Genomic DNA, 90,399 nt, shown 5'->3' with positions numbered 1-90,399 from the left:
CGGCCCAGCGGGTCGGCCTTGAGGAGTGTTTCCCGTTAAAAACTAAGAGAAGACCCAAAAAGAAAAGCGGGTCTTCGAATGATAGTTTTTTACGGGTGCACTTCGGCCGGTATGGCGGGCGAAGGGTTCACACAACCCACGGAATAATCGCAGCCCTCACATCCCGTTTGTACTGCAGGTATTCCTCACCGAACTTTTCGAGCAGGATCTCTTCCTCGGCCTTGATCTTGACCCAGATAGAGGCGAATCCGATAACGAGAGCAACGAACGCGAGCAGTTCACCAATGGCGATGGCGGCTCCCACGAATGCGATGAGGATACCGGTGTATATCGGGTTCCGCACGATCCGGTACGGGCCCGTCCTGATGAGCTGGTGGCCGACCTTGATCATGACCATGCTGCTCCAGTACCTGCCAAGGTGATATCGTGCCCATGCGGAAAATCCGAGTCCGGCAAGGGTGATGACGATCCCGGTCATCCCGGCAAGGGGCGATCCGGGGATCACGCGGAGGACCAGGGCATCGGGCTCGTACGTGGCGAGAACGATCGCAAGGATTACGACCGCGAGTGCGACCATGAACGACCACCGGATGTACCGGGACGACCTCCGCTCGACCGGGATACCGTCCCGGAGTGCGGGGATGAAGAAGAGGATCATGAAGACAATCCATATCCCGGCGATGATCTGGAGGTACGTCAGCATGGTTTCCGGTCTCCTGTTCGCCTTTGTTCAGGACCGATCTGAACCGGTCAGGCCCGGTCCGTTTCCGTATGCCAACGGCAACGGTCCGTACGGCGGGAACAAGTCTTTATCGTCCGTTTTTATTGGTTGCTGGACTGCAATAAGGTTTCTTCGGTCAGTGCAGGAATAGAATGCCCGTAGCATCCAATAATTCCCGATCCTCCCGGAAAGGAACCGCATCTTCCGGTACAGTCGGCGACCTAGGTGTGCGGTGGAGGTACCTTGGGATACATACGGGCTCTCTTCCATCGACCCGTTCGTCGCTACAACAACTATATCTCGGACATGCGGCGATTAATATAGGAATGAGTAGTCTTGAGGAACAGATTAAGGAGCTCGAGGACGAGCTGACCAAGACCCCGTATAACAAGGCTACATCAAAACATATCGGAAGGATCAAGGCAAAGATTGCCCGGCTCCGCGACGAGGCCGTCAACCGCGCGATGAAGGCCGGCGGGGGCGGCGAAGGCTACCAGGTCAAGAAGTCCGGCGACGCAACCGCAGTCCTTGTAGGGTTCCCGTCAACCGGTAAAAGCACGCTCCTCAACAAGCTCACCGGCACCACGAGCGCTGTTGCCGCGTACTCGTTTACCACCCTCACGGTCGTCCCCGGTGCACTCGAGCACAAGGGAGCGAAGATCCAGATCCTCGATATCCCGGGGCTCATCGCCGGCGCAGCGATGGGCAAGGGCCGGGGCAAGGAAGTCATCGCAGTCGTCCGCGGCGCCGACATCATCATCATCCTCGTGGACGTCTTCAACGAGCGGCATTTCGACGTCCTCATCAAGGAACTGCACGATGCCGGGATCCGGATCAACGTCCCGAAACCCGATATCACCATCAAGAAATCCTCCCACGGGGGTGTCCGGCTTAACGCGGTGGGCACGCTGGACCTTGAGATCGAGGAAGTACGCTCTATCCTCGCAGAGAGCAAGATGATGAATGCCGACATCCTGATCCGCGGGAACGCAACGCAGGACGATCTCATCGACGCGATACAGGGAAACCGTGTTTACGTACCGGCGTTCATCGCTGTCAATAAGGTAGACCTCGTGGACAAGGAACGGTACCTCGAGATCGAGCACGATATCGCCGAACGATTCGACAGCCCCCCGATCATGATCTCGGCCGCTTCCGGCTATCACACCGAAGAACTCAAGGATGCCATCTACGACTCTCTCGGGTTCATGCGGGTCTACCTTAAACCCGTCGGCGAAGAGGCTGACCTCGACGAACCGCTGATTGTCCGGAGGAAGAGCACGGTCGAAGACGTCTGCAACAAGCTTCACCGGGAGTTCGCGCAGAAGTTCCGCTATGCCCGGATCTGGGGCAAATCCGTCAAACACCCCGGCCAACGGGTCGGCCTGACCCACAAACTCATTGACGGCGACCTCCTCTCAATTGTCGTCGAGCATTAGGAGACAATGTTTTATCCGGTATAAAAATCAATTAAAAAACTTTAACGTATATTAATTCCTTTTTTCAATCAGGAAATATTCCGGATTTTGCCGGAGCGGTACGGTATTTTCCCCGGCAGAATCCTGCGAGAGGTGTGAGGAGATGGACGGCATACAGGATCACCATGATGAATATGACGAGTTCCGGTTCCAGACACTTGTCGAGGCCATCAGCCACGTTGTCTTTACGCTGGATGACCGGGGCCGTTTTACGTACCTGAGCCCACGGTGCGAGGAGATCCTCGGTCTCCCGCCGGAGGCACTGATCGGGAAGACCATCACCTCTGTCGTCGTACCGGATGACCAGGACCGTTTATGCCGGAAGTACCAGGAAGTGAAGGCCGGGGAGTCCTATCCCTCCGATTACCGGGTTCTCGATAAGAACGGGCAGGAACATCTCGTGAGAGCCATCTCACGACCGTTTGGGACAACGGAAGGAAAAAGAGGTGTTGTTGGGGTCATCAGTGGGATCAGCAACTGGGAGACCCTGGACAAAGCGTTCCGTCAGAGCGAGGAAAAAGTCAAGAAACTGGTGGAATATTCAAAGGACGGTATTATCCTTACCGACGAGCACGGGACCCTGATCGAATGGAGCCCGGCGATGGAGCAGATCAGCGGGATACCCCGCTCCCGCGCTGTCGGGAGACCCCTCTGGGATGTCCAGTATGAGGTCCTGCCCACGGAAAAAAAGATCCTGGAAACGCGGAACATGATCAGGGATATGTTCGAGGTTCTGCTCGCAACAGGTACCGCCCCATGGCTCGACCGGAGTTCGGAGAACGAGATCGAGCGCCCTGACATGAAACGCAGGATCATCGAATCGTTCCAGTTTCTCATACCCACGGGGAACGGGAGGATGGTCGGCGCAATCGTGCGGGACATTACGGATCGCAGGCGGGCGGATCTCGCCGTTCACGAGGCAAACCGGAAGCTCAACCTCATGAACAGCATCACCAGCCATGATATCAACAACCAGCTCATGATCCTCACCGGCTACCTTCTGCTGCTGGAGCAGGGATCCTCCGCCCTGGGAAGGGATGAGGTCTTCACCCTCATCAACGGATCCGCCGCCAGGATCCAGAGGATCCTGAAGTTCATGACAGAGTACCAGAACGTAGGTGTAAAATCGCCGGCCTGGCAGGACCTTGCCGGCACCATTGCTGCCGCAAAGGCATCCGTTGAGAAAGGCAGGGTGGAAATCACGATCGACCCCCTGTGCAGCGATATGGAAATCTTCGCCGATCCCCTGCTTGTGAGGGTCTTTTACAACCTGATCGATAACTCAATCCGGCATGGCGGGACCGTCACGGAGATCGGGTTCAGGTGCAGCGTACAGAAAGGGGATTTTGTCATCGTGTATGAAGATAATGGTGTTGGTATTCCGGATGAAATCCGGCCGGTCCTCTTCATGCGTGGCAAGGGAAAGAACACCGGCTACGGGCTCTTTCTCATCCGGGAGATCCTCGCGATTACCGGATATACGATACAGGAGACCGGCGGAGCGGGAAAAGGGGTCCGGTTCGAGATCACGGTACCCAAAGGGTTGTTCCGCAGGTTGAATAAGTGAACGAAGTCACTCCAGTGACCACTTCGCGTTCCGATACTATTCCTGCGGGTGTCCACGAACCGCATCGAAGATCACCGACAGCGGTGCTTCGGTCTTGATCCCGTACCCGGAGAAGTGTGTACGGCTTGCCGGGTACCCTTCAGCGGTAATGCGGCTGAGCACAACGGTTATTTCGGGCGGGGAACAACCCAGCCGTTTTGCGAGCACGTGGTAATCGTAAAAGCCCGGCACCGGAAGTTCTTCCCTGCAGCAGTCCAGCAGTTTTACCAGTGCCTTCTCCGATCCGGGCTTCATCGTCCCGATCCGGGCCTGCATCTCTGCGAGGATTGCCCTGTTGTGGAGGTCACCCAGCCAGAGGGGGCCGATCGGCTGGAGCAGCTCCCCGCAGTGGGGGCATGTCCGGGAGGAAGAGAGGATGCCTGGCTCCTGCTCGCGGTAAGGGCATTTCCTGCACTGGTGGATATAGCCGGTCTGCCGGAGAGTATCATCGGCAGCCTTTGTGCCCCGGAGGAGCCGGAGGTGGAGGCGGACGAAATGCTCGCGGGCATAACAGAAGATCGGCTCAACCCCCCGGTCATACCGTGCGGTCTGCCGGACGACAAATCCCAGCAGGATGCGGAGGCCCACCTCGCTATGGTATTCCGTGTTCATCGGGACCGCCGAGTACCTGCGGATCCCGGCTTTCAGGTGTGCACCGCAGAGCGGGGCCGTATCCGTTGCGGTCACGAAGAGAAAACGCCGGGTCCCCTTCACGCCGGCATCTACGAACGGCGCCGGTGTGCCGAAGGGATCGAGATCAACAGCATCGAAGGACTGTTCCGACAGCAGGGCATTGACGTCCCGCTGGATAACGGTGACCGGTATGCCGGACCGTTGCACGTTACGGGTAATCAGCTCGATTGCCACCGGGTCGCGGTCGCTGATCGTGACGGGAATGCCGCACTCGTTTGCCACCCTCAGGCCCCGGATGCCGGTCGCACCCATGGCATCGAGATAATCCGAAGGCTGGAGGATGGAGAGGAGGAGAACGGTTGCATCCCGGTTGAGCTTCATACGGGGGTTGAAGAAGATGGGGGCTGAACCGGGAGGGAACTGCTGCGTGTCGTCCTGGACCGGGACGAGAAATGTGGTACCGCCTTCCGTTGCCTCTGTCAGCTCCATGGTGCCAGAGATGTTGCAGCGCACAAAACTTATACATATTCCCCCTCAATGGATATGGGCAGGGCGAGTGGCTTAGCCCGGACATAGCGTCAGCCTCCTAAGCTGAATGCCGGGGGTTCAAATCCCCCCTCGCCCGTAAACATTGCTTTTCGCGCAATTTAAGTGCCGGATCATCAGAGTGTAAACCAATGAGTGCTGCAGGTTATATACGGATCACCCGTCCGGCCAATGCAGTCATGGCCGGCATTGCGGCAATCGTAGCCTACTTCGTCGCCACCGGAACCCTTGTCCCCGCCGTCCTCCTTCTTCTCGTCGTGGTCACCCTCATTACGGCTGCCGGCAACGTGATCAATGATTATTATGATGCGGATATAGATGCCGTCAACCGGGCCAATCGCCCGATACCCGCCAGCCTCGTCCCCCGGAAGATGGCGTTCTGGTATGCGCTGCTCCTGTTCGGTGCCGGCATTGCTGCAAGCCTGTTCATGAATTTTCTCTGCATGGGCTTTGCCGTCTTCAACTCACTGCTCCTCGTCGCGTATGCGGCACGGCTGAAGAGCATGCCCCTCATCGGGAACCTCGCGGTGGCGTACCTGACCGGGAGTATGTTCCTGTTCGGCGGTGCCTTTGCCGGTATGTCCGGTCTCATGCACCTCGTTCCTCTCGCGGTCATGGGCTTCCTTGTGACGATGGCCCGTGAACTGCTGAAGGATGCGGAAGACGTTGAAGGAGATGCAGCGGGAGGTGCATCAACACTCCCCCAGCGGATTGGCGTGAAAAAAACCACATACGGTGCATTCGTCTTTACCCTGCTGTCGATAGTCGCAAGTATCGTTCCCTTCTGGTGGTGGGGTGCCCCGTATCTTGCCATGATCGGTATCGTGGATCTTGTTCTTCTCGGTGCGGCACGCAAAGCCCTCGCTTGCGAAAGCCCGGCATGCGTCCGGAGTTCCGGTGCCACAACCATGCTGAAATATACCATGTTTGCGTCCCTGGTCGTGTTTACCCTGTCGGTGCTTTTCCTCGGGTAACCGTTACCTGCTGCCAAAATGCCCGCCGGGAAAATGACCGAGCAACAAGTATATCCCCCTGATTGTTCCACAGTTACCATGAGAGACCAATGCCCACGCTCATCCAGAAGGGGAATACGTATTTTGCACAGAAAGGCTCGTATTTTGAAGGGAATGTAAAAGTAGACGGCGACTTTGTCGTACCCCCTCATACCCATTTCTGGGGAAGGCTCAACGTCACCGGCAACCTCGAGCTCGGTCCCCGGTCCAGCGTGGCGCTCGAGATTAGCTGCTGGAGTGCTGTCATCGGGAGCCAGTGCAGGGTGAAGGGCCCGATCATTGCTCACGGGGATGTTACCATTCTCGATAATGCCAGTGTCCACTCCGTCCAGGCAGGAGGAAAGGTTATCCTCCGCCCTGGCATCGTTGTGGGAAACGTGACAAGCCAGGACGCGATCATCGTCCACGGCAGGATCAAGAGCGGGAACCTAATCGGCAAGAGTATGAAGGTCCTCGGGGATTGACGCCGGATCGATACCGAGTGTGGCAACCTCGTAGAGATCAGCCCAGTTGACGATCGTCTCAACACAGCCCTCTTTCAGGGTGACGATCCCCATGACGACAAGTCCCATCTTGTCGGCCATATCGATACCTTCTTTCACTTCAGCCAGGCAGCCGACGCCGATAATTGCCTTAGGCCGGTATTTTTTTACCATGCGCTTGATAAACGATGAGCCCGGGACGATGAAGATCTTATAGCCGAGCTGTTCGAGCAGGACCCGTGTCTCCCCAATAGTACACTGGCCGCAGTTCCGGCATTTGAGACCCTCCGGTGTGAGATGGGCGGGACACTGGGAAGACCGCAGGCACTGGGGCATGAATATGGCCCTTTCGGTGACCGGGATCCGCGTGAATTCCGGCTCGTTCATCGAATTGTGAAGTTTGATAAAAAAGGAGAGCATCTCCCGGTCTTCGAGGCCAAGAAAACGGAACATCGCCTTCATCAGGCCTTCGAGAAATACCAGCCCGGATTTGATCAGTTTCGGGAAGTAGAGTTTCTTCTGCCTGATGGAATAGAGCGAGATAATGACGAGGATGAACGAGATGACCAGGGCCCCGAGTATGACAATGACCGTGATCTCGCCGATGATGTATATCAGGTGGTTCCAGGGAATAAAATCGAATGCCATTGCAGGGGTTATATTCAATGGGATGTCCGGAACGATAAGTATGATCGGGTATCGATCGGCTGGTGGAGCACGCCCTTTTCTGTTATTATGGCGGTGACAAGATCCATTGGCGTTGCGTCAAAAGCAGGATTTTTTACCTTTGCGCCATCAGGGACGTAGGTCCGGTTGCCCATGACCGTGACTTCCTCGCGTCCCCGTTCCTCGATCAGGACGTCCCGCTCGGTATTGTCCGGGTCGAACGTGGACAAAGGTGCGGCAACATAAAAGGGGATTCCGTGATGGCGGGCGCAGACCGCGTGCATGTACGTCCCGATCTTGTTGAAGACGGCGTCACGGGTGATCCGGTCGGCACCGACAATGACCACATCGATCGCACCGGCCCGCATGAAGTGAGCTGCCATGGAGTCGGTGATCACCGTCACATCAATCCCGTCCCGCGCCAGTTCCCATGCGGTGAGCCGGGCTCCCTGGAGAAGCGGCCGGGTCTCGCAGGAGATCACCTTCACCTCTTTTCCCGCCATCACCGCAGAACGGATCACGCCGAGTGCCGTTCCCCACGAAGAGCATGCAAGTGCCCCGGCATTGCAGTGGGTGAGGACCGTGCAGCGGCCGGGAAGCAGAGCGGCCCCGTTGTTCCCGATCGCATGGCAGCAGGCAGTATCCTCCCGGGCGATCGCATCCGCTTCCCGGAGCGCGATGGCCCGTGCTTCATCAACACTATGGGCAGTAGCCAGTGCCGCGAGCACCCTGTTTATCCCCCAGCCGAGGTTGATCGCGGTTGGGCGGGTCGAGCGGAGCTGCTCCGCGGCCTGCCGTACACCGGCCATGAACGTATCGACGTCCTCGTGCGGGAACGTGCGGGTGGCAAGGGTGATACCATATGCTCCGGCCACGCCAAGCGCTGGTGCGCCGCGGACCTCGAGCCGCCGGATGGCGGTGGCCAGCCGGTCAATGCTCCGGCACTCGATGATCACATATTCACCTGGCAGGAGCGTCTGCTCGATGTAGCAGAGACAGTCCTTCGCACGGTCCCACCAGAGCGTGGCAGAGTCGTTCACTCAGGGCCTCTTCTTTTTTGCATCGATCCAGGCCCGCATCGCCGCCGATTCTGCGGAAGCAACGCTGTCGGGAATATCCCGGGGTGCGGTGGCGGTCCCGGCCACATAGATCCCCGGCCGGAGCGTTGCAGCCGTATCCATGGCATCGTTCACCGGCCGGATAAAACCGGTCTCCTCCCGTGCAACACCCAGCTTTTCCACAAGCGCTGCACTCGCATCGGAGGGTCCGATGCCAACCGAGAGGACGACCAGGTCGGGGTGGAGTACATGGAGCTCGGAGGTCTCCGAGTCCTCGACCTGCAGGATCATGCCGCCCCGGTCCGGGAGAATGTCGGACGGCATGCCCCGGAGGAACCGGACTCCGAGAGATTTCACCCGCTCAAAATACTCCTCGTACCCTTTCCCGTAGGCACGGATGTCCATGTAACAGATGATCACCTCTGTCTCCGGGCTCTTCTCCTTGATCAGCATCGCGTTCTTCAGTGCCTGCATACAGCAGACACAGGAGCAGTACGGGCGGTCGATCGTCATGTCCCGTGAACCTACGCACTGGATGAAGACAATGGATTTCGGTGCTGCCCCGTCGCTCATCCTCTTCACGTGCCCTCCCGTCGGGCCGCTCGCGTTGATCATCCGTTCCAGTTCGAGGCTCGTGATGACATCGGGAAGCGTGAGATAGCCGAACGGAGTCTTGGTGCGGGCATCAAAAACCGTATACCCGGTGGTGATGACGATGCTGGCCGCCTCGACCGTCAGCGAGGTCTCCTCGTCCTTCTTCCGGATGGAACCCGGGCCGCAGGCATCGTAGCAGAGCCCGCATTCGATGCAGTGCTCGGGGTCCTTGATCACGATGTCAGGGATCGCCTGGGAATGCGGCTTGTAGATTGCCTTACGGACGCCGACGCCGGCATCGAACCGGTTATAGATTTCCACCGGGCAGATCTGGATGCAGTCCCCGCAGCCGGTGCAGGTTGATTCGTCCACGTAGCGGGGATGTTTCTTTATCGTGACGAGGAAGTTGCCGGCTTCCCCTTCGACCCTGTCGACTTCGGCACAGGTATGGATGGTGATATCCGGGTGCCGTACCACATCCACCATCTTGGGCGAGAGGATGCACATCGAACAGTCGTTCGTGGGAAACGTCTTGTCCAGCTGCGCCATGTGCCCGCCGATCGTGGGTTCGCGCTCGACAAGGTGCACGTGGACGCCGTGTCCTGCGATGTCGAGTGCCGCCTGGATGCCGGCGACCCCCGCCCCGATGACGACCACATCAGTCATGCGGTGCGTACTCTCCCGCAAGTTCGACATAGGACGCGGCATTGGAGAGGATGTGCTGCTGCTGCCCGTCGCTGGCCTGCTTGATGATCTTTCCGGGGACGCCGACAACTACCGATCGCTCCGGAATATCCATTTCTTCGGTTACGACCGCTCCCGCCCCGATCACTGATCCGTCACCGATCTTTGCCCCGTTGAGCACAATCGCTCCCATGCCGACGAGCACGCGGCTCCCGATCGTGCAGCCGTGGAGGATCGCGCCGTGCCCTACGGACACGTCATCGCCGATGAGTACCGGAAAGCCAATGCTCGTATGGACCACGCAGTTGTCCTGGATGTTGGACCGATCCCCGATCACGATCCTGTCCTTGTCTGCACGGACCACCGCTCCGAACCAGATCCCCACGTTCCTGCCGATCGTGACATCCCCAATGATCGTTGCATTGCCGGCGACAAACAACGCTCCACCGGAGACCTTCCCAACCATATGCATAATAACATAGGAAATTAAGAATCAAAGAGTATGAAGGTTATGGTAGGGGGAACCTTTGACCCCCTGCATGACGGACACAAGCGGCTCCTTGACCGGTCGTTCGAGCTTGCCGGGCCCTCTGGCCATGTCCTGATAGGTCTGACGACGGACGTGTTTGCGAGCCACAAGGTGCACCCCATCCGGCCGTTTGCGGAACGGAAATCGGATCTCGCACAATATATCGCCGGAAAAAACTATCATATCGACTGGCTGATCGAACCGTTAAATGACCGGTTCGGTTCTGCGATCGAATCCGATTTCGATGCAATCGTTGTCTCCGAAGAGACCATTCCCGTGGCTGTCGAGATCAATAAGATCCGGCGTGAGAAAGGGAAACGAAAAGTCGACATCCACCAGATCAGTTGTGTCCTTGCAGAGGACAGCCGCTGGATCTCAAGCACCCGGATTTACCGTGGCGAGATCGACGTGCACGGACATATCCTGCACTGATATCGGGTCAATACCCCCGGACCGTGTGTTGCCGGGCTCTTGAATTTTTTAATGCGGGAATTTTCCCCGGAAAAAAGAGATTATTTCCTGTGGGCAACCACGATGGCGAGCACTGCAATGACCGATGCGATCACGGAGACTACCGCCGGCAGGGAAGCCTGCGTGGTCGGTATTGCCGTTGGTGCAGTGGTCATGACAGCCGTTGGTGACTGGGTGGCTGGCACATTAGTCGGTACCGGTGTGCTTACCGTGACCTGTGCACTCGTTCCGGTCTTGAACATGGTGTCGCTGCCGTACTGGTTGGTTGCGGTGAGACTGACATCGTACGAGCCTTCGCGCAGGTAGATGTGGCGCGGGTTCTGTTCTGATGAGGTTGTTCCATCGCCAAAGCTCCACGCCCATGCAGTCGGGCTGTTGCTCGACAGGTCCGTGAACTCGACAATGAACGGCGCCTTGCCAACCTGCCGGTCTGCCTTGAAGTCAGCTACCGGTGCAAGCGTGGTCAGGATGTAGTTTGTCTTTGATGCGGTGTCCTGTCCGTCCTTGTTGGATGCGGTCAGGGATACCGTGTAGGTGCCAAGAGTGGTGTAGGTATGGGTCGGGTTCTGATCGGTTGCAGCAGATCCATCGCCAAAGTCCCACTTCCATGCAGTCGGCCCGTTGAGTGACTTGTCCGTGAACGTTACGGCCATCGGGGCACCTCCACGGGTCTTGTCAGCGACAAAGTCTGCTTTCGGGATGCTCATGACGGTGATGTACTGGTTCTTGGTCCGTGAGTTGGTCAGCGAGGGGTTGGATGCGGTCAGGGTTACATCGTACACCCCGGTTGCACGGTATACGTGGTCCGGATTCGAACCGGTGCCGGTCGCCCCGTCGCCGAAGCTCCAGACCCATTCAGTGGGATTGTTTGAGGAAAGGTCCGTGAAGGTGACAATCCTGCCGACACCGACTGTCGTCCTGTCTGCGACGAAGTCAACCGCTACGCCACCGCCAACGGTGATGAGGTCTTTCCTGACCATGGTGTCAGCACCAAAGTAGTTCTTGACGGTGAGGGTGACAGTATAGGTGCCCTCTTTCTGGTAGATATGGGTCGGGTTCCGTTCGCTTGAGGTCGCTCCGTCACCGAAGTCCCAGGACCAGGATGTCGGGATATTGGTGGACTGGTCGACAAAGTTTACGATCATCGGTACTTTGTTCTGCTCGTATGGTACAATAATCGGGATAAATTCCGCTTTCGGGGAAAGACCGACATTGATGTAGCTGGTCTTTGTTTCGGTGTCCTTACCATTGTCATTCCGTGCGGTGAGGGAGACCGTGTAGATCCCTTTCAGCTGGTATGCATGGCTGGGGTTCTGGTCGGTTGAGGTTGCGGTGTCGCCGAAGTCCCAGGACCAGGCTGTCGGGGAGTTCGAGGATTTGTCCGTGAACTGGACGTTCTCGTTGGTGTTCACCTGGGTCGGTGCTCCGGCGAAATCAGCATTGGGTACGCCGCCAACGTTCACCGTCTGGGTCGAGGTAGCCGTGTCCGTGCCCCGGGTTATGGTGAGCTTGACATCATAGGATCCGGAGCTCGCAAACGTATGGGTCGGGTTCTGCACGGTTGAGGTACTCCCATCAGCGAAATCCCACTGCCATGCAGTCGGGCTTCCAATGGATCTGTCAGTAAACGTGACTGCGAGGGGTGCCTTGCCCGAAGACGGGTCTGCGGCAAACTTCGATACAAGTTCCCCGACAACGGTGATATACCGGGTCTTGGTTGCATCGGAGGAGCCGTAATCGTTGGATACGGTCAGGATGACATTATAGACGCCCCCGGTCCAGTAGGTGTGAACCGGGTTCTGTTCGGTCGATCCCTTACCGTCGCCGAAATCCCAGCTCCACGAGGTTATCTGGCCGGTGGACTGGTCAGTAAATCCGACATTCAGCGGGACATCGCCGGAGGTCGGATTAGCTACGAAATCCGCTTTCGGTCCCATACCGATGGTGATGTAATCCTTCTTGATCGCAGTGCTTGAGCCATAGGCATTCTTTACCGTGAGAGTAACGGTAAAGGTACCGCGCTGGATGTACATGTGGCTGGGGTTCTGCTCGGCGGATGTTGCTCCGTCGCCAAAGTCCCACTGCCAGGTCATGGGGGTTGAGCCAAGGGAATTGTCCACGAATTCAACCTTGGTCGGGATGGTTGAGAAGGCATAGTGGGCATCAAACTGCGCAACCGGTGCCAGACCAACCGTGATGTAGCCTGACTGCGTTGCGGTATCCGCTGCAGAGACCCCGGGTAACAGGGCCAAAAGCAGGACTATCAATCCTGCAAATAAGAAGTACTTACTTGATCTCATCATGATCACGATTCACCATTATAGATTAATAGATATTTAATCCCATCACTTTACGCACGCAGTATGGCATGCATTCTGCAGGAAAAACTGATAATATGCGTATTTTCATATTACCTGCAATCACCCGTTTCATAAAAAGGTATAAAACCGCTCAGTTTTCCCTGAAGAAAAAAACAGGCGATCCCCCGACGGGGTCAGATGATGTGGCTGGTGATATCGCGGGTGATGACCCAGTCACAATAGATGCAGTGGAGCCCTTTTGGCAGGACTTCGAATTTGCTCCGGATCGGTTCGTGGGTATTGGATATGCATCCGGGGTTCGGACAGCGGACCAGCCCTTCAATGAGGGTTGGGATCTCCACGCCTTTTTTCTCGAAGACTTTGTAGTTCCGGATGATATTGATGGTGGCCCGTGGCGAGATGAGGGCGATCCGGTCCACTTCCTCTTTGGAGAGTTCACGGTTGGTCAGCTTGACGATGTCCTTCTTTCCCATATTACGGCTTGGGACATTGGTTGCGATGGAGAGGGCCTCCTGTGTTGTCCCGGTGATACCGAGAATCTTGACGACATTGAGGGCTTCTCCGCCATCGATATGGTCGATCACGGTACCGTTTTTGATTCTCCTGACCAGCAACCCCTCGTTCTCGGCGGACTCGTTGTTCTTCATTTCATCACCTGCATGAGCATTGCCATGCGGACCGGGACCCCGTTCTTCGACTGCTCGAAGTAGCGGGCGTGGGGGGATTCGTCCACGCGGGGATCGATCTCATCAACCCTTGGCAACGGGTGGAGGACGATGAGGCGCTTTTTTGCACCGGCCAGCAGTTCCGGTGTGATCCGGTAATTCGAGGCTACGTTGAAGTACGATGCCGAATCGGGGAACCGCTCGCGCTGTATTCTCGTGACATAGAGTACGTCTACCTCGCGGATCACGTCGCTGATGCTGTCATGCTCGATGATCTCCATCCCCTTCTCTGCAAGCTGGGCGGACAGCGTGGCGGGGAGCTCGAGCCCCTTGGGGGAGATGGTGTGCAGCCGTGCATGATAGAGGGAGAGTGCGGAGGCAAGGGAATGGGCCGTGCGCCCGTACCGGAGGTCCCCGATCAGCGCGATGTCGATCCCGTCTATGGGCATCGACTGGCGGATCGTGTACAGGTCGAGGAGTGTCTGGGACGGGTGCTGTCCCGCCCCGTCGCCGGCGTTGATGACCGGGACGGTGGAGAATTCCGCCGCAAGTCGTGCTGCCCCCTCTTTTGGGTGGCGGATGACGATCGCGTCCGCGTACCCGCTGACAACGCGGATGGTATCGGCAAGTGTCTCGCCCTTGGCCATGGAGCAGGCCTCGACGCTGCCCACCGAGAGAGACGTACCGCCGAGCCGGGCTATTGCCGATTCAAAGGACAGCCGGGTTCTCGTGCTGGGCTCGAAGAAGAGGACAGCAAGTATCTTCCCGGCAAGGGCATTCCCATCGTACTTTTTCTTATCGATCTGTTCTGCATGATCCAGCAGTTTGTCGATCCCGGTCCGGTCAAAATCCCCGATCGATATGATGTGGTGCACAGCTCACTCTCCCGACTCTTTATGATGAATGTATTTTGCTCATGCCCTAATTACCTATCTTTCACGCAGGCAAAAACCAGGCCGTTCGTGACAGGAATGATATTATTGGATCATTACGCATTTTTATCAACACAAGTTAGCTTTTGCGGTGAGATCCCTTGGATTTTATACCTGTTGCGCGGCCGGCGATCGGCCAGGACGAAATATCGGCCGTGACCGCGGTCCTTGCATCCGGTATGCTTGCATCCGGTGAACGGGTCGCAGAATTCGAACGGAAGTTTGCGGACTATTGCGGGACCACTCATGCCGTTGCCGTCAATAGCGGCACTGCCGCCCTCCATGCGGCGCTGCTCGCTGCGGACATCGGCCATGGCGACGAGGTCATCGTACCGGCGTTCTCGTTCTTCGCCACGGCTTCTGCCGTGCTGATGTGCGGGGCAACGCCAGTATTCGCTGACGTGAACGAACAGACCTTCAATATCAACCCGCAGCAGATCGAGGAGCGCGTAACGCCAAAGACCCGGGCAGTCATCGGCGTCCACCTGTTCGGCCAGCCATTCGAGATCCCTGCAGTGCAGGAGATTTGCGAGCGCCATAACCTGAAACTGATTGAGGACGCAGCACAGGCCCACGGCGCCCTCTCCAACAGTGGGAAAGCCGGGAGTTTCGGACAGTTCGGCTGCTTTTCCTTCTATGCGACCAAGAACATGATCACCGGGGAGGGCGGCATGGTGGTGACAAACGAGAAGGCCTACAATGAACGGTTGCGCCTGATTATCAACCACGGCCAGAGCGAGAAATACCTCCACACGCGGCTCGGCTATAACTATCGCATGACCGACATTGCCGCCGCGCTTGGTCTCGTCCAGCTGAAGAAACTGGAAAAATTCAACGAGCGGCGCCGGAAGAACGCCGGGTATTACAACACTCACCTCTCCGTAAAGGGGCTCGTCACACCGGTTGTCGCAGCAGGTGTCCTGCCGGTATATCACCAGTATGTCGTTCGGCTGACTGATGAGTTCCCGATGAGCAGGGCCGAATTTATCGATTATCTCAAAGCCAAGGGTATCGGGAGCGCTATCCACTACCCGATCCCCCTTCACCGGCAACCGGTCTTCGGCCTTGAAAATGTCCCGGACCCGTGCCCGGTCTCCACACATCTTGCCGAATCCGTACTGAGCCTTCCTGTTCATCCCCTGCTGGATCAGAAACAACTCGCGTATATCTGCGATACCATCAACCGGGTGAAATGAGATGGATGTCGGCATTATCGGCATCGGAACCATGGGAAAGAACCATGTCCGCGTCTATTCTGAATTAAAGAGCGTGGATTCCGTTGCTGTGTTTGACGTGAACGCGGCGGCGGCAAAAGCCATCGGCGGCCAGCACGGGGCTGAAGTCTGCAGTTCCGTGGACGATCTGCTGGCACGGTCGGACGCAGTCAGTGTCTGCGTGCCCACCCCGTTTCACGCGGTGACGGTCCGTCAGGTTTTTTCTGCAAAGAAATCTGTGCTCATCGAGAAACCGATCGCGGCCACGGCAAAAGAGGCCACAGAGCTCATGCGGTCGGCACCCGACGGGATCACGATCGGGGTCGGCCATATCGAGCGGTTCAATCCCGTCGTAAGCGAGATTAAAAAAATCGTGAATAAGCCGCTCTACGTCGAGATGAAGCGGCACAACCCGGCCTCGGCACGGGTGACGGGGAGCACGGTTATTGAAGACCTGATGATCCATGATATCGATATACTCCTGACCCTGTTCGGTCAGCCGTCCGATATCCACAGCGCCGGCAATGCAGATGTCTGCAGCGTCCTGATGAAATGCGGGAATATTCCGGTTGCCCTTTCCGCGAGCCGGAAGTCCTCCAAGAAGATCCGGATGATCTACGTTGAGGAGGAAGGTTTTACGATCGAAGGCGATTTTATGACCCAGGAGGTCACCATCTACCGGAAACCGGGGCAGTACCAGTTCGAGGCGGAGCGGTATGTCCAGGAAAATATCATTGAAAAGGTGATGGTGAACAAGCTCGAGCCGCTGAAGCGGGAACTGGCAACGTTTATCGAATGCGTTGCCTCACGCCGTCCGTTCCCGATCACGCCGGAACAGGCGATTAATAATCTGCGGGTATGCGAGGAGATCCAGGCCGGCCTCTGATTTTACGATAGAATACATAGTATACAGGATAGTGAGTGAAGCGATGCTATCAGATATCCTCAAAAAGCGGGGACCGATAAAAAAGGTGGGGGTCCTCGGCATGGGCTATGTCGGTATTCCGGCAGCGGCACTGTTTGCGGACTCCCCGCAGTTCGACAAAGTGTACGGGTTCCAGCGGGATTCCCCTTCATCGGGATACAAGATCGCCATGCTCAACCGCGGGGAGAGCCCGCTGAAAGGGGAGGAGCCCGGGCTCGAAGAACTGCTGACAAAGGTCGTGGCCGCAGGCAAATTTTCCTGTACTTCGGACTTCTCGAAGATCCGGGAACTGGACGCGGTCACGCTCTCCATCCAGACCCCGTTCCTGAACAAGGAGGACCTGCTACCGGATTTCTCTGCCCTGTTCGAAGGGATACGAAACGTTGGCCGCAACCTCTCGCCCGGCATGCTGGTCGTGCTCGAGTCCACGATCACGCCCGGGACCACAACCGGCGTCGCCCGCGGGATCCTCGAGCAGGAGTCCGGGCTCGTGGCCGGCAGGGACTTTGCCCTTGCCCATGCACCGGAGCGGGTGATGGTGGGACGACTCCTGCGCAACATCCGGGAGCACGACCGTATTGTCGGGGGTATCGATGAGACGAGCACACGGCGGGCAACCGAACTTTATACCCCGGTCCTGACGACCGGGAAGGTGATCCCCATGACGGCAACGGCCGCTGAAGTGACGAAGACTGCGGAGAACACCTTCCGCGACCTCCAGATCGCCGCGATCAACGAGCTCGCCCTCTACTGCGAGGCAATGGGGATCAATGTGTACGATGTCCGGACCGGTATCGACAGCCTCAAGGGAGAGGGGACCACGCGGGCGATGCTCTGGCCGGGTGCCGGTGTCGGGGGGCACTGCCTTCCGAAGGACACCTACCATCTCGAACGCGGCGTGCAGCAGCTCGGGAAGGACCTGCTCGATTACCCGGCAGGAGAGCCGTCACTCTATGTCCTTGCCCGGCGGATCAATGACTTTATGCCCACCCATATGTTCCGGCTCACGAAGGAAGCGCTGGAACGGGCGGGACGGCCGCTCAAAGGGGCGAAGGTGGCGGTCCTCGGGTGGGCGTTCCTCGCTAACTCCGACGACACCCGGAACACCCCCGCGGAACCGTTCCGCGACCTCCTCATCGGTGAGGGTGCGGTCGTGTCGGTTCACGACCCGTACGTTGCCGGATATCCCGGAGTGCCAATTGTCCCGTCGGTCGAAGAGGCCGTGAGGGGTGCCGATGCGGTCGTGATCTTCGCCGGCCACCACCAGTACCGGACGCTGGTTCCGCAGGAGCTCAAGCGGTTGTCCTGTAAAAAGCATCCGGTGATTGTTGACGGGCGGAACATGGTTGATCCGGATGCGTATATCCGGCTCGGTTTCATCTACAAGGGGATCGGGCGCGGGGACAAGAACGGGCATGTGATTGTGGAAGGGTAATTCTTCCTTCACAATGTGCATCACTTTTCTCTAAAATATACGATAGCCTTACGCGCAAAACGCCTCGTCGGGTTTTGCGCTAGCAATTACCTGTTTTTGCCATGAACCGTTATTGAGCCGCTGCGGGAAGGCAATCGTCGCTTCAGCAAGGATTGGCTGGAGAAGAATTCATGAGAATTCTTCGAGTGCGCCCCGTCGGGGACAACCGGAGGTTGTGGAGAAGATTTTCTCAAGATAATACATAGTTAACTGTGTTCAATTCTGAAAATTATCTCTTTGTGCTTTTATCTCTGTGAGTGCTCGATAGGTCAGGAGAATGTGGGCGGCGCGGTAGGCAGGGGGGGCGGCCCCAACGGGGCCGCCCGCCCGCCGCGCCGTTTTCTCTCTATTACCTGTTGTGAACATCCGATAGGGATGAAATGAGTTAATTTATGGAGTTGAAAAAATGGTTCGTCCTCTTGAATTGGATAACGAAGCAAATGTCCTCTTTGAGGGTTTGAAGGTTCATGCTGCTGTTAGAGTCGAACATCTTACTTTGAGCGTTCCTAGGGGCTCTGGCATTGATTTGGAGAAGAGTTTTCAATCCTTAATTGTTCGAATAGTTGGGAAAAATAACAAAAGCAAGATTCAATACGCTGGTGTCCTTGTAGATAATCCTCCTGAACATGCTCATATCCTCTGGGTAAAACCATACGTTCGTTGGAATCGTCTCAATGCGATTTGGGCGGATATCATTAAGGCTCATCCGATGATTGTCTCAAAAACAGTCAAGGGTGATAAATCGAAAAGAAATGATGTCCGTCGTTTGGTGTATTACTTGGTAGAAGATCAGAGTCATCATTGTGTTCCTCTTCGGTTTTTCCATTCTTCAAAGTGGTTAAAAAAGCCAAAATTGACCAAAAAACTGGTTGAAAAACAGTTAAAAGAGCAAGAATCTCTTTCGGAGGTTTTGACATATGACTGATGTTTTTTTTAAAAATCGTCGTCGTTATTGCTCTGATTGTGAATTGGCATTGAGAAAAAAATGGAATGTTTGGCAATGTCCTGGGTGTAAAAAAGTTTTTACAACAAATTCGCCTGGTGGGTCTAATAAAGATGAATTGAAGGGGCTTTAACATTCTTTTAAGTCGAGGGGAGGGTCGAAAGACCCCGACCGCTCGACCCCCTATCATATTTTAGGAATGGAGTCGATGAGAAGTTGTGTGTGGAAATCTCCGTCTTCGTCTTCGTAATCTTTAAAATGCTCTGATATATACTCCTTTAATTCGGGAAGGTTTTTTACAATAAATTCGAAGAGTCCTTCGGTATGTCCAAGTCTTTTCTCTATTTCTTCATTATACTTTTTTAGTTCTTGGGTTTGTTGTTTTAATTCGATGTTTTCTTTTATGATGTTTGTTAAAATCCCCTCATGAGTTTGAATTTTTGCTTTAAATTCTGATTCTATTTCCTGTAATTCCTTGGGTGTTTGAATAGTTACGAGATGTTGACCTTTGAGGTATTCTTCAGCAAGTTGTTTTTTTGTATATCGGCGATATGCATCGGTTAGATATCCTGCGTGACCTGCGAGCATCTCTCCGATTTCCTTTGAGATAATAAGCGATAATTGGCTGATAAAGAATTTCCTTAATTGGTGGTAATGCAATTGTTTTCTATTGGTTGTTTTATCTCGTGAAAGTAGGTTTGCTTTCATTAGAGCATTATCCCATAAAACACTTGCATTTTGGTCACTGAATGGGAATAATCGTCCGTCGTCTTTTCCTGTTTTCAGATTTCCTCTTCCACTTTTTACTAAACCGTTGTTTCGGGTTGCTGATGTTCGGATATACTCGGTGCGAACCTTCAACCATTCATTAACGGCTTGTGCTGCTTCTGATGACATGAAAGTGATTCGATTATCTCCCGTTTTTGAGTTTTCTCCTCGAATGGTGATAATTGTTGGATTGGTCTTAAAGTCAATATCGTCAAGAGTTACGGATAAAGCCTCGTTGATTCTCATTCCTGATGATGCAAGGACTAAAACGAGTGCTTTTCCTTTGACATCGAGATGTTGAAGAATTGTTCTGATTGTCTCGATATCCATATCTTTTTCGATAGTTCTGGTATTTCCTTTTGGTAGTTTGTTGCGGATAAATTTCAGGTCTTTTGCAGGTAGTTCGACGTTGTAATGATTGAAAAATTCTTTTACAAAGGTAAAAGTTTGTTTTGCTGATAAAGGTGGGCGTGATTGGAGAGATATGACAAACCCTGCCATATCATCTGAATATTTTCGTTTTTCTTTGAGGTATTTATCAATCAGTTTTTCATATTTGATTCTTTCTTCTGGAGTTACACGGGTTCCTTTTCTTTGTTTGCCATAAATGAAATCAATAAAAGAAAAGATTGCTGCCGAATAGCCGATTGCTGTTGATTGATTATCATAATGTTTTAAGTAATCTGCAAGTTTTCCCATAATTCCCTCCCTTTACTTGAATATTGATTTTTTCTTATTTTTCCATAATTGATTGTGGAAATGTCTAAATACAATTGATACGCTGTTACTTTGAGGTATTTGGCATAGAGGGTAATAATAATTTTCATGCTAAATCACAGTTTGTTGTGTGTTATCTCAAGAAAATCTTGGACTGCAGCGGTAACCCTCCCAAAAAGTGTATGGGCGCATCAGCCCCCATCAGAGATCAAAAGCTGTTGAAAAATTTTCATTGGAAAACAAATCGCGACAAAAAATTTTCAACCACCCCCTCAGACCCTCATCAAAAATTTTCAACCGACCCCTGGCACCTCGGCCCGGGCAGCCACGCCGGAGAAATTGGTTTACTGTTAGATAAATATCCAACAGTTGGATAATTATCCAACAGTTGGCAGGTTATCTTACACCCCTGGATCGCGACAAAAAATTTTCAATCACCCCCCACCCCCCTCAGGGCCTCCCGTTTTTCTCAAGGATCATGCGCACGAGCGAGCTTGTGGAAGGATCGGAAAAGAGCCGGAACGCGATCTCTCCGCGTTCGGTAATCCGGTAACTCTTCTCCCGCCGGGTATCCGGGGAGACCCGCTCTTCGACAAGGGCGGCATCTTCGAGCGAATGCATCAGGGTTGACAGCGTCCCGTGCGTCATCTCGGCCGCCGGCTTCCTTCCGCGCTTGTATGTCACCGGTTGTGCAACTGGATCGCCGGGTTTTACTTTCTTCGTGCGGGATGGAACATACACGGACCAGAGCTGCTTGTAGATATACTCCCTCTGTATCCAGTTACGGGTCCCGTCATCCGGATCTTTTGGGTTTTTCCTGAGGAGAATCGCGAGGATCGTCTGGTAGTTCAGGTTCGCCAGCATGGTGCGAATCGGGCGGTCCGGGAGCGGGACGTTCCTTGCTATTTTCCCGCCGAACGTGGCGCAGACATCCGCGTTCAGCCACGACGCAAAGGAGAGGGTGGCCATGCAGAGCTCTTTCGATCCCCCGGAGAGGTCGAAGGTGAACCGTGCGCCCGGGTTTTCCCGGGCGATCTTCGTGAGGATGTCCCGGACGGACTCGTACACGGGAGGGAAGACCAGTTGCCGCGAGAAGGGGATGGAGAGCGATTCGGAGATCTCCTTCACGGCGTCGACTGCATGCCGGATTGCAAGCCGTTGTTTCTCGATCTCGGGATTGGACGAGAGAGTGTACGTCTCGCTGTCCGCAAGGACGTACGTGTGGGTGATGACGGGGAGCGTGCGGAAGATGGCCGGGTACGCGGTATGTATGTTTTCGCCGGCACTGATGATGTGGACGTGTTCGCCCGTTGGCATGGAGAAGTGTCTGGGAGGGGTGGTTTAAATTGTTGTTTGTTTATATTGTTCGGCTTATTTTGAAAAGGAATGGATCTCTCATTTCCTCGCGATCGTCACGTACCCCGAGTGACAGACAGAGGTGGAAGGCCGGGTCCCCCGCTTCGACCGGGTCATCTCCCGTTCGATCAGCTCGTGAGTATGGACTTCGGAGAACCGCTCAGAAGCGGCATCGACCACGATCGCCATCTGTTCGAGGAACGGGGTGTAGCACGCGAGATATCCGCCGGACCGGAGCAGGGAATACGCGTGCACCACATGATCTATCTGGATCTGCATGTCGAGGTGCACGACATCAAAAGTCCCTTCGGCGGCAAGGAAATCCTTCGCCACCGCTTCGACATTCGTGAGTTTTGCTTCCGTGATATTCTTTATCGCGAGCGTGGAGAACTCGGGACGCACTTCGTAGGTCTTCACGGTCTTCGCCACGCCGCCGAAATAGATCGCCGCGATCCCGCTGCCGGTGCCGGCATCGAGCACGTCATCGTTGTGGTTCATGCCGGTATACGCGATAACGAGGCCGATGTCCTTGGGGAGCATCGGTGCGCCGGAGCGCTTGCCGTACGTGAAGAAGTCCGTAGGCCTCGGTACCCGGACGGTAAATTCAGAACCGGAATGGGTGGTGATGATGTCCCCGGCGCTCTTCCCGACAATGGCGGCAAGGTCCAGCTGGCCCTTGTCGGTGCCGAGAGAGCCCTGCCCGGCCTTCACAAAAAATTCCCGTCCTGCCCCGACGAGCAGGACACGATCGCCCGCTTCGATCATCACGGTGCAAGCCGCATGATCGCTTCGGCGATGTCGCCCTTTGTCGCGACCAGGGCTTCCCGTGCCTTCTCTTCAGAAACATTGGCCTGTGCAGCGACCATCGTCACATCCTCTTTCGGGATTTCCAGCGCTCCGGCCTCGAACCTTGGGGTGCCAACTACCTGGTACGTGGTCTGGCCCTGCATGGTCATGGCCGAGACTTCTGCGGAGTCGAAGATCCAGTTGCCCTTCGGCGTCTTGATCACGATACTCTGCACATCTTCAATCTGCTCGACATTCATGCCGAGCTTCTTCATCATCGCCTTCATCTGGCGCGGATTGATGTTTCCCGGAAGCATCCTTCTCACATCCCTGCCGTACTCTTACCGCTACTCCGTAATTAAATGCAAGCATCTCCGGCCCTGAAATCACCGCAGCGCCGCAGGCTATCACCCGATCACCGCCGGCAACGACCATGACGTCGTCTCCCGCGCGGATTTGCGGGTCGGCCCCGGTTACGTGTTTGGCAAACGCGTTCTTTCCCTTTGCCACAAACTCCGCCACATCGTCCCGTATCGTGACCCGGTAGCCCGGTGCAGGGAGGGCTTCCCGGAGCCGGTACGCCCCTTCGATCCCGAGGGTCAGCCTGCCGTCTGAGGCCCGGACCGTTGCAAGGCGCACCCCTCCGAACAGCACCTGCCGGATCCGGCCGGTGGTGGAGAAGATGAACGTGCATCCCTCCGGGAAGATGGAGGGCCCCACGTAGCCGCCGAACTGGAAGTCAGCGATGGTCTGGACCCGCCGCAGCAAACTGTTCTCCGAGTATCCTGTTGACACGAACGACAAACTCCTGTTCCGCTGTCTTCGGGATATATGCTCCCGCTGCAATCTTATGTCCTCCTCCCCCGCCCCCGTATTCTGCGGAAGCATCCGAGAGCGCCTTCTGGAGGTCGATGCCTTTCTCAACGACCCGTTCCGTGGTCCGCATCGAGACCTTGGTCAGGTTCCGGTCCTCCGGGACCTCGCACATGATCAGGATCGGTTTTTTCGCGTTCAGTTTCGAGAGCGCCATCCCCGCCCCGATCCCGACGATGGTGTCGGGATACTTCCCCCCGACGTGGAGGTACTGGAGGTTCTCCAGTTCGCGGACACCGGTATCCACGATATACTGGAGCAGCTCGCGGAGGATCGCCCGGTGGTTGTTGAGCATATGCTCCGCGTCCCGGTATGCGGTCCCGCGGTCGCCCCGGAGGATCGCCCCGCCGATCTGGGGTTTCGACCAGCGGCCGCAGGCATTGAGGAGGGTCGCGTACTCCTGTGCATTCCTAAGAGGGGTCCTCGGGATCTCGCCCGGGAACCGGTACGTCTCCGCGAGCAGGCGGTCGACTTTCTCCCCGTTTGCCATCAGTTGCTGGGCGAGCGCCGAAATGATGGTCCTGCGATCCTCATCAGACAGCTCTTCCCAGACATACCACCGGCCGTCCGGGCTCTGCTGCCGGATCCCGAGTTTTTTTAAGAACTGGCGGGCACCTTCGGGATTGTTGCTGATCCCTTTGACGAACGGGTCATCATTATAGGCAAGCGAGAGGTGGATCGGGCGGGTCGCCGTGCCGTAACAGTTGAGGTCTTTCTTATGGACCTCCACCGACCCGTGCTTCATCCCGTCCTCGACAATGATCTCACGGGCGGGCCCGACAAGCCCGCACTTCTCCCGTGCCATCATGTCGCCGACATTCCCGACAACCGCGAGCTGCGCGAGGTCTATGTTAGTGCAGTCCAGCTGCTTGGCGACCATGTACGAGACGCCGGCGGCGCTCATCCGGGTATGCCCGTAGGGCAGGCAGTTGACCTGCGTGTAGTCCCGTTCGCAGGGCTGGCTGACATGGTGGTCGATGATGAGGACCTCTTTTTCAGAAAAACCGCGTTCGAGCATCAGGTTCTGCTGGCCGGCGCCGAGGTCAGAAAAGATCTTGAGCGAAGAGTCGGCCGGAACCTGCGGCATCGTGAGGGGTTCGAGCTGGCGCACAAAAACCGATTTGACCGGGATCTCCAGCCGTGAGATCGCCTGTGACAGGATCGCCTCGCAGCTGATGCCGTCCGCATCGATGTGGGAGATGATAGTAATTTCCGGGGCCGTTGCAATCTGCTCTGCGGCTGCCTTTACATCATCACAAAAACCCATTGCCTAATATTTAGGGAGTTCATACACATGAATTGTACTCTCTATGCGACCCGACCCGTCCGAATGGTTTTCTGAAACAGGGCTCATCACGCCGGAGCGGATGCGTGCAGTGGATGCAAACGCGGTGGCACTGGGCGTCACTGAGCTCCAGCTGATGGAGAGCGCGGGTTGCGGGATTGCAGAAATGGTCCTCGCCGACCATCCCGACCGGGTGCTTGTCCTCTGCGGGAAAGGGAATAACGGCGGGGATGGGATGGTCGCGGCCCGCCACCTCCGGCGCCATGTGACAACGGAGGTCTGTTATCTCGATCAGGGACAGCGGAGCAGTGCCTGCGAGCACCAGCTCCGCACCCTCACCCATTCGCGGATCGCACTTCACCCGTTCGCCTCCCGTGACGATCTCGAACCCCTTCGTCCGCTTTTCGAAAAGGCGGACATAATCGTTGACGCCCTGATCGGCACGGGCGTGAGCGGCACGATCCGGGAACCGCTCAGGACCTGCGTCGCGATGGCGAATGCCTCACGGGCGAAGATCATCGCTGCTGATATCCCGACACCCGGCATGCGGGCGGACCGGATCTGCGCCTTCCACCGTGCGAAGCGGGAAGGGTCCATTGTGATCGACATCGGCATCCCGGTCGAGGCCGAGTGCTTCACCGGTCCCGGGGACCTCACGCTTATTCCCTCACGCAGGAAAAAGGCGCATAAGGGCAATGGCGGGGAGATACTCATCATCGGTGGCGGTCCGTACCAGGGAGCGCCGTGGCTTGCAGCGCTCGGGGCGCTCCGGGCAGGTGCGGATATCGTGCGGATTGCATCGCCGGTCTTCGAGCCGATCCCGGACCTGATTTACGAGCGACTGGAAGGGAAGGTGATCGGGCCGGAGCATACCGAACGGCTGATCACCCTTGCGGAGAAGGCGGACGTGGTCGTCTGCGGAAACGGCATTGGCACGGAGAGTCATGATGTTGTCACCGCCATTGCGCCACACTGTAAAAAGGCGGTCTTCGATGCCGATGCCCTGCGCCTTCCCCTGCCCTCTGCCAGGGAAGAGACGATCTATACCCCGCATGCCGGGGAATTTGCGCGTATCACCGGCGTCACCCTCCCCGAAGATACCCTCGGACGGGCCCGGGCAGCGCAACGTGCCGGTATCAAAGGGACTGTGGTCCTCAAGGGACACATCGATGTCATTACGGATGGCCGACAGGTCCGGTTCAACCGGACCGGCGACCCTGCGATGACGGTCGGGGGGACGGGTGACGTGCTTGCAGGTATTGCAGGCGCGTTGCTCTGCCGGCTTCCTGCATTCGATGCGGCCTGCATCGCCGCGTATGTCAACGGGAAAGCGGGACAGGCCGTTGTTGCGGAACGGGGCGGGGGGATGCTCGCTTCGGATATGGTGGACAAGATCCCCTCGGTTTTATTCAGGAAAGGTGCATGAATGGCAGAGTTTACCCATATTAAAAACGATCGGGCACAGATGGTGGACATCAGTAACAAGGGCGATGTCGTGCGTGAGGCAACGGCGTCGGGCAGGATCTACCTGCGTCCCGAGACACTTGCCGCTATCAGGGAGGGGACGGTTGTGAAAGGCAACGTGCTCGCAACAGCCCGCGTGGCGGCAACGCTCTCGGTCAAGAACACCCCGGCCCTGATCCCGATGTGCCATTCCATCCCGATCAGTGCGATTACGGTGGATTTCACGGAAGGGGACGGGTTCATCGAGACCTCCGTGATGGTGAAGTCAACCGGGAAGACCGGCGTGGAGATGGAAGCGCTGACCGGGGTATCGGTTGCGTTGCTCACTGTATGGGACATGGTGAAGTCTGCCGAGAAGGACAAAGACGGGCAGTACCCGGTGACCCGGATTGAGGCGATACGGGTAGTTGAGAAGAAGAAGGGGAAGTGACGTCTCTCCCTTCTTGCCAACGCATGCACCCTTTAATACCCCTCAGGTTGTAGTATATAGGAATGCGGGATGCGTCCCGTATCAAAGGAATGTAGCCCTCTTTGGGCCGAACCTTAGGTGATTACCATGGTAAAATCGATGTACGCCTTCGTCAGGGAGGCTTGGAAGAGACCTGACAAGACAGAGGTTGCAGAACTCCTCTGGAACAGGATGCAGGTATGGCGCCGCGAGGGCAGTGTTGTCCGCGTTGAACGACCGACCCGCATTGACCGCGCACGCTCGCTCGGCTACAAGGCCAAGCAGGGCATCGCCGTTGCACGCGTCCAGGTGCGCCGCGGTGGCCGCAGGGCGTCCCGGTACGTCCGTGCACGCCGTTCCGCCCGGATGGGCAAGAATCGGCTCACTGCCGGCAAGAGCATCCAGCGGATCGCCGAGGAACGTGCATCCAAGAAGTTCCCGAACATGGAAGTGCTCAACTCCTACTGGGTAGGGCAGGACGGGAAGCGGAAATACTACGAGGTCATTCTCGTTGACGGGCACCACCCTTCAATCAGGGCAGACAAGAACCTCGCATGGCTTGCAAACCCGACCCACCGCGGCCGTGCCGAGCGCGGCAAGACCTCGGCAGGAAGGCAGGGACGCGGCATGAGGACACGGGGCAGGGGTACCGAGAAGACCCGGCCCAGCATCCGGTCCCATGCGAACCAGGGCAAATAATCTTAATCTTTTTTCACGAATGTTCCCTTATGAAAATCACCGATGCAGGAATTTGTCCGTTCCCGAACGGGGATTCATCGGTGCGCAGGCTTGCGCTGGAAGCAGCGGCGCTGGGGTTTGACAGCCTCGTTGCCATCGATGCGCCTGCCGCGATGTATGGAGACGTTGAGGTTAGGACCGGCCTGTTCATACGCAATGCCGGTATGAAAGATGTCATCGCGCAGGTCAAACGGGCAAAGGACCCCGGCACCATCATCTCAGTGAAAGCCGGGGATGGCGGGTTCAACCGGGCGGTGGTCGGCCTCCGCGGGATACATATTCTCCGGGGGGTCCATGCGGCCGACAAGAATGGGTTCGACCACGTGACCGCGAAGATGGCGGCGGACAACCGGGTCGCCATCGATATCGACCTCTCGGTCATCATCGCAGGACGGGGGATCGCGCGGCAGCGGGCGATCCAGCGCTACCGCGACGTGCTCGTTCTCGAACGTCGGTTTGAGTTCCCGCTCACGGTCTCGACGTACGCCCGGTCGGTGCTGGAGCTGCGCGCAGTCCGCGAGATCAGTGGTCTTGGCTCCGTCCTCGGCATGGACATACCGGATGTGGAGCGGGCGCTTGCGGGTGTCAGGACCGTTACCGTGCCGACGGAACCTGCCGTCAAGGTGGTATCATGACCGTCCGTCCCCCCACGCTCCGCGACAAGCGCCGTTACGTTCTTGTCAGGGTCGATCCCCCCGGGACACCGATCGATCAGAAGGAGCTCTATTACGCGATATCAGATGCCATCACCGCACTCTGGGGCGATGCAATGGCAGCCGTGATCGTGCAGGCCGTGATCTGTGTCGAAGGAGATTATGTCGTGATCCGGTGCCGGCGCGGGACCGAACGCGAGCTCACAATCGCGCTCTCCACCATCACCATGTACCGCGAAACAAAGATCGCCCTGCGGATCATCGCGGCATCCGGCACCATCGATAGTCTCCGGGACCGGATGAAGGCCCCGGTGACAACGGGTGCTGCGGAAACGCCGGCCGGGGAGTGCCGGTTTGGCGGGAAGGAGTACCTCGTCGTATATTGTGACGGTCAGAAGATTGATGTAATTGAAAAGGGATTTAAAAATACACACCGATTGTTCTTGACAAGAGAAGATCTGGAGGAACCATAATGCAACCACAATACCAGATGGGATATGACCGGGCCATTACCGTATTTTCACCCGACGGAAGACTCTACCAGGTGGAGTATGCCCGGGAGGCCGTGAAACGCGGTACCACGGCAGTAGGGATCAAGGCAAAGGACGGCGTCGTTCTGATTGTTGACAAGCGCGTCAGCTCCCGCCTGCTCGAGGCGTCGTCGATCGAGAAGATCTTCAAGATCGACGAGCATATCGGCGTCGCGTCCTCCGGCCTTGTCGGGGATGCCCGTGCGCTGGTCGACCGGGCACGCGTAGAATGCCAGATCAACCGCGTCTCCTATGATGAACCGATCGAAGTCGAGGCGCTCTCGAAAAAACTCTGCGACCACATGCAGAACCTCACCCAGTACGGCGGCATCCGCCCGTACGGCACGGCCCTCCTGATCGCAGGTGTCAGCGACGGGGAAAGCCGGCTCTTCGAGACAGACCCATCCGGCACGCTCCTCGAATACAAGGCGACCGGCATCGGCATTGGCCGGCCTGCTGCGATGAAGGTTTTCGAAGAGGAGTACAATCCCGAATCGGCAATCAAGGACGCAATCCTGCTGGGCCTGAAGGCGCTGCACTCGGCAACCGAAGGCAAGTTCGATGTCGATACGGTCGAGATTGGCGTCATCGGGAAAGAGAAACCGGCATTCCGGAAGATGAGCCGGGAAGAAGTCGCCTCGTTCGTGGAACAGTTCAAGCCGTGATCGCATGATACCGCTCGACCACGCAGTGGTAGCCCGGCTCGAGAGTTTCGGGGAACGGTTTGAGCTCCTCGTCGACCCGGATAAGGCAGCGCTGGTGCGGCAGGGCCAGCCCGTGGAGATCGAAGACGTAGTAGCCGCGCTTAACGTCTTCGGCAACGCTTCGAAGGCAACCCGGGCTTCCGATGAAGCGCTGATGAAGGTGTTCCACACCACGGATTTCAATGCCGTGGCGCGGAGGATCATCGTGAAAGGCGAGATCCACCTGACGGCTGAGCAGCGGAAGCGCATGGTGGACGACAAGCGCCGCCAGGTAATCACCTTCATCTCACGGAATTCCATCAACCCCCAGACCGGCCACCCCCATCCCCCGCACAGGATCGAGATGGCGATGGAAGAGGCCCGGGTGAACATCGACCCGTTCAAGCACCTCGACGAAATGGTTAAGGAGACGGTCAAGGCGTTACGCCCGCTCCTCCCGATACGGTTCGAGGAACTCCGGCTCGCGATCAAGATCCCGCCGGAACTGGCAGCAAAAGCATACGGCGATATTGCGGCCGGATCCACCATGGAAAAGGACGAGTGGCTGAAAGATGGCTCATGGGTCTGCGTGGTGCGTATCCCCGCGGGGATCCAGGGCGAGTTCTACGATCTGGTCAACAAGCTCTCCAAGGGCGAGGGGCAGGTCAAGATCCTCAATCAAGTATATTAATTCAGACGACAAATAAAAGAAGACAGATCGGTGGGTATCCATCATGGCAAAGACAACGCAGAGAGCAAAGGGAAAAGTGACCGGCAGCGCAGGACGTTTTGGCTGCCGGTACGGAAGGTTCGTCAGGAAGAGGGTATGTGACATCGAGAAGATCTCGCGCGCCCTCCACCGCTGCCCGAAGTGCGACATGGAATCGGTTGCTCGCAAGGGCACGGGCATCTGGGAATGCCGCAAGTGCGGGTACAAGTTCGCCGGCGGTGCATACCAGCCCCAGACCCCGTCGATGAAGATCGCGCAGCGTGCGATCGACCGGACCGTAGAAGAGATCAGGAAATAAAGGATATTTTTGCTATGGCAAGTTCCTACAAGTGTGCACGGTGCAAACAGAAAGTCGAGATCGACGTCAACGTACGGTGCCCCTACTGCGGCCACCGGATCCTTTTCAAGGAGCGCGGTGCGGCGATCAAGGAACTGAAAGCCCGTTAAACCAGGGCCACGGCCCGGAAAATACCTATATCAGCTTTTTTGTCAATATTCCAGTGAGGGCAACCCATGCCACAGCACGAAGCAGTCTTCCGGTTTACGACAGTGCATGCCGGCCGGATCTACCAATCGCTCTTACCGGAACTTGCGGACGAGGTAAATCCACGGTCCGTTGTGGAATGCCGGCTTGAAGGTGACGATACCATCGTCCTGACGGTGGCGGCACAGGATACTTCATCGCTTCGCGCTGCGCTCAACATGTACCTGCGGCTCGTGAATGTAGCCGATGAGATGCAGGACCTGTAACAGGAACTGGGAAGCAAAAAGGACCCGGGCAGGAACCTCTCTGCTATCAGTATTGGAAAATCGGGAAAAGTAAAAAATCAATTCCTGCGAGTTCTCCCCGCATCAGGGCCTCTCCGAGGCACGGCGGGGCGGTAAGGTTTTTCAGTTACTGATCCGCCGCGGGGGCGCCCTGTCGGGCTCGGCGGCGTCCATCATGACTGCGTGTATCCCCATGTTCAGGGGCTAACCCTTTTTTATCATCGGCACCGATATTCTCTACAGGAATTTATCATGAACAATATCTCACCCAAAGTCCAGAACCAGCTGGGTATGCTCCAGCAGATCCAGCAGCAGCTCCAGACGATCCTCCAGCAGAAGGCCCAGTACGAGATGGCTGTCCGTGAAGCCAAGCGTGCACAGGAAGAGATCAGCGATGCTGCTGAAGATGCAGTCATGTATATGAGCGTTGGCACCGTGATGATGCAGAAGAAAAAAGAGGTCATCAACGCCAAGCTCGTCGAAAAGGTAGAGACCCTCGAGCTTCGCATCAAGTCCCTGGAGAAGCAGGAGAAGATGCTGCAGGGCAAGTTCGAGCAGCTGCAGGCACAGATAAAGTCCGCTCTTGAGGGCAAGGGCACCCCGAATGCGGCGTAAATTCTTTTTTAATCATCTGTAAAAGCGGACCAGAACGGTTCGGGTTCACTCAGCAATCATTACCATAATGAACTATGTGGGAAACGACAACATCAGACTCCTCAGGAATTATTTAAAAAATCATTGGCAACATTACACCCGGATGCAAAAACAAAAAACCATTACGTCTCCGGCATCAGATCATTAATCATGTCTGCCTGCCCGGGGTTCATGGACCAGGACCCGGCGATGCGCCTCCTGGTCATCAAGATGGCTGCCGACCATGCGTCCCGGGCACACCGGGGTCAGTTCCGCAAGGACCGGAAGACTCCGTACATCACCCACCCTGCCCGTGTAGCAGGGCTTGTTGCCATGTTCAACGGCTCACATGTGGCGGTGATCTCCGCGTGGCTCCACGACGTGTACGAGGACTGCACCCCCGAATGGATCACGCGGACGGACGAGTTTGTTGCCGGCCTGCCACTCTCCGATGACGAGAAGGGGGAGATCTCCGTGATCGTTGAGGCCCTGACCAAGAAGAACACGATCAAGGGCAAAGCGGGACGGCTCACGGACAGCCTCGACCGGATCCTTGATGCCCCGCCCGAAGCGACGCTTGTCAAGCTCTGCGACCGGATCGACAATCTCCTCGACTCGGGCGACCGCAATGGCGGCTTCACGAAGCGCTACCTTGCATCGACCGATGAGGTGATTGACAAGCTCTCGGTGCGGGCCTCGCTCTACGGCTATCACTGCGCTCTCGATGCGCTTGTCACGATCCGGAACTCAAAGTTAAAAATGGAGTGAGATTATCCGGGTTCTTTTCCTTAGACCCGGTTGATCAGGTTCACTGCATTGACCAGCGCCTCGACCGATGAGAGGACAATATCGTCGCCGCTCCCGCTGGCATCGAAGATCTTTCCATGCTCATCCTCGACAGCGATCGTGACATGGCACATCGCGTCCGAGCCGCCCGAGATCGCCTCAATGTTAAACTCGGTGAGGTGGAGCTTCGAAGGGGTGATCCCGAGGATCGCCTTGAGCGCCGCATCGACCGGCCCGTTCCCTACCGCCGAGAAGACATGCTCCTCGCCATTCACCATCGCCCGGACGCTGGCAGTCGGGATCGCATGGTTGCCGGTCATGATCGCAATGTCCTGGAGGTCGAACACCTTGTGATTGAGCTCGATGCCCATCGTGCTCTCGGCGATCTCGTAGAGGTCGGCATCGGTGACCCGCTTGCCGCGGTTCGCGATCGCTTTCACCTTCTCGATAATTACATCGAGCTGCGGATCGCTCGGGTCGATATGGACATCGGTAAGCATCTGGCGGACCGCATGCCGTCCCACGTGCTTGCCGAGCGTGAGCCGCCGCCGGTGGCCTACCATCTCGGGGGTCATGATGCCCGGTTCGAAGGTGGCCGTGTTCCGGAGGACGCCGTGCGAGTGGATGCCACTCTCGTGCGAGAAGACATTCTCGCCCACGACTGGCTGGATGGGCGGGATGCCGATGCCGGAGAACCGGGAGACGAGGCGGGACGTCTCAACGAGCCGCTCCTTCACAATACCGGTCTTTATCCGGTAGATTGACTCCATGATCATCACGGTCTGGGCAAGGTCGGCGTTGCCGGCCCGTTCGCCAAGCCCGTTCACGGTCACCTGCACCTGCGAGGCGCCGGCCTCGACCGCGGCGATCGTGTTGGCGACCGCGAGGCCGAAGTCGTTGTGGCAGTGGACATCGATCGGGCACTTCACCTCCCTGTTGATGCGGGCGATCAGCATCTTCATCGCGGATGGCGAGATGACCCCCACCGTGTCCGGCACGTTGATGATCGTGGCCCCGGCGTCGGCAGCGGTCTGGAACACCTCGATCAGGTAGTCCCAGTCTGTCCGCGTCGCATCCATGGCGGAGAACATGCAGAGATCGGAGTGCTTCCGGACGTGGCCGATGATATCGGCCGTGATCTCAAGCACTTCCTTCCTCGTCTTGTTGATCGTGTTCTCCCGCTGGATATCCGAGGTCGGGATGAAGACGTGCACCATGTCGACATTGCAGTCAAGGCAGGTGTCTACGTCGGCTTTCACGGAGCGGGCGAGCCCGCAGATCACTGACTCAAGACCAAGCTTTTTAATAGCGGTCACGGTCTCCTTCTCGGCCTTCGAGGACGCAGGGAACCCTGCCTCGATTGCATGGACGCCGATGTCGGAGAGCTGGCGTGCGATCTCAAGTTTCTGTTCAAAGGTGAATGCAATCCCCGGGGTTTGTTCTCCATCCCGGAGCGTAGTATCAAAAACAGTCACATCTTCATGCGCCGAGCTATCGGTGAAGAAGACGATCCCCCGCAACATCCTTGCGAGCAGTCATACAAACATAATGGGCATGTGGAATATATAAACAATGCCTGCACCGCTCCCGAATTCGCGGTTTTTACGGCGCGAATGCGGGGGTTGTTACGATATGTTTAATAGCAAACTTGCCCTACATTAGTAGCGCAGTGCCCCGCCTTAACTCAGCTTGGTAGAGTGCGCGGCTGTAGTATGGTTTGCCGATTCAGGCAACTGCGCGGCTACCGCGATGTCCCCGGTTCGAATCTGGGAGGCGGGATAACTGTAAAAATGCCCAGGTAGTGTAGCGGCCTATCATGATTGCCTGTCACGCAATCGACTCGGATTCGAATTCCGACCTGGGCGTTCTTGTTTTAGGGATTCTTCAGTAAAGTAAGGATCTTTTCCATTTTCGTTTGGTTTACACTCTCCGTTCTGTGTGTCCACGACGGCACGAGATACATTAAAGGTAGGGCTTTCAGCACTAGTGTTTAAACTTGGTGTAAACTGTTCCTTTAGTGATGCGTCCAATACATCTGGTTTTAAGAAGCAAGTCTGTATGAGAAATTGTTGGAAAAAATTACTTTTTATTTTATACACATAGTTTTTTAGGGGGCATAAAACGGACTGAGGAAATGCCTTATTTTGTTGAAACAATGTCAGAATCAGCCAATCGTAAAAATAGTATCTTTTTATTTTTGGTCATTAATGAATAATTACGTTAAAGCAAAGATATTTTGGATAAAAGTAAGGATGTTTCATTATGGGATTATTTGATATTTTCTCCAAAAAAAATGATAACTTACCTAATAAAACGGATGATCCGTATGGTCAATATGTAAACGCAGCTTGTGCTTATTTCCAACAAGATGATTATTCTGAAGCTGCCGCTTTCTTTGACGCGGCGATTGCAATCAATTCAAACGACCCCAATATATGGTGGCTTCGTGGTATTTCGTTAGTAAAGATGGAGGAATATGAAGAGGCCCTTACCTCGTATAACAAATCACTTAATCTCAACCCAAATTATCAGAGGGCATGGAGAGCCCGCGGAGAGGTATTAGATGATCTCTGTCGTTGTTCAGAAGCGGTTGCATCATATGACAAGGCAATTGCCATTGATCCAAATGACGCAGAAGCGTGGAGTAACCGGGGAGTTTCATTTCGTAATCTCGGCATGTTCAATGAAGCAGTTGCATCATATGATCGAGCGATTGCCATCGATCCAAGTCTCGCCGCTACATGGGATAACCGCGGATATGCGTTACGTCAACTTGGCAGGAATGAAGACGCAGATGCATCATATGAAACGGCAATCTCTCTTCATAAAAAACAGATTTAACTATTCGACATTCTCTTCTTGTAATTTACGAAGGGGGTGTCTCCCGCCAACCCCCCACACCCATATGGGGGGGTTAGCACGATTTGAAAACAAAACAGAGGGGGGGTATGCCGGATATCCCCCCACTCAAATGTGGGAATTGTGCAATATTGCATACCCTTCTGGGCGGTCGTGAAAACAGATATCAGACGGAACGGCTCTTTCCGTAGGCTACTCAAAATTGATCATGGGGGGTCTGATCCAGCCAAAGGGGGGGAGGGGTATGCCGGATACCTCCCCCCCCATGCGGGTGGGGGGTCTCCACGAATTAAAATTAAAATGGAGGGGGGGTATACTGGATACCCCCCCTACTAGAAGCGGGACTTCTTCTCAATTTCGGTTACATAAAAAATTCATTAGCCATGCGATTGCCTACGCGCAAAACGCCTGTCGGGTTTTGCGCTACCAATTTACCTGAACGCAAAACTTGGACCGGCACCTGATCTGCCGCGGGGGCGCCCCGCCGGGGGCGGCGGCGTTCATCATAAAAAATAAGATGAGAGTCTCTCGTCATCGTAGTATCGACAATATTCCCTTTACATAACCTTCACGGTATACATATCCGTGCAGAGCTACCCGTTATTATCGATATGCAATGGTATTTGGGAATCAAGGGATGAAAAAGAGATTAGCTGGAAGGTGTCGGCTGGATCAGCAGGCGGCCCCGTGACGTGAGCCGGAGGATAATCTCGCTGCTGGATTTCCCCCCGTCAAGATATCGCTTGGAGAGGAGGACCCTGACACCGGACCGGACACTGTTCTCGCTGTGGCCGGGATACAGTTTCTGGACTACCTGGCTGATGTGACAGCTCTGCTTCTCTGCGACAGCGCGGAGGATGTCAAGATGTACTGGAGTTGGCACAAAAATTTCAGGTGTCTCAAAGGAGATTGCTTTCATGGTGGTTTCTTTCATACGGCGTCCTGGTGATAAAGAAAAATTCGAAGGGTCTCAGATGGTTGAGAACGAATCACCATAATAGTATATGCTGTTTGAGATGAAGTAACCATTGATAAAACCGGGATGTTAACCGGGATATGCCCCCGGCCGGTTCCCGGATCGCTTTTATATATACGATCCTACATCATCCTCGAAGTATGATGGTCAATGAGATAAATTGCAAAAGCAAGAGGGGTCATCATCAGCCCGGTAGAGTGTTTCCCGAGCTCCCGACGGAGGAGGTGAACGTGGTCGCCCCCTACCTATTGTCCCTTGGTCTTCTATGCGGCTGTAAGGATTGCACGGTGCCGGTTATGGCACGTACATGTTATTCCACCAGGTACCCCTTCTCCCTCAGGAACGCGGCGATCCACGGCTCGGCCTCCTCATCCGGCTTCGGCCGTTTACGTTCGATCACTTCCCATACAGAGCGGAGCGCCGGGTCATCAGCGTGCAGGGCAAGTGTGCCAGTGACGTAACCGAGAGGTTTTCCGTCGTGGTCGGCGACTCTCATCACTACACACCGGTAGAACTTGCACTGCGTCGGGCTGTCCCGGTGGATCGTGCAGCGGACGAGATCGCCGTCCGGCCGGAGAAATCGGCAGGCGCCGGGGTGCTGTTCCGGGAAGGAATGGTCCTGGAAGATCTCCCGTTTGTCTTCATCGACCTCTGCCGTAAACGGCGTACCGGTCGAGACAGACTCGCATTCAAACCGGAACGGGCCGGTCTGCCGTTCGATGACAATATAATCGCCAAGATACATGCAGCACTTTCCGCACTGCCTGCAGGTAAAGACCATGTTCACCAGACCTGCTGTACTATCTGGAGGGAAGAAGTAAAAAGGAGATTGTCGGCGGTTTCGTTACCGGATCTTTGCCACCGCTTTCTGTGCTATATCCTTAAGGGCTTCGTAGTCTGTGGTGGTACCGGTCATCGAGATCTTCTCGTACACGTTCTTTTTGGTAAAGATCACCGTGTACGTGACGAGAGTACCATGATCCCCGCTGCGGGTCTCCCGCCAGGCAATGCTCCGGTCACCCTGCAGCGGGAAGGGAACCTGGTAATCGGTGGTATTGTCCTCCAGCGGGAGCAGGGCCTCCTTTTCAAGGGAATAGACCTCCTTAACGTTGTCGAGCGGGTAGAGGTTAATCTCCTGGACAATAGTGGTTATATCGTTCACATCCTTGTCCATCCGGTAGTACGAGACCTGGTATCCCTGCTGCCAGCCAAGGTCCTGGAAGACCTGGCTGATACCAGCATACGCGATGGCCGTCCGGTCCCGGAGAATATAATCCGACGGCAGGTCAGAGAGCTGGAGTGCCATGTCCCCGGCCGAAAGGGTTGCAAGCGGGCTCTCCGTTGTAGGAGTGGCAATCGGGATGGTCGCGTTATTGTGAGGGGCCGGGACGAAAATGCTGGAGAGACAACCTGCTGACCCGGCGCATATAACCGTTAAGATGGCCAGCAGGATAGAAGAACGGTACCCGCGTTCCATACCATACACCATCGCGCAGCAGATTTAAATTGTTGGTGGATGAACGGCTCGGCTCTCTCATCCGAGCACAAGCGCTATATCTCCTGACACAGAAGATCATGCAGGGGTAAATAAATATGACATCAACCAGCATCGCCATGCTCGACAAGGACCACCATATCCACATGATTCCCGCGGACCGGGTACTTATGCTGAGTATCGAGCATTCAGGAGCAAGGAAAGTCGAGAATGAACGGTTTGAGGTCGAGTGTTTCCTGAAACTCTCGGTCGAGGGGTTCCCTCATCCGCTTGAGGATGTGATCCGGTTCACGTTTGCTGCTACCCGCATTCCTGACCAGCAGATGATGTCCGAGCTTACGTTTGTCCAGAACCATATTGTAAAGTCAGTGTTTGACTTGGATCTTGCCGGGGATATGACTGTTTGTGCCCCGGATGATCCTCTGGCAAAGGAGTCCGGGGTCACCATCTCATCCGAGATAAAAAAACAGATGGCAGCCTCGAAACAGCTCAGGGAAGTCCTCGCCCGGAACGGGGCATTGGCGGACTCCTTCGTTATTGCTAGATAATATCCTCTTTTTCGGTCCTGTGCGCCGGGTAGTATGACAGCCTTCCATGCCGGTCCTGGCACAACTACTGATAAATATCTTTTTCACATGCAAGGTTCAACCACTACCGAACAGACAATAATGACGTGGTACCATGGGCGATCCAGAATTCCGCAGTGATGAACAGGTCCTAGTAAGGACGAGGGGGATCCATGTCAAGTCGATCCCGTTTGAAGGCATCCTTACCAGCAGGCGCATCATCCTTGTTGACAGGGCAAAAAATATCCTGCCGACCAAGGAGATCCCGCTTGCTACGATAAAAGAGGTTGCAATCGGAGAGAACGCACTCCGTAACCCGATCCTGACCTTATCCGTCGTGGCAAAGACGGGGGAAACCCGCCAGATGATCCTTACCTTCTCCGGGCAGGACGGGGAGCACCGCTCCCGGGAGAGGGATGAGTGGGCGCACCTCATACAAGAGAGCACCTCCCCTTCGTTTGAACACGTGATCCGCAAGGTGATTCCCGGTGCTGATCAGGCGCAAAAAAGAACCGGGTCCTCGGTCCCGCCCCGGATCGAAGTGGTCAACGCTCCATCACCCCAATACACCAAGACGCCTGTAAAACGTGTCATCGGGGTCGGGGATGCAGCAGCTCCCGTTGCCGGTCCTGCGGCCGGGCAGTTTGACGAGTCGTCTCCTGGCGAGGGTGTGTTCTGTAACCGCTGCGGGAACCAAGTGTCCACGGGTTCGGCATTCTGCAACCGCTGTGGCTCACCGATCATGGCATCTGCAGCACGGCAGGCAGTCCCCCGTCAGTATGCTGCAACTCCCGCACCAGTTCATGCCACTGAGCGGCCTCCCGTGGGGACTCCCGCTGAAGCCAAGACTAGAGCCTTGGATATATCGCTCCAGCAGTCCCTTGCATGGGATGAAGAACCGGCACCGGAGTCCGTATCCGAATCGCGGCACCCGGCAGCAAAACAGCCTGCACAGAAGCCGGCTAAAAAGGGTTTCCTCTCCGGTCTCTTTGGCCCGAAAAAACAACGGGGCACATCCCCGGTCCGTGCACAGCCGGGTGCAGCGGGTACGCCGGTACCTCCAAAGAAACCCCGGAACGGCCGGTCATTCATGCCCGGTAAAAAGACCTTCATTGCCATCGGAGCTGTTATTGTCGTGATCCTCGTGGTGGCCGTTGCTGCGCTCTTTGTTTACCCGATGCTCAATAAAGGAAGTTCGGAATCCTCTTCCGGCACCATTTCCTCTTCCGGCACATCCACATCAGGCAGCAGTACCTCGTCGTCCTCTACCTTGGCTAACAGCGGTGTTGCTTCTATCACAGTAAAAGAGACCACAGCGCCCATAATCCCTGCCACCGGTGTCTATGTCTCCATCAACTATGTCGGCAGCTGGAAAGGGACCTATGGCATGCCCTCAGACCTGCAGACAGCGATCGATTCGGGCGACCGGTATTACGAGATCGTGAATGCGACCGGGCAGGTCACTGCCGCATTCCAGAAACAGGACAGTTCGAAGAAGCATGACCTCACGGTCGATATCTACAGGAACGGTGCAGTGCTTGCCACCAACAAAACCAGCGATGCGTTCGGGAAAGTGACCGTGTCGGCCAATGTCACCACCGGTGTCGCACAGGCTGCATCCTCAACAACCGCAGCAGCTGCAACCGGCAATACCTCGGTGACGGCAAAACCGACAACTATCCCTGTCACCAATACCACGACAAAAAAATCTTGATACCTGTTTCTTAACCCTTTTTTATATCCGTACCAATAACAACCCGTATATGTCAGGACAGTACCGGACCATTTTCCCCGGAATGCGCCATCTAGGCAATCCCGGGATCCGGATCGAAGCGATCGGGCAGCCGGGGAACTCCGCAAACTGTTGCGAAATGCCATGCACAACTGCCGTGCCGTGAGCGATGGCTTGGGTACGAGCGGACAGCCCCCCCGTTTTGCTGATGCACCGGCTGCGTCAACCGGCACGGGCATCCGTACTTTGACGAACTCAAAAAGATCTGCATACTGCCTGAGCAGCAGAAAAAAAAGATCACTCTCTTATTTTCTCTCTTCCCGTGTCGCGGGTTCAACGGCTTTTTTGCCCTTGTGCCAGCGGTACACACCGTACCCGATCGCACCGAGGATAATAAGCGGCAGGAACGTAAAGAGGAGGATAATGATCGTGTCGATCATGCCGAAGAACCCGGAGATGCCTTCATTGATCGTTGCGATAAAATCGTGGCCCGTCTGCCCGCCGACCGGCTCGGGCTCCTGGAGATAAACCGTGATCGTGGAGATATCGATGCGGTTATTGAGATAATTCAGTCTCCCGTTCAGACGGTCCAGTTCGGTCTGCACCTGGTCGATCTGCTCCTGCACCTTGATGATGTCTTCCACCTTGGTGCTCTGCTTCATGATCACGTTGTACTGGGCCAGCTGGTTGGTGTACGATGTTTTCTGTGCCTGGAGATCGACGTACTCTTCCGTCACATCCTGACCGCTTGTCGAGATCGACTTGACCGTCCCGAGTGCCTTGACGCCCGCGATGGCGTTATCGAACCCGTCCTGCGGGATCCGGATAATGACCGTGCCGGTCAGCTGGTTATTGTAATTCTTCTGGATAGTTGTCGATGAGAGGTATCCGCCCTGAGCAATGGCAAGGCCCTTGAGCGAATCGACCGTACCAGTGACATCCCTGACTTCAAGGGTCACGTCTGCAGTCTTGATGATCTTGGTGTCGATGCCAGTACCGCCGGTTCCGGATGATATGGAGGTGGGCACCGGTGCAACTGCCGGCGCGGCACTGCTGCCTGCCGATACGGTTTTCTCCTGCAGGAGACTGTACCCGTTGGAATCAGATGAGACCCGGGCGACATCCTGTGAAGATTGTGTTTTCACAAAGGTTCCGATCGGAAGTCCCGTGCAGCCGGCAGCAGCCGCGAGGGCAATGCATACCACAAGGAGTGCGATGACTTTGTAGTTCATACACAATCCATCATTGCGGGAAATATAAAAGCACGACGTATACTGCGAATTTTTTTGTAGTAATGACAGAACCCCTGCTCTTTCTGATACAAGGGAATAACCTGCAGGTTCCATGAACCAACCCCGGCAATTTTACGAATTTAATATGCCTGTTGCCGAACCGTGTATGCAGTACGATGGATCTGTTCCGGACGGAAACGGATGTTCAGATGAAGACGGCTGGCGGGAACCCAGCGGACCTCAACGTACAGGTGCAATCGGCAGTCGCGGGAACCCCCGTGATCAACGTGCCTGGAGATCAGTATTGGGACACCCGGTCAAGTACTGAACTTACAGATTTCGACCAGTGGGTCGGGCGGGTCAGCGTTCCCGTCAGCCAGTTACAGGGAAGCGGTTATGAAGTTACCACAGCACAGGAGAAACTTACGGAGATCACCTCAATGCGGAGCAGTCTTGCGAATGCACTTTGGGCCAGGAACGATGCCTCTACCGAGGAGCCCCGTGAAACGATCCACGCCGCGTCCATAGATTACGAGACAATGGTACGGAATGTGAAAAAGACCGGTTCGGAGAGTGAAGAGGTGAGAACTACGATTGACCAGAGCGAAGGGGTCCTGACCCGGTCCGGCATGATGAATGCCGACCTGAAATCCCTTGGGATTAACTGCACGCAGACGCAGAGATTGGTCGAGACCGGCCATTACCAGATCTCTACTATCCAGACGCAGATGAAGACCGGGAATGCCCCAGGGGCACGGGCAACCCTTTCCCAGTTTAAGGATACCCTGCAATCCTTAAGGGACGCCTACCGGGGAATTCTTATCCGCGAGGACCTCCCCCAGACAACGGCGCAGGGGGTACTCTCGGTGGCACAGTCCCTTGACGTCATTTCAGCCCGGATGAATGCCGTCTGAAAAACCGAGATGGTATGTCCCGGCCTTCACACCAAAGGAGTTCCAACGAATTGCTCTGAAAAATGCTAAAAGAATCAAAAACGTTCTGGAGGTTACCGCGAGCTCGTGAGCGAGGGAAAGGAAACACAACGATACAGGATACAACCAAGAGTCCACATCCACAATACATGCAGCACTGCAATATCCAATACTGAAATATATCTCCGGGCGGGTCAGACTCCCGCCCCCTCTTTTTAACCAGAGTCTGCCATTCCTGACAGCGCCCTGCATTCCCGGTCTACCCTCCAGCATTGCACTTATATAACAATACGCGTGATATCTCAATGAGGTATCATGACTAGCAGCAATACAGAGGAAAAAAATATTCCGGAGAAACCTGAAAACGCAGGTGAGCTCGAAAAGCAGGGTCTCGAAGGACTCGTGAAGGCCCTGCAGGATAGTACGGACCCGCAGGTCCGGCAGTATGCAGCCTACCTGCTTGGCAAAGCCCAGAACCCCCGGGCAATCCAGCCCCTGATCGAGGCCCTTGCAGATTTTGACAAGTCTGTGCGGGAACAGGCAACGCTTGCCCTCTCAAGGATCGGGAAAGCCGCCATCGAGCCGCTTGCAGAGGCGATGAAAGAGCCTAAGTGGGAGACACGTTACCGTGCAGTGGAAGCCCTCGGAAAAATTGCGGATGAGAAAGCCGTCAAACCCCTGATCCAGGGACTTAAGGATAACCGGGACCATGTGCGGTATATGGCGGCAAAAGGATTGAAGGAACTGGGTGATTCCGATGCGATCGAACCCATGGTCATCCTCCTCAAGGATGAGAACCGTTATGTCCGGATGATGGCAGTCCGGGCACTCGGCGCCATCGGCGGCAAAAAAGTGAATGAAGCGCTGAACGCAGCCCTGACGTCCGAACAGGACGGGAAAGTCAAGGAAGCGATTATCGAAGCGCTCAAATGAGAAATACACCTCTTTTTATATCGCAGGCAGGCCAGCTCGCGGGGCCCTGTGCTTCGCACGGTACTGGAAATTAAAAAGATCCATTTTTTAATATCTGAAATGATATCAAAAGTACTTGAAAGATTACCATATCCGGGGTATGTACTGATGCCTTCCCACAGAGAGGACTTGCAGTTGATGGAGGCCGTGGATGCCGGCAATCTGGAAGCCGTGAGGAGGCTCCTTTTGAAAGGTGCGGACGTCAATGTACGGGGACCGCACGGGGAGACACCCCTGATCAAGTCCATGCTCTGCGAGGATCCCCGGATCTGCACCCTGCTCCTCGACTCCGGCGCCGATCCCAACATGACGACTGCAAACGGGTACAGCTCCCTGACCTTTGCCTGTCTCCAGAATAATTTCGAGTATGTGCGAACCCTCCTTCGGTATAAGGCAAATGTGTTTCAGAAGACGGAAGAAGGCTGGACACCGCTTCTGGTCGCCTCCACCAACCCCATGATTTTTTATGACAATATGGACCACGAGTTTTACAAAAAACTCATCGAGATCGTGTACAAGTATTCCCGGTACCACCCGGATTACAATCCTGTCCGCACCGTCAGCCTTCTCATGAACTCCGGTGCAAATCCCAACGAGTCCAACATGTTTGGTACAACGCCCCTGATGGCTGCGGCCAGCATGGCGAATTATGGGATCCTCAAACTGCTGCTTGCAGAGAAAACCGCGGTTGACTTGCGCGACACCGAAGGAAAAACCGCCCTTATGTATGCAGTGATCTCAACGATCGAGGAGTTGATCGACAGCCTGATCCACCTCAGGCTGGTCAGTTCCACGATAAATCTGACGGATTTCATGACACCCATGATGCTCGGACAGCTTAAGCCCCAGTTTGAACCCCAGAAGGAGTTATGCGTGAATTACCTTATCGAGAACGGGGCAGATATCCGCACGCGGGACAAGAAGGGGATCTCGATCCTGACGCATGCTGCCCGGACCGGGAATATCAACGTCATCAAGAATCTTGTCGGCCACGGGGCAAATGTCCACGAGAAATCTCCGCGTGGCATCACCCCCCTCTATGCGGCAGCGATCAACGGTCATACCGAGATCGCTGAGTTTCTCCTCTCAGAGGGGTCGAATGTGGATGAGAGGCTCAACGACGGGGAGACCCCGCTCATGGCAGCAGTGTGGAACGGTCAGGTGGACATGGTCGAGCTGCTCCTGCGCAAAGGTGCAAACGTCCACGCAAAAAAAGTTACTCCCTACAAATCCTCCGGGGATTCAAGCCTTGTCTGGGCGGTCCACCGGCACCGGCATGAAAAAAATGAGAATTACGACATCATATTCCAGATGCTTGCCGATGCAGGGGCTGAATAACATCCCGGTCTGAACATGGATACCGGGGATCCGGGAACCGGTGTCCGTTTCAAGATCAGGGTGCCGTACGGGAAATTCCCGGTTTACCGGATAATACTTTCCGTCCCCACGAAGCAACGTGTATCATCGTGACCTTTTCCAAAAGGTGCGGGAATATCTCCGAATCAGGGAGTCCGTTACGCAGGTTTCCGACAACACCGTCACAGAACCTGCCTCCATGCAATGAAAGAAATAGGGATGTGGATAATATCCCTTTCATCCAAATGGAGGAATGTAGTACATGGAACCAGGTAAATTATACACCCTGCCGAAACTGCTGTACGAGTACAAGGCACTGGCACCGTATATTTCCGAAGAGCAGCTCACCCTTCACTACACCAAGCACCATCAGGCGTACGTGACCGGTGCGAATGCAATCCTGGAGAAGCTCGACAAGGCGCGGAAGGACAATACCGACCTCGATATGAAAGCCACGCTGAAGGAGTTGTCGTTCCATATCGGCGGCTACCGGCTTCACACCCTGTTCTGGGAGAACCTTGCGCCCGCAGGCAAAGGTGGTGGCGGAGTCCCGAAAGGAGATCTTGCAAAAGCGATCGATGCGGAGTTCGGAAAGTTTGACCGTTTTAAAAAAGAGTTCACGCAGGCAGCGTCCAGTGTCGAGGGTTCCGGGTGGGCCGTGCTGACCCACTGCATGAAAACGAACCGGCTCCTCATCATGCAGCTCGAAAAGCACAATGTCAATCTCGTCCCGGGCTTTCGGATCCTCATGGCCCTTGACGTATGGGAGCATGCGTACTATCTCGATTACAAGAACGACCGGGCGAAATTCATTGAAGGGTTCTGGAACCTCGTGAAATGGGACGAAGTGAATACCCGCTTTGTTACCCACCTGAAAAAATAATCCGGAATAGCCCAGCCCCCGGGGAGCCGGGCGGGACCGGCCACAACCCCTGACCTTTTTTCTTCATTGAACCCGCGGGTTCAATCATGGTACCTGCGTGATTTTTTGAATTTATATGCCGCGTTTCTCCAACAGGTAACTAAATTATGTCTGATAATTATGCAATCCGAAGATATCACCGGCAAACGATGACGGTGATTGGCACAAGCAGGAAGAAAAAATACCTCAAAATCTTCCTCGTCCTGCTCCTTGCAGGTGTGGCCGGGGCCGCATACCTTGTCTGCAGTTCGGGAATTCTTGCCGATGAGAACCCCCGGATCCCCCAGGAGATGATAACACGGATCAATCTCGAGCGGCAGGCAGACAATCTTGTCCCGGTCCAGATGGATGACCAGCTGGAGAATCTCGCCCTGGCCAAGAGCCGGAAAGTGAAAATTTCTTCGCTGACCTATTCAACAGCTCCTGATGCCACTACCGGTGACAACACGAATGTATTTGTCATACCAAAAATCTCCTGGGCGCTGTCGGGATATGATGAACAGCAACAGATGTTTGATGCGCTCGAGAACAATGACAACTCCTTCCGCACCAACGTGTTCAACGGTAATTACCGGAACGTGGGTATCGGTGTCACTGGGGATGGCTATAACTATTACATCGCGATGAAATGGCAATAATTTTAGGGGTTTTCAGCCGGGCTATCCGCGTTGCTTATGAAGTCAAATTTAAATAATCCTCACACTAACATTTTGTAAATATGAATGATACTGCTGAGGTTGCGAGGCTGCTTGACATTCTCGGTAACCGCAACCGGAGGAGGATCATTGAACTGCTCCGGCAGAAGCCCTGTTTTGTCACGGAGATATCCGACACGCTGGTGCTCTCGCCAAAGGCGGTCATCGACCATCTCCAGATGCTGGAGCGCGAGGCCATTCTTTCCTGTGAAACAGACGAACGGCGCCGGAAATATTACTATCTTGCCCAGGATATCCTGATCGATGTCAGTCTTAAGGAACTGAGGATCTCCGGGTATGAAATGGATGAAGCCAGCCAAAAAAACGACCAGCTCAAAAAAACCGTGGCCATGCTTGCACGCATGATACGGGCCCATGACAAAATCCTTGCAAATCTTGAGCAGGTCAATCACGATATTGAAACAAAGATTAATGACCTTGCCACCATCCATAAGGATTTATTCAAAAGCGATCGAGAGGTACGTGTGGTCATAGCCTTGTCCCACCAGTCCCTGACGCTTGGAGAACTGGAACAGGTCACGGACCTGCCCAAGGCCAGTCTCTCTGAGATCCTGAAGCAGTTCGAGCGGCGGGGAATCGTCAAACGTGAGAAAGAACGGTATACACTCAGAGGTATCCATGCAGAATAATCCAAGCGGTCCCTACGATGATGTGTTCAACAACCTTGCAAAAATCGTGGAAGACATCGTGAAAAACATGCCGGAAAGCCAGCATGCCCGCATTGTGGGATATACGATCATCACCCGGCAGGCCGCGATCGGTGATCCCGAAGTGTTCAGGGCTGGCACAACGGACGATGACGGGGAAGTTCCCTACGAGATCGTGGAAACAGACGATGATGTATTCATCACTGCCGTCATGCCGGCCGATCCCAAAAATGCGCCTATCGCTGATATTGAAATAAACTGTGTCCGCATTGTTGTCGATGGCCGAATTACGATGATACTGCTCGACCACCCTGTGGACCGCATCCATAGCTACTACCGGATCCACCGGGGGCTGATGGATATCTCTCTTAAAAAAGTGAAAGATCCCTGATCGGCTTCCTTTTTCAGTGCTGTACTTTTATGCGAGCTTCCACACACCGGTGTCCTGCCCGTTGAAGGGAATTTCAACATATGTTTGCTCCGGCGTCAGGGAGGCCGGGACCACATAGATGATATAGCCATCCATGCTGTTGCTTTTACCCGGGTACAGGAAATCCGGTCGGGTACCGTGTGAAAACCCGAAGTCCTCCACGTACTCGTCGCCATTCAGTTTCTGGAAGTACTGGATTTCCTTGATCAGGACAGGGGTCTCTTTCCCGCGCTCTCCTTTGTCCGGGAGGAAATGGGACGGATCCTGCGTATAGGTCATACCGTTATAGTGTACCACTATATTTGAGGATGGCGGGAACCAGACGCGGGTATCCCCGTTGTTGGTCATCTGGACAAACACGAACAGGTATTTGTATCCAGGCATCGGTTGATCGGGTGAAGTATAAAAATGGTTTTCCTTATCACCGAGCCACTGGTAGGTGTCATTGATCCAGTACCGGTATACGATCGCCTCGCTTGCTACTTTGCCGGTGCCAAAGGAAAAATTTTGTTTCAGAGCAAGGGCATGGGGGTATGGCTCCGGTGTGGCCGTGGGAATTGCAGTTGTTAGTATGGTTGTACTTGCCGGTGTTGCAGCAGTCACGGTGGTTTGTGAAGGGGTGGCCGGTTTCCCGGAAAAATTACCGGTTCCGGCACAGCCGGCAACTACAATAAGGGCAATGATGCCCAGAGCAGGAAGCACGCTCAGGAGTTTCATACCTTTTTTAAAACAGGATAGATAAAAAATGTGCCGGTGAGCCGGAAACAATGCAGTACATTTGAGAGGAGCGTATCCTGTATATCAAAAATCAAAAAAAATTATACTTTTACCGGGAAGTCAGATGGGGTCGCCTCGATGATGGCCTTCTTCCCTGATCGCATCTCGTGAAACTGGCGGAGCGAGACCGTGATATCCCTCGTAAAGGCGAAGTACCCGATCTGGGTATTCCGGCACAGTTTCATCGCCATATCCATCAGTCCCCTTGGATCGGGCCGTGCCTCGCCAAGCCAGATATGGAAGATATTGCCGCCATCGACAATCGGGAAGAAGACGTGCTCGATCTCCATGCGCTTGGTCAGGGGCACATCTGCACCGGGTGCCACGTGGGTTCCATTCGTGTAATAGATCGGCAGGTCGCGGCTCTTGCCGAGCTTTGCGAGGCCTTCCTGCAGGTCTCCCTTTATTATCTTCTTTGCAAAATCGTGGTAGCGGCGGTCAAGTAAGTCAGCAATGGCAAACCGCTGGGCGGTGGTCTCTGCCGGTGTACGTGCGAGTGCAATGGTCATGTTGTTCTTTTTTGAGAGTTCGCGGCTGTAGAGTTCCATTTCGGTCATCGCCCGGATGGCGAGCTTAAATGCTGCTTTTGATTCATGGAGCTGCTTGCCGGTATGGTGCTGGACCATCTCGTTCACGCCAACAACGCCGATCGTGTAGACCAGCCCCTCGAGATCGACCGCCAGGGCGCCCCGTTCGCCGGTGTTGGGGTCTTTCGGGCGCTGCATGGCAAACGGCATCCGGCTGTTTGCCCGGATCAGGTCCATCCAGCGGCGCTTGATCTTGAAGATCTCTACTGAAACATCCATCAGTTTCTTCAGCTCGGCAAAGAGCCGGGCATCGTCGCCATCTGCATTATAGGCTGCACGCGGGCAGTTTACCGAAACCACCTGCCACGACCCCATCGAGAAGTGGCGGCCGTCCTCGAAGACCAGTTTCCTGTCAAACTCGGAGTCCTTATCGGCAACGGCCGAGAACTGGTAGGCGCAGCACTGGTAGCAGGAGATGCCCTTGCCGGCACCGCGGTAGGAAGGGAGCTGGTTGTCGTAATAGGGAGTGCCGAATTTCGAGGCGAGCTCGAAGGTCATGAGGTAGAGATCCTGGAACGTGGGGAGGTCGGGATTTTTCATATTGAACTCCTCCCGCTCGGTCATGAAGTCGGGCTCGATCGAGATCTCGGGCTTGGGGAAGTTGAAGGGTTTTCCCCAGTAGTCTCCTTCCAGCATGACCTCCATCAGCGCCTTGAAGAGGAGTCGTACCTCGCGCTCGAACTCTCCATATGTCCGTCGGGGTGCGGAGGTGCCGTCCCAGATCTTTCCCTTGTACACGCAGGGCTTGTCCTGCCAGAGGGTCGGCACGCCCGGCGAGAGCTGGATGGACGAGAAGACGAGCTGGCCGCCCCGGGCGACCATCATCTGGGTCATCTCGTACACGAACATCTGCACCATCTGCTTGATCTCATCGTAGGGCATGCCTTCCATGAAAGGTGCGAGGAACGTGAGGAAGTTGTAGTATCCCTGTCCCCCGGCAAAATTGGTCTGTGCAGACCCAAGGGCCTTAACGGCATGGAGGATCGCGACCTCGGCACGTTTTGCCGGCCCGGCAACCGACGCTTTGGTTCCGTTGCCATCGGGCATCAGGCCATAGTAGAAGAAGTACCGGAGATCCCAGTCCTGGCAGAACGGCCGCGTGCCAAAATACTCGAGGTCGTGGATGTGCATCTCTCCGGAAAGGTGGTGGTCGGCAAGGGCAGGCGGCAGCTGGAGCAGGTACTGTTCTTTTGAGATCTTGTCCGCTTTTTTCTTGTGCGATGTCTCGGCATTCTCCTGCAGGTTCGCGTTGTCGTGGGCCTCGAACCCCCTGCCGACATCGATCTGATGGGCGTCGTAGACCGGGGTACCGACACGGGTTGATACGTTCCGGTACTGGACCATCCCCCGTTCGAGAAGCGTAATATTGACGATCTCGCGGATGAGCGGGCCGGAAAGGGACTTGAGCCCCATATTCCTGATCCGGTTCTCAACTTCGAGAGCGATCTCCTGCGCGATCTCCTCGCTTGCTCCTTTGTACCCATAGAATGTCTCGACGAGCTTGGTCTCTTCGACAAGCTGGCGGACGATTCGGTTCCGGTCCCATTCAACGATATGCCCGTCCGTCGTCCTTACCGGAGGGAGAGATGGTGTATACTCACCAAAAATAGTCTGTTGCCGGGTCTCCTGCCGGGGCATCATTCACCTGCGATCAGATGGCTGATATGCTCCCCATCCAGTCTTCCCGCGGGAAAAAGGTCCGATGAAGTAAAAAAATCCTCGCTCTTCTGGAGCACCGGTGCCTCGTTCACGAAAACCCCGTTTACCCGCAGTTCGGTCAGCGACTCAGCGCTGGAGAGGTCACGCTCGGCAAATTTGTACCCGCTCTTTTTCAGGAACGTCTTGAGGAGTTCGCAATTCGGGCAATGCTCTAGCGTATACACGATCAGCTGTGGATTTTTCGGCACAAAAAACACCCTCACTCTGTCATCTATCCAATAGGCAGTCTGTATAAAAAAATCTTGGTTTGTGCATCTGCATAAGGCCGGCGCGCCGGGCGATTACCCTTATCTGGAGTATGGAACAATAGTACCGTAATGGTCAGGATGTTTGTCGCGCTCGAACTTTCCGGGGAGATCCGGGACCGGCTTAAGGATGCCCAGCAGGTGCTCCGCGGGTGTTCCGCCCGGCTCACGTTTGTCGATCCGGCACTCATCCACATCACCGTGAAGTTTCTTGGCGAGGTCGATGACAAAAAATGCGCGAAGGTGCAGGATGCCCTGAATAAAATTACCTTTACGCCATTTACGGTCACGGCCGGAGACGTGACCGTGAACAACCCGAAACGCCCGCATACAGTCTGGTGTGCGATCGATGATGGCGGGAACGGGGAACAACTCCTGGGTCTCATTGAAGCGGGGCTTTCGCCTCTCGGGTTTGCCCGGGAAGACCGGCGCCTCACTCCCCACGCGACCGTTGCCCGCGTGAAATCCCCGGATTCCTCCCTCTTCACTGCTCTGGACCAGCTCAGGGGCCGGTCCTATGGCAGCTGCACCGTCAATGGTATGAAACTCAAGAAGAGCATCCTGACTTCCCGGGGGCCGGTGTATGAGGATGTGCTCGAGGTGAAATGGTGAACCGGCTCCCTCTTGAAGAAACGGTGCTTGCCTCACTGCGACCTTCGCAGGAAGAGAAGGACCATGTGTGCAGTATTGCACAGCGGGTGCTCGAGCGTATCCGGCAGAGCGGGAAGGCCGAGGGGATGATCGTGGGGTCTGTTGCCCGGCAGACGTGGGTGCGGGGAGACCGCGACCTTGACGTGTTCATGCTTTTTGACCCGTCCCTGTCCCGGGAGGAACTCGAACAGCAGGGGCTTTCTCTTGCCAGGGGTATTGCTGCGGCTCTCACGGACAAGTATTATGAAAAGTATGCCGAGCATCCGTACATCAATGCCACGATCGAGGACGTTGACGTGGATCTCGTTCCCTGTTATAATGTTGACAGTGCAGCCAGAATCCAGAGCGCCGTGGATCGCACACCCTTCCATACCCGCTACATTACGGAGAAGATCAACGGCATGATCGATGATGTCCTGCTCCTCAAGCGGTTCACCAAAGCCGGAGGCATCTATGGTTCTGACCAGATGACTGAGGGGTTCTCCGGGTATCTCTGCGAGCTGCTCATCCTCTACTACGGGGGCTTCACTCTGCTGCTGAAGGCCGTGGCTGAGTGGAAGCCACAGACGATCATCGATCTGGAAGATCATGCGGCAAAGGAATTTGACGAACCGCTGGTGATGATCGATCCGGTGGACCCGAAACGGAATGTCGCCGCTGCGGTATCGCTTGACCGCATGGCGGAGTTCGTGGAACTTGCACGGGGTTATCTCGAATCCCCGTCGGAATCCTTTTTCGGACTGCCGGAAGCACACTCGATGACGCCCGGTGATCTCACCGGTCTTCTGGAAGACCGGGGGACATTCCTGTATGGGATCACCTTTACAACTCCGCCATATATTGAGGAGATCGTTGTCCCCCAGCTGAAGCGCAGCACCCGTGCAGTCTGCGAACATCTTGAACGCAACGGGTTCTCTGTCCACCATGCGCATTACCTGATGGGGCGTGAACAATGCATGATCCTCGTTGAGCTGCTTGTCGCTGAATTACCGGCGATCCGCAACCACCTCGGACCCCCGGTCTGGAACCGGGTCAATGCGGAAAAATTCCGAACCAAACACCGTGCCTCCTCCCTTCCGGGGCCCTATATCAATAACGGCCGGTACGAGACGGAAGTCTCCTGCGAGTTCAGGAACGCCGGGGATCTGCTCCGGTCTGAGGGGCTCCGGCAGGTCAGCCTCGGGAAACATGTCCGCCAGTCCCTCGCAAACGGCTGGCAGGTGCACGAAGGCAGGGAGTGCTGGAGCCCGGCATTCTCCTCATTCATTGCCGGATTTTTCAACCGTTGCTCACCGCTTGTCCGTCACGAGAAGGATACCCTCCATTCGAGCACCTGATGAGGATTGCATACCTGCAACATCTCTTGCGGGGCGGGAATCAATAAAAAAGAGATGGGACTGCGATCTGCTGAATTATTATTTTTTGGAATTCTTTTTGATCTTCGATGAAGCCAGTTTTTCAATAACTGCTTTGTCGGTACCGGCAGCAATGGTGAGCTTCTGGTGCTGGACAGCACTGTCAACCATACCCTTTCCGGTCAGTGTCCGGATGATCAGGGTAGTAGACCCAATGGGACTGCCGATTGCACCGGCAGAGAGATCTGAGTGGACCGCGGTAAGATCCGTGCAGAAATGGCAACCTTTGCGGATGCAGGTCTCCAGCTCTGCGAGCGGGATGATCGTGATTGTTCCATCCTGTTTGAGGATCTCGAGTTTGCCCTTGACATCCAGTTTTCGGATCTCATGTGGTTCGAGCTTGTAGTGGCTGTGGAGTTTTCCCTCGATCAGTGTTGTGTAATCGAAGGTTTCCGTGCAGAATAATCCAATCACCAGACGGATCGCCTTCGCGTAGGGTTTGAGGAGATCATTGTCACTCTTTCGCATCCTATCCACGGCCTGAACTGCGCAGGGGACCCCGACAACAGCGATTCTTTTGAATTTTCTCTCCACGATCGCGTACTTGAGCGCGGCAAGGAGGGGTACCCACCAGCTGTACCGGCTACCGGCCTGCTGGATGAGGACATCAGATTTCATGATAACGACCGATGAGGGACGGAGTGTCCAGTGATCTTCCGTAACGGTCACCACGGCATCGATCAGTCCCTCATCCAGTGCATTGGCAAGGATTGCTGTCACTGCACCGCCGCTCTGCTTACGCGGCACGTCAATGGCGGCTTTGGCAGAGATGAGTTCAAGGTAATCCCCGAGTGTCTGTGATGGCTGGTCAGCTGCCCGCGGGCAAACGGCGTAACATGCGCCGCACGGGACATTGTCGGTCGCCTGCTTACAATACCCGTTGCTGCGGGGACTGGTGATCATCTCCCCTTCGTCAAAGAACAGCGCGTCGGCAGGACAAACTGCCACGCATGCACCACATCCCGAGCATCTTCCCGTATCCCAGACCTCGCTTTTCAAATCGAGATAACTTTTTTCTGCCATCGCTTTCACTCCCATGTATATTTGCTTGCAAACGGCCGGGCACTGGTAGCGGCGATTCGGGTATATTCCGATGCAAGCAGGGGGGTCACATCGATACCGAACGATTTGGCGAAATCCTCGATAATCGGGCGGATCATTGCTTTTTGCTCATCTGTAACCGGCGCCTGTTTCGCCCCGACTCCGAGATAGAGATCATCAACCGGGCCACGGACAAATATCTCTCCCCCATGGATGCCACTACCAACACCCTGCTCTGAGATTGGCTCAGCTCCTTTGAGCCCGAGGACGATGAGGAGGCCACCTGCCATGTACTCGCCGAGGAATGCACGGGCGCTGCCCCCGACCACAACGATCGGGCGCTTCTCCATATACTGCTTCATGTGGATACCCCCGCGGTACCCGATATTGTCCCGGACATAAACCCGGCCACCCCGCATGCTGTGGGCGACTGCGTCACCAGCACTCCCGTGAATGATTACCTTCCCCTTGTCCATCGTATTGCCAGGCGCATGGTCCGCGTTGCCATGCACTATAACGGTCGGGCCGCTCATGAACATCGCCAAATCGCCGCCAGGTACGCCGTTTATCGTAATAGTCACTTGGTCGCCACGCAATCCGTCAGCAATGAACCGCTGGCCAAGCACATTATTGATGACTATCTCCTTTACCCCCTCTGCTACGGCCCGGCGGATCTGCTGGTTGAGTGGCGTGTAATGGAGGTTTTTTGCATCAATTGTCACCGGGTTCACCGTCATGCTCCCACCGTTTTCACATCGAGCACGTTCAGTAATCCTTCGTCAATCATGTAGCCCCTGAGCCGGTCGCGGTTGCCCCGCAGGCTCTCGATGCTGTTGATGCCAGCGGCTCCCATAAGTTCTGCGATCTCGTCGGTCCATGCGTGGATCAAGTTTGCTACCTGCACCGCGTTTGTCTCGGGATCCAGACGCTTTGTCAGCTCGGGTTTCTGGGTCGCAATGCCCCAGGCGCATACACCCCGGTTGCAGGTGCCGCACACCCGGCACCCCATGGCAACAAGGGCAGACGTACCGATATAGACTGCATCTGCTCCGAGGCAGATGATCTTCGCGACATCTGCGCTCTGGCGGATACCCCCGCTGGCAATAATGGAGACCTCGTTACGAATGCCCTGGCTGCGCAGTTTGGCATCGACACTAGCGACCGCAGCCTCGACCGGGATACCCACGTGGTCGCGGAAGACGCGGGGCGCTGCGCCCGTGCCGCCACGGAACCCGTCGATAACCACGGCATCGGCACCCGAGCGTGCGATACCGGCCGCGATCGCAGCTGAGTTGTGCACCGCTGCGATCTTCACAAAGACCGGTTTCTTCCACTCGGTCGCCTCCTTGAGGCTGTGCACGAGCTGTTTTAAGTCCTCGATACTGTAGATATCGTGGTGCGGCGCAGGACTGATCGCGTCGCTTCCCTCAGGGATCATCCGCGTGCAGGCTACGTCCGCACAGACTTTCTCGCCCTGCAGGTGGCCGCCAATGCCCGGCTTTGCTCCCTGCCCGATCTTGATTTCGATAGCAGCACCGCGTTCGAGATAGTTAATGTCCACACCGAAGCGTCCCGATGCGACTTGGACGATAATGTGCTTCTGGTACGGATAGAGTGATTCGTGGAGTCCTCCCTCACCCGTTCCCATGAAGGTCCCCATTTTTGTCACTGCCTTTGCAAGAGCGGTCTGGGCATTCAGGCTGATCGCACCGTAACTCATATGCCCGATCATGATCGGTGTCTCGATCCGGAGGTTAGGAGTAAGTTTTGTCAGGAGCTCGACATCGCCGTCGGTATGTTCTCTGACAGATAAAGCGCGGGGTTTTTTCCCCAGATAGGTACGGAGCTCCATCGGTTCCCGCAGGGGATCGATACTTGGGTTTGTCACCTGGCAGGCATCGAGCAGCAGCCGGTCAAAGATCATTGGATAGGGGAGAGCGTTTCCCATACCTGCGAGTATGATCTTACCGGTTTTTGCCTGGTTGAACACAGCTTCGCGGATCTCGCGTGTCCAGACCGGGTGGCTCCGGTAATCGGTGGGTTTTTCGTAGATGCTGATGGCATCGCGGGGACAGAAGGCGGTACAGCGGTGGCAGGCAACACAGTTGCGCGAATTGATACGGATCTTGTCACCCTCCATCCGGTATACGCCGTATGAACAGTTCTCAACGCACCGACCGCACTGCATGCACAAATCAGGATCGATCTCCACTTTGAACCGAAGTGGGAGACTGCCTATACTCATGCGATGACCCTCCCGATAACCGGTTCGCCGGCTTTCGGCATGTGGACATCTTTTATGTGGGGCTCAATCCTGCGGATGGCAGCTTCCTCGCTCGAGATGTAGAGTCGATCACCATGCTCGCCGGTTACCATTGGCCGCAGTTTGATACGATCGGTGAAGCCGAAGAGGGTATTTTCATTGGCTACGCAGATTGCGAACGGGCCGTTCATCATGGCGGGGCCGTACGCCATGCGGATTGCACGGTTGAGCTCTTCCTCCTTTGGCGACATGCGGTCGATCTCGTTCCAGAACGGGGGAGCGAGTGCCCGAACTGCCATTTTTTCTGATAGTCCGTGTTTCCTGACCAGCAGATCCACAAGGTACGCCACGACTTCCGTGTCGGTATACATCGTACATTTATATCCATAACTCTCGATATACCGCTGGTTCGTGCCGTACGATGTGATCTCTCCGTTATGAACCACACTCCACCCAAGGAGGTTGAACGGATGTGCTCCGCCCCACCAGCCAGCCGTGTTGGTCGGGTAGCGGTTGTGGGCGAGCCAGAGGTAACCCTTGTAGTCCTGGATGCGGTAGAAATCGGCCACCTCTTCCGGCCAGCCGGATGCTTTGAATACCCCAAGGTTTTTACCGGAGGAGAAGATGAGAGTGCCGTTGCGTGCGGTGTTTGTGCTCATGACGATGTGCATGATGATGTCATCAGCGGGAGTGTTCTGTTCCGGTGCCATCTTCGGGTCGGGCTTGAAAAAATATCGCCATGGTGTGTGCACTTTTTTGATTTTTGAAGCAAAGGTCGGGATCTCCTCATCGTGAACAATGGTTCCCCGTTTCTCGAGCTCCCGGTCAAGTACCGGCTTATTTTCATGAACGTTGTTAAAAAAGACATGAAGCGCGTAGGCATCCGCAAAGTCCGGGTAAATCCCGTAGGCCACATAGCCGGCGCCTTCGCCATTACCACGCTCGTCCATTATAGCTAACGAGTTTCTTATACTCCCTCCGTCAATACACTGACGGCGCTTGTCGATGACACCTATTATACCACACATAGTATCACAAATCGGAATGGTCTATAGTACTGAAACGTAATGGAAATTGAATGTGAGCATTCTTCCCATTGAGGTTAGTTAATAAAATATAAATGTAATTGGGTGGAACCTTTTTGCCATTATGTCAGCTGACGTATCCAAGTTGCTCAAGAAAATCGAGGCTGATGATGTAAAATTCATCCGGCTCCAGTTCACTGATGTGCTAGGCATGCCTAAAAATGCCGCTGTCCCCGTGGCTCAGGCAGAGAAATCCCTGACCGAGGGAACATGGTTCGACGGGTCATCCATCGAGGGGTTCACGCGGATTGAAGAGTCCGATATGCTCCTTAAGGCAGACCCGGCATCCTATGCGGTCCTTCCCTGGAGACCCCAAGATGGCAAGGTTGCCCGGTTCGTGTGTGATGTCTACACGTACGGCAACAAGCCGTTCGAGGGCGACCCCCGTTATGCCCTTAAAAAGATCATGGCCGAAGCGGCAAAGATGGGCTATATTTTCAATACTGGCCCCGAACTTGAGTTTTTCCTCTTCAACCGTGTTGACGGGAAGCCAACGACTCAATTTTCGGACACCGGAGCGTATTTTGATCTTGCTCCGAATGACGCATCTGAAAATGTCAGAAGAGACATTGTCCTCTCGCTGACCCAGATGGGTTTTGAGATCGAGATGTCCCATCACGAGGTCGCAGCAAGCCAGCACGAGATCAACTTCAAATACACGGATGCCGTCACCACTGCTGACCGCGTCATCACCCAGAAGTTCGCAACAAAGGCAATCGCGCTGAAGTACGGTCTCCACGCATCGTTCATGGCAAAACCCCTGGCCGGCATCAACGGCAGCGGTATGCACACGCACTGCTCCCTCTCGAAAGGGGGCAAGAATGCCTTCTTCGATGCGGATTCTGAGAAGGGGCTCAGCCAGACCGCCCACTACTTTATCGGGGGTCTCCTGAAACACGCGAAGGCGATCACCCGGGTTGCAAACCCGACCATCAATTCCTACAAGCGTCTAGTCCCCGGCTTTGAAGCTCCGTGTTACATTTCATGGAGCACCACGAACCGCTCTGCCCTGATCCGGGTCCCCGCCGCTAGGGGCAACGGTACCCGCGCGGAATTCCGAAGCCCGGACCCGATGTGCAACCCGTATCTCACATTCGCCTGCATGCTTGCTGCAGGACTTGACGGGGTTAAGAACAAGATAATGCCTCCGGAGAGCACGGACGTGAACATCTACCACCTGAGTGAGAAGGAACGGAAGAAGATGAAGATCGAGATGCTGCCAGGTAGCCTTGCCGAGTCACAGGCGTTGTTGATGAAGGATAAGGTGCTCTGCGATGCATTGGGCGACCTGATTGTCGAAAACCTAGCACGTATTGCAGAAGCCGAGACCGATGCCTACCGGCTTGCGGTCCACCCATGGGAACTGGACAGGTACTTGGCAACATACTAATTTTTTTCAACCATAAACGTTAATTTTAAATAACTAGGAAGATAACTTCCTTCCAATAATTTACAAACTTACATCATTCAAAAACCGGAGAAAACAGGAACAGGAATTAATGATCCAGCAGCGGACCGGTTCACCGGATTTATCATCCGGTATCGGCCCTCTGGCAGAGTGGCCATCCTCGACCGTTCCGGTCGGGATTTTACTTGAGAATGAGAAAAACAAGCATCATTGATTATTTCAGGAGAATTGAATGGCAATAGATTCTGGAGCAACAGCATGGATCCTTGCCTCAACGGCGCTCGTCATGATCATGACGCCGGGCGTAGGATTGTTCTATGGTGGTCTTGTCCGGAAGAAAAACTTCATCGACATGATCACCCTGTCGTTTGTTGCCTTTGCGCTCGTCAGCATCCAGTGGGTGCTGCTTGGGTACTCCCTTGCATTCGGTCCGGATGTCGGCGGGTTCATCGGCAACTTACAGTACCTCGGACTGAATAATGTGGGCATGAACCCGGGGCCGTACAGTACGGCGATACCAGGGCTGCTGTATATGGTCTTCCAGCTCGTCTTTGCTACGGTGACCATGGCAATCGTAACCTCAGGATTTGCCGAGCGGATCAAGTTCAGTTCGTACCTGATCTTCGCGGCACTCTGGACCACGATTGTCTATGATCCCCTCGCCCACTGGGTATGGGGGGGAGGCTGGACAGCACAATTCGGCTCCATAGACTTTGCCGGAGGCACGGTCGTCCACATCAGCTCAGGATTTGCAGCTCTTGCCCTTGCCCTCGTGATCGGAAAACGTGTCGGCTATGGCAAATACGCGATGGAGCCGGCAAACATCCCGTGGTCTATTCTCGGTGCGGCCCTGCTCTGGTTCGGCTGGTTCGGGTTCAACTCGGGCAGTGCGGTTGACGCGAACGGGCTTGCAGCAGTCGCATTCGTCACCACCAACACGGCAGCAGCAGCGGGTGCGATCGCGTGGTTGCTCGTCTCGTGGGCCCATGGTGGCAAGCCGAGCTCGCTCGGTTTTGTCTCCGGAGCAGTGGCTGGACTCGTCGCCATTACCCCAGCAGCCGGTTATGTGACACCGATGGCAGCGATTATTATCGGTACGGTCGGAGGTATTCTCTGCTACAGCATCATGCTCTGGAGGCAGAGTAAATGGGTCGATGAGAGCCTTGATGCATGGGCAGTCCACGGCATGGGCGGCCTCTGGGGAGCGCTCGCGACGGGTATCTTTGCTGTAGCAGCGATCAACGGCAAATCGGGGCTCATTGAAGGTAATGTCGGTCAGTTCATCTCGCAGGTCGTGGGTGCCGGTGCGGCAGTCATTTATGCCTTCTTGGTGACTTATATCCTTGCAATAGTCATCGATAAGACCATTGGCCTGCGTGTCACCGAAGAGGAAGAGTATGTCGGCCTTGATATCTCGCAGCACGGGGAGCAGTGCTAATCGGGAGTGAACAACATGAAAATGATAAAAGTTATCCTAAAACCAGAACGGTTCGAGTTTGTCAAAAAAGCGCTGGAAGATAAAGGCTTCATCAGCATGACTACTTCCGAGGTCCGTGGACGAGGTACGCAGAAAGGTATCTCTCTCGAATACCGGGGAGGCTTAATGACTGTCGACATGCTACCCAAGATCCAGATAGAGATTGTAGTTAAAGAAAAGGATGTCGACGTAGCGATCACCACCATCACCGAATCGGCCAGGACCGGAAAGATTGGCGACGGGAAAATCTTTGTCATTCCAGTTGAGAAAGCGATCCGGATCCGCACCGGGGAAATGGAGGTATAATCAGAGAGCACCGGTTCTAATCCCCCTACCATCTCTGGAATAACCGGAATCACTACATCCCGGCATTGCATATGATTGATCCCGCAGTCAAAAAAGATGGACTGCGGGGATCATTAGTTTTAAAAAAAATTACTTCTTCGATCGTTCGTAGATTGAAAATGCATCAAGCACCTGGAGGGTAATTCGTGCCCCAAACGTGGGTTGGATCGTCTCCAGCCAGAGGAAAAAGCCCACCTTTGGTGGCGTCGGACGTTCGAACTTGAAATGCCCGTCCTTCATCTGGATCATCTTATGATATTCCTTCTTCTGCCTTGAGCGCAGGTAAATGATCAGTTCATAGCCCGGCAGGTCTGTGGCAATGATCGCTTTGGAATAGTATTTCGGGAACTCTTCCGGTGTGATTTTCCTCCCTTTCACGGTCAGCCCATACGTATCGCAGACAGATTTGATTGCTGGCGGGAACAGACCCCCATACAGAACTTTTTTGACAAGCGCACCGGTCTGGTCCGTGATCACCGGGCAGATCCGTCCGGGTGTCCGGGCGATCTCGGTGAACAGTCTGGTTTTAACCTCGTCATGGTAACGCTTGTAGTCAAAAGGATGTTTCATCGGGATATCCGTTGCACGAATGAGTTTGGGATGGTTCTCCGGCAGGTTGTAGATGATCCGCGGGCGGTAGTGTTTGACGAGTCCCTTGATCTGCTCGCAGGAACTGGTATGGATGATTGCGTTGGTTCTGTCTTTTGCAAGGCGTTTTACCACGGAGTAGTTCGAGAGGTCAAAGGAGGAAACAAGGAGGAAGGGCGTGACCTTCTGACCATAGAGATAGCCGAGGAGTCTTTTCTTGTACGCAATCTCCACTTCAAACTCCTTTAAGTCTGAAGGGGATGTGACAACTTCGGCAAATGCGACATGGTTATCCGAATCCACAAGCAGCATGTCAAACTCGGCGAGATCCTGGCCGTTGCCCCGGATGGTGATATCGCCGTACTTGGAATAGAAAAGCCCGTTCTGGCCGATCCGGACCTCCTCGCGATATCGCGGGGCATCGGCACCTTTCATCGCGAGATACTTGATCGTGTCGGATTTCTTTGAGATGTCCAAGAACATCTCGTACACGATCGCCTCAAACCACCGGCCTTCAGCAGTTCGCATAGGTTCGATGTCCGGAGAAAAAAGTCTTTTCCGCTCTATCTTGTTCATGTGCCGCGTGGCATTGATGGCGATTGCCGCTGTCGGTTTGAAATGTTTGAAATTGGAGTTCAGCCACGGGATCATGATTACAGTAAAGAATCTCTGCCGTTATAGTAGATAACAATCTGCCTTCCCGTTCACTTCAGTCAGGATAATTTGTCGTTATAGAAAGTTATATATCTATAAGAAAGATATTGCCTTCGTATACCAGACTGTGTAAACAGGTTTGGGACAGAGAAAATGGGGGGGGAAATGTCGAGCGTGAAGAAAACCGTCAGTATCGAACCATTGCCGCGGTATATCATGCCGGATGCATCGGTTCCGGCGTATGATGATATTCTGGAACAGCTCGAGGAGTATCACCGTTCGCTTATTGGATCGTCCTATTATTATATCCGGACAGAGAACGACAGGAAATCCCTGTGCCGGATTATGCCCGGGGGGGGTAAAATATTCTTCCACGAAATCGTGGATCATGAGAAGCACGGGATTTCGGAAGATGATCTGGAAGAGGCAGTCTCGCAGGGCACGGGTTCATTTTCCACACCGGGCTATTACCCGGTATCAGCGCATATAGAGACAAAGCTCCGAAGGGTCCTAGAATAATCGTAATCCGGGATGAATATTTTTTTTTGGATTTTCTGTAAGTTATTAATGTGCCGGCCGTCATGCCGGAGCGCAGCAAGGCTGGATTGTGAGCCGGGGCGGCCGCCAAAAACAGCGATCGATGCTGTGTTGCCGTTGCATGGGCCCGGGGCTTTGTCACCATCTGCAAGAGGGAACGCAGCGGCGTCTGTGACTTAGTAATCCATGCAGCAACGTATACGGTCGTAGTTCCGATCGTGCGGAGCAGGCGGCTTCACGGATCGCTCACGGAGATAGAGAGTCAATTTGTCGAACCTCTCGCCCGGCTCAAACTCGTGTTACCGGGTCTCTGCCGGTTCATGGAGCTCTGGATCTGTTGTCCCGTATGGGTGACTCCGGTTCTTCCGCGTTTCGGGAACCACTAGCCTCATCGAGCTCCGCCGGGACGGCGAGCCGCTGAACGGGAACGGGGGTACGCCCGGGATCGCGGGGGCATGGAGATGAGCGGATGTCAGATTACGACCACCTCCCGATCCCAGGTCTCCGTTGGAGGGAGGGTTGTTTTGGGAGCGCCTCTCAACCGGGCCCGTATAGGGCTCCGTTTGCCCTTTTTTGGAAAAAACCATGTCTTAATCGCAAAAAACCGCGTCTTATACCATGCACAAAGATGCAGTTTTTCGCAGTTTTCACCTCGTGAAAGACCCATGTCTAAAACCATGTTCAAATGGGTCAATTGGAGCGGGCGAAAAGGGGGTAACACGTGGTTTAACCCGTCCCGTCCTTGGGAAGGGGCATGTATGGATCGGTCCCCGGCCATTGGAGGGGATTATGGATCGATGACGAACAGAGCGATGAGAAGGAGGTAACAGAAGGGAAAAAAGAAGGGTGGTTTACATATCGAAGTACAAGTGGAACTCCCACGGGTGGGGCCGGAGTCTGACACCGTCCATTTCCGCACGTTTGTATTCGATCCAGACATCGATGACATCCTGCGTGAAGACACTGCCTTCGAGCAGGAACTTGTGGTCCGCTTCGAGTGAATCGATCGCCTGCTCAAGTGAGCCGGGGACGGTCGGGAGCTTCTTTGCCACCTTTCCTTCGAGTTCGTAGGTGTTGCCTTCGAATGGCTGGCCGGGATCGAGCTTCTTTCTGATACCATCGATACCTGCCATCAGCAGGGCCGAGAAGGAGAGGTACGGGTTACACATCGGGTCGGGCGGGCGGAACTCGATCCGCTTGGATTGGGGATTCTCCGAGTACATCGGGATCCTGACAGCAGCAGAGCGGTTACGGAGCGAGTACACGAGGTTGACTGGCGCTTCGTATCCTGGCACGAGCCGCTTATAGGAATTGGTGGATGGTGCACAGAATGCCATGAGCGCGTTCGCATGCTTGAGGAGGCCGCCGATATAATATTTTGCGGTCTGGCTAACCATCCCGTATCCCTTTGCATCGAAGAAGAGATTCTTCCCGTCCTTCCAGAGCGACTGGTGGGTGTGCATACCTGATCCATTGTCGCCAAATAGCGGCTTGGGCATGAAGGTTGCGACCATGCCGAAGTCTCGGGCCATGTTCTTGACAATATATTTGTACATCATGCAGTAATCCGCCATCTTGACGAGCGAGCTGTACCGCATGTCGATTTCGTTCTGTCCTGCGGTCGCAACCTCATGGTGGTGTACTTCGACGGGGATACCGGTCTCGATCATCTTGAGGATCATCTGGCTCCGGACATCCTGGAGCGAATCGTGGGGTGGTACCGGGAAATAACCCTCTTTGTACCGTGGCTTGTAACCGAGATTCGGCTGCTCGTCGCGACCTGAATTCCAGCTGCCCTCAATGGAGTCTACTGAATAGAATCCCTGGTTGACACTCTGCGAATACCTGACATCATCGAACAGGAAGAACTCGTACTCCGGCCCCCAGAAACTCTCATCCGCAATACCGGTGGATTTAAGATATTCTTCCGCCTTGTGGGCAATAAACCGTGGATCGCGGGTATATGCCTGTTTGGTAAGAGGATCGAATACATCACAGATGATCGAGAGTGTGGGTACTTCACAGACCGGATCGACAACTGCTGTGGAGGTGTCCAGGTAGAGGAGCATGTCGGACTCCTGGATTTTCTGGAATCCCCGGATTGAGGAGCCGTCGAATCCGATTCCTTCCGACCAGATACCGGACTTGGGATCAGTGGAATCGTTCAGCTCCGAAGCAGGGATTGAGAAATGCTGCCACAGGCCCGGCAGATCGTTGAATTTTAAGTCAACAATCTTGATATTCTTCTTTTTGATAAGAGAGTGAACTCCACTGATTTGCTCTTTTGTCATTTCTGTCATTTTTTTTGGTTTATTCGCTTGTGCCATTCTAACACCATCCAACATACGAACGCACCGAATCGGTGCTAAGGCTTGTGCAAATAAATAGGCATTTTTCGTGATGCCTGATCTGCACTATGGTGTATGTTCAATTTAGGAATATTTAAATACATAGGAACGAATCTTCTTTCCTATAATCTGTAAAAAATTTCGAATAGATCATGAACAGGAGATGGGCATAATGACAGAAGGCAGGCAGGTATCGTTTTCCGGGAGATGCCGGATCAATGTATTACCTTTCCAGTCTCATGCCGGCATGCCTATGAGGTCCGTGGCACCAGTCGGGGATCAACCGCCCCGGAGTTGCACGAATCCAATCTTGTGTATCACAGGTGAAATGAATGCCTATTGATTCAGGAGCTACAGCATGGATCCTCGCCTCAACGGCGCTCGTCATGATCATGACGCCGGGCGTAGGATTGTTCTATGGTGGTCTTGTCAGGAAGAAAAACTTCATCGACATGATCACCCTGTCGTTCGTTGCCTTTGCGCTCGTCAGCATCCAGTGGGTGCTGATTGGGTACTCCCTTGCATTCGGTCCGGATGTTGGCGGGTTCATCGGCAACTTACAGTACCTCGGACTGAATAGTGTGGGTATGGATCCAGGCCCGTACAGCCCGGTCATTCCGGGACTGCTGTACATGGTCTTCCAGCTCGTCTTTGCCACAGTGACCATGGCCATCGTGACTTCGGGATTTGCCGAGCGGATCAAGTTCAGTTCATACCTTGTCTTTGCAGCGCTCTGGACTACGATTGTCTATGACCCGCTCGCCCATTGGGTATGGGGTGGCGGCTGGTCATCGACGTTCGGTGCGATCGATTTTGCCGGCGGAACGGTCGTTCATATCAGCTCGGGGTTTGCAGCACTCGCTTTAGCCATCGTGATCGGAAAACGCGTCGGCTATGGCAAGTACGGGATGGAACCGGCAAATATACCCTGGTCCATCTTGGGTGCTGCCCTGCTCTGGTTCGGCTGGTTCGGGTTCAACTCGGGCAGTGCAGTCGATGCAAACGGCCTCGCAGCAGTCGCATTCGTTACCACTAATACGGCGGCAGCAGCGGCTGCGATTGTATGGCTGCTCGTTTCGTGGGCCCATGGTGGCAAGCCAAGCTCGCTCGGGTTTGTCTCGGGTGCGGTGGCCGGACTCGTGGCGATCACTCCTGCAGCCGGGTACGTGACGCCAATGGCAGCAATCGTAATCGGTGGCGTGGCCGGAGCGCTTTGCTACGGTATCATGCTCTGGAGGCAGAGCAAAGGGGTCGACGAAAGCCTTGATGCCTGGGCAGTCCACGGTATGGGCGGTCTCTGGGGAGCGCTTGCAACGGGTATATTTGCTGCCGCAGCAATCAACGGCAAATCAGGGCTCCTTGAAGGAAATGTCCATCAGTTCATTGCGCAGGTCGTGGGCGCGGGAGCTGCAGTAGTCTACGCGTTTGTGATTACCTACATCCTCGCAGTCATCGTCGACAAGACGCTTGGGCTGCGCGTATCGGAAGAAGAAGAATATGTCGGTCTCGACATCTCGCAGCACGGGGAGCGGTGCTGATCCGGAGGGATCATCATGAAACTGGTCAAAACAATCATCAAACCGGAACGATTCGAGTTCGTCAAGAAAGCGCTGGAAGAAAAGGGGTTCATCAGTATGATCGTGACTGATGTCCGGGGACGGGGCGAGCAGAAAGGTATCACCCTTGAGTACCGGGGAGGCCTGATGAATGTCGACATGCTGCCAAAGCTCCAGATCGAGATCGTGGTCAAAGAGAAGGATGTCGATAGCCTGATCGCTACCCTTACAGAATCCGCCCGTACCGGGAAGTTCGGCGACGGGAAGATCTTCGTCATCCCGGTTGAGAAGGCGATCCGGATCCGCACCGGAGAAACGGAGGTTTAAACAGGAAATATATCCACCAGCACACCTCCACAATCTCTTCCCTGCCGGCACGGGGGTTCACCACCCCCTGTCCGGTTTTTGAATGTCATGGTATTATTGGTGAATGAAATGCGAAAAACGAACGGGTACGGTACCTTGTCGGACTCTTTCATCCAGATCGGGAATTCACAGAGAAACCGTCGCGTGTTGCCCCCCATCGTGAGAAGTTCAGAACCGCCTTGTGTTGTTCTGAGGAAAACGTAGGTGAGAGGATGAAGATGATCTGGGCGATAATACGGCCGGAGTCAGCACAACGGGTTATCAAAGCTCTCGATATCACCGGGATCGGGGGAATAACCCGCCTCCACGTAACCGGTCATGGTAAGGAGATGGGTATTACCCTTGGGGCCGTCCACTATACGGAAATTCCCAAGGAAATGCTGATGATTGTGGTGCCGGATAACGACGTGGCAAAAACGGTCATGATCATCCGGACCGAAGCGAAGACTGCATCGAAGAGCACACCCGGTGAAGGTACTATCGGGGACGGGAAGATCTTCGTCACCTATGTCGACGATGCGTTCGCGATCCGGACTGCCGGTAAGGCATGCGGGACCTGAAAATGATATGAAGCTAATCATTGCTATCCTACGGGAGGACCGGGTAGAAGATACCAAAGAAGCCCTTGAAACCATCGGTGTCAGAGGCGTCACGTTCCTGTATGTCACTGGCCGTGGTCAGCAGAAAGGCAGGGTCAGTGTGCGGGAACTGGGAGAATCCCTGAACAGGAATATGCGGATGCAGCTTGTTGGCACCTGGCCAGGTGCCGGGTCGCTTCTTCATAACGACACCGAGTTCGCCTTTGGTTTCCTACCTAAACGGATGCTTATTATCGTTGCATACGATGAGGAGGTTAATCGGATTGTCCAGGCAATCGTGAACAGCAACCAGACCGGCCGGCATGGAGACGGGAAGATCTTCATCTGCCCGATGATCAGTGCCATGCGGGTCAGGACAGGGGAACTGGGTGACAAGGCACTGTCATGAAACGAGAAAAAACAGATTCTGTAAGGAGGGATGTCCATGAAATTAATTCGTGCAATTATCAGACCTGAATCCACACAACGGGTGATTGAAGCGCTGGAAAAAAATAGCATCTATGCCATGACACGAATGAATGTCACCGGGCGGGGCAAGGAGATGGGAATTACCCAGGGGGCTGTCCGGTATACGGAGATGCCAAAAGAAATGCTGATGATCGTTCTTCCTGATGACGTTGTGACCAAAGCTGTCAGGGTGATTGAAACAGCAGCAAGGACCGGCACAAAGGACTATCCTGCCGCGGGAAATCCCGGCGATGGAAAGATCTTTGTGACCGATGTTGACGAATCCCATACAATCAGGACCGGCGAAAAATAAAGGAGAGCGGATACGTATGAAAGAGATCATTGCAATTATCCGTACTGATCATGTAGAACCAACAAAGGGTGCTCTTGAATCCATCGATGTCAAAGGGATCACATTTTCCAATGTCATCGGGCGGGGAAGGCAGAGAGGAACAATACGGGTACCGGATCCAGAGAGCACCGTACGAAAGGATGTCGGTGTTTACATCATGCAGCAGCGTGGAATAATCAGTGATGCCGATGATCCAAAATACCATGTTCCCGTTCAAAAGGAAATTGAACTGGGATTTCTTCCGAAAAAAATGCTCATGATAGTGGTCAATGACGATGAAGTACCCCATATTGTAGATACTCTTACTCAAATCAACAGGAGTGGACAGCAGGGCGACGGGAAGATCTTTGTCTGCCCTATGACCGATGCTGTCCGTATAAGAACCGGGGAACGCGGGAATAAGGCACTATCATAAAAATTTTGGCGTTGTAGAAATCCCGAACCGTGTATTAGTGATAGAGATCAATGTAGACAGATTTTCCGTAGATATTGCAAGAGGGAGTTGCCGCAGTGGCGGGGGCGAAACCCCCAAGAATGTTATAAAAAAATCCTATTCCTTTGAGTATATCCATAATGGCTGATCTTAAGAAAATATATTTAAATTAAAGAAAGATTATTCCTTCCATAAATTTATCTATATGGATTAATAATTCAATGTACGTTTACCTGTCCATCACTTCCATTACACGACAGGTAGTGAATACTATCAAAAATCCTGTGATGGATATGCCGGACAGACAAGCGATGGAAGGGTGGATAATGTCTATTGCAAAGGAAAAAACCGGCGCTGTCCCTCTGCCGCCACGGTACATTATGCTCAACAAATCAGAACCTCCGTATGATCTGATCCTAAAGCAACTTCAGAACTCTCAAAGTCCGATGATCGGATCATCGTATTATTACATCCGGGCGGGTTACGAATGGCGCTGCTTATGTAGGATAACACCAAGCAGCGGTCCGGTGTTGTTCCACGAAATCCTGGACCCCGGGCAGGACGGAATATCAGATAAGGATATCCGGGAAGCGATAGATCAGGACACGCGTTTTTTCACGTTGCCTGGATTTTACCAAATCTCAGTGGAGATTAAAAAGAAACTGCAGGTCATGTGTGTGAAGTAGAATATTACACCCGTTGTGTTGCTATCATTCCGTACCTCTTTAAGTAATATCCCCTAGGTCCATTTCTCCAGAACCGGTTCCTTAAAAAAAGATGTACCGGGATAATCCCGGTGCAGACGTAAACGTACTATGATATGTCAGTATCAGTCGAGTAACTGACCCATCGCCTCATCGTACCGTGCGCTCATCACATATTCGATACCGGAGACACCGGCTGCTTCCTCAGTCAAGGCCATCAAATCTCCACGGGTTATGGTTGATAGCCGGAAGTTCCTGCTTCCTGCCATGAGCTGCTGGAGGCCGGTCCGGAATTTCGATGTGTAGGTGTAGATGCCGACTGCGCCCATGGGGATCTCCTGTATGCGGGGGCCATATTTGGCCTTGAGTTCTTCATAGCAGACAAAGATCTCCCCGATAGTATTACCATACTTCGACACGGACTTGGGTACGTCTCCCGTCTTGAGCCACTTATCGATATTCTTGCCGACCATCGCCGGGATCATGAGGCCTCGGCCCATGCAAACTGCCTTGACATACGGGCTGCCCATCGCAAGCGCCTTGAAGACACCGGGCTCATCGGAGAATCCTCCGGCGAATGCGAGATCCGGGACCCGCATGCCTTTCTTTGTAAGTTTTTCGGCAAACTCATATGCCAGTGAATGGAGGTAGAATGACGGGATGCCCCACTCGTTCATCATCGGCCACGGGCTCATGCCGGTTCCTCCACCGGCACCATCAATCGTAAGGAGGTCAATCCCGGCTTCCGAGCTGTACCTGAGAGCCATTGCGAGTTCGACCATGGAGTATGCACCTGTTTTTAATGTAATCCGCTTGAAGCCGATATCGCGGAGACGGTCGATCTCCTCAAGGAAACCTTCCTTGGAAATAAAGCCGAGCCGGGAGTGGCGTTCGAATTCCCTGATTGCGCCGGCTCTGAAGGCCGTCTGGTTCTCCGGTACGGTTGGATCAGGGAGAACGATGTAACCGCGTTTTCTGAGATCGATTGCACCTTCCAATGATTTGACCTTGATCTCGCCGCCGATGCACTTTGCTCCTTGTCCCCACTTGAGCTCGATGGTGTCGAGGTTATGCTTGCTTGCAACGTACTCCGCTACGCCAAGCCGGGTATCCTCGACGTTCATCTGGACGAGCATCTCACCATACCCGTCATGGAATTTCCTGTAGATATTGATACGACGGTCCATTTCGGGAGATTCCGCGACCTTGTGATTACTGTCGAGTTTTAAACCCGGGTCGCCACCACAGACGTTCTCCCCACACACAATGGTGATGCCCGAGATTGCCGCACCGACGGCTAAGTGCTCCCAGTTAACCCTTGCAATCTCAGTAGAACCAAGGGCACCGGTAAAGATCGGGATTTTCATCCTGACTTTGTTGTCCCAGCCATACCCCGTCTCGGTGTCAGCAGAGGAAAAAACTGCTGAGTCCGGGCCGATATCGGTGCCTTCGGGAAGGCCTTTTGCCCCCTCTGCGTATCCCTGGATATTGAGGTGGGAATAGTCGATGGGGTAATTCTTTCCTGCGCCGGCAGTGAGTTCACCGAACGGACCGGGATACAGAACTTCCCTGCCACGGAACGAGGATAACCAGATCTCACAGCTCCCTTTACATCCGTCGAGGCACCGGGTACAGATGCCGGAATACGGCACAACATCCCGAGAGCGGTTCACGGTCCCCGTTGCTTCGTTAGCATTCGGCTGTCTAAGATTCATGAAGACACTCCATGGAAATTACCAGAAATTCGATCGTTAAACACGAAGGATATGTTTGAGTGGATACATCATCTCAAACTGACGTTAATTATAACCCCTTCGCTAATAAGTGCTTGTCCTCCGCCATCTAATAATCCTCTCGACCTGGATTGATGATGAAATCATATTTCCACCCAAATTTTTAGGAAAAACCCTGAAAAAAATGAAAAATCCTGTTTTTTTCAAAAAATCAGATTTTTATGAGATCGTACTTTCTGCTTCCCATCCCGATCTCATCAGCATACCGTACCTGCCGGTATCCGTCAGTCTGTGCATGGACGCCCTTGAACTTGTCCCCTCCTTTTTGGTGATGCGCAGTGAGCAGCGAATCCGTGTACCCCAGCTGCTGGTTCACGAGATCGAAACTTGCTGCATCAATGGCCACCGGATCCTTCGATGCAAGGATACCGATATCCGGCACCATGGGGGCATCACTAAAGGGGAAGCAGTCACAGTCCGGCGTGATCCGGATCAGGAAATTCATGTACCCGATCTTGTTCTCTTTCCCCTGAACTGCCCCGAACGCATGTTCGACCATCCGCTCCATAAATTGAGGGATCTCGGTCTCCCAGTCGATGTCGATGGCATGTTCCGGGCAGGCGTGCATGCACTCGAAACAGCCGATACAGAGTTCAAGGTCGATGACGGACTTTTTTTTCTTCACACTGATTGCGGATTTCGGGCAGACCTTCATGCAGGATGCACAGCCAGTGCATTTTTCCGGTATCGTAAACGGGCGGGCGTTGTGCTGTGTCCTCTTTCCCTCAGGTGGAGCACACCCCATGGCAAGGTTCTTGATAGCCCCGCCGAACCCGGCGACGATGTGGCCCTTGAAATGGCTCAGCACGATCAGGCTGTCCGCTGCGGCGATGTCCCCGGCAATGGAGACTTCAGAGAAATGCTTTTTATCAATAGTGACTCTGCGGATGTTTTTCCCGTTGAGGCCATCCGCAATAATGACCGGTGCCCCGGTAACCGCAAAATCGAACCCGTGCAAAATGGCAGTGCCGATATGCTCGACAGCATTTGAGCGGCTGCCTAAGTACAGCGTGTTCGTATCGGTCAGAAAGGGAAGGGCTTTACACTCCCTTACCTTTTCCACGACCTGCCGGACATAGACCGGGCTGATGAATCCGTCATTGCCCGTCTCACCGAAATGGAGCTTGATTGCGGTTTTATCCTTCGGTGCAATGAGTTCTGGAAACCCGGCACGATCAAAAAGCCGTCGCACTTTTTCCGTTGTACATTCGTGATCGGAATAGGCACGGTGGCTGGCAAAATAAACAGGGCTGTTCATGGTATCCATTCCCCAGCGGAAATGTTGACACCAATGATGTATAATGTATCGGTTTCCTGTCAGACCAGTGCGGCAAGGTTCCGTTTTTTGTACCGGGCTTTTCCCGTCCGGATAAGTTCATTTGAACGGTCGAAATACTGTCTGGCCGTTTCATCTTTTCCCAGTTCTTTCATGCAGATGCCAAGACCATTCCAGGCCCAGGCATGGTTCGGGTTGATTTCAAGTACCCTGTTGAATGCTTCGACTGCCGATCCGATGGTATTCTTCTGTCCCCGTAATATTCCTATTTTTTTGAGGAGATCTGCCCGGTTGTAGAGCACTTCTTCGTCATTGGGCAGCAAATCAGCAGCCTTGTCGAAATCCCTGTGAGCCTCATCATCCTTACCCAGTTCCCTCAGGCAGGTACCCCGATCAAGCCATGCATAGGCAAACGAAGGATCCATCTCGATAGCACGCGTAAAAAAGGGGATGGCCTCCTGGTATTTTCCTTCACGGAAAGACAGGAAAAGGCCCTCCTTGTGACTCGATTTGGCCTTCCCGAAAAGTTTGTTGAACATGCTTCCCTGCGTATTCGCCGGACTTTCATGAGCAGGTGCTGGTGCCGGAACAATTTTAGTCTGCCGCAGGAGTTCCTCGCCCAATTCGCCGGTGACATCCCTGACCATGGTGATTGCCGCAATAAATGTTCCTTTGGCATCATAGAGTGCCATGGCTTTCATCCATACTACTTTTTGTTCACCATCATCTCCCACTACTTTGGTCCAGGCTGACAGCAGCCCCTGATCCTTACTGATGATCATGAACCCGTTCCTGGCAATCGTCTCGTCCTTTTCAAAGATCAGATCCACGAGCACCGGTGCCTTGTGTCCTAAGAGAGGAACTGAATATGCGCCATCCCTTTTACCGATCATATCTTTCTGATCGATCCCGGTGAATTCTGCCATCGCCTGGTTCCACGCAATTACCTTGCCTTCGCGATCGATAGCGAATGCAGCTTCCTGGAAAAAATTTATGGCATCAGAGAGGACTTTATCGGAGATCCCCAGGGATCTGCCTACAAACCGGCGTTCGACCGCCCGGTTAATCATGTGGACGAGTTCACGGAATTCGGTCGAGGGGCTGTCACCTTTTTTTAAGAAAAAGTCTGCACCGTTATTAAGTGCTTCAATTGCAGCATTCTCTCTTCCCACCCCGGTAAACATAATCACCGGCGTGGTGTCTCCTTTTGCACGAAGGATTTTCAGCAACTCGATGCCGGTAATTTCCGGAAGGTAATAGTCAACAACGATGGCGTCAAATGTGGAGGAGGCCAGGATACCAAGCGCTTCCTTCGACGAAGATGCGGTCCGTACTTGCATATTGCCGACCCTTTCAAGAAACAAACGTGTTGCATCCAATAACAGTTTTTCATCATCTATGACGAGAACAGAGTGCATCAGGTACCTAATGAGATGAACACTTATAAAAGGAAAAAGATTACGGGATCATTCCCGCTTTGCGAGCTGATGATCAAGGAAGAAGAGATGACCGATCACATCCCCGAGAATTTTGATCTGGGCGAGGATCTCGCTTGTCTGCTCTTCCTCCTCCACCTGCTCTTTCACAAACCACTGTAACATCTCAAATGTGGCATGATCCTTTTCCTTTATTGCGAGATCGACAAGAGCATTGATCATGCCGGTGACTTTCTGCTCATGGGCATACGCTTCTTCGAAAACTTTATCTGCGGAGGCCCATTTTACCTTGGGTGCCTCGATGGCTTCAAGGGATACCCGTCCCCCGCGTGCGATCATATAATCGTAAATTTTTACAGCGTGTGCCCGTTCCTCCTTTGCCTGCACCCGCATCCATTTCGCAAACCCCTTCAGGTTCACGGTCTCAAAATATGCGGACATCGAAAGGTACAGGAACGCAGAATAAAACTCACGGTTTATCTGTTTGTTTAATGCGGCTTCCATCGTTTTTGAAATCATCAGGATCCTCCGTTTGAGTCAGCATTGGTTTTTCTTCTGATAATGCTTTCGATTACGGCATCTCAGTTCTCGTGTCGCGGTTATCAGAGCCCGCTCATATCTCTTACGGTAACAACAATTATGAGCGCCGTTGACACCGATGCATCTTTAAAAAATCCTTATCCTTCGTCAGTGGCAAAGAAAAATTATTTCTTTTTCCGCGGATGGATGAGTGAATTGAAAATGCCGGTAATCGTAATGGGCTGTTTGGGCCGGAACACGCCCTGGTTCACGTACCGGACATCCTCGATCGAGAAAAATGCATGGGGATTCGTGGTCTCGATATGCGAGGTAATCCGCGGGACATCAGCACGATTGACGAGTGAAATGATCATCCTGACATTTCCCCGGGCTCCTCTGGCATCCAGGTACGTAACCCCGAAATGTTCCGATTCGAGGAATGAGACAATCTCATCGTTTGACTCTTCGGTGGTGACAATGCGCATGATGACCATGCCGATGGAAAGTCTCTCCTCAATGACGAGCCCGACATAGGTTCCCGTGGCAAAACCGAATGCATATGCAAAGAAATTGGCGATGTTGGAAAGATCACTCATCACCACTTCCATGGCAAGCAGCCAGATCACAATCTCAAAAAAAGCAATGAACGGCGCGAGGTACTTGATCCCTCTTGAGATGTAAATGACCCGGATCGTCTCCATGCTGACATCGCCGATACGGGCAAGGAAGATCAGGAGAGGAAGGATGAACCAGGAATACAGTTCAGGACTAATAAGGTAAAACGACATATTTTCGCCTTTTTAGCGGATTGTTGGTATTGAGTGGAGAAATGTTGCAGATTATTTCTATATGAATATTATCCGGAAATCGGAAAAATACGTAAATTTAGGGGAAATAAAAGGGATCGCGCGGAAAAATCTGCCCGGTTTGATCAGACATACTTCTGCGGGTCGGCATCAAATTTCTTCTTGCACCCCGGGGCACAGAAATAATACTTCTTCCCCTTGTATTCGCTCGTGAACTTTGCAGTCTTCTCATCCACGGTCATTTTGCAGATTGGATCGATCGCCATCCGGCACCTCAGTTATCTGCCTTTCTTCGCTTCGGGTATATACTTTTTCAGCAGGAGCGAGAGGGAGACCACGGTCACCGAACTGGCGGCCATCGCCAGGGCGGCAAGTTCCGGCTTGAACGTAATACCAAACGATGGGTAGAGAACGCCGGCTGCTACCGGGATCAGTGCCGCATTGTAGGCAAACGCCCAGAAAATATTGCCCTTGATCCGGCCCATCACTTTCTTTGAGAGCTGGATCGCGGCCACCGCATCGAGCAGGTCATCACGGATCAGGACAATATCACCGCTTTCAATGGCGACATCCGTACCGCTGCCGATTGCGATACCTACATCGGCTTGTGCCAGCGCGGGAGCATCGTTGATCCCGTCACCGACAAATGCAACGACCTCCCCTTTAGCCTGCAGCGCTTTCACTTCCGCTTCCTTATCCTGGGGCAGCACCTCGGCGATAACCCGCTCAATCCCGATCTGACGGGCGATCGCATCGGCAGTCCGTCGGTTGTCCCCGGTGATCATCGCGACGCCGATTCCCATTTCACGGAGTCCGGCAATGGCATCTTTTGTCGTGGCCTTGAGGGTATCGGCGATTGCGATGATCCCCGAAATCCCGCCCCCTGCGGCCACGAGAACCGCCGTCTTTCCCTCCTGTTCGAGTGCGGTGATATGGGATTCGATCTCCGCAGGGATGATCACGGATTTTTCCTTGAGGAATGCCCGGTTACCGATAAGCACGATCTCATCCAGCACGGTAGCCGAAACGCCTCTTCCCCCGAAGGTATCGAATGTTCCGGTAGTCTCTGTTTTTATACCGCGCTCCTGCGCCGCTTTTACCACCGCAACGGCCAGCGGGTGCTGGGAGTTCTTCTCGACACTGGCGGCCAGTGCGAGGAGCGTCTCCGCCGAAATGCCGACCGGTATCATATCCGTCACTTCGGGTGTTCCTTTCGTCAGCGTCCCGGTCTTGTCGAATACCACCATGGTGACCTTCCCGGCAACTTCCAGCGCCTCGCCGTTCCGGATCAGGATCCCGAGCTCTGCGCCGCGCCCCACCCCGACGGTGACAGCTGTCGGTGTGGCAAGGCCCAGTGCGCAGGGGCAGGCGACCACGAGAACGGAGATGAGCGCGGTCAGGGCGAAGAGGGTCGTTTCATGGAATACGAAGTACCAGAGAACGAACGATCCGGCAGCGATGATGAGGACTGCAGGGATGAAGTACGTGACAGCGACATCCGCGATGCGCTGGACCGGCGGTTTTGAACCCTGCGCATCTTCCACCAGCTGAATGATCTGGGCAAGCACCGTTTCCTTTCCCACTTTTGTGGCCCTGACCGTGATCACGCTGTTCGTGTTCAGCGTCCCTCCGACCACATGGCTGCCTTTGACCTTCAGCGGAGGCACCGGCTCACCGGTGATCATGGATTCATTGACATAACTTTCCCCCGCCATGACTTCGCCATCGACCGGGACTTTCGCGCCGGGCTTTACGATGACGAGATCCCCGGGTACAACATCTTCAACCGGGATCTCCCGCTCGGTCCCGTCGCGGACTACCGTTGCGACCTTCACCCGGAGTCCTGCCAGCTTTTTGATCGCATCGGATGTCCTGCCCTTTGCCTGAGCCTCAAGATACCGGCCCAGCATAAGAAACGCTGCGAGCATGATCGCCGTATCGTAGAACATGAACTCGTGCGTGAGGATAATCCCGAATGTGCCCATCACGCTCGCGACAAATGCGACACCGGTACCCATGGCATACATCACGTCCATGGAGAGGGAACCGTGCCGGAGCGATGTCCATGCTGCCCGGAAGATCGGGTAAGCTACGTATGCGAATACCGGTGTTGAGATGACGAGCATGATATACGCCAGCGTCTGCATGGAGACGGAAAGCGGCACGTACATTGCGAGCATCAGGGGGATGCTCACGGCAAAACCGATGGTGAAGCGGATGAACTTATCGTGCAGGTCTTTCTCCCGTGCATCCTTCTCGGCCTCCTCGCTGACCTCGCCCGAGATCCCGAGGTACTGGTAGCCCGCGTCCTCGATCGCTTTTTTCATGTCGGGGATATCGGAGAGCGAGGGATTGTAGGTCACATATGCTTTCTCGGTACCGAGGTTCACCGTGGCCGTGACAACCCCGGGTAGTGCCCTGAGTGCAGATTCGATCGTCTCCACGCAGGTGGCGCACATCATGCCACCGACCTTGATAGTGGCCTCGCCGTTCACCACATCATAACCCGCGTCCTTCACCGCCTTCTCCAGCGTGCCGAGCGTGACCTTTGCCGGATCGAATTCCACATGGGCTTTCTCGGTCCCAAAATTTACCTGCGCTTTTGTCACGTCCCGGACCTGCGAGAGGGACTCTTCGATATTCACGGCACATGTGGCGCAGTGCATCCCTGAAATTTTCAATTCTGCTGTTTTTTTCTCCGGCATGAAATTCTCCTTGTGTGGTGTCTTTGGTTACGGGATTATAATCGTTATGAATAAGGTAGATTCTTTAAACGTGCTGCACACGGTCGGGGCGATTCATCTGATCGGTCCGGATTATATTTTTCACCCGGCGCAGCGAACAGATTTCCCATGGGGCTTGGAGATTCCATTACCTGCTTTTTTACGAGACTCTTCCGGAAAAAGGAGTATCCCCTCTACGAAACCTGTGCTGCCTGCGGGGAACGGGTATATCTCCCGTTTTTCTGTGAATATTGTCACCGGTATTATTGTGATAAACACCGGTTGCCGTTTGATCACAACTGCAAGAATATTGATGAATGGAAAAGCCGGCGGGTATGAACGGGATCCATGAAACCGTGTCCTGGACTCCTTTTATTGACCCGGATTACGAACCATACTGGCATAAGAACCGGAAAACATTGATAATTTAAACAGACATTAGTAGATACCTATGACCGAAAAAAGGGGGCACTTTGAAAAGGGGCTCTGGGTGGAAGAACCCGAGGCCCCGCAAAAAAATGAGGACCAGATCGATGCACGCATTGCAGCAGCGACCCGGGCAGTCATATCCGCAATGGACGAGGCAGCGAAGGTCACCCGAGATCTAGTGACCACGGAAGAAGGAAAGAAACACATCGAGAAGACCATGAAAGAGACCACAGCCCAGATCCAGAAATCCTTTGATGAAATCCTGAACCGGGCAAAATCCGAGATGGACAAGAAGATCAAATCGATAAAATAAGTGCAGACTCCGAGTGGTTCATCAGAACCACGAGGATGAGAAGAACTCATCAGAGTTCTTCGAGTGCGGTAAATAATCGCATCTTTTTAAAATAATTATCCTTTATCCACCAGAGATTTTCTGTATGCCGCAACAAGTTCCGCCGCGTTCTGATCCGCATTCTTTGTCGGCACATAGTTGAACTGCTTCACCAGCTTGAGGATTTCTTCGGACAGCACGGCATCATTTCAACTACCCGTCGGGATGCTTCCCCCTCCCTGCTCCGCAGGGGGGTCGCTCGGGCGACTGTCGGGCCCTCGCTGGGCAAGGGACCTGATCAAAAGTTTCGTACAGGTAAGTGCGTAGCGCGAAACCTGCATGGCGTTTCGGGCATCGGGCATCGCAATGATCTTTTTTAAAAATAACAAACCGGCCTCCGGCTAATCGAACTCCCCCGCCTACCCCACCAACGCCAGCCATCCGGCAAAGATCAGGATCTGGATCACGGTCAGCGGGAGCCCGACTTTTATGAATTCAAAAAAGGTGAGAGTCGAACCCTGCTTCTCCGCGTTCTGGATGATGATCACGTTGCTTGCAGCGCCAAGGATCGTGAGGTTGCCGGCAATCGTGCTCCCGGCCGCAAGCGCCATCACCTGCGCCGTGCCGCTGCCGGCCTTGAGGACGAGCGGCTGGAACAGCGCGACGAACGGGACATTGGAGATGAACTGGCTGAACAGTACGCTCGTGCCAAGCAGCAGCGGGACCGATGTGAGCATCCCCGTGCTGACAAACGACTGGAACACACCGGTCTGCCAGACGCTTTCCATCAGGACAAACATCGCGGCGAAGAAGATGAGCGTGCACCAGTCGATCGTACGGAGAATGGCACACCGTTTCGGAGAGAAGAGCAGGACGGGAAGTGCAGCACAGATCGCGATCAGGGATAAGGTTACGACCATGGAACCGAAGAGGAGTGATGCGATGATATTGACACATGCCAGCAGCAGGATGATCGCAAGGGATATCTTTGCGAGGATCGTGAGCTGGTCATCGCAGGAAGGAACCGGCGTCGTCTCATAGGTGCGGGGCAAAAATTCCGTCTTGTAAGACCATCTCAGTACCGCATATGCAACGGCAAGGCTGATGAGGGTCGGTACCGCAAGGCATATGCCGAACGTGACAAATGGCGAGACCATGCCGGCATTGATGGCGATGAGCAGATTCTGCGGGTTGCCGATCGGGCTCATCACGCTCCCCGTGGTGATGGCGAACGCGAGGGCGAGCAGCAGGAGTCTTGGGGAAATCCGGCGGTCGGCTGCAAGACCGAGGACAAGCGGTGTGCCGATGACGGCAAGGGTATCGTTCATCAGCAGCGCTGAGAGGATGCCCATGCCAAAGAGGACGCACAGGACAACCTGATCGGCATTTTTTGCATGGATGAAAAACCGGTGGGCGATGCAGGAGAGGTACCCGCTCGATACCAGTGCTTCGCCGACAACAAACATGCCGAAGAGGAAGAGCATCACGTCGATATTAATGGCATGGAAGGCATCCGGTAACGAGATCTGCCCGGTGACCAGTACGGCCACTGCTCCGCCCAGCATGATCTGCCAGATCTTGAGGTTGAACCTGCCGACCTGACGGACCGCAATAAGGAGGAAGACCGCGGCAAGTACGATGATGGGGATATACGTACAGGATCTCTTGCATTTCCCTATGATGAGGATTGGTATTTACCACGGTATAACCGGAGAGACGGCGAGATGAGAATGGTTTGTTTCCGGATCTCAAGTATTGCCTGAAAAAAAGTGATCGTTAAAAAGAGAATCATGTCGAATGGTCCACAGCCCAGTGCAGGAGAACGCCCTGTTCGAGTTTATGGACCTCGATGAGGGTAAGCCGGCAGAACTCCGACTCAAGGGAAAATCCCTCTCCGTCTGCGAGTGTCGGCGCATCTTTTCCGCCAATCACGATGTTGCCGATGAACGTATAGATCTCGTCGATCAATCCGGCAGCGATCAGACCGGCGATGAGTGTCCCGCCTCCCTCCACCAGGACTCGTTGAATCCCCATTTCGCCCAGTTCATCCATGAGACTCTCAAGATCGACCCGGTCCGCCCCGGCTTCAATCACGGTGGCGAGTTTCCTGAGCTGTGCAACCTTTTCCGCATCGGCCTGTTTCGATACGGCAACGATCCGCTGGCCCGTACCTTTCTGGAGCACCGATGCATTGGGAGGAATACGGGCCATGCTGTCGACAACGATCCTGATCGGCTGTTCGTTGGTGCCCCGTCGGATCCGGTTATTCCGGCACTCCTCTGCCTTCACGGTAAGCGAAGGGTCATCAGCGAGGACCGTACCGATCCCGACCATGACCGCATCGCTGCCGGCTTTGAGACGGTCGACGCGGTTGAAGTCCTGGACCCCGGAGATCACCACCTGCCGGCGCTCGCGGGTGGAGAGCTTGCCATCGGCGCTCATCGCTACGTTGACAATGACATGAGGTCGCATATCCCATCGATCGTTGCTTCGCCAGTTATATCAACCCACTGATTGTGCATATCACGCGATCGAGGGAACGTTACCAGCCGTTCTGCTCATGTCCCCAGGGGAAATCCCTGCCGTGTAAGAAGCGTCCGTCATATACCGGCAATAATAGCCGGGCCTTTTAGTAACTGTTAAAATAAAAAGAGCATCACATGGGCAAACCGGATAGAGGAGATAACGTGTCCGAATCTTCCGGTACTCCTGTTTACGGCATCTCCTGCTGTGGAAAAAAAGATTGCCCCGTTAAACAATCCGTTCCTGGATATCCTCCAAAAACCCGTGTCGATACCCGAACTTAAGGCCGGACTTGAACGATTCCCCGGCACATAAGGAACTATTATCCCCTCTCGATAACAGTGTGCGTCAGGAACACGTCGCCTGTTCCATGCTGTCGCCGGTACTGGCACACCGGAGTACTGCATCCGGAGAAAAACCGGCAATGGGGCAGGCTCACAAAATGTTCGTTGTTCCGGTCAGGAGCGTGTATGGTCATCAGGTACGTAGGCGTACCTGCACACACTCCCTGATTTATGTCCCGCTCCTCCCCAACACGCAGGAACAGCTGTTTGTATTTCAGCAGCGTCCCGAAATTCCGTGATCCGGAAGCACCGATAATCTTTTCGAGGCGGCGGAGAGGAAATGTCCGGAAGCATACCGCGGAAATCTCCATGTCTGACCGGTAGAGGTAGATGTCGGAGAGGCCATAGGTCTCCTGGAGGCCGGAAAGTTCCGATACGATCTTCTGCACGTCCCTCATGGGAGAATAATCAAAAAATGGGATCTGGCGCATAATGCCCGGGATTGCGTTGATGAGGAACATTGCAAACGTAAACGGGGTTACTGGCTTTAACCTCACCCCGAACCGGTGACAAAGCCAGGATATGATACGGCAACCTCGAAGAGGGCTTTCATCTCCCGCGTGCGGGATCAACGGGGTACCATGATCTGCCCGGGGAATATATTTAAGAATTTCGTGTGCCGGCTGCTCCAGCTGAGCTGCGGTGAGCCGGGTACAGGCAAACCCGGTCTTTGAATTGATGGTGCCCGGCACCCTGAGGATCCTCCGGGTATCGGCCGTGATCTTTTCATCGAAGGCAAGCCCTTCGGCCTGCACCCGGGAGATGAGATCTCTCCTGACTTCCCGTGCCATGTCTTCGCGGGCGAACGGATCCGGGTTGTCATACCGTTACCGGTCCCGGCAGACAATATGGAATCCCTTGCTGCCGGAGAATGCGATGTATTTTACCGGCAGGTTATGATCGTGACAGAAATCCAGCAGGTTCAGTGCGTCTTCCCGGGCCTGATCGAGAGTGAAAAACGAGAACGGCGACCGGTCGATATCGAACACGATATCGGATGAGAGGAATATGTTGTCCGAGACCGGCGTTCTCTCGCGCCGCCCGAGGTTCTCCGGTACAAGCCAGCAGCTGGTGGAATAATACCCATCGTATGGCCGGTACCGGATGAGCCACATCTGGAGGGCCGCTTCGGTGTGGATGCGGTCGCGGATTTTAAGGAATCTTCCCTGGGGGAGGAGGATGCGGAAGTGGCGGTGGGTGAGATCGGTGATGGCAGAAAGATCCGGGGATAATACTGGTAAAAATGGCGGTAGGGATCAGTCATTTGGGATTATTTGAGGAGCTGCTCGTAGTTCTGGCTTTTGAGATAGGTAAGGAACCCGTTCCTTGTTTTTTGAGAAAGTCCCGAGCACGATTCAGCCGCCACCTGCTCAAGTCCGGGTGTCTTCCGGTTCGGATCGGAGACCGTGTTGATCCGGCTGCCCCAGGTCCTCTTCACCCACGCCGTGGATCTTTGCATAGCCCGGGTGCGGTGAGCGGGCACCGGCACTGCTGGCGGATGCCGGTGCCGGTGCAGAGGCTTTTTGCGGCGGTGAGTCCTTTGACTTTTTGATCTCGGCCGAGATCTCGTGGCCGGTCTTATTCATTCCCAAGTCGAGGTCTTTTACCTGTTTGTCCAGTTCGGCCTTGTTGATCTCCCCCTCCACTTTCTTCATCGCCGCGTCCAGATCGTCGAACAGTCCCATGGTGTCACATCCTTCGGTAATCGGTACCAGAACGTTATCATCGCAGGTTAAAATAACGATCTTTTTTGTATTGCCGCAGGTGCATCCCGAGGATTTAATTACCAGGCAGTACACAAGCGTTGTTATGTGGGACTACCGGTCATTTCCGGTAACAGTCCCCGACACCTTACTGGAGATCGTGACCTGAAATGGCCGATACTGTACCCCCCGACAGGGACCCCGGGCAGCTCAAAAACCTGCTCCTCGTGCTGGAGCATGCCCGGGCAGATGCATGGCTCCGGAAAGACCGGCGGGCGCTTGAAGCCCTGCTCTCCCCGGACTTCGTGGAGATCAATAGCCTTGGCCGGTTTGACAAAACCGGGGTGCTCGACCGGTTGTTCCCGTCCCTTACCCTGCACGGGTTTACGATCGGGGAGCCCACTCTCCGGATCACCGGACCGGATTCCGCGGTCATCAGTTACCAGTGCCACGAAGCGCTCACCGTGAACGGGAGTCGGATCGAAGGTAACTTTAACGTAACTGCCATCTATGCCCGGACTGAAAAACGGTACCGGCTAACGGTCTGGGAGATACAACCGGTGAGCTGATCTGCCTGTTCCCGCACTGCTGGGAACGGTGGTCAGGATAGTTGAAGTTTTCCTACGGGGATCCAGGCCGTTCAGGCCGGCAGGACAAGTTTTTCCAGCAGCGCAACCACAGAATCCCCTTCGAGTAAGGCGATTCCCCACTTCCCATCCTCCCCAATGAGGAGTGCCACCGGCCGGACAGACCCCATCATGCCGTGTTCAAGGCAGAGGGAAACGCTGCTGACCACCGGGATGATGGTACGGTTCCCGAAGAATTGCGGCTGCTGCAACCGCAGTTCTGTGTTCATGCGCCGGCAACCCCCCGGTTCCTCTCCCTCACCCTGTGCATGGCGTCTTTCACTGACGGGTCACGGGCCAGCTCCAGGCCTGCAATCACGATGAGGAGTGGGTGCCTGACTTTTACCCTTGCGGTGATGTCCAGCCCGAAGACCAGCCGGTCGAAGACCGGCTCCAGTCCGATATACACACGGGATGCCTGGAGTATGAACCGGGATGCCCAGTAATACCCGCAGATCTCGCCGGTCAGCATCGGGTCGCCAAGCCCGAGCGTCACCGTGCCACAGGCGTCCTCGAACCGGCTCTCGTTCCAGAACGCGGAGCCGAACGACCCGACCGGCCCGAGAATTCTCTGCACGATAGGGATGATCTCGTCGATCTTCAGTGCACCAGCAGGATCTGGTGTCTGAGCCGGGGCAATCTTCCCGCCCTTGGTCTCCCGAGGTCCGGTATGCGAGAGCACTGTGCGGCCTGCGATGAGTAATTCGGTTTTCCTCCCGGTACCGTTACCGGAAGACCGGATACCCGCAATGCCCCATGAGATCATCGTTGCCTGTTCCTGCTGGTCCTCCCGCCATACCAGCGTGACTGTGGCCCTGACCGGGATCGCGTAGAGCAGGAGGGCCAGAGCCATGAGCGGGACAAGAAGTGAGAAAAGTATAAACATCGGGATGAGGAGGTCGTCCATAAAAAAAATTTGGGAAATGATCAGAGCTCTTCCTTCTTCTCTTTTGCATCCGTTGTCTTGTTCTGGGTCAGGGTCTTGATGGCCTCGATCAGTTGCGGTGCCAGCGACTCACTGAGAGCAGAGATCACCTGGGCGATCTGGCTGTCCTTCTTTAATGACATGACCTGGACACCTTCAGGTCCTTTTACGTCTTTGTGGAGAATGACGAGCGCAACCGGTTCAATTCCGCCGCCTGCGCCGGAACCCTGTCCCCCGCCATCCTTTGTATGGTTGCCCCCGGCACCAAACCCGAAACCGTAGCGTGCGACCGGGACCACCAGTTTGTCGCCGAAATCAACCGGTTCACCCATCACATTCTTGGACGAGAGAAACTCCTTCAGCTCTGAAGCGGTCTCTTTGAGCATCTGTTCGTTTGACATAGACTTCACCGGTGAATTTATCATCGTTCCCCTATTTTAACCCGTCAGCAGGCGCGGGACCAGGGCGCTCACACGATCGTACTGCACTGTCCGGATTACCGCTTCGGGTATCCCATGCCGTGCAGTGTATCGGTAATTTCGTCAAGGATGGCCGGATCGTCAATGGTCGCCGGCACAGTATACGGGGTTCCGTCTGCGATCTTCTTGATCGTGCCCCGCAGGATCTTTCCCGACCTGGTCTTGGGCAGACGCTTGACGACCGCAGCCGCCTTGAAGGAGGCGATGGGCCCGATCTTCTGCCGGACTAATCTGATGAGTTCCGGCTCGAGCTGGTCCGGTGTTTTGGTCACACCGGCCTTTACGACAACAAATCCCAGAGGTACTTCACCTTTTACCGGATCGTGGACACCGGCCACGGCACATTCTGCCACATCCGGGTGGGATGCCAGGACCTCTTCCATGGCACCGGTTGAGAGGCGGTGCCCGGCAATATTGATGATATCATCCGTCCTCCCCATAATCCAGAGATAGCCGTCTTCGTCAAGGAACCCGGCATCGGAGGTCAGGTAATACCCCGTGTACGCGGAGAAGTACGTCTTGACGTAATCCGCGTCGTTGTTGTACAGGGTCACAAAACAGCCGGGCGGAAGCGGCAGTTTCACGACAATATTACCGGTCTCCCTGCGGGGGACATCGTTTCCCTGTGCGTCCAGAACCCGGACATCATAGCCCGGTACGGGTTTTGTGCAGGAGCCGGGTTTTACCGGGAGCAGTTCGAGACCGGCACAGTCTGCCCCGATCGCCCAGCCGGTCTCGGTCTGCCACCAGTGGTCGATGACAGGGACTTTGAGCTGGGACTGTGCCCAGATAAGCGTGTCCGGGTCACAGCGTTCCCCCGCCAGGAAGAGCATCCGGAATTTTGTAAGATCGTATTTCCGGATAAAATTCCCGTCCGGGTCCTCTTTGCGTATTGCACGGAATGCGGTTGGGGCACAGAAGAGGACAGAAACGCTGTGCTGTGCGATCACCCGCCAGAAGGCACCGGCATCGGGAGTGCCGACGGATTTCCCCTCGTAGAGAATAGTCGTGCAGCCATAGAAGAGCGGGCCATAGACGATGTACGAATGTCCGACCACCCAGCCGATATCGGACGCAGCCCAGTAGACCTCGCCGGGGTGCATACCATAAATATTCGGCATGCTCCAGAGCAGGGCAACGAGATGACCGCCATTGTCCCGGAGTACCCCTTTGGGTTTTCCGGTAGTCCCCGAAGTGTAGAGGAGGTAGAGCGGGTCCGTTGCGGCAACCGGCACACAGCCTACCGGTGCAGCATTCATGATGGTATCCCACGCCACGTCCCTCCCCTCTTTCAGCTGTGAGGGGGATTGCGGGCGCTGGACAATGACGCACGCGTCCGGTTTATGGGTGCACAGGTCAACAGCCGCATCGAGCAGGGGTTTATAGGGAATGATCCGGGTCACTTCGATCCCGCAGGAAGCAGATACGATCACCCGGGGTTGTGCATCCTCGATCCGGGTCGCGAGCTCACGGGCGGCAAAACCCCCAAAGACCACAGAATGGACTGCACCGATCCGTGCACACGCAAGCATGGCGATCACCGCTTCCGGTATCATCGGCATGTAGATGACTACCCGGTCGCCCTTTTTCACTCCGAGTTCTGCTAATCCGCCGGCACACCGGGCAACGAGATCCAGGAGTTCGCCATAGGTGTATTTTTTTACGGTATTGGTAACCGGGCTGTCATAAATCAGGGCAACATCATCCTTTTTTCCGTTCTCCACATGATAATCGAGCGCGTGGTAACATGAATTGAGGATCGCCCCCTCAAACCAGCGGAAGAATGGGGGGTTATCACGGTTGAGAACCCGGTCGTATTTCCTGTACCAGTGTACCTTTTCCGCTGCCTTCCCCCAAAATCCCTCAGGATTTACTGATGCTTCCTGATGGGCCCGCTCATGCTCGCCACTCATGCACCATGCCCCCGTCGTATGTACAAGAAGATGGAAGTGGGAAGTCTTATTTTTTCCCATAAGTGCACCAGGAATTCCCCGATGTGGTGCAGTTCCCCTCCTTTGGTATAGGAAAGTGGTGCAGTGTGAAGCAGATACCGAAGAGGGTTAAGGAATGTGCTGTAGAACCGGAAAAATAAGTTCCACTATTCTGATGAGAAGAGGTGGCCGATCTCCGCAGCGGTCTCATCAGTGATGAATGTGATAAAGACTTCTCCTGCCAGCAGCTTCCGGGAGGGCTGGATCCGGCTGGTGGTCTTCCCCCCGCTGCGAATTCCGAAATGCGATATGCCAAAACGGGTGGGAAGTTCCAGATCGCCGATCGTCTTCCCTTCCGCGTGAGACCCGGGTTCGATGACGAACGTGTGCACGTGCCGGTTGCTGAAGATGATCCTGGGATCTTCCAGATCTGCTTCCCCATCGGTACTCTTCGAAAACATGCTCGTGCCGATCTTTTTGACTTTTTTGATAATGTAGCCAATCTCTTCTTCAGGGATCTGGTATTTCCTGAGTGCACGGGAAAAGATCTCCAGCGAAGCCTCGAACTCTTCCGAGATCACCTCGTCAGCACCCAGTTCCAGCAGATACCGGGCATTCCGCACATGACGTGTCCGTGCAAGAATATGCACACCCGGCGCAAGCTGCCGTGCCGTTTTGATAATCCGGGGGATGGCGTCCTCTTCGGAGATCACGATGACCAGTGACCGTGCCCGGCGGATACCGGCATGTTCCAGTACTTCTGCCTGTACTGCATCCCCGAACATGAAATGGGGGCGGAAGGTGGATCGCTCCTTCTGGATGATCTCCGGATTCAGCTCGATGACCATGTAAGGAATCCCGGCGATGATGGCTGCCCGTGCAACAGTCTTTCCGGTGATGCCGTAGCCGGCGATGATGAGATGATCAGACAGTTCCTCTTCCCGTTCCTCTGCGGGTTCCTCCCTGTTGCGGAAAAACCTGCCCGGCAGGATCCGGTAGAGGAGGTCAACCACTCTTGGTGCAGCATTCATGGCAAAGGGGGTCAGGGCCATCGTGATAATCGCCCCGGCAAGGAAGACCTGGTAGACCCCTACCGGGATGAGCGCGGTGTCGAGACCGTTCTTCGCCAGGACAAAGGAGAACTCCCCGATCTGGCAGAGTGCAAAGCCCGAAAAGATGCAGACCCGGGCGGGCATCCCGAGCACCGAGGCGGAAAGAACGCCCGTGAGGATCTTTACGACAATGATGATGATCACGATCATGGCCACGTAAGAGAAATCGGTAAAAACCGTCCGCGTGTTCAGGAGCATGCCGATCGAGAGAAAGAAGATACCGGCAAAGACATCCCGGAACGGTATGATGTGGCCCAGTGCATTGATATTGTAATCGGACTCCCCGATGATGAGCCCGGCTATGAACGCCCCGAGCGTGAACGAGAGCCCGGCCTCGCTCGTCAGCCATGCGATGAGAATACAGATACCGGCAAGGGTGATCAGGAAGAGCTCGCGGTTTTTCTCCCTGGCCACCCGGAAGAGAAACGCCGGAATCACCCAGCGGGCCATGACAATGATGATGATGAGGATAAGTGCGACTTTTCCCACCTGGAGGGGGAGCGCGTTCATGTCGGGACCCCTGCTCCCCACGAGAAGGGGGGCGATGAGCATCATCGGGATGATCGCGAGGTCCTGGAAGATGAGGATCCCGAGGAGGGTCCTGCCCCGGAGGGTATCCACCTCGCCTTTCTCCTGCAGGATCCTCATGACAATGGCCGTGCTGGAGAGGGAGACGATGAACCCGAAGATCAGCGCTTCGTTGAAGGGCATGCCGGCATACCCGGAGAGGAGGGTAATGGCAGCAATCGTGACGCAGACCTGGACGGTGCCGCCGATGATTACCGTCTGCCACGAGCGCATGAGTTTCTGGAACGAGAATTCAAGACCGATCGTGAAGAGGAGCAGCATGATCCCGATATCGCCGAACGTGTCGATGGCTGCCTGGTTGGTGATGATCCCGAAGCTGTATGGTCCGACCAGCATGCCTATGATAAGAAAACTAACAATGCTGGGGATCTTCAGGCGCTGGCCAATGTACAGGAGGAGGACTGCGAGTATCAGGATACTTACACCGGCAAGCATCAGGTCCATAAGAGAATCCTCCGGATTAACCGGATACCGATATAGAGGTAACAACAAGCCGGATATTATACTTTATGAGATGCGGCGCGCCGGGCCCGTTTTTGCCTGTAATCCCTAATACCCGTGATCATGAGCCGGCGAATCACCCGGGGAAACGTTCTGGTTATCTTTTGTGAAGAGTGATTATACATCTTTTTTAATCCTGACGGTCTCGCTACGGTGATATGCCGAAATGCAAGATTCAGAAAAATAAAAAAGTGCCCCAGGCCTGATTTGAACAGGCGACAACCAGATCTTCAGTCTGGCGCTCTCCCAAGCTGAGCTACTAGGGCAGGAATACAAATGTTGTCACTTTTGACTAATAAATGATCCGGTCGATCTCTGGATTGGAAGGATGAGCCACTTGGATGAGAGTCGCTATCCTTGTTCTGGGCAAGGATCCTGGAAGGAAATATCGAATATTCCGAAACACCTCCTCGGCACGTGCATAAACCACGTGTGTTGTGTACAGGACGGAACATTATGAAGGGGGACTTCATCGAATGTGCAGATGATCCCGGTGGCAGGTCTTGTGTAGCCGCAGCCTCCTGATGGCAACTCTACCGGTAAGGAAACGATGGATTCACTTCCAAAAAAAGGAAATTATCCTAAAGTATGGTGACGGCACTGGTTTTTGTCCCTTCGCCCCCGTCGACAGTTGTAACGTTCACTTTCCACAGGCCGGGTGTGGCGGTGGGTGGTATGGTTGCCGTGCCGGTGATGGCTGTCGAGTAGACTGCGGAGAGGGTGGTGGTGATATTATAGCCCGTGGAATTGATCAGGTTGACGGTCGTGCGCCCACCGGGCTGGAAGTAGTTCCCGTTCAGGATGAAGGTGACCGTGGTGTCTCGATACACGGGCGAAGGAACAAAGGAGGTGATCTTCGGTACCGGCAGTGTATTCACCGAGAATGCGGACCAGGCTTTGCCGCCATCGGTGGTAGCGTTAAGTTTCCATGGGCCGGTGGGGGCGTTTGCGGGGATCTGGATGCCGCCGATGATGAGGGTTGGCGTGATGTAGTAGATGGTAGTGTTGATCTCACCATAGGTCGAGTTGCTGATATCGATGGCGGTCAATCCTGGCTGGAAGTTGGCGCCTTTAAGGGTATAGGAAACCGTGATGTTCGGGTACCCGGCAATGGGCGTGATGGAGTAGATGATGGGGACGGGCGGTTTTATGACTGAGAACGTGACCGGAGAGATACTTGTGCCGCCGTCAGCGGTGGTGACGTTGGCAAACCATTTCCCGAAGGCTGCATCGGCCGGTATCGTGAAGTTCCCAGCGATCGCGGTCGGCGTCACACTTCCCAGTTGGGCCGTGATGACCCCGGGATACGTCGTATTGAAGAGCGTGACCGTGGTGTTCCCGGCACCGGGCTGGAAGTTGGTGCCGGAGAGCGTGAACGTGACGGTGCTTGTCCGCACGCCGGTCAGGGGCGTGATGCTGCCGGTAATCGTCGGCACGGGTTGCAGGAGCGTGAACCAGCAGTTCGTGGTGCTGGTGCCGCCGTCAACGGTGGTGACGTTGACGAGCCAGCTGTTCGGACCGACCGGTGCATCGTCCGGGAAGAAGACCCGGGCCATGATGCCGGTCGACATCACACTCGTGATACTCGCATACACGCGGGTGCCAGTCGTAGTGAAATACGTCTGGTTGAAGAACGAGACGTTCGAGCCGGTGCCGACCTGGAAGTTGGAACCGGCCAGCGCGACCGTCAGGGTCCGGTTCCGGAACCCGGTCGCTGGTGTAATCGACGTGATTGCCGGTTTCAGCTGC

The 90,399-nt window shown here is 54.7% G+C and carries 95 protein-coding genes and 4 tRNA genes; 50 read left to right on the top strand and 49 right to left on the bottom strand.

The window, feature by feature from the left end:
* Nucleotides 1-127: 127 nt before the first annotated feature.
* Nucleotides 128-703, bottom strand: coding sequence for a methyltransferase family protein (locus ABSG49_RS10685; RefSeq protein WP_424026113.1), 576 nt, complete (start codon nucleotides 701-703; stop codon nucleotides 128-130).
* A gap of 344 nt (nucleotides 704-1,047) precedes the next feature.
* Between ABSG49_RS10685 and ABSG49_RS10680 the strand changes: the two genes are divergently transcribed.
* Together ABSG49_RS10680 and ABSG49_RS10675 are read left to right on the top strand one after the other, a co-directional pair.
* A complete protein-coding gene (locus tag ABSG49_RS10680) occupies nucleotides 1,048-2,160 on the top strand; it encodes an OBG GTPase family GTP-binding protein (protein ID WP_424026112.1) in 1,113 nt (370 codons plus the stop codon).
* A gap of 142 nt (nucleotides 2,161-2,302) precedes the next feature.
* Nucleotides 2,303-3,766 (top strand): PAS domain S-box protein, encoded by a 1,464-nt coding sequence (locus ABSG49_RS10675; protein ID WP_424026111.1) that lies wholly within the window; start codon nucleotides 2,303-2,305, stop codon nucleotides 3,764-3,766.
* A 36-nt stretch (nucleotides 3,767-3,802) separates the two neighbouring features.
* Here ABSG49_RS10675 and ABSG49_RS10670 read toward each other — a convergent pair whose 3' ends face one another.
* On the bottom strand, nucleotides 3,803-4,927 hold the full coding sequence (locus ABSG49_RS10670; RefSeq protein WP_424026110.1) for a tRNA (guanine(10)-N(2))-dimethyltransferase: 1,125 nt from the start codon (nucleotides 4,925-4,927) through the stop codon (nucleotides 3,803-3,805).
* A 61-nt stretch (nucleotides 4,928-4,988) separates the two neighbouring features.
* On the opposite strand from ABSG49_RS10670, the gene ABSG49_RS10665 reads away from it, so the two are divergent.
* The 3 genes from ABSG49_RS10665 (at nucleotide 4,989) to ABSG49_RS10655 (ending at nucleotide 6,461) form a co-directional block, all read left to right on the top strand.
* A tRNA-Arg gene (locus ABSG49_RS10665) sits at nucleotides 4,989-5,063 on the top strand.
* A gap of 52 nt (nucleotides 5,064-5,115) precedes the next feature.
* Nucleotides 5,116-5,958: a geranylgeranylglycerol-phosphate geranylgeranyltransferase gene (locus tag ABSG49_RS10660; protein ID WP_424026109.1), complete on the top strand. Its 843-nt coding sequence runs from the start codon at nucleotides 5,116-5,118 to the stop codon at nucleotides 5,956-5,958.
* Between the two features lie 89 nt (nucleotides 5,959-6,047).
* On the top strand, nucleotides 6,048-6,461 hold the full coding sequence (locus tag ABSG49_RS10655) for a bactofilin family protein (protein ID WP_424026108.1): 414 nt from the start codon (nucleotides 6,048-6,050) through the stop codon (nucleotides 6,459-6,461).
* Here ABSG49_RS10655 and ABSG49_RS10650 read toward each other — a convergent pair.
* The 4 genes from ABSG49_RS10650 to ABSG49_RS10635 are packed head-to-tail and all read right to left on the bottom strand — an operon-like array spanning nucleotide 6,426 to nucleotide 9,953.
* Nucleotides 6,426-7,127, bottom strand: coding sequence for a DUF116 domain-containing protein (locus tag ABSG49_RS10650; RefSeq protein ID WP_424026107.1), 702 nt, complete (start codon nucleotides 7,125-7,127; stop codon nucleotides 6,426-6,428). The two genes, ABSG49_RS10655 and ABSG49_RS10650, sit on opposite strands and share 36 nt — an antisense overlap.
* 14 nt (nucleotides 7,128-7,141) lie before the next feature.
* Nucleotides 7,142-8,185, bottom strand: coding sequence for an S-methyl-5-thioribose-1-phosphate isomerase (gene mtnA / locus ABSG49_RS10645; RefSeq protein ID WP_424026106.1), 1,044 nt, complete (start codon nucleotides 8,183-8,185; stop codon nucleotides 7,142-7,144).
* Nucleotides 8,186-9,463, bottom strand: coding sequence for an FAD-dependent oxidoreductase (locus ABSG49_RS10640; RefSeq protein WP_424026105.1), 1,278 nt, complete (start codon nucleotides 9,461-9,463; stop codon nucleotides 8,186-8,188).
* Nucleotides 9,456-9,953, bottom strand: a complete 498-nt coding sequence (locus tag ABSG49_RS10635) for a gamma carbonic anhydrase family protein (RefSeq protein ID WP_424026104.1) — start codon at nucleotides 9,951-9,953, stop codon at nucleotides 9,456-9,458. The genes ABSG49_RS10640 and ABSG49_RS10635 overlap by 8 nt, the downstream gene beginning before the upstream one ends.
* Nucleotides 9,954-9,983: 30 nt before the next feature.
* Between ABSG49_RS10635 and ABSG49_RS10630 the strand changes: the two genes are divergently transcribed.
* Complete coding sequence (locus ABSG49_RS10630) at nucleotides 9,984-10,442, top strand: phosphopantetheine adenylyltransferase (RefSeq protein ID WP_424026103.1); 459 nt, start codon at nucleotides 9,984-9,986, stop codon at nucleotides 10,440-10,442.
* Nucleotides 10,443-10,522: 80 nt separating this feature from the next.
* Here the strand turns inward: ABSG49_RS10630 and ABSG49_RS10625 are convergent, their stop codons facing one another.
* The 3 genes from ABSG49_RS10625 to pyrB all read right to left on the bottom strand — a co-directional run bounded on the left by ABSG49_RS10625 (nucleotide 10,523) and on the right by pyrB (nucleotide 14,342).
* A complete protein-coding gene (locus ABSG49_RS10625; RefSeq protein ID WP_424026102.1) occupies nucleotides 10,523-12,784 on the bottom strand; it encodes a PKD domain-containing protein in 2,262 nt (753 codons plus the stop codon).
* Between the two features lie 191 nt (nucleotides 12,785-12,975).
* Nucleotides 12,976-13,449, bottom strand: a complete 474-nt coding sequence (gene pyrI, locus ABSG49_RS10620) for an aspartate carbamoyltransferase regulatory subunit (RefSeq protein WP_424026101.1) — start codon at nucleotides 13,447-13,449, stop codon at nucleotides 12,976-12,978.
* The gene (gene pyrB / locus ABSG49_RS10615; protein ID WP_424026100.1) at nucleotides 13,446-14,342 is read right to left on the bottom strand and encodes an aspartate carbamoyltransferase; all 897 of its coding nucleotides are present in this window, start codon (nucleotides 14,340-14,342) and stop codon (nucleotides 13,446-13,448) included. Before pyrB ends, pyrI begins: the two co-directional genes overlap by 4 nt.
* A 158-nt stretch (nucleotides 14,343-14,500) precedes the next feature.
* Between pyrB and ABSG49_RS10610 the strand changes: the two genes are divergently transcribed.
* The 4 genes from ABSG49_RS10610 (at nucleotide 14,501) to ABSG49_RS10595 (ending at nucleotide 18,937) form a co-directional block, all read left to right on the top strand.
* Nucleotides 14,501-15,595 carry a DegT/DnrJ/EryC1/StrS family aminotransferase gene (locus ABSG49_RS10610; RefSeq protein ID WP_424026099.1) on the top strand — a complete coding sequence of 365 codons (1,095 nt, stop codon included), beginning with the start codon at nucleotides 14,501-14,503 and terminating at the stop codon, nucleotides 15,593-15,595.
* Nucleotide 15,596: 1 nt separating this feature from the next.
* Nucleotides 15,597-16,499: a Gfo/Idh/MocA family oxidoreductase gene (locus ABSG49_RS10605; protein WP_424026098.1), complete on the top strand. Its 903-nt coding sequence runs from the start codon at nucleotides 15,597-15,599 to the stop codon at nucleotides 16,497-16,499.
* Nucleotides 16,500-16,542: 43 nt separating this feature from the next.
* On the top strand, nucleotides 16,543-17,973 hold the full coding sequence (locus tag ABSG49_RS10600) for a nucleotide sugar dehydrogenase (RefSeq protein WP_424026097.1): 1,431 nt from the start codon (nucleotides 16,543-16,545) through the stop codon (nucleotides 17,971-17,973).
* 445 nt (nucleotides 17,974-18,418) lie between these two features.
* A complete protein-coding gene (locus ABSG49_RS10595) occupies nucleotides 18,419-18,937 on the top strand; it encodes a hypothetical protein (RefSeq protein ID WP_424026096.1) in 519 nt (172 codons plus the stop codon).
* 204 nt (nucleotides 18,938-19,141) lie between these two features.
* Here ABSG49_RS10595 and ABSG49_RS10590 read toward each other — a convergent pair whose 3' ends face one another.
* The 6 genes from ABSG49_RS10590 to recJ all read right to left on the bottom strand — a co-directional run bounded on the left by ABSG49_RS10590 (nucleotide 19,142) and on the right by recJ (nucleotide 24,722).
* Nucleotides 19,142-20,422: a site-specific integrase gene (locus ABSG49_RS10590; RefSeq protein WP_424026095.1), complete on the bottom strand. Its 1,281-nt coding sequence runs from the start codon at nucleotides 20,420-20,422 to the stop codon at nucleotides 19,142-19,144.
* A gap of 468 nt (nucleotides 20,423-20,890) precedes the next feature.
* On the bottom strand, nucleotides 20,891-21,757 hold the full coding sequence (locus ABSG49_RS10585; RefSeq protein ID WP_424026094.1) for a hypothetical protein: 867 nt from the start codon (nucleotides 21,755-21,757) through the stop codon (nucleotides 20,891-20,893).
* A gap of 78 nt (nucleotides 21,758-21,835) precedes the next feature.
* On the bottom strand, nucleotides 21,836-22,561 hold the full coding sequence (locus tag ABSG49_RS10580) for a protein-L-isoaspartate carboxylmethyltransferase (RefSeq protein WP_424026117.1): 726 nt from the start codon (nucleotides 22,559-22,561) through the stop codon (nucleotides 21,836-21,838).
* Nucleotides 22,561-22,899, bottom strand: a complete 339-nt coding sequence (locus ABSG49_RS10575; protein WP_424026093.1) for a nascent polypeptide-associated complex protein — start codon at nucleotides 22,897-22,899, stop codon at nucleotides 22,561-22,563. The genes ABSG49_RS10580 and ABSG49_RS10575 overlap by 1 nt, the downstream gene beginning before the upstream one ends.
* Nucleotides 22,823-23,350, bottom strand: a complete 528-nt coding sequence (locus tag ABSG49_RS10570; RefSeq protein ID WP_424026092.1) for a PUA domain-containing protein — start codon at nucleotides 23,348-23,350, stop codon at nucleotides 22,823-22,825. Before ABSG49_RS10570 ends, ABSG49_RS10575 begins: the two co-directional genes overlap by 77 nt.
* Nucleotides 23,322-24,722, bottom strand: coding sequence for a RecJ family nuclease (gene recJ / locus ABSG49_RS10565; protein WP_424026091.1), 1,401 nt, complete (start codon nucleotides 24,720-24,722; stop codon nucleotides 23,322-23,324). The genes ABSG49_RS10570 and recJ overlap by 29 nt, the downstream gene beginning before the upstream one ends.
* Before the next feature lie 43 nt (nucleotides 24,723-24,765).
* Between recJ and ABSG49_RS10560 the strand changes: the two genes are divergently transcribed.
* The 12 genes from ABSG49_RS10560 to ABSG49_RS10505 all read left to right on the top strand — a co-directional run bounded on the left by ABSG49_RS10560 (nucleotide 24,766) and on the right by ABSG49_RS10505 (nucleotide 32,155).
* Nucleotides 24,766-26,166 carry an NAD(P)H-hydrate dehydratase gene (locus ABSG49_RS10560; protein WP_424026090.1) on the top strand — a complete coding sequence of 467 codons (1,401 nt, stop codon included), beginning with the start codon at nucleotides 24,766-24,768 and terminating at the stop codon, nucleotides 26,164-26,166.
* Entirely contained in the window at nucleotides 26,167-26,634 is a 468-nt protein-coding gene (gene moaC / locus ABSG49_RS10555) for a cyclic pyranopterin monophosphate synthase MoaC (RefSeq protein WP_424026089.1), read from the top strand.
* 126 nt (nucleotides 26,635-26,760) lie between these two features.
* On the top strand, nucleotides 26,761-27,351 hold the full coding sequence (locus tag ABSG49_RS10550; RefSeq protein WP_424026088.1) for a 50S ribosomal protein L15e: 591 nt from the start codon (nucleotides 26,761-26,763) through the stop codon (nucleotides 27,349-27,351).
* A gap of 29 nt (nucleotides 27,352-27,380) precedes the next feature.
* Nucleotides 27,381-28,025 (top strand): RNase P subunit p30 family protein, encoded by a 645-nt coding sequence (locus ABSG49_RS10545; RefSeq protein WP_424026087.1) that lies wholly within the window; start codon nucleotides 27,381-27,383, stop codon nucleotides 28,023-28,025.
* Entirely contained in the window at nucleotides 28,022-28,516 is a 495-nt protein-coding gene (locus ABSG49_RS10540; RefSeq protein ID WP_424026086.1) for an Rpp14/Pop5 family protein, read from the top strand. Before ABSG49_RS10545 ends, ABSG49_RS10540 begins: the two co-directional genes overlap by 4 nt.
* Nucleotides 28,516-29,238 carry an archaeal proteasome endopeptidase complex subunit alpha gene (gene psmA, locus ABSG49_RS10535; RefSeq protein WP_424026085.1) on the top strand — a complete coding sequence of 241 codons (723 nt, stop codon included), beginning with the start codon at nucleotides 28,516-28,518 and terminating at the stop codon, nucleotides 29,236-29,238. Before ABSG49_RS10540 ends, psmA begins: the two co-directional genes overlap by 1 nt.
* Nucleotides 29,239-29,242: 4 nt before the next feature.
* Nucleotides 29,243-29,947, top strand: a complete 705-nt coding sequence (locus tag ABSG49_RS10530; protein WP_424026084.1) for a ribosome assembly factor SBDS — start codon at nucleotides 29,243-29,245, stop codon at nucleotides 29,945-29,947.
* A 43-nt stretch (nucleotides 29,948-29,990) separates the two neighbouring features.
* Entirely contained in the window at nucleotides 29,991-30,284 is a 294-nt protein-coding gene (locus ABSG49_RS10525; RefSeq protein WP_424026083.1) for a 50S ribosomal protein L37ae, read from the top strand.
* Between the two features lie 14 nt (nucleotides 30,285-30,298).
* Nucleotides 30,299-30,433 (top strand): DNA-directed RNA polymerase subunit P, encoded by a 135-nt coding sequence (locus ABSG49_RS10520; RefSeq protein WP_424026082.1) that lies wholly within the window; start codon nucleotides 30,299-30,301, stop codon nucleotides 30,431-30,433.
* A gap of 66 nt (nucleotides 30,434-30,499) precedes the next feature.
* Nucleotides 30,500-30,736, top strand: coding sequence for a KEOPS complex subunit Pcc1 (locus ABSG49_RS10515; protein ID WP_424026081.1), 237 nt, complete (start codon nucleotides 30,500-30,502; stop codon nucleotides 30,734-30,736).
* Between the two features lie 270 nt (nucleotides 30,737-31,006).
* Nucleotides 31,007-31,369: a prefoldin subunit beta gene (locus ABSG49_RS10510; protein WP_424026080.1), complete on the top strand. Its 363-nt coding sequence runs from the start codon at nucleotides 31,007-31,009 to the stop codon at nucleotides 31,367-31,369.
* Between the two features lie 189 nt (nucleotides 31,370-31,558).
* Nucleotides 31,559-32,155, top strand: a complete 597-nt coding sequence (locus ABSG49_RS10505; protein WP_424026079.1) for an HD domain-containing protein — start codon at nucleotides 31,559-31,561, stop codon at nucleotides 32,153-32,155.
* 20 nt (nucleotides 32,156-32,175) lie between these two features.
* Here the strand turns inward: ABSG49_RS10505 and ABSG49_RS10500 are convergent, their stop codons facing one another.
* Entirely contained in the window at nucleotides 32,176-33,696 is a 1,521-nt protein-coding gene (locus tag ABSG49_RS10500) for a 2-isopropylmalate synthase (protein ID WP_424026078.1), read from the bottom strand.
* Nucleotides 33,697-33,846: 150 nt separating this feature from the next.
* Between ABSG49_RS10500 and ABSG49_RS10495 the strand changes: the two genes are divergently transcribed.
* From ABSG49_RS10495 to ABSG49_RS10485, 3 genes are all read left to right on the top strand, one after another.
* Nucleotides 33,847-33,952: transfer RNA gene (locus ABSG49_RS10495), tRNA-Tyr, on the top strand.
* 13 nt (nucleotides 33,953-33,965) lie between these two features.
* Nucleotides 33,966-34,038, top strand: a tRNA-Asp gene (locus ABSG49_RS10490).
* Nucleotides 34,039-34,435: 397 nt separating this feature from the next.
* The gene (locus ABSG49_RS10485; RefSeq protein ID WP_424026077.1) at nucleotides 34,436-35,014 is read left to right on the top strand and encodes a tetratricopeptide repeat protein; all 579 of its coding nucleotides are present in this window, start codon (nucleotides 34,436-34,438) and stop codon (nucleotides 35,012-35,014) included.
* Nucleotides 35,015-35,681: 667 nt separating this feature from the next.
* Here ABSG49_RS10485 and ABSG49_RS10480 read toward each other — a convergent pair.
* The 3 genes from ABSG49_RS10480 to ABSG49_RS10470 form a co-directional block, all read right to left on the bottom strand.
* The gene (locus ABSG49_RS10480; RefSeq protein ID WP_424026076.1) at nucleotides 35,682-35,966 is read right to left on the bottom strand and encodes a hypothetical protein; all 285 of its coding nucleotides are present in this window, start codon (nucleotides 35,964-35,966) and stop codon (nucleotides 35,682-35,684) included.
* 352 nt (nucleotides 35,967-36,318) lie between these two features.
* A complete protein-coding gene (locus tag ABSG49_RS10475; protein WP_424026075.1) occupies nucleotides 36,319-36,789 on the bottom strand; it encodes a YkgJ family cysteine cluster protein in 471 nt (156 codons plus the stop codon).
* Between the two features lie 63 nt (nucleotides 36,790-36,852).
* Nucleotides 36,853-37,485: a hypothetical protein gene (locus ABSG49_RS10470; protein ID WP_424026074.1), complete on the bottom strand. Its 633-nt coding sequence runs from the start codon at nucleotides 37,483-37,485 to the stop codon at nucleotides 36,853-36,855.
* A 116-nt stretch (nucleotides 37,486-37,601) separates the two neighbouring features.
* Here ABSG49_RS10470 and ABSG49_RS10465 point away from each other — a divergent pair, with 116 nt between their 5' ends.
* Complete coding sequence (locus ABSG49_RS10465) at nucleotides 37,602-38,051, top strand: hypothetical protein (RefSeq protein ID WP_424026073.1); 450 nt, start codon at nucleotides 37,602-37,604, stop codon at nucleotides 38,049-38,051.
* 133 nt (nucleotides 38,052-38,184) lie between these two features.
* Nucleotides 38,185-39,783 (top strand): zinc ribbon domain-containing protein, encoded by a 1,599-nt coding sequence (locus ABSG49_RS10460; RefSeq protein WP_424026072.1) that lies wholly within the window; start codon nucleotides 38,185-38,187, stop codon nucleotides 39,781-39,783.
* A 323-nt stretch (nucleotides 39,784-40,106) separates the two neighbouring features.
* Here ABSG49_RS10460 and ABSG49_RS10455 read toward each other — a convergent pair whose 3' ends face one another.
* Nucleotides 40,107-41,033, bottom strand: coding sequence for a DUF4349 domain-containing protein (locus ABSG49_RS10455; RefSeq protein ID WP_424026071.1), 927 nt, complete (start codon nucleotides 41,031-41,033; stop codon nucleotides 40,107-40,109).
* 176 nt (nucleotides 41,034-41,209) lie between these two features.
* Between ABSG49_RS10455 and ABSG49_RS10450 the strand changes: the two genes are divergently transcribed.
* The 7 genes from ABSG49_RS10450 to ABSG49_RS10420 all read left to right on the top strand — a co-directional run bounded on the left by ABSG49_RS10450 (nucleotide 41,210) and on the right by ABSG49_RS10420 (nucleotide 46,969).
* The gene (locus ABSG49_RS10450; RefSeq protein ID WP_424026070.1) at nucleotides 41,210-41,947 is read left to right on the top strand and encodes a hypothetical protein; all 738 of its coding nucleotides are present in this window, start codon (nucleotides 41,210-41,212) and stop codon (nucleotides 41,945-41,947) included.
* Nucleotides 41,948-42,280: 333 nt separating this feature from the next.
* Nucleotides 42,281-42,898: a HEAT repeat domain-containing protein gene (locus ABSG49_RS10445; protein WP_424026069.1), complete on the top strand. Its 618-nt coding sequence runs from the start codon at nucleotides 42,281-42,283 to the stop codon at nucleotides 42,896-42,898.
* A gap of 147 nt (nucleotides 42,899-43,045) precedes the next feature.
* Nucleotides 43,046-44,275 (top strand): ankyrin repeat domain-containing protein, encoded by a 1,230-nt coding sequence (locus ABSG49_RS10440; RefSeq protein ID WP_424026068.1) that lies wholly within the window; start codon nucleotides 43,046-43,048, stop codon nucleotides 44,273-44,275.
* Nucleotides 44,276-44,555: 280 nt separating this feature from the next.
* On the top strand, nucleotides 44,556-45,176 hold the full coding sequence (locus tag ABSG49_RS10435) for a superoxide dismutase (protein WP_424026067.1): 621 nt from the start codon (nucleotides 44,556-44,558) through the stop codon (nucleotides 45,174-45,176).
* A gap of 146 nt (nucleotides 45,177-45,322) precedes the next feature.
* Nucleotides 45,323-45,853, top strand: a complete 531-nt coding sequence (locus ABSG49_RS10430) for a CAP domain-containing protein (protein WP_424026066.1) — start codon at nucleotides 45,323-45,325, stop codon at nucleotides 45,851-45,853.
* Between the two features lie 80 nt (nucleotides 45,854-45,933).
* Nucleotides 45,934-46,560 (top strand): ArsR family transcriptional regulator, encoded by a 627-nt coding sequence (locus ABSG49_RS10425; protein WP_424026065.1) that lies wholly within the window; start codon nucleotides 45,934-45,936, stop codon nucleotides 46,558-46,560.
* Complete coding sequence (locus tag ABSG49_RS10420) at nucleotides 46,550-46,969, top strand: hypothetical protein (RefSeq protein WP_424026064.1); 420 nt, start codon at nucleotides 46,550-46,552, stop codon at nucleotides 46,967-46,969. The genes ABSG49_RS10425 and ABSG49_RS10420 overlap by 11 nt, the downstream gene beginning before the upstream one ends.
* Before the next feature lie 27 nt (nucleotides 46,970-46,996).
* Here ABSG49_RS10420 and ABSG49_RS10415 read toward each other — a convergent pair whose 3' ends face one another.
* From ABSG49_RS10415 to ABSG49_RS10405, 3 genes are all read right to left on the bottom strand, one after another.
* Complete coding sequence (locus ABSG49_RS10415) at nucleotides 46,997-47,725, bottom strand: hypothetical protein (protein WP_424026063.1); 729 nt, start codon at nucleotides 47,723-47,725, stop codon at nucleotides 46,997-46,999.
* Nucleotides 47,726-47,826: 101 nt separating this feature from the next.
* The gene (gene nrdD, locus ABSG49_RS10410; RefSeq protein WP_424026116.1) at nucleotides 47,827-50,010 is read right to left on the bottom strand and encodes an anaerobic ribonucleoside-triphosphate reductase; all 2,184 of its coding nucleotides are present in this window, start codon (nucleotides 50,008-50,010) and stop codon (nucleotides 47,827-47,829) included.
* On the bottom strand, nucleotides 50,010-50,279 hold the full coding sequence (locus tag ABSG49_RS10405; RefSeq protein WP_424026062.1) for a glutaredoxin family protein: 270 nt from the start codon (nucleotides 50,277-50,279) through the stop codon (nucleotides 50,010-50,012). Before ABSG49_RS10405 ends, nrdD begins: the two co-directional genes overlap by 1 nt.
* A 129-nt stretch (nucleotides 50,280-50,408) precedes the next feature.
* Between ABSG49_RS10405 and thpR the strand changes: the two genes are divergently transcribed.
* Nucleotides 50,409-50,948 carry an RNA 2',3'-cyclic phosphodiesterase gene (gene thpR, locus ABSG49_RS10400; RefSeq protein WP_424026061.1) on the top strand — a complete coding sequence of 180 codons (540 nt, stop codon included), beginning with the start codon at nucleotides 50,409-50,411 and terminating at the stop codon, nucleotides 50,946-50,948.
* Nucleotides 50,942-52,324, top strand: a complete 1,383-nt coding sequence (gene cca, locus ABSG49_RS10395; protein WP_424026060.1) for a CCA tRNA nucleotidyltransferase — start codon at nucleotides 50,942-50,944, stop codon at nucleotides 52,322-52,324. The genes thpR and cca overlap by 7 nt, the downstream gene beginning before the upstream one ends.
* 78 nt (nucleotides 52,325-52,402) lie before the next feature.
* Here the strand turns inward: cca and ABSG49_RS10390 are convergent, their stop codons facing one another.
* From ABSG49_RS10390 to ABSG49_RS10375, 4 genes are read right to left on the bottom strand one after another with little or no spacing between them, the layout of a single operon-like run.
* Nucleotides 52,403-53,425, bottom strand: coding sequence for a Coenzyme F420 hydrogenase/dehydrogenase, beta subunit C-terminal domain (locus ABSG49_RS10390; protein WP_424026059.1), 1,023 nt, complete (start codon nucleotides 53,423-53,425; stop codon nucleotides 52,403-52,405).
* A 5-nt stretch (nucleotides 53,426-53,430) separates the two neighbouring features.
* Nucleotides 53,431-54,174 carry a GltB/FmdC/FwdC-like GXGXG domain-containing protein gene (locus ABSG49_RS10385; RefSeq protein ID WP_424026115.1) on the bottom strand — a complete coding sequence of 248 codons (744 nt, stop codon included), beginning with the start codon at nucleotides 54,172-54,174 and terminating at the stop codon, nucleotides 53,431-53,433.
* 2 nt (nucleotides 54,175-54,176) lie between these two features.
* Nucleotides 54,177-55,688, bottom strand: a complete 1,512-nt coding sequence (locus ABSG49_RS10380; RefSeq protein WP_424026058.1) for a glutamate synthase-related protein — start codon at nucleotides 55,686-55,688, stop codon at nucleotides 54,177-54,179.
* On the bottom strand, nucleotides 55,685-56,734 hold the full coding sequence (locus tag ABSG49_RS10375) for a class II glutamine amidotransferase (RefSeq protein ID WP_424026057.1): 1,050 nt from the start codon (nucleotides 56,732-56,734) through the stop codon (nucleotides 55,685-55,687). The genes ABSG49_RS10380 and ABSG49_RS10375 overlap by 4 nt, the downstream gene beginning before the upstream one ends.
* A gap of 121 nt (nucleotides 56,735-56,855) precedes the next feature.
* On the opposite strand from ABSG49_RS10375, the gene glnA (ABSG49_RS10370) reads away from it, so the two are divergent.
* From glnA (ABSG49_RS10370) to ABSG49_RS10360, 3 genes are all read left to right on the top strand, one after another.
* Entirely contained in the window at nucleotides 56,856-58,181 is a 1,326-nt protein-coding gene (gene glnA / locus ABSG49_RS10370) for a type I glutamate--ammonia ligase (RefSeq protein ID WP_424026056.1), read from the top strand.
* A gap of 250 nt (nucleotides 58,182-58,431) precedes the next feature.
* Entirely contained in the window at nucleotides 58,432-59,637 is a 1,206-nt protein-coding gene (locus ABSG49_RS10365; protein WP_424026055.1) for an ammonium transporter, read from the top strand.
* A 15-nt stretch (nucleotides 59,638-59,652) separates the two neighbouring features.
* Nucleotides 59,653-59,982: a P-II family nitrogen regulator gene (locus ABSG49_RS10360; protein WP_424026054.1), complete on the top strand. Its 330-nt coding sequence runs from the start codon at nucleotides 59,653-59,655 to the stop codon at nucleotides 59,980-59,982.
* Between the two features lie 129 nt (nucleotides 59,983-60,111).
* On the opposite strand, the gene ABSG49_RS10355 is transcribed toward ABSG49_RS10360, so the two are convergent.
* Nucleotides 60,112-61,260, bottom strand: a complete 1,149-nt coding sequence (locus ABSG49_RS10355) for a hypothetical protein (RefSeq protein WP_424026053.1) — start codon at nucleotides 61,258-61,260, stop codon at nucleotides 60,112-60,114.
* Between the two features lie 168 nt (nucleotides 61,261-61,428).
* On the opposite strand from ABSG49_RS10355, the gene ABSG49_RS10350 reads away from it, so the two are divergent.
* Nucleotides 61,429-61,782 (top strand): hypothetical protein, encoded by a 354-nt coding sequence (locus ABSG49_RS10350; protein ID WP_424026052.1) that lies wholly within the window; start codon nucleotides 61,429-61,431, stop codon nucleotides 61,780-61,782.
* Between the two features lie 869 nt (nucleotides 61,783-62,651).
* Here the strand turns inward: ABSG49_RS10350 and glnA (ABSG49_RS10345) are convergent.
* The gene (glnA, locus tag ABSG49_RS10345; RefSeq protein WP_424026051.1) at nucleotides 62,652-64,091 is read right to left on the bottom strand and encodes a type I glutamate--ammonia ligase; all 1,440 of its coding nucleotides are present in this window, start codon (nucleotides 64,089-64,091) and stop codon (nucleotides 62,652-62,654) included.
* Between the two features lie 389 nt (nucleotides 64,092-64,480).
* On the opposite strand from glnA (ABSG49_RS10345), the gene ABSG49_RS10340 reads away from it, so the two are divergent.
* From ABSG49_RS10340 to ABSG49_RS10310, 7 genes are all read left to right on the top strand, one after another.
* Nucleotides 64,481-65,686, top strand: coding sequence for an ammonium transporter (locus ABSG49_RS10340; RefSeq protein WP_424026050.1), 1,206 nt, complete (start codon nucleotides 64,481-64,483; stop codon nucleotides 65,684-65,686).
* Nucleotides 65,687-65,701: 15 nt separating this feature from the next.
* Nucleotides 65,702-66,031: a P-II family nitrogen regulator gene (locus ABSG49_RS10335; RefSeq protein WP_424026049.1), complete on the top strand. Its 330-nt coding sequence runs from the start codon at nucleotides 65,702-65,704 to the stop codon at nucleotides 66,029-66,031.
* Nucleotides 66,032-66,282: 251 nt separating this feature from the next.
* Nucleotides 66,283-66,630, top strand: a complete 348-nt coding sequence (locus ABSG49_RS10330) for a P-II family nitrogen regulator (RefSeq protein ID WP_424026048.1) — start codon at nucleotides 66,283-66,285, stop codon at nucleotides 66,628-66,630.
* Between the two features lie 7 nt (nucleotides 66,631-66,637).
* Nucleotides 66,638-67,057, top strand: coding sequence for a P-II family nitrogen regulator (locus tag ABSG49_RS10325; RefSeq protein ID WP_424026047.1), 420 nt, complete (start codon nucleotides 66,638-66,640; stop codon nucleotides 67,055-67,057).
* 36 nt (nucleotides 67,058-67,093) lie between these two features.
* Nucleotides 67,094-67,429 (top strand): P-II family nitrogen regulator, encoded by a 336-nt coding sequence (locus ABSG49_RS10320; protein WP_424026046.1) that lies wholly within the window; start codon nucleotides 67,094-67,096, stop codon nucleotides 67,427-67,429.
* A gap of 16 nt (nucleotides 67,430-67,445) precedes the next feature.
* Nucleotides 67,446-67,883 carry a P-II family nitrogen regulator gene (locus ABSG49_RS10315; protein WP_424026045.1) on the top strand — a complete coding sequence of 146 codons (438 nt, stop codon included), beginning with the start codon at nucleotides 67,446-67,448 and terminating at the stop codon, nucleotides 67,881-67,883.
* Nucleotides 67,884-68,227: 344 nt separating this feature from the next.
* Nucleotides 68,228-68,587 carry a hypothetical protein gene (locus ABSG49_RS10310; RefSeq protein WP_424026044.1) on the top strand — a complete coding sequence of 120 codons (360 nt, stop codon included), beginning with the start codon at nucleotides 68,228-68,230 and terminating at the stop codon, nucleotides 68,585-68,587.
* Nucleotides 68,588-68,730: 143 nt separating this feature from the next.
* Here the strand turns inward: ABSG49_RS10310 and ABSG49_RS10305 are convergent, their stop codons facing one another.
* From ABSG49_RS10305 to ABSG49_RS10275, 7 genes are all read right to left on the bottom strand, one after another.
* On the bottom strand, nucleotides 68,731-70,320 hold the full coding sequence (locus ABSG49_RS10305) for an FMN-binding glutamate synthase family protein (RefSeq protein WP_424026043.1): 1,590 nt from the start codon (nucleotides 70,318-70,320) through the stop codon (nucleotides 68,731-68,733).
* A 229-nt stretch (nucleotides 70,321-70,549) separates the two neighbouring features.
* Nucleotides 70,550-71,656 carry a DUF362 domain-containing protein gene (locus ABSG49_RS10300; protein WP_424026042.1) on the bottom strand — a complete coding sequence of 369 codons (1,107 nt, stop codon included), beginning with the start codon at nucleotides 71,654-71,656 and terminating at the stop codon, nucleotides 70,550-70,552.
* Between the two features lie 59 nt (nucleotides 71,657-71,715).
* Nucleotides 71,716-73,092, bottom strand: a complete 1,377-nt coding sequence (locus ABSG49_RS10295; protein ID WP_424026041.1) for a response regulator — start codon at nucleotides 73,090-73,092, stop codon at nucleotides 71,716-71,718.
* A gap of 48 nt (nucleotides 73,093-73,140) precedes the next feature.
* Nucleotides 73,141-73,629: a ferritin gene (locus ABSG49_RS10290; RefSeq protein WP_424026040.1), complete on the bottom strand. Its 489-nt coding sequence runs from the start codon at nucleotides 73,627-73,629 to the stop codon at nucleotides 73,141-73,143.
* A 185-nt stretch (nucleotides 73,630-73,814) separates the two neighbouring features.
* Nucleotides 73,815-74,417, bottom strand: a complete 603-nt coding sequence (locus ABSG49_RS10285) for a DUF2179 domain-containing protein (RefSeq protein ID WP_424026039.1) — start codon at nucleotides 74,415-74,417, stop codon at nucleotides 73,815-73,817.
* A 143-nt stretch (nucleotides 74,418-74,560) separates the two neighbouring features.
* On the bottom strand, nucleotides 74,561-74,701 hold the full coding sequence (locus ABSG49_RS10280; protein WP_424026038.1) for a YHS domain-containing protein: 141 nt from the start codon (nucleotides 74,699-74,701) through the stop codon (nucleotides 74,561-74,563).
* A 12-nt stretch (nucleotides 74,702-74,713) separates the two neighbouring features.
* Nucleotides 74,714-77,140, bottom strand: a complete 2,427-nt coding sequence (locus ABSG49_RS10275; RefSeq protein ID WP_424026037.1) for a heavy metal translocating P-type ATPase — start codon at nucleotides 77,138-77,140, stop codon at nucleotides 74,714-74,716.
* A gap of 46 nt (nucleotides 77,141-77,186) precedes the next feature.
* On the opposite strand from ABSG49_RS10275, the gene ABSG49_RS10270 reads away from it, so the two are divergent.
* Together ABSG49_RS10270 and ABSG49_RS10265 are read left to right on the top strand one after the other, a co-directional pair.
* Nucleotides 77,187-77,510: a hypothetical protein gene (locus ABSG49_RS10270; protein WP_424026036.1), complete on the top strand. Its 324-nt coding sequence runs from the start codon at nucleotides 77,187-77,189 to the stop codon at nucleotides 77,508-77,510.
* A 99-nt stretch (nucleotides 77,511-77,609) separates the two neighbouring features.
* Nucleotides 77,610-77,900, top strand: a complete 291-nt coding sequence (locus ABSG49_RS10265; protein ID WP_424026035.1) for a hypothetical protein — start codon at nucleotides 77,610-77,612, stop codon at nucleotides 77,898-77,900.
* A 95-nt stretch (nucleotides 77,901-77,995) separates the two neighbouring features.
* Here ABSG49_RS10265 and ABSG49_RS10260 read toward each other — a convergent pair whose 3' ends face one another.
* From ABSG49_RS10260 to ABSG49_RS10235, 6 genes are all read right to left on the bottom strand, one after another.
* Complete coding sequence (locus ABSG49_RS10260; RefSeq protein ID WP_424026034.1) at nucleotides 77,996-78,118, bottom strand: hypothetical protein; 123 nt, start codon at nucleotides 78,116-78,118, stop codon at nucleotides 77,996-77,998.
* Nucleotides 78,119-78,337: 219 nt separating this feature from the next.
* Nucleotides 78,338-79,531: an SLC13 family permease gene (locus ABSG49_RS10255; protein ID WP_424026114.1), complete on the bottom strand. Its 1,194-nt coding sequence runs from the start codon at nucleotides 79,529-79,531 to the stop codon at nucleotides 78,338-78,340.
* A gap of 175 nt (nucleotides 79,532-79,706) precedes the next feature.
* The gene (locus ABSG49_RS10250) at nucleotides 79,707-80,390 is read right to left on the bottom strand and encodes a 2,5-diamino-6-(ribosylamino)-4(3H)-pyrimidinone 5'-phosphate reductase (RefSeq protein WP_424026033.1); all 684 of its coding nucleotides are present in this window, start codon (nucleotides 80,388-80,390) and stop codon (nucleotides 79,707-79,709) included.
* Between the two features lie 373 nt (nucleotides 80,391-80,763).
* Nucleotides 80,764-81,576 carry a hypothetical protein gene (locus ABSG49_RS10245; protein WP_424026032.1) on the bottom strand — a complete coding sequence of 271 codons (813 nt, stop codon included), beginning with the start codon at nucleotides 81,574-81,576 and terminating at the stop codon, nucleotides 80,764-80,766.
* 36 nt (nucleotides 81,577-81,612) lie between these two features.
* Entirely contained in the window at nucleotides 81,613-81,900 is a 288-nt protein-coding gene (locus tag ABSG49_RS10240) for a hypothetical protein (RefSeq protein WP_424026031.1), read from the bottom strand.
* Between the two features lie 255 nt (nucleotides 81,901-82,155).
* Nucleotides 82,156-82,470, bottom strand: a complete 315-nt coding sequence (locus tag ABSG49_RS10235) for a hypothetical protein (protein WP_424026030.1) — start codon at nucleotides 82,468-82,470, stop codon at nucleotides 82,156-82,158.
* A 188-nt stretch (nucleotides 82,471-82,658) separates the two neighbouring features.
* Here ABSG49_RS10235 and ABSG49_RS10230 point away from each other — a divergent pair, with 188 nt between their 5' ends.
* Entirely contained in the window at nucleotides 82,659-83,057 is a 399-nt protein-coding gene (locus ABSG49_RS10230; RefSeq protein WP_424026029.1) for a nuclear transport factor 2 family protein, read from the top strand.
* Between the two features lie 71 nt (nucleotides 83,058-83,128).
* Here ABSG49_RS10230 and ABSG49_RS10225 read toward each other — a convergent pair whose 3' ends face one another.
* From ABSG49_RS10225 to ABSG49_RS10195, 7 genes are all read right to left on the bottom strand, one after another.
* Nucleotides 83,129-83,344 (bottom strand): hypothetical protein, encoded by a 216-nt coding sequence (locus ABSG49_RS10225; protein WP_424026028.1) that lies wholly within the window; start codon nucleotides 83,342-83,344, stop codon nucleotides 83,129-83,131.
* Nucleotides 83,341-84,000 carry a DUF2953 domain-containing protein gene (locus ABSG49_RS10220; RefSeq protein ID WP_424026027.1) on the bottom strand — a complete coding sequence of 220 codons (660 nt, stop codon included), beginning with the start codon at nucleotides 83,998-84,000 and terminating at the stop codon, nucleotides 83,341-83,343. The genes ABSG49_RS10225 and ABSG49_RS10220 overlap by 4 nt, the downstream gene beginning before the upstream one ends.
* Nucleotides 84,001-84,041: 41 nt before the next feature.
* Nucleotides 84,042-84,440: a GerW family sporulation protein gene (locus ABSG49_RS10215; protein WP_424026026.1), complete on the bottom strand. Its 399-nt coding sequence runs from the start codon at nucleotides 84,438-84,440 to the stop codon at nucleotides 84,042-84,044.
* Nucleotides 84,441-84,535: 95 nt separating this feature from the next.
* Nucleotides 84,536-86,431, bottom strand: coding sequence for a propionyl-CoA synthetase (locus ABSG49_RS10210; protein WP_424026025.1), 1,896 nt, complete (start codon nucleotides 86,429-86,431; stop codon nucleotides 84,536-84,538).
* Nucleotides 86,432-86,616: 185 nt separating this feature from the next.
* Complete coding sequence (locus ABSG49_RS10205; protein ID WP_424026024.1) at nucleotides 86,617-88,593, bottom strand: cation:proton antiporter; 1,977 nt, start codon at nucleotides 88,591-88,593, stop codon at nucleotides 86,617-86,619.
* A 249-nt stretch (nucleotides 88,594-88,842) separates the two neighbouring features.
* A tRNA-Phe gene (locus ABSG49_RS10200) sits at nucleotides 88,843-88,916 on the bottom strand.
* Nucleotides 88,917-89,231: 315 nt separating this feature from the next.
* The coding region (locus tag ABSG49_RS10195; RefSeq protein WP_424026023.1) for a hypothetical protein at nucleotides 89,232-90,399 on the bottom strand (1,168 nt) is incomplete at its 5' end.

This window comes from Methanoregula sp., assembly GCF_049510175.1.
Lineage (GTDB): Archaea > Halobacteriota > Methanomicrobia > Methanomicrobiales > Methanospirillaceae > Methanoregula.
Note: the sequence above shows the minus strand (reverse complement) of the source record. Positions and strands in the feature narration are given on the sequence as shown.

What these genes read in the sequence shown, in the direction of transcription:
- ABSG49_RS10315 (WP_424026045.1), top strand. Translation starts at nt 67,446, where the DNA reads ATGAAAGAGATCATTGCAATTATCCGTACTGATCATGTAGAACCAACA.
- ABSG49_RS10600 (WP_424026097.1), top strand. Translation starts at nt 16,543, where the DNA reads ATGCTATCAGATATCCTCAAAAAGCGGGGACCGATAAAAAAGGTGGGG.
- ABSG49_RS10355 (WP_424026053.1), bottom strand. Translation starts at nt 61,260, where the DNA reads ATGATCCCGTGGCTGAACTCCAATTTCAAACATTTCAAACCGACAGCG.
- ABSG49_RS10275 (WP_424026037.1), bottom strand. Translation starts at nt 77,140, where the DNA reads ATGCCGGAGAAAAAAACAGCAGAATTGAAAATTTCAGGGATGCACTGC.
- nrdD (WP_424026116.1), bottom strand. Translation starts at nt 50,010, where the DNA reads ATGCCCCGGCAGGAGACCCGGCAACAGACTATTTTTGGTGAGTATACA.
- ABSG49_RS10210 (WP_424026025.1), bottom strand. Translation starts at nt 86,431, where the DNA reads ATGAGTGGCGAGCATGAGCGGGCCCATCAGGAAGCATCAGTAAATCCT.
- psmA (WP_424026085.1), top strand. Translation starts at nt 28,516, where the DNA reads ATGCAACCACAATACCAGATGGGATATGACCGGGCCATTACCGTATTT.
- ABSG49_RS10340 (WP_424026050.1), top strand. Translation starts at nt 64,481, where the DNA reads ATGCCTATTGATTCAGGAGCTACAGCATGGATCCTCGCCTCAACGGCG.
- ABSG49_RS10435 (WP_424026067.1), top strand. Translation starts at nt 44,556, where the DNA reads ATGGAACCAGGTAAATTATACACCCTGCCGAAACTGCTGTACGAGTAC.
- ABSG49_RS10560 (WP_424026090.1), top strand. Translation starts at nt 24,766, where the DNA reads ATGCGACCCGACCCGTCCGAATGGTTTTCTGAAACAGGGCTCATCACG.
- ABSG49_RS10510 (WP_424026080.1), top strand. Translation starts at nt 31,007, where the DNA reads ATGAACAATATCTCACCCAAAGTCCAGAACCAGCTGGGTATGCTCCAG.
- ABSG49_RS10675 (WP_424026111.1), top strand. Translation starts at nt 2,303, where the DNA reads ATGGACGGCATACAGGATCACCATGATGAATATGACGAGTTCCGGTTC.
- ABSG49_RS10425 (WP_424026065.1), top strand. Translation starts at nt 45,934, where the DNA reads ATGAATGATACTGCTGAGGTTGCGAGGCTGCTTGACATTCTCGGTAAC.
- ABSG49_RS10590 (WP_424026095.1), bottom strand. Translation starts at nt 20,422, where the DNA reads ATGGGAAAACTTGCAGATTACTTAAAACATTATGATAATCAATCAACA.
- thpR (WP_424026061.1), top strand. Translation starts at nt 50,409, where the DNA reads ATGGTCAGGATGTTTGTCGCGCTCGAACTTTCCGGGGAGATCCGGGAC.
- ABSG49_RS10230 (WP_424026029.1), top strand. Translation starts at nt 82,659, where the DNA reads ATGGCCGATACTGTACCCCCCGACAGGGACCCCGGGCAGCTCAAAAAC.
- ABSG49_RS10580 (WP_424026117.1), bottom strand. Translation starts at nt 22,561, where the DNA reads ATGATCGAAGCGGGCGATCGTGTCCTGCTCGTCGGGGCAGGACGGGAA.
- ABSG49_RS10505 (WP_424026079.1), top strand. Translation starts at nt 31,559, where the DNA reads ATGTCTGCCTGCCCGGGGTTCATGGACCAGGACCCGGCGATGCGCCTC.
- ABSG49_RS10540 (WP_424026086.1), top strand. Translation starts at nt 28,022, where the DNA reads ATGACCGTCCGTCCCCCCACGCTCCGCGACAAGCGCCGTTACGTTCTT.
- ABSG49_RS10240 (WP_424026031.1), bottom strand. Translation starts at nt 81,900, where the DNA reads ATGTGGCTCATCCGGTACCGGCCATACGATGGGTATTATTCCACCAGC.
- ABSG49_RS10655 (WP_424026108.1), top strand. Translation starts at nt 6,048, where the DNA reads ATGCCCACGCTCATCCAGAAGGGGAATACGTATTTTGCACAGAAAGGC.
- pyrI (WP_424026101.1), bottom strand. Translation starts at nt 13,449, where the DNA reads ATGAAGAACAACGAGTCCGCCGAGAACGAGGGGTTGCTGGTCAGGAGA.
- ABSG49_RS10265 (WP_424026035.1), top strand. Translation starts at nt 77,610, where the DNA reads ATGACCGAAAAAAGGGGGCACTTTGAAAAGGGGCTCTGGGTGGAAGAA.
- ABSG49_RS10365 (WP_424026055.1), top strand. Translation starts at nt 58,432, where the DNA reads ATGGCAATAGATTCTGGAGCAACAGCATGGATCCTTGCCTCAACGGCG.
- glnA (WP_424026056.1), top strand. Translation starts at nt 56,856, where the DNA reads ATGTCAGCTGACGTATCCAAGTTGCTCAAGAAAATCGAGGCTGATGAT.
- ABSG49_RS10515 (WP_424026081.1), top strand. Translation starts at nt 30,500, where the DNA reads ATGCCACAGCACGAAGCAGTCTTCCGGTTTACGACAGTGCATGCCGGC.
- ABSG49_RS10475 (WP_424026075.1), bottom strand. Translation starts at nt 36,789, where the DNA reads ATGGTCTTTACCTGCAGGCAGTGCGGAAAGTGCTGCATGTATCTTGGC.
- ABSG49_RS10605 (WP_424026098.1), top strand. Translation starts at nt 15,597, where the DNA reads ATGGATGTCGGCATTATCGGCATCGGAACCATGGGAAAGAACCATGTC.
- ABSG49_RS10235 (WP_424026030.1), bottom strand. Translation starts at nt 82,470, where the DNA reads ATGGGACTGTTCGACGATCTGGACGCGGCGATGAAGAAAGTGGAGGGG.
- ABSG49_RS10290 (WP_424026040.1), bottom strand. Translation starts at nt 73,629, where the DNA reads ATGATTTCAAAAACGATGGAAGCCGCATTAAACAAACAGATAAACCGT.
- ABSG49_RS10500 (WP_424026078.1), bottom strand. Translation starts at nt 33,696, where the DNA reads ATGTTGCGGGGGATCGTCTTCTTCACCGATAGCTCGGCGCATGAAGAT.
- moaC (WP_424026089.1), top strand. Translation starts at nt 26,167, where the DNA reads ATGGCAGAGTTTACCCATATTAAAAACGATCGGGCACAGATGGTGGAC.
- glnA (WP_424026051.1), bottom strand. Translation starts at nt 64,091, where the DNA reads ATGACAAAAGAGCAAATCAGTGGAGTTCACTCTCTTATCAAAAAGAAG.
- ABSG49_RS10445 (WP_424026069.1), top strand. Translation starts at nt 42,281, where the DNA reads ATGACTAGCAGCAATACAGAGGAAAAAAATATTCCGGAGAAACCTGAA.
- ABSG49_RS10320 (WP_424026046.1), top strand. Translation starts at nt 67,094, where the DNA reads ATGAAATTAATTCGTGCAATTATCAGACCTGAATCCACACAACGGGTG.
- ABSG49_RS10280 (WP_424026038.1), bottom strand. Translation starts at nt 74,701, where the DNA reads ATGGCGATCGATCCAATCTGCAAAATGACCGTGGATGAGAAGACTGCA.
- ABSG49_RS10660 (WP_424026109.1), top strand. Translation starts at nt 5,116, where the DNA reads ATGAGTGCTGCAGGTTATATACGGATCACCCGTCCGGCCAATGCAGTC.
- ABSG49_RS10595 (WP_424026096.1), top strand. Translation starts at nt 18,419, where the DNA reads ATGGTTCGTCCTCTTGAATTGGATAACGAAGCAAATGTCCTCTTTGAG.
- ABSG49_RS10575 (WP_424026093.1), bottom strand. Translation starts at nt 22,899, where the DNA reads ATGCTTCCGGGAAACATCAATCCGCGCCAGATGAAGGCGATGATGAAG.
- ABSG49_RS10215 (WP_424026026.1), bottom strand. Translation starts at nt 84,440, where the DNA reads ATGTCAAACGAACAGATGCTCAAAGAGACCGCTTCAGAGCTGAAGGAG.
- ABSG49_RS10205 (WP_424026024.1), bottom strand. Translation starts at nt 88,593, where the DNA reads ATGGACCTGATGCTTGCCGGTGTAAGTATCCTGATACTCGCAGTCCTC.
- ABSG49_RS10455 (WP_424026071.1), bottom strand. Translation starts at nt 41,033, where the DNA reads ATGAACTACAAAGTCATCGCACTCCTTGTGGTATGCATTGCCCTCGCG.
- ABSG49_RS10245 (WP_424026032.1), bottom strand. Translation starts at nt 81,576, where the DNA reads ATGGCACGGGAAGTCAGGAGAGATCTCATCTCCCGGGTGCAGGCCGAA.
- ABSG49_RS10270 (WP_424026036.1), top strand. Translation starts at nt 77,187, where the DNA reads ATGAATAAGGTAGATTCTTTAAACGTGCTGCACACGGTCGGGGCGATT.
- ABSG49_RS10295 (WP_424026041.1), bottom strand. Translation starts at nt 73,092, where the DNA reads ATGCACTCTGTTCTCGTCATAGATGATGAAAAACTGTTATTGGATGCA.
- ABSG49_RS10430 (WP_424026066.1), top strand. Translation starts at nt 45,323, where the DNA reads ATGTCTGATAATTATGCAATCCGAAGATATCACCGGCAAACGATGACG.
- ABSG49_RS10670 (WP_424026110.1), bottom strand. Translation starts at nt 4,927, where the DNA reads ATGGAGCTGACAGAGGCAACGGAAGGCGGTACCACATTTCTCGTCCCG.
- ABSG49_RS10250 (WP_424026033.1), bottom strand. Translation starts at nt 80,390, where the DNA reads ATGCGACCTCATGTCATTGTCAACGTAGCGATGAGCGCCGATGGCAAG.
- ABSG49_RS10520 (WP_424026082.1), top strand. Translation starts at nt 30,299, where the DNA reads ATGGCAAGTTCCTACAAGTGTGCACGGTGCAAACAGAAAGTCGAGATC.
- ABSG49_RS10335 (WP_424026049.1), top strand. Translation starts at nt 65,702, where the DNA reads ATGAAACTGGTCAAAACAATCATCAAACCGGAACGATTCGAGTTCGTC.
- ABSG49_RS10380 (WP_424026058.1), bottom strand. Translation starts at nt 55,688, where the DNA reads ATGAGTATAGGCAGTCTCCCACTTCGGTTCAAAGTGGAGATCGATCCT.
- ABSG49_RS10625 (WP_424026102.1), bottom strand. Translation starts at nt 12,784, where the DNA reads ATGATGAGATCAAGTAAGTACTTCTTATTTGCAGGATTGATAGTCCTG.
- ABSG49_RS10285 (WP_424026039.1), bottom strand. Translation starts at nt 74,417, where the DNA reads ATGTCGTTTTACCTTATTAGTCCTGAACTGTATTCCTGGTTCATCCTT.
- ABSG49_RS10300 (WP_424026042.1), bottom strand. Translation starts at nt 71,656, where the DNA reads ATGAACAGCCCTGTTTATTTTGCCAGCCACCGTGCCTATTCCGATCAC.
- ABSG49_RS10530 (WP_424026084.1), top strand. Translation starts at nt 29,243, where the DNA reads ATGATACCGCTCGACCACGCAGTGGTAGCCCGGCTCGAGAGTTTCGGG.
- ABSG49_RS10525 (WP_424026083.1), top strand. Translation starts at nt 29,991, where the DNA reads ATGGCAAAGACAACGCAGAGAGCAAAGGGAAAAGTGACCGGCAGCGCA.
- ABSG49_RS10635 (WP_424026104.1), bottom strand. Translation starts at nt 9,953, where the DNA reads ATGCATATGGTTGGGAAGGTCTCCGGTGGAGCGTTGTTTGTCGCCGGC.
- ABSG49_RS10375 (WP_424026057.1), bottom strand. Translation starts at nt 56,734, where the DNA reads ATGTGTGGTATAATAGGTGTCATCGACAAGCGCCGTCAGTGTATTGAC.
- ABSG49_RS10305 (WP_424026043.1), bottom strand. Translation starts at nt 70,320, where the DNA reads ATGAATCTTAGACAGCCGAATGCTAACGAAGCAACGGGGACCGTGAAC.
- ABSG49_RS10680 (WP_424026112.1), top strand. Translation starts at nt 1,048, where the DNA reads ATGAGTAGTCTTGAGGAACAGATTAAGGAGCTCGAGGACGAGCTGACC.
- ABSG49_RS10310 (WP_424026044.1), top strand. Translation starts at nt 68,228, where the DNA reads ATGTCTATTGCAAAGGAAAAAACCGGCGCTGTCCCTCTGCCGCCACGG.
- ABSG49_RS10550 (WP_424026088.1), top strand. Translation starts at nt 26,761, where the DNA reads ATGGTAAAATCGATGTACGCCTTCGTCAGGGAGGCTTGGAAGAGACCT.
- ABSG49_RS10415 (WP_424026063.1), bottom strand. Translation starts at nt 47,725, where the DNA reads ATGAAACTCCTGAGCGTGCTTCCTGCTCTGGGCATCATTGCCCTTATT.
- ABSG49_RS10640 (WP_424026105.1), bottom strand. Translation starts at nt 9,463, where the DNA reads ATGACTGATGTGGTCGTCATCGGGGCGGGGGTCGCCGGCATCCAGGCG.
- ABSG49_RS10420 (WP_424026064.1), top strand. Translation starts at nt 46,550, where the DNA reads ATGCAGAATAATCCAAGCGGTCCCTACGATGATGTGTTCAACAACCTT.
- ABSG49_RS10650 (WP_424026107.1), bottom strand. Translation starts at nt 7,127, where the DNA reads ATGGCATTCGATTTTATTCCCTGGAACCACCTGATATACATCATCGGC.
- ABSG49_RS10470 (WP_424026074.1), bottom strand. Translation starts at nt 37,485, where the DNA reads ATGGAACGCGGGTACCGTTCTTCTATCCTGCTGGCCATCTTAACGGTT.
- ABSG49_RS10465 (WP_424026073.1), top strand. Translation starts at nt 37,602, where the DNA reads ATGACATCAACCAGCATCGCCATGCTCGACAAGGACCACCATATCCAC.
- ABSG49_RS10545 (WP_424026087.1), top strand. Translation starts at nt 27,381, where the DNA reads ATGAAAATCACCGATGCAGGAATTTGTCCGTTCCCGAACGGGGATTCA.
- recJ (WP_424026091.1), bottom strand. Translation starts at nt 24,722, where the DNA reads ATGGGTTTTTGTGATGATGTAAAGGCAGCCGCAGAGCAGATTGCAACG.
- ABSG49_RS10350 (WP_424026052.1), top strand. Translation starts at nt 61,429, where the DNA reads ATGTCGAGCGTGAAGAAAACCGTCAGTATCGAACCATTGCCGCGGTAT.
- cca (WP_424026060.1), top strand. Translation starts at nt 50,942, where the DNA reads ATGGTGAACCGGCTCCCTCTTGAAGAAACGGTGCTTGCCTCACTGCGA.
- ABSG49_RS10485 (WP_424026077.1), top strand. Translation starts at nt 34,436, where the DNA reads ATGGGATTATTTGATATTTTCTCCAAAAAAAATGATAACTTACCTAAT.
- ABSG49_RS10220 (WP_424026027.1), bottom strand. Translation starts at nt 84,000, where the DNA reads ATGTTTATACTTTTCTCACTTCTTGTCCCGCTCATGGCTCTGGCCCTC.
- ABSG49_RS10630 (WP_424026103.1), top strand. Translation starts at nt 9,984, where the DNA reads ATGAAGGTTATGGTAGGGGGAACCTTTGACCCCCTGCATGACGGACAC.
- ABSG49_RS10685 (WP_424026113.1), bottom strand. Translation starts at nt 703, where the DNA reads ATGCTGACGTACCTCCAGATCATCGCCGGGATATGGATTGTCTTCATG.
- ABSG49_RS10325 (WP_424026047.1), top strand. Translation starts at nt 66,638, where the DNA reads ATGAAGCTAATCATTGCTATCCTACGGGAGGACCGGGTAGAAGATACC.
- ABSG49_RS10480 (WP_424026076.1), bottom strand. Translation starts at nt 35,966, where the DNA reads ATGAAAGAAACCACCATGAAAGCAATCTCCTTTGAGACACCTGAAATT.
- ABSG49_RS10460 (WP_424026072.1), top strand. Translation starts at nt 38,185, where the DNA reads ATGGGCGATCCAGAATTCCGCAGTGATGAACAGGTCCTAGTAAGGACG.
- ABSG49_RS10225 (WP_424026028.1), bottom strand. Translation starts at nt 83,344, where the DNA reads ATGAACACAGAACTGCGGTTGCAGCAGCCGCAATTCTTCGGGAACCGT.
- ABSG49_RS10360 (WP_424026054.1), top strand. Translation starts at nt 59,653, where the DNA reads ATGAAAATGATAAAAGTTATCCTAAAACCAGAACGGTTCGAGTTTGTC.
- ABSG49_RS10440 (WP_424026068.1), top strand. Translation starts at nt 43,046, where the DNA reads ATGCCTTCCCACAGAGAGGACTTGCAGTTGATGGAGGCCGTGGATGCC.
- ABSG49_RS10330 (WP_424026048.1), top strand. Translation starts at nt 66,283, where the DNA reads ATGAAGATGATCTGGGCGATAATACGGCCGGAGTCAGCACAACGGGTT.
- ABSG49_RS10390 (WP_424026059.1), bottom strand. Translation starts at nt 53,425, where the DNA reads ATGGCAGAAAAAAGTTATCTCGATTTGAAAAGCGAGGTCTGGGATACG.
- ABSG49_RS10450 (WP_424026070.1), top strand. Translation starts at nt 41,210, where the DNA reads ATGGATCTGTTCCGGACGGAAACGGATGTTCAGATGAAGACGGCTGGC.
- ABSG49_RS10585 (WP_424026094.1), bottom strand. Translation starts at nt 21,757, where the DNA reads ATGCCAACGGGCGAACACGTCCACATCATCAGTGCCGGCGAAAACATA.